The sequence below is a fragment of the Aureimonas sp. Leaf454 genome (assembly GCF_001424685.1).
In the GTDB taxonomy this organism is placed as follows: Bacteria; Pseudomonadota; Alphaproteobacteria; order Rhizobiales; family Rhizobiaceae; genus Plantimonas.
This window is the reverse complement of the sequence record NZ_LMQT01000003.1, coordinates 53,849-144,724: the sequence shown is the minus strand read 5'-3', so window position 1 is coordinate 144,724 and position 90,876 is coordinate 53,849. Positions and strand designations below refer to the sequence as shown.

71 protein-coding genes, 1 tRNA gene and 4 pseudogenes (1 of these 76 running past the window's edge) are annotated in these 90,876 nt (G+C 65.8%); 41 read left to right on the top strand and 35 right to left on the bottom strand.

Features of this window, described 5'->3' with window-relative positions; translation table 11 throughout:
• Window positions 1-87 precede the first annotated feature (87 nt).
• The 3 genes from ASG43_RS06405 to ASG43_RS06390 all read right to left on the bottom strand — a co-directional run bounded on the left by ASG43_RS06405 (window position 88) and on the right by ASG43_RS06390 (window position 3,198).
• Window positions 88-360, bottom strand: coding sequence for a hypothetical protein (locus ASG43_RS06405; protein WP_056501936.1), 273 nt, complete (start codon window positions 358-360; stop codon window positions 88-90).
• Window positions 361-748: 388 nt separating this feature from the next.
• Window positions 749-1,570: a metallophosphoesterase family protein gene (locus tag ASG43_RS06400; protein ID WP_056501933.1), complete on the bottom strand. Its 822-nt coding sequence runs from the start codon at window positions 1,568-1,570 to the stop codon at window positions 749-751.
• Window positions 1,571-2,184: 614 nt separating this feature from the next.
• Window positions 2,185-3,198, bottom strand: coding sequence for an AraC family transcriptional regulator (locus ASG43_RS06390; protein ID WP_056501973.1), 1,014 nt, complete (start codon window positions 3,196-3,198; stop codon window positions 2,185-2,187).
• Between the two features lie 73 nt (window positions 3,199-3,271).
• On the opposite strand from ASG43_RS06390, the gene ASG43_RS06385 reads away from it, so the two are divergent.
• Both ASG43_RS06385 and ASG43_RS06380 read left to right on the top strand, forming a co-directional pair.
• Window positions 3,272-4,480: an MFS transporter gene (locus ASG43_RS06385; protein WP_056501927.1), complete on the top strand. Its 1,209-nt coding sequence runs from the start codon at window positions 3,272-3,274 to the stop codon at window positions 4,478-4,480.
• Window positions 4,481-4,769: 289 nt separating this feature from the next.
• Window positions 4,770-5,543: an SDR family oxidoreductase gene (locus ASG43_RS06380; protein ID WP_056501970.1), complete on the top strand. Its 774-nt coding sequence runs from the start codon at window positions 4,770-4,772 to the stop codon at window positions 5,541-5,543.
• A 151-nt stretch (window positions 5,544-5,694) separates the two neighbouring features.
• Here ASG43_RS06380 and ASG43_RS06375 read toward each other — a convergent pair.
• Window positions 5,695-6,369: pseudogene (locus ASG43_RS06375) on the bottom strand (DNA polymerase IV); the annotation flags it as partial.
• Between the two features lie 110 nt (window positions 6,370-6,479).
• Between ASG43_RS06375 and ASG43_RS22060 the strand changes: the two are divergent.
• A complete protein-coding gene (locus ASG43_RS22060) occupies window positions 6,480-7,517 on the top strand; it encodes a sensor domain-containing diguanylate cyclase (protein WP_156386522.1) in 1,038 nt (345 codons plus the stop codon).
• Here ASG43_RS22060 and ASG43_RS06360 read toward each other — a convergent pair.
• Window positions 7,459-7,941, bottom strand: coding sequence for a MarR family transcriptional regulator (locus tag ASG43_RS06360; RefSeq protein WP_056501914.1), 483 nt, complete (start codon window positions 7,939-7,941; stop codon window positions 7,459-7,461). The genes ASG43_RS22060 and ASG43_RS06360 overlap by 59 nt on opposite strands.
• Window positions 7,942-7,985: 44 nt before the next feature.
• Window positions 7,986-8,372, bottom strand: coding sequence for a response regulator (locus ASG43_RS06355; protein WP_056501910.1), 387 nt, complete (start codon window positions 8,370-8,372; stop codon window positions 7,986-7,988).
• A 2,774-nt stretch (window positions 8,373-11,146) separates the two neighbouring features.
• Between ASG43_RS06355 and ASG43_RS06345 the strand changes: the two genes are divergently transcribed.
• Genes ASG43_RS06345 through ASG43_RS06330 form a run of 5 tightly spaced genes read left to right on the top strand, consistent with a single transcriptional unit; the run spans window position 11,147 to window position 14,154 of the window.
• Entirely contained in the window at window positions 11,147-11,587 is a 441-nt protein-coding gene (locus ASG43_RS06345; protein ID WP_056501904.1) for a response regulator, read from the top strand.
• Window positions 11,584-11,793 (top strand): hypothetical protein, encoded by a 210-nt coding sequence (locus ASG43_RS06340; RefSeq protein WP_056501903.1) that lies wholly within the window; start codon window positions 11,584-11,586, stop codon window positions 11,791-11,793. The genes ASG43_RS06345 and ASG43_RS06340 overlap by 4 nt, the downstream gene beginning before the upstream one ends.
• A complete protein-coding gene (locus ASG43_RS22580) occupies window positions 11,784-11,945 on the top strand; it encodes a hypothetical protein (protein ID WP_162244685.1) in 162 nt (53 codons plus the stop codon). The genes ASG43_RS06340 and ASG43_RS22580 overlap by 10 nt, the downstream gene beginning before the upstream one ends.
• Window positions 11,942-12,982, top strand: a complete 1,041-nt coding sequence (locus ASG43_RS06335; RefSeq protein ID WP_056501900.1) for a histidine kinase dimerization/phosphoacceptor domain -containing protein — start codon at window positions 11,942-11,944, stop codon at window positions 12,980-12,982. The genes ASG43_RS22580 and ASG43_RS06335 overlap by 4 nt, the downstream gene beginning before the upstream one ends.
• 23 nt (window positions 12,983-13,005) lie before the next feature.
• Window positions 13,006-14,154, top strand: a complete 1,149-nt coding sequence (locus ASG43_RS06330; RefSeq protein WP_056501896.1) for a GGDEF domain-containing phosphodiesterase — start codon at window positions 13,006-13,008, stop codon at window positions 14,152-14,154.
• 162 nt (window positions 14,155-14,316) lie between these two features.
• On the opposite strand, the gene ASG43_RS06325 is transcribed toward ASG43_RS06330, so the two are convergent.
• Complete coding sequence (locus ASG43_RS06325) at window positions 14,317-14,703, bottom strand: hypothetical protein (protein ID WP_056501895.1); 387 nt, start codon at window positions 14,701-14,703, stop codon at window positions 14,317-14,319.
• A gap of 361 nt (window positions 14,704-15,064) precedes the next feature.
• Here ASG43_RS06325 and ASG43_RS23700 point away from each other — a divergent pair, with 361 nt between their 5' ends.
• Window positions 15,065-16,792, top strand: coding sequence for a PAS domain-containing methyl-accepting chemotaxis protein (locus tag ASG43_RS23700; RefSeq protein ID WP_056501892.1), 1,728 nt, complete (start codon window positions 15,065-15,067; stop codon window positions 16,790-16,792).
• 174 nt (window positions 16,793-16,966) lie between these two features.
• Here ASG43_RS23700 and ASG43_RS22045 read toward each other — a convergent pair.
• The 5 genes and pseudogenes from ASG43_RS22045 to ASG43_RS06295 form a co-directional block, all read right to left on the bottom strand.
• Window positions 16,967-17,635, bottom strand: a pseudogene (locus tag ASG43_RS22045) (IS5 family transposase); the annotation flags it as partial.
• Window positions 17,636-17,809: 174 nt separating this feature from the next.
• Complete coding sequence (locus ASG43_RS06305; protein WP_156386517.1) at window positions 17,810-18,019, bottom strand: hypothetical protein; 210 nt, start codon at window positions 18,017-18,019, stop codon at window positions 17,810-17,812.
• A 117-nt stretch (window positions 18,020-18,136) separates the two neighbouring features.
• Window positions 18,137-20,074 carry a methyl-accepting chemotaxis protein gene (locus tag ASG43_RS06300; protein WP_244488001.1) on the bottom strand — a complete coding sequence of 646 codons (1,938 nt, stop codon included), beginning with the start codon at window positions 20,072-20,074 and terminating at the stop codon, window positions 18,137-18,139.
• Between the two features lie 345 nt (window positions 20,075-20,419).
• The gene (locus tag ASG43_RS22040) at window positions 20,420-20,746 is read right to left on the bottom strand and encodes a hypothetical protein (protein WP_156386515.1); all 327 of its coding nucleotides are present in this window, start codon (window positions 20,744-20,746) and stop codon (window positions 20,420-20,422) included.
• Window positions 20,747-21,245: 499 nt separating this feature from the next.
• A pseudogene (locus ASG43_RS06295) lies at window positions 21,246-22,469 on the bottom strand (IS3 family transposase).
• Here ASG43_RS06295 and ASG43_RS06285 point away from each other — a divergent pair.
• Entirely contained in the window at window positions 22,468-22,713 is a 246-nt protein-coding gene (locus tag ASG43_RS06285; protein ID WP_056501879.1) for a hypothetical protein, read from the top strand. The pseudogene ASG43_RS06295 and the gene ASG43_RS06285 overlap by 2 nt on opposite strands.
• Window positions 22,714-22,770: 57 nt before the next feature.
• Here ASG43_RS06285 and ASG43_RS06280 read toward each other — a convergent pair whose 3' ends face one another.
• On the bottom strand, window positions 22,771-24,558 hold the full coding sequence (locus tag ASG43_RS06280; protein ID WP_056501876.1) for a sensor domain-containing phosphodiesterase: 1,788 nt from the start codon (window positions 24,556-24,558) through the stop codon (window positions 22,771-22,773).
• 129 nt (window positions 24,559-24,687) lie between these two features.
• The gene (locus ASG43_RS06275) at window positions 24,688-25,650 is read right to left on the bottom strand and encodes a diguanylate cyclase (RefSeq protein ID WP_056501873.1); all 963 of its coding nucleotides are present in this window, start codon (window positions 25,648-25,650) and stop codon (window positions 24,688-24,690) included.
• 192 nt (window positions 25,651-25,842) lie between these two features.
• Between ASG43_RS06275 and ASG43_RS06270 the strand changes: the two genes are divergently transcribed.
• On the top strand, window positions 25,843-28,044 hold the full coding sequence (locus tag ASG43_RS06270; protein ID WP_200939479.1) for an EAL domain-containing protein: 2,202 nt from the start codon (window positions 25,843-25,845) through the stop codon (window positions 28,042-28,044).
• Window positions 28,045-28,207: 163 nt separating this feature from the next.
• Here ASG43_RS06270 and ASG43_RS06265 read toward each other — a convergent pair whose 3' ends face one another.
• On the bottom strand, window positions 28,208-28,396 hold the full coding sequence (locus ASG43_RS06265; RefSeq protein WP_156386514.1) for a hypothetical protein: 189 nt from the start codon (window positions 28,394-28,396) through the stop codon (window positions 28,208-28,210).
• A gap of 226 nt (window positions 28,397-28,622) precedes the next feature.
• Between ASG43_RS06265 and ASG43_RS06260 the strand changes: the two genes are divergently transcribed.
• The gene (locus ASG43_RS06260; protein WP_056501869.1) at window positions 28,623-29,714 is read left to right on the top strand and encodes an ATP-binding protein; all 1,092 of its coding nucleotides are present in this window, start codon (window positions 28,623-28,625) and stop codon (window positions 29,712-29,714) included.
• A 97-nt stretch (window positions 29,715-29,811) separates the two neighbouring features.
• Here the strand turns inward: ASG43_RS06260 and ASG43_RS06255 are convergent, their stop codons facing one another.
• From ASG43_RS06255 to ASG43_RS06230, 5 genes and pseudogenes are all read right to left on the bottom strand, one after another.
• Window positions 29,812-31,353, bottom strand: coding sequence for a GGDEF domain-containing protein (locus ASG43_RS06255; RefSeq protein ID WP_056501866.1), 1,542 nt, complete (start codon window positions 31,351-31,353; stop codon window positions 29,812-29,814).
• Window positions 31,340-32,575, bottom strand: a complete 1,236-nt coding sequence (locus ASG43_RS06250; protein WP_082490677.1) for a spermidine/putrescine ABC transporter substrate-binding protein — start codon at window positions 32,573-32,575, stop codon at window positions 31,340-31,342. The genes ASG43_RS06255 and ASG43_RS06250 overlap by 14 nt, the downstream gene beginning before the upstream one ends.
• A 29-nt stretch (window positions 32,576-32,604) precedes the next feature.
• Window positions 32,605-33,317, bottom strand: a pseudogene (locus tag ASG43_RS06245) (TerC/Alx family metal homeostasis membrane protein); the annotation flags it as partial.
• A 1,099-nt stretch (window positions 33,318-34,416) separates the two neighbouring features.
• Window positions 34,417-34,491: transfer RNA gene (locus ASG43_RS06235), tRNA-Val, on the bottom strand.
• A 99-nt stretch (window positions 34,492-34,590) separates the two neighbouring features.
• Window positions 34,591-35,265 (bottom strand): HAD hydrolase-like protein, encoded by a 675-nt coding sequence (locus tag ASG43_RS06230; protein ID WP_056501859.1) that lies wholly within the window; start codon window positions 35,263-35,265, stop codon window positions 34,591-34,593.
• A 242-nt stretch (window positions 35,266-35,507) separates the two neighbouring features.
• Between ASG43_RS06230 and rpiA the strand changes: the two genes are divergently transcribed.
• The 7 genes from rpiA (at window position 35,508) to ASG43_RS22575 (ending at window position 42,207) form a co-directional block, all read left to right on the top strand.
• Window positions 35,508-36,209, top strand: coding sequence for a ribose-5-phosphate isomerase RpiA (gene rpiA / locus ASG43_RS06225; protein ID WP_056501856.1), 702 nt, complete (start codon window positions 35,508-35,510; stop codon window positions 36,207-36,209).
• Between the two features lie 114 nt (window positions 36,210-36,323).
• Window positions 36,324-36,923 (top strand): DUF2059 domain-containing protein, encoded by a 600-nt coding sequence (locus ASG43_RS06220; protein ID WP_244488000.1) that lies wholly within the window; start codon window positions 36,324-36,326, stop codon window positions 36,921-36,923.
• Between the two features lie 129 nt (window positions 36,924-37,052).
• Window positions 37,053-38,450, top strand: coding sequence for a glutathione-disulfide reductase (gene gor, locus ASG43_RS06215; protein WP_056501851.1), 1,398 nt, complete (start codon window positions 37,053-37,055; stop codon window positions 38,448-38,450).
• The gene (locus tag ASG43_RS06210; RefSeq protein ID WP_056501848.1) at window positions 38,443-39,093 is read left to right on the top strand and encodes a gamma-glutamylcyclotransferase family protein; all 651 of its coding nucleotides are present in this window, start codon (window positions 38,443-38,445) and stop codon (window positions 39,091-39,093) included. The genes gor and ASG43_RS06210 overlap by 8 nt, the downstream gene beginning before the upstream one ends.
• Before the next feature lie 203 nt (window positions 39,094-39,296).
• A complete protein-coding gene (locus tag ASG43_RS06205; protein ID WP_056501843.1) occupies window positions 39,297-40,676 on the top strand; it encodes a 3-deoxy-7-phosphoheptulonate synthase class II in 1,380 nt (459 codons plus the stop codon).
• Window positions 40,677-40,952: 276 nt separating this feature from the next.
• Window positions 40,953-41,750, top strand: a complete 798-nt coding sequence (locus ASG43_RS06195) for a class III extradiol ring-cleavage dioxygenase (RefSeq protein ID WP_056501839.1) — start codon at window positions 40,953-40,955, stop codon at window positions 41,748-41,750.
• Between the two features lie 127 nt (window positions 41,751-41,877).
• On the top strand, window positions 41,878-42,207 hold the full coding sequence (locus ASG43_RS22575) for a hypothetical protein (RefSeq protein WP_156386512.1): 330 nt from the start codon (window positions 41,878-41,880) through the stop codon (window positions 42,205-42,207).
• A 104-nt stretch (window positions 42,208-42,311) separates the two neighbouring features.
• Here ASG43_RS22575 and ASG43_RS06185 read toward each other — a convergent pair whose 3' ends face one another.
• Window positions 42,312-42,920: a DedA family protein gene (locus ASG43_RS06185; protein WP_056501837.1), complete on the bottom strand. Its 609-nt coding sequence runs from the start codon at window positions 42,918-42,920 to the stop codon at window positions 42,312-42,314.
• 304 nt (window positions 42,921-43,224) lie between these two features.
• Between ASG43_RS06185 and ASG43_RS06175 the strand changes: the two genes are divergently transcribed.
• Both ASG43_RS06175 and ASG43_RS06170 read left to right on the top strand, forming a co-directional pair.
• Window positions 43,225-43,542 (top strand): hypothetical protein, encoded by a 318-nt coding sequence (locus ASG43_RS06175; RefSeq protein WP_056501832.1) that lies wholly within the window; start codon window positions 43,225-43,227, stop codon window positions 43,540-43,542.
• The gene (locus ASG43_RS06170; protein ID WP_056501829.1) at window positions 43,539-44,927 is read left to right on the top strand and encodes a glutamate--tRNA ligase; all 1,389 of its coding nucleotides are present in this window, start codon (window positions 43,539-43,541) and stop codon (window positions 44,925-44,927) included. The genes ASG43_RS06175 and ASG43_RS06170 overlap by 4 nt, the downstream gene beginning before the upstream one ends.
• Window positions 44,928-45,045: 118 nt before the next feature.
• On the opposite strand, the gene ASG43_RS06165 is transcribed toward ASG43_RS06170, so the two are convergent.
• Window positions 45,046-47,349 carry an NADP-dependent malic enzyme gene (locus ASG43_RS06165; RefSeq protein WP_056501826.1) on the bottom strand — a complete coding sequence of 768 codons (2,304 nt, stop codon included), beginning with the start codon at window positions 47,347-47,349 and terminating at the stop codon, window positions 45,046-45,048.
• Between the two features lie 187 nt (window positions 47,350-47,536).
• Between ASG43_RS06165 and ASG43_RS06160 the strand changes: the two genes are divergently transcribed.
• Entirely contained in the window at window positions 47,537-48,358 is an 822-nt protein-coding gene (locus ASG43_RS06160; RefSeq protein ID WP_056501823.1) for a UDP-2,3-diacylglucosamine diphosphatase, read from the top strand.
• Window positions 48,358-49,404, top strand: a complete 1,047-nt coding sequence (locus ASG43_RS06155) for a glycosyltransferase family 1 protein (protein WP_056501820.1) — start codon at window positions 48,358-48,360, stop codon at window positions 49,402-49,404. Before ASG43_RS06160 ends, ASG43_RS06155 begins: the two co-directional genes overlap by 1 nt.
• Here ASG43_RS06155 and dgcA read toward each other — a convergent pair whose 3' ends face one another.
• The gene (gene dgcA, locus ASG43_RS06150; protein ID WP_056501817.1) at window positions 49,405-50,388 is read right to left on the bottom strand and encodes an N-acetyl-D-Glu racemase DgcA; all 984 of its coding nucleotides are present in this window, start codon (window positions 50,386-50,388) and stop codon (window positions 49,405-49,407) included.
• A 186-nt stretch (window positions 50,389-50,574) separates the two neighbouring features.
• Between dgcA and ASG43_RS06145 the strand changes: the two genes are divergently transcribed.
• The 4 genes from ASG43_RS06145 to ASG43_RS06130 all read left to right on the top strand — a co-directional run bounded on the left by ASG43_RS06145 (window position 50,575) and on the right by ASG43_RS06130 (window position 55,193).
• Window positions 50,575-51,762, top strand: coding sequence for an ABC transporter permease (locus ASG43_RS06145; protein WP_056501960.1), 1,188 nt, complete (start codon window positions 50,575-50,577; stop codon window positions 51,760-51,762).
• Between the two features lie 4 nt (window positions 51,763-51,766).
• On the top strand, window positions 51,767-52,585 hold the full coding sequence (locus ASG43_RS06140; protein WP_056501815.1) for an ABC transporter ATP-binding protein: 819 nt from the start codon (window positions 51,767-51,769) through the stop codon (window positions 52,583-52,585).
• A complete protein-coding gene (locus tag ASG43_RS06135) occupies window positions 52,585-54,531 on the top strand; it encodes an MlaD family protein (RefSeq protein WP_056501812.1) in 1,947 nt (648 codons plus the stop codon). Before ASG43_RS06140 ends, ASG43_RS06135 begins: the two co-directional genes overlap by 1 nt.
• 62 nt (window positions 54,532-54,593) lie before the next feature.
• Window positions 54,594-55,193 (top strand): ABC-type transport auxiliary lipoprotein family protein, encoded by a 600-nt coding sequence (locus ASG43_RS06130; protein ID WP_056501957.1) that lies wholly within the window; start codon window positions 54,594-54,596, stop codon window positions 55,191-55,193.
• A gap of 102 nt (window positions 55,194-55,295) precedes the next feature.
• Here the strand turns inward: ASG43_RS06130 and ASG43_RS06125 are convergent, their stop codons facing one another.
• Entirely contained in the window at window positions 55,296-55,790 is a 495-nt protein-coding gene (locus tag ASG43_RS06125) for a lysozyme inhibitor LprI family protein (RefSeq protein ID WP_056501809.1), read from the bottom strand.
• 213 nt (window positions 55,791-56,003) lie between these two features.
• Window positions 56,004-64,688 carry a hypothetical protein gene (locus tag ASG43_RS06120; RefSeq protein WP_156386510.1) on the bottom strand — a complete coding sequence of 2,895 codons (8,685 nt, stop codon included), beginning with the start codon at window positions 64,686-64,688 and terminating at the stop codon, window positions 56,004-56,006.
• A gap of 447 nt (window positions 64,689-65,135) precedes the next feature.
• Between ASG43_RS06120 and ASG43_RS06115 the strand changes: the two genes are divergently transcribed.
• Window positions 65,136-65,513 (top strand): Hpt domain-containing protein, encoded by a 378-nt coding sequence (locus ASG43_RS06115; protein ID WP_056501802.1) that lies wholly within the window; start codon window positions 65,136-65,138, stop codon window positions 65,511-65,513.
• Between the two features lie 127 nt (window positions 65,514-65,640).
• Window positions 65,641-65,961: a 2Fe-2S iron-sulfur cluster-binding protein gene (locus tag ASG43_RS06110; protein ID WP_056501800.1), complete on the top strand. Its 321-nt coding sequence runs from the start codon at window positions 65,641-65,643 to the stop codon at window positions 65,959-65,961.
• A gap of 8 nt (window positions 65,962-65,969) precedes the next feature.
• On the opposite strand, the gene ASG43_RS06105 is transcribed toward ASG43_RS06110, so the two are convergent.
• The gene (locus ASG43_RS06105) at window positions 65,970-66,575 is read right to left on the bottom strand and encodes a DUF922 domain-containing protein (RefSeq protein ID WP_056501796.1); all 606 of its coding nucleotides are present in this window, start codon (window positions 66,573-66,575) and stop codon (window positions 65,970-65,972) included.
• A 120-nt stretch (window positions 66,576-66,695) separates the two neighbouring features.
• On the opposite strand from ASG43_RS06105, the gene folP reads away from it, so the two are divergent.
• Both folP and folK read left to right on the top strand, forming a co-directional pair.
• On the top strand, window positions 66,696-67,556 hold the full coding sequence (folP, locus tag ASG43_RS06100; protein ID WP_056501793.1) for a dihydropteroate synthase: 861 nt from the start codon (window positions 66,696-66,698) through the stop codon (window positions 67,554-67,556).
• Window positions 67,553-68,089, top strand: a complete 537-nt coding sequence (folK, locus tag ASG43_RS06095) for a 2-amino-4-hydroxy-6-hydroxymethyldihydropteridine diphosphokinase (protein WP_156386508.1) — start codon at window positions 67,553-67,555, stop codon at window positions 68,087-68,089. The genes folP and folK overlap by 4 nt, the downstream gene beginning before the upstream one ends.
• 26 nt (window positions 68,090-68,115) lie before the next feature.
• Here the strand turns inward: folK and ASG43_RS06090 are convergent, their stop codons facing one another.
• The 4 genes from ASG43_RS06090 to ASG43_RS06075 all read right to left on the bottom strand — a co-directional run bounded on the left by ASG43_RS06090 (window position 68,116) and on the right by ASG43_RS06075 (window position 71,982).
• Complete coding sequence (locus tag ASG43_RS06090; protein ID WP_244488004.1) at window positions 68,116-68,619, bottom strand: hypothetical protein; 504 nt, start codon at window positions 68,617-68,619, stop codon at window positions 68,116-68,118.
• A gap of 156 nt (window positions 68,620-68,775) precedes the next feature.
• On the bottom strand, window positions 68,776-69,864 hold the full coding sequence (locus tag ASG43_RS06085; RefSeq protein ID WP_056501787.1) for a TIGR01620 family protein: 1,089 nt from the start codon (window positions 69,862-69,864) through the stop codon (window positions 68,776-68,778).
• A gap of 30 nt (window positions 69,865-69,894) precedes the next feature.
• Complete coding sequence (locus ASG43_RS06080) at window positions 69,895-71,340, bottom strand: YcjX family protein (protein WP_056501784.1); 1,446 nt, start codon at window positions 71,338-71,340, stop codon at window positions 69,895-69,897.
• Between the two features lie 123 nt (window positions 71,341-71,463).
• The gene (locus ASG43_RS06075) at window positions 71,464-71,982 is read right to left on the bottom strand and encodes a histidine phosphatase family protein (protein WP_056501782.1); all 519 of its coding nucleotides are present in this window, start codon (window positions 71,980-71,982) and stop codon (window positions 71,464-71,466) included.
• Window positions 71,983-72,210: 228 nt separating this feature from the next.
• Here ASG43_RS06075 and dksA point away from each other — a divergent pair, with 228 nt between their 5' ends.
• Complete coding sequence (gene dksA, locus ASG43_RS06070; protein WP_056501779.1) at window positions 72,211-72,627, top strand: RNA polymerase-binding protein DksA; 417 nt, start codon at window positions 72,211-72,213, stop codon at window positions 72,625-72,627.
• 364 nt (window positions 72,628-72,991) lie between these two features.
• Here dksA and ASG43_RS06065 read toward each other — a convergent pair whose 3' ends face one another.
• Window positions 72,992-75,214 carry a flagellar biosynthetic protein FliO gene (locus ASG43_RS06065; protein WP_056501775.1) on the bottom strand — a complete coding sequence of 741 codons (2,223 nt, stop codon included), beginning with the start codon at window positions 75,212-75,214 and terminating at the stop codon, window positions 72,992-72,994.
• A gap of 271 nt (window positions 75,215-75,485) precedes the next feature.
• Here ASG43_RS06065 and ASG43_RS06060 point away from each other — a divergent pair, with 271 nt between their 5' ends.
• Window positions 75,486-78,059 carry a PAS domain-containing sensor histidine kinase gene (locus ASG43_RS06060; RefSeq protein WP_244487999.1) on the top strand — a complete coding sequence of 858 codons (2,574 nt, stop codon included), beginning with the start codon at window positions 75,486-75,488 and terminating at the stop codon, window positions 78,057-78,059.
• A gap of 4 nt (window positions 78,060-78,063) precedes the next feature.
• Here the strand turns inward: ASG43_RS06060 and ASG43_RS06055 are convergent, their stop codons facing one another.
• On the bottom strand, window positions 78,064-79,014 hold the full coding sequence (locus ASG43_RS06055; protein ID WP_056501771.1) for a pseudouridine-5'-phosphate glycosidase: 951 nt from the start codon (window positions 79,012-79,014) through the stop codon (window positions 78,064-78,066).
• A 15-nt stretch (window positions 79,015-79,029) separates the two neighbouring features.
• Entirely contained in the window at window positions 79,030-79,980 is a 951-nt protein-coding gene (locus ASG43_RS06050; RefSeq protein ID WP_056501767.1) for a carbohydrate kinase family protein, read from the bottom strand.
• 141 nt (window positions 79,981-80,121) lie between these two features.
• Between ASG43_RS06050 and recA the strand changes: the two genes are divergently transcribed.
• Together recA and alaS are read left to right on the top strand one after the other, a co-directional pair.
• Complete coding sequence (gene recA / locus ASG43_RS06045) at window positions 80,122-81,189, top strand: recombinase RecA (protein WP_056501766.1); 1,068 nt, start codon at window positions 80,122-80,124, stop codon at window positions 81,187-81,189.
• 413 nt (window positions 81,190-81,602) lie between these two features.
• Window positions 81,603-84,266, top strand: a complete 2,664-nt coding sequence (gene alaS, locus ASG43_RS06040) for an alanine--tRNA ligase (RefSeq protein ID WP_056501763.1) — start codon at window positions 81,603-81,605, stop codon at window positions 84,264-84,266.
• 50 nt (window positions 84,267-84,316) lie between these two features.
• Here alaS and ASG43_RS06035 read toward each other — a convergent pair whose 3' ends face one another.
• Window positions 84,317-84,691: a PRC-barrel domain-containing protein gene (locus tag ASG43_RS06035; protein WP_056501760.1), complete on the bottom strand. Its 375-nt coding sequence runs from the start codon at window positions 84,689-84,691 to the stop codon at window positions 84,317-84,319.
• Window positions 84,692-85,003: 312 nt separating this feature from the next.
• Complete coding sequence (locus tag ASG43_RS06030) at window positions 85,004-86,215, bottom strand: NADP-dependent isocitrate dehydrogenase (protein WP_056501757.1); 1,212 nt, start codon at window positions 86,213-86,215, stop codon at window positions 85,004-85,006.
• A 232-nt stretch (window positions 86,216-86,447) separates the two neighbouring features.
• On the opposite strand from ASG43_RS06030, the gene ASG43_RS06025 reads away from it, so the two are divergent.
• From ASG43_RS06025 to ASG43_RS06005, 6 genes are all read left to right on the top strand, one after another.
• Window positions 86,448-87,221 (top strand): RNA methyltransferase, encoded by a 774-nt coding sequence (locus ASG43_RS06025; protein ID WP_056501756.1) that lies wholly within the window; start codon window positions 86,448-86,450, stop codon window positions 87,219-87,221.
• Window positions 87,218-88,000 carry a glutamate racemase gene (gene murI / locus ASG43_RS06020; RefSeq protein ID WP_056501753.1) on the top strand — a complete coding sequence of 261 codons (783 nt, stop codon included), beginning with the start codon at window positions 87,218-87,220 and terminating at the stop codon, window positions 87,998-88,000. The genes ASG43_RS06025 and murI overlap by 4 nt, the downstream gene beginning before the upstream one ends.
• A gap of 131 nt (window positions 88,001-88,131) precedes the next feature.
• A complete protein-coding gene (locus tag ASG43_RS22035) occupies window positions 88,132-88,290 on the top strand; it encodes a YqaE/Pmp3 family membrane protein (RefSeq protein ID WP_082490675.1) in 159 nt (52 codons plus the stop codon).
• 217 nt (window positions 88,291-88,507) lie between these two features.
• On the top strand, window positions 88,508-89,125 hold the full coding sequence (rpsD, locus tag ASG43_RS06015; RefSeq protein WP_056501752.1) for a 30S ribosomal protein S4: 618 nt from the start codon (window positions 88,508-88,510) through the stop codon (window positions 89,123-89,125).
• A 195-nt stretch (window positions 89,126-89,320) separates the two neighbouring features.
• On the top strand, window positions 89,321-90,148 hold the full coding sequence (ttcA, locus tag ASG43_RS06010; protein WP_244488003.1) for a tRNA 2-thiocytidine(32) synthetase TtcA: 828 nt from the start codon (window positions 89,321-89,323) through the stop codon (window positions 90,146-90,148).
• Window positions 90,145-90,876: the 5' portion of an inositol monophosphatase family protein gene (locus ASG43_RS06005; RefSeq protein ID WP_056501746.1), read on the top strand. It continues 108 nt past the right edge of the window; the window shows 732 of its 840 coding nt (coding positions 1-732); its start codon is at window positions 90,145-90,147; its stop codon lies off the right edge, out of view. Before ttcA ends, ASG43_RS06005 begins: the two co-directional genes overlap by 4 nt.

Sequence of the window (90,876 nt, the reverse complement as noted above, 5' to 3'; positions counted from 1 at the left end):
GGAGAAAACTCGGAACTTGACCAAGGCCTGACCAGCCCAACATCGTCAAAGCCGGGTCAGTTCTTGATGGAAATCCTGGGTCAGCTCTCAGTGGAAATCAACAGGATTGACCTGGAAGGCATCCTTGAGAAGGTCGTCGACCTCTGCCGCGGTCGTCCCGGTGAGGAGCTTGTGAAGGTTCTGCGGCACGGTGCCGTCGGACAGCGAGACGATCTCGAGATCTCCGACGGGCATCGCGTAGACGTCGGTCTGCTGGGCGTAGGCAGCGGGTGTCGGGGCGGTGTCGGCGGCAATGGATGGAGCCGCGACGCCGAGGATCAGCGTTATGGTTGTGCAGGTGAGGATAGAGCGGAGGGTCATCTATTTCGGTCCTTCGAACCTACTTGGGATGATCCACACGTACGGTCGACAGCTTGCGCCCGGAAATCAGATCAACGGATGGGACCCATGTCTGGCGGCGATAGGTTCCTTAAATCGACCGAACCTCGAGGTGACAGCTCAGTTTCACGCGCTGATTTTGGATCGCTCCCCTTATGGCTGGAAGGGGTGGTCAGCGGAAAGGCCGCTTTCCGAACGCACCAACCGGAAGCCGACGGTCCGCTTGCGGCCCGTAAACGTCGCTCTACTGGTTCGTTAGCCCGTAGAGCAGCCTAAGTAACGTCGCGGTGAGAACTCACCCCGAACGACGGGGGGGAGTGGAGATCACGCCCTAATATGGTTTCCCGGCCCCCTGTCGGCCACTCTCGATTCATTCGTCGCTGAGCTGTTGGAGTTCCGCCAGACCGATGCGACCTTCGAGGTAATCGGACTGCGCCTGCAGCGCGGCCGACGACATCACCCGACCGTGCACGATTGCCCGCAGCTCAAACTCCCTGACGACAGCACTGCGGTCCGGCTCGCCGACCGCTTGCAGGAAGCTGGCCTCCGAGCCATCAATGACCGCCGCCGTCAGAATACCCGACTGGAAAGCACCGGTGTCGATGGAGATGCGGTTCGCGGTAAAAACGGGCAGATCGCCGATGATCGTGTGACCGTGCACCACCCTACGCGGCAACAGGCCGTCGTGGTCAAGGAACTCATGTCGGATCCAGAGCAGATCCTGTTCGGCCTGCAGTTCAACCGCTATCCCCGGCCTGATACCTGCATGCACGAAAAGATGCGTACCATCATCGTGCGTTAGAGGTAGGGCTGCGAGGAATTCCGCATGGCGACTGAGCGTTGGATCTAAACTGCGGGCTGACTCACGATTGAGCCCATAGCTGACGACGGTGTGCCAGTACAGGATCCATGCCCAGTCCGGCAGCCCATGGCCCAAAGTGACAGCTCTAACGAACAGATCGTCGTGATTGCCGCGCAAGCAGACGTATTCGTCCTGCGAACGTTTTGGACCTGCCATCAGGCGCTGGATAACTCCACGAGAATCGGCTCCACGGTCGACGTAATCGCCAGTGAAGACGATCTTGGCACGTGCGCCACGAGTCTCAGCGTCACTCTCGACCTTGCCGAGGAGATCTTCCAGGAGATCGAGACGGCCGTGAATGTCCCCGATCGCATATGTGACAGTGTGCATGCGTGCCGCTCTACAGACTGCCTTCCTAGGGTGCAACCTGAAAGAGCCTCGCCCCTTCGACCGCGGCCGCGGACAGTGCGATCAGACGTGAGCGGTGAACCCGAGAGATTCGAGCGGGCTCGAGACTCGCATCGTCCGGCGTGATCTGGTCAGCGAAGAACGCGTTCCAACCCAGCGCGTCGAGGGGCTCACGCTCGATGTGATGTGCCGGCGCGTTCAACGTCCAGTTCGATACAGGACGGCGAGCGAGTTCGGGTTCTCAGCCGCGTGGTCAGCGCATGTTACCATGCTGTCCCGTTCCACTTCGTTTCACGTTTGGTGCCAACGGCTTCGCGCACCATCGCTTGCATAAGCGCGCAAGCCCGAGGCGAATAGTTGATTGGCAGCATTTCTGTCTGAGGCGCCCAGAAGCCGACGTTCCGCCTTCGGCCCGCGGTGATATCGAAAATCATTTCCGGGCCGGGTCGTAAACGGCAGAGCGAAAATTCAACCGTGTGTGCCTGAACACCCGCTTTCAGCCGCCGCCAGATCTTCAGATGCTGCGTCGTCCATGGTGCGGCTAGGGGGCGTCGCACTGCCTTTATGGGACGTAGTATATTTCTTCGACTTGTCGATCAAGTCCCAGACGGAGCCGTGGATCGGTCCCAAGCATAGCGATCGGCCAACGTAGCCGCGATCTTCGTCCTGAACTGTACTGGAGGAGCGCCGATGATGCGCTTGAAAGCACGGCTGAACGTTGCTTCGGACTCGAAGCCCAACCGGCGAGCGGCCTCGGAGACCCGAATGTGGTCGCGCGATAGCCATTGGCGGGCCTGATGCATTCGCACTTGTGCGACGTAGCGTGCGGGTGTTTCACCGACGACAGCCGCGAACTTGGCTGCAAAACCCGAGCGCGACGCGCCCATCAGCTTCGCCAGTTCCGGAACAGTCCAGTCCCGTTCGGGCGTGGCGTGAACCGCAGCGAGTACGCGGCCGAGATCGGGATCGCGCATCGCTGCGATCCAGCCTTTCCCGTCGCCGCAGCCGTGCTCGATCCAGGCCCGGATGATCTTCGCGGCAAGCACGTCCGCCAGTCTCGCCAGAATGCCGCCAGCCCCGATGCGGCTCAGGCACATTTCGGCGTTCATTGCCTCCAGGAGATGCGGAATGGCGGGCTCCTTCAGCAGCATCTCGTCGGCTCGCATGAGCTCGGGCATCATGCTGAGTAGCGGATGCAGGGGATCGAGACTGACGCGCATAGAGCCGCAAAACAGGAGGGTGGCGTCCTCATCCCCTCCGGATTGAAAGTCGAACACATCGTCGCACACGCTGCGGCATTCCCACCGCGGGAACGGGCGCAAAGGCACATCGGGCGCGCTAGCAAGAGCATGCTCGGCGCCGCGCGGCACGAGAATTGCATCGCCCGGGGCGAGCCGGGTCCAGTTCCCGCCGGAAGCGCGCAGCCAGCAGCCCTTTTCGGTTACGAAGTGGAAACGCGTTTCCGCGGCTTGCGCGGTGAAGAGGTAGCCCCAGTCGCCCGACATCCTGCAGCGGCCATATTCGACGCCCTCAAAGCGGAGGCCGCGAAGGATGGTGGTTAGCGGATCGACAGGCGAGGCCACAGGAAGTTCGGAGGAAAGGTCAAGCATTCCGGCGTTTACAACATGGATACTCCAGGCCGGCAAGGCCATCTTCGCGCTCCGACTGACCGGAGTTCCGAACGTGACGGACTGTGCCTGCTCTCCTGAAAGCACTTCGTACCCTCCGACCGATGGTTCGGAGGCGGCCCGAGCGAACTGGCCAGCGGTGGCTTCGCTGTCGTTCGGCGTGTTCGGGCTCGTGACGGCCGAGTTCCTGCCGGCTAGTTTGCTGACGCCGATGGCGCTCGACCTCGGCATAAGCGATGGCGCGGCGGGGCAGGCGGTGACGGCGACTGCGGTGGTGGCGGCGATCGCGGGTCCGGCGGTGGTCGTCGGCACCGGACGCATCGACCGCCGCTACGTGGTCTGGGCGCTGAGTGCTTTGCTAATCGCATCGAATCTCGTCGCGGCGCTGTCGACGAACGTCGCCATGCTGCTCGTCGCCCGCATGGCGCTCGGCGTTGCGCTCGGCGGCTTCTGGTCGCTGGCGGCGGCACTGGCGCTCCGGCTGGTGCCGGCGCAGCTTCTGCCCCGCGCCATGGCGCTGATCTTCACGGGTGTATCGGTTGCGACAGTTTGCGCCGCGCCGCTCGGAGCCTATCTCAGCAGCCTCTGGGGCTGGCGGCTCACTTTCGCCGCAGCGGCTGGTTGCGGGGCCCTGGCTCTTCTCTCGCAGCTCCTCACCATGCCGAGGCTGCCCCCGGCCGCAGCGCCCGGCTTCGGCAGCTTCGCTGCTGTCCTGAAGCGTCCAACCGTGCAATTCGGGCTCGCGACCGTCCTTCTCGTCGTGTCGGCCCATTTCGCGGGCTTCACCTACATGCGGCCTTTCCTCGAACGGGTGTCGAAGCTGGATGTCGCCGGTCTGTCGTTCGCGCTTCTTGCCTTCGGCGTCGGCGGCTTCTTGGGCAACATTGCGGGCGGCGCGCTGTCGGAGCGCAGCGGTACGCTAGCGGTGGGCGCCGCGTCGCTGCTGATCGCGCTTGCGGCTGCCGCGCTCTTCGTCGCTGGCACGTCGACGATGCTAACCTTTGCGGCAACTGCCACCTGGGGTTTCGCCTTCGGCGCTTTTCCAGTCTCGATCTCGGCCTGGAACACCAAGGCGGCCTTGGACCATGCGGAAAGTGCCGGCGCGCTGTTGCTCGTCGCCTTTCAGATCGCGATCGCCACCGGTGCTGTCCTCGGCGGCATCTTGGTCGACGCGGCCGGACCGACAGCGGTCATCGCCTACACTGCCCTCGCCGCCGCTGCCGGCACCACCTTGATCCTCAGCCTGGCACACAGGGTGCGGTAGGCTGGAGGATATTCGACGGTGTCACGCAATGATCCGGACAGAGCTATCTGTGATCTACCACCACGGTCACGCGCTCCGTCGCCGCCGAGAGGTGCGCGCCGACCAGAGTGTATCGGTCTTGTGGAGAGGTGGGTTGATCCTCGCCGACCAAATCGGCGCGTGGGCCGAACGGCGGCTTTTTGACTGCGTTACCGAAATGCTGACCGACTGCTTTCTGCCCGTTGCCGCCAGGGCCACTGATGCGCATTCTTCAGACGATCAGGCGCATCGCACCTTCAGGAGGTACACCATGGATGAACTGCCGAGCTTCGATCTGTCTGGACAGGTTGCTCTGGTCACAGGCGCGGGACGTGGGCTTGGCCGCTCCATCGCATTGGCTCTGGCCAATGCGGGCGCTGATCTCGCGCTGGGCTTGCGCGATGTCGGCCGCGATGACGGGGTTGTGGAAGCAGTCGAACGGCTCGGACGACGCGCGATCCGCCTGCCGATGGATGTGACGAACCTCCCGCAATCCTATGCTGCGATTGAAGCGGCCATCAGCCACTACGAACGCATCGACATTCTCGTCAACAACGCCGGCGGCTCGATTATCGACGCCGCTATAGACGCACAGGAAGCCGACTTCGATACCGTCATAGGCTTGAACGTGAAGTCGACCTTCTTTCTGTCCCAACGCGTCGCCAAGCACATGATCGAGCGGGGCGGTGGCGGTCGTATCATCAACATGAGTTCGCAGGCTGGTGCAGTCGCACTGCCGGGAGAGGCGATCTACTGCTTAGCGAAAGCGGCGGTCTCGCATCTTACTCGCTGTCTGGCCGTGGAGTGGGGCCCTCACGGGATCAACGTCAATGCCGTTGCGCCGACCTTCATTGAAACACCTGGCACAGCTCCCGCCCTTTCCGATGCAGCGTTTCGTGCGGACACAGTTGAACGGGTAGCTGCCCTTCACCGAGTTGGTCGACCCGTCGAGGTTGCCGGGGCGGTGGTCTACCTTGCGTCGCCCGCGGCCTCTCTCGTCACTGGTCACACGCTGATGATTGACGGAGGTTGGACGGTGCGCTGAGGGCCTCCGGTGCACAGGTTCAAGGATTCGGGACCCGGCGTACTGATGTCCGGAGGTTCGCTGGCGTTACACCAAGGAACTCAGGCAACTGCGGGTTTGGAGCGGGTCATCCGGCCGTTTGCGGTCTAAGTGATAGCGTTAGATTAGAACGTCAAAGCGGCAGTGCAAATTGCGGATCTTCAGTTGCTGCAGCGGCTGAGACGAGATTCAGAAGCGCCGACAGCGTCACGCCCAGCAGCCTGACGCCACGCGAGTCGAGGGGCAGGTCATCAAGCAAGCGCAGTGCCCGAGCCTCAAGGTCCTGACGGTTCGCCACCGCCGCCGTGGCCGACAAGCTCCGCGTGATCTGCCGAAAGTCTGCATACTTGACCTTCAGCGTGACGGTCCTGCCGCGAGTGCCCGTCGCCTCGCAGTGCCGCCACACCTTGTCGATGATGGGCTGGAGCGCGTTGTGCATCTCAGCCTTGTCGTAGAGGTCCCGGTCAAACGTGTTCTCCGCCCCGACCGACTTCCGGACGCGGTTCGCACGGACAGCACGCTCGTCGATCCCGCGGGCGATGCCGAAGTAGTAAGGTCCGATCTTGCCGAACCGTTCCTGAAGGAAGGCGAGGGGCTGCGCCTTCAGGTCCCGTCCGGTGTGGATCCCAAGCCGCTCCATCTTGGCGGCCGTGGCCGGCCCGATGCCGTGGAAGCGGCCGACAGGCAGATCGGCGACGAAAGCTTCACCCATCGCTGGCGTCACCACAAAGAGCCCGTCCGGCTTGCGGTGATCCGAGGCGAGCTTGGCCAGGAACTTGTTGTAGGACACGCCGGCGGAGGCGGTCATCCTCGGCGCTCTTCGCGACATCTCGGACCGCAAGCGCGCCGAGGAACTCGTCGCTGAAAGCGAAGCACGTTTCCGGTTGTTGGCAGAGAACACCGCTGATCTCGTCACGCATGTCGACGCGACTGGCAAGCGCATCTTTGCCTCTCCCGCCGCCCGAGATCTTCTGGGATACGAACCGGAGGAGCTGGTCGGCGGCCGGCCCCTCGACCTGGCCTATCCCGACGACCGGACCGTGCTCGAAGCCATGCTTTCGATACTGGCCGCCGGGGGAAGCGGCCGAACCCGTACAGTACCGCGCCAGACGCAAGGACGGCGTCTATCGCTGGATTGAGGCGACGGGGCGACCGCTCGGACCGGAGCTGGGATACATCCTGGCCCTGCGGGACATCGAGCGCCGCAAGCAGGCTGAAGACGAGCTGGGAGCGGCGGTTCTGCGACTAAACGAACTGGCGAACTCCGATGGCATGACGGGATTGGCGAACCGCCGCCGCTTCGACGATAGCCTCGAGCGGGAAATCTCGCGTGCGGCAAGGAGCGGCGCGCCCATCTCCCTGCTCCTCGCCGACGTCGACCACTTCAAGACCTTCAACGATACCTACGGACACCCTGCCGGCGACGCCTGCCTGCGTTCGGTTGCCGACATCCTCGCCCGTACTGTTCGCCGCCCAGGCGACGTGGCGGCCCGCTATGGCGGAGAAGAGTTCGCCGCCATTCTCCCCGAGACCGACACCGCAGGTGCGTTCGCGCTTGCGCAGTCCTTCCGTTCGGCCGTTGCCGCAGCTTCGCTCGAGCATGTTCGCAGCGGTTTCGGCGTCGTCACGATCAGTGTCGGAGTCGTGACGCTCGTGCCGGATCCCGGCGTAACGACACCATCCGACATGATCAGGTCGGCCGACAGTGCGTTGTACAGGGCGAAGGGCAGTGGTCGTAACCGTGTCGTGCGGTTCGACCTTGAGGAGGCCATGCTGCCGAAGCAAGTTGAGTCCAAATTGAACGCATGGCCTCGGGCAGCGTCACTCGGAGACACGTCGCTTCCCCGTTTGACCTCGTTTGGTGGCAACTGGCTTCAACCGGGATCGCGGGCCTTGCTCACCGCAGCCGGCTCAGCCGGGCTGCCAGCAGGTTGGCCACGGTCTCGAGTCCCGTGACGACCGACGCGCCGTTCTCCGCGAGCGGCGTCGCCAGCTCTTTCTCAAGGCTTGCCCTCACCTCCAGGAGCCTGGATTTGGCGTCCAAGCCGGCCGGGGTGATCCGCACCATCGTCCGTCTCGCGTCGCGCTTATCGCCCTGGCGTTCCACCAATCCCTTGGCGACCAGCCTGTCCAGCATCTTTGAGACCGTCGACGGACGCACCCTCAGCTCGTCCGCAATGCGCGACACCGATGTCGGGGCCTCTTCGTCTAGCGCCAGCAGGAGTTCGTCCTGTCCGTTGTGAAAACCCATCTCAGCCAGCTTGATACTCGTCAGGGCGCGCGTGCTCTTGGAGATCGACAGGAGCAGCGAAACGAGACCCGCTTCTCCGATGGCGACCTTAGGCGCAGTCGGCCGCGACTTCGTCTCAGTGTCGGACATGCAGAACCTCCGTGCGTCTCGGGATCGCGTCACGCACCCTTCGTTCAATCGCTCGGCTGCGACTCCGCGAAGAGAACCCTAACGACGTCCTCCGGGTCGTTCGGCTTCCGCTCGACCGGAACGTCTTCCAGCTCCTCGGGCATGAACCAGTCGTCGTAGCCGGTGACGAAAATGATCGGGACGCCGCTTTTTTTCAGGGCCTGCGCCACCTCGATCGAGATGCCGTCCTGAAGGCGGATGTCGAGGATCGCCCCATCGATTTGTATTTCTCCGTGCACAATGTCCATCGCTCCCTCGACGCTCGGGACGGGACCGAGCACGGATCCGCCCGCGGCCTTGACGGCCTGCGCCATCTCCATCGCGATGATCGCCTCGTCCTCGACGATGAGGATGTTCTTTCCGGTGAAGTCTGCCGTGCGGTTCGTGAGCATTCGGTCTCCACTGGATCGCGACACGGGGCGCATCGACGCACGGCTACAGCATCTCGGATCGTGAGACACGTGATTTCAATTGCGCCGTACTGTCGCGCCGCGGGGTTTTCCGTAGTTGGGTGTCGCTCTCCAGTAATGGTAAAAGGCCGTAATCTGTTCACTGAATAAAGCGGTTGTCCGAGGCGTTCGGTTGCTTCGTTGCCGACCTGCGGCATCTTTCCTTTGGCTCCCCATTGCCTTGGTGGCGCAGGTTGGTAGCTACCACCGTTCGGGTCAGAGGTAGGGCTGTGCCAACTTGGTCGAGAACGTCAGTGACACAATCGCCGAGGTAGCCGGCGGCCGGCGACACCTCTCGAGCCACGAAGGGGTTTCTGCGAACGTTCTTTTCGCGCTTGTCTCGGTGGCGTCCGTTTTCGCCGTCCGCCTAGCCCTCGACCCGATCCTCGGTGCTCGCTCTCCGCTCATCCTGTTCACGGTCGCGGTGGCGCTCACCGCCTGGCGTTGCGGGTACGGGGCTGGCCTTCTTGCCCTTGTAACAAGCACGGCACTCGGGGTCTTCTGCTTCGTCGAGCCGAGAAACACGTACGCCGTGGCCTTTCCAGAGGAAGCCCTAAACCTCGCCGCGTTCTGGACCGCCAATGCCGCCGTGCTGTTCGTCACGTACCGATTGGCGGAGGCCCGTACGCGGCAAGCTCTCATTGCCGCCGACCTGCAACGACGGGAGGCGGAAGTGACCCAGAGCCGCGACCTACTGCACGCAGTTGTCGACGGTTCGCCGGACCCGATCTATGTGAAGGACCGAAGCGGCGCTTTCGTCCTGGTGAACGAGCGGACGGCGCGGATCTTCGGGACGACGCCTCGCGCGCTCGTTGGGCGCAGGGATGCCGACTACCTGCCGCAGCAGGTTGCCGCCGCCGTCGAAGCCATGGACCGCGACGTCATGAACGACGGCCGGCCCCTCCTGCGCGAGGAGGACGTCCCAGAGGACGGAGAGCTGCGAACCTACTTTTCGTCGAAGGTACCGTGGCGAAGCCAGACGGGAGAGGTGCTCGGCCTCATCGGCATCTCCCGCGACATCACCGACCGCAAGCGGGCCGTATCTGAGCTCGCCGCCAGCGAGGCGCAGCTCAGGGCCTTCTTCGACGCTTCCGTCGCCGGCCTTGTCCAGATCGATCCGCGGACGCGGCGTTTCGTGAAGGTCAACAAGGCGGTTTGCGATCTCACCGGCTACGGAGCCGAAGAGCTGCTCGAGCTCACCTTAGACGACCTGACTCATCCGGACGACAGGGGCAGGGACGACGGTCTTCTCGCTCCCATCNATCCGTGGACGCGGCGTTTCGTGAAGGTCAACAAGGCGGTTTGCGATCTCACCGGCTACGGAGCCGAAGAGCTGCTCGAGCTCACCTTAGACGACCTGACTCATCCGGACGACAGGGGCAGGGACGACGGTCTTCTCGCTCCCATCCTGGCGGGCAACGCACAGGCCTACTTCAGCGAGCGGCGTTACGTTCGGAAGGACGGACATCCCATCTGCGTCGTCGTGGGCGCATCCCTGATCCGCGATGCCGACGGAAGGCCCTTCCGTGTCGCAGCGGTCGCGATCGACGTTTCCGACCGCAAGGCTGCGGAAGCGGAGGTTCATCGCCTCAACGCGGAGCTGGAGCAGCGGGTGGCGGACCGCACGCGCGAGCTGGCCGAGGCAAACGAGGAGCTGAACGCCTTCACCTACACGGTCAGCCACGACCTGCGCGCTCCGCTCCGTGCCATGGAGGGCTTCGCACGCATCCTCCTGGAAGACTACTCGGACTCGTTCGACGAGGAGGGCAAGCGNCACCATCACAAACGCGTTCGCTTCTTCTTAGGCCCTTCCGTGTCGCAGCGGTCGCGATCGACGTTTCCGACCGCAAGGCTGCGGAAGCGGAGGTTCATCGCCTCAACGCGGAGCTGGAGCAGCGGGTGGCGGACCGCACGCGCGAGCTGGCCGAGGCCAGCGAGGAGTTGAACGCCTTCACCTACACGGTCAGCCACGACCTGCGCGCTCCGCTCCGTGCCATGGAGGGCTTCGCACGCATCCTCCTGGAAGACTACTCGGACTCGTTCGACGAGGAGGGCAAGCGYTATGCCGGGCGCATCGTCGCCGCCGCGGAGCGGATGGAAGGGCTGATCGACGACCTCCTGGCTTACAGTCGCATAACGCGGAGCGAGCTGAAGCTCCGGCCCGTCCAATTGGCTTCTCTTGCCGCAGACTCCTTTCCGGAGAACGTCGACGCGTCCTGCATTCATCTTCGACTGGAGGACGTCCCCGCCGTTTACGCGGAGCCGGGCGTGCTGCGWCAGGTGATCGGCAACCTCCTGTCGAACGCTGCCAAGTTCCAAGCGAAGGAAAGCGTCCCGGAGATCGTCGTGGAGGGGCATCGCCTGGGCGGCCGAGTCCGCGTCACGGTCTCCGACAACGGCATCGGCATCTCCCCCGAACATGCCGAGCGGATCTTCCGCGTGTTCGAGCGCCTGCACGGCCAGGAGGCWTACCCGGGGACGGGCATCGGCCTTGCCATCGTCCGCAAGGGCCTGGAACGCATGAGCGGAACAAGTGGCGTGGAGTCCACGCCGGGCCAAGGGAGCCGNATACCCGGGGACGGGCATCGGCCTTGCCATCGTCCGCAAGGGCCTGGAACGCATGAGCGGAACAAGTGGCGTGGAGTCCACGCCGGGCCAAGGGAGCCGCTTCTGGATCGAGCTGCCCGCCGTCCCCGACACAGAACCGGAGAATGCCCATGGACAGGTCTGACGCCATCCTTGTCGTCGAGGACAACGCGGAYGACATCGAGCTCATYCGCTACGCCTTTCGCAAGGCTGCGGTGGCCAACCCCGTCAGCTTCGTCGACGACGGCGAGAAGGCGGTCGCATACCTGTCCGGTGAGCCTCCCTACGACGAYCGGGGCGTCYACCCCCTGCCGAGCCTCATCCTCCTCGACCTGAAGCTCCCACGACGCTCGGGTTTCGAGGTGCTGGAGTGGATCCGCTCCAACGAGGAAACCCGCCATACGCCCGTCGTGGTCCTGACCTCRTCGAACCAGAAGGACGACATCGAGCGGGTGTACGRGCTCTACGGCAACTCCTATCTCGTGAAGCCGGTGAAGCGGAGCGCTCTCCAGGAGATCGTCCAGTCCCTGGATCAGTATTGGATCAAGCTGAACCGCACGGTGCCCTCGTGAGCTTCCGCGTCATCGTCCTCGACGACAATCCGGATGACCGCGAGCTCGTGCTCCGSCAAGTCCGTGCCGAGTTTCCGGGCGCTGACACCCTCGCGCTGCCCGACATGAACGGTCTTGACGAGGCGCTTGCTCGCGGCACGCCGGGGCTGGTCGTGACCGATCTCGACCTGCGTTGGGCGCCCGCCATACGCCCGTCGTGGTCCTGACCTCATCGAACCAGAAGGACGACATCGAGCGGGTGTACGGGCTCTACGGCAACTCCTATCTCGTGAAGCCGGTCAAGCGGAGCGCTCTCCAGGAGATCGTCCAGTCCCTGGATCAGTATTGGATCAAGCTGAACCGCACGGTGCCCTCGTGAGCTTCCGCGTCATCGTCCTCGACGACAATCCGGATGACCGCGAGCTCGTGCTCCGCCAAGTCCGTGCCGAGTTTCCGGGCGCTGACACCCTCGCGCTGCCCGACATGAACGGTCTTGACGAGGCGCTTGCTCGCGGCACGCCGGGGCTGGTCGTGACCGATCTCGACCTGCGTTGGGCAAGCGGGCTCGACATCCTCGACAAGGTGAAGGCGACGACGCCCGACTGTCCCATCGTCATGTTCACCGGATCCGGCAACGAGGAGGTCGCGGTCGAGGCGATGAAGCGCGGCCTCGACGACTACGTCGTGAAGTCGCCGCGACAGATGCCAAGGCTCCGCACCTCAATGCGACAGGCGGTGGAAAGAAGCGCGGCGCGTGTCGAGCTGCGGCGCCAGCAGGAGCTCGTGGCACGCCATGAACGCCAGCTCGAGGAGGAACTCGCCCAGAAGACCGTGATCCTGCGCGAGCTTCATCACCGGGTGAAGAACAACCTTCAAAACATGACCGCGATCCTGCGCATGCGCTCCAAGAGGGCGGTGCTGCCAGAGCTCAAGGCCGAGCTTCAGGAGATGTCGCTTCGGCTGACCGCTCTAGCGCAAGTGCAGTCAAGGATCCTGGATGAGGACCAGCTCAACCGCGTCGATTTCGGTGCCGTGCTTGATGAGACTGCGGCGACGCTGGAGCGGGTTTACGGTGACGGACGCATCAGGCTTGAACGGGACATTTCCCAACCCTTCATCCTCCCTGTCGCTCGCGCCATGCCCCTCGGCTTGATCTGCTACGAGGTCCTTCTGAACGCCTTCAAGCATGGGTTCCCCGAACGAGCATCGGGAACGGTCCGGGTTTCGGCCACAGTGGGCGAGGCGGGATACATGATTCTCGTACAAGATGACGGGACCGGCTTCGAGGACCTGCCGGAACGGCGCGGGATGGGTATGACGCTGGTTCATACGCTCGCCGGGGAGGCGCTCGTGCGGGTCGAGCAGCATGGCGCCAGCGTCGGCGGCAGCGTGACGCGCATCGTCTCGTCCGACTGAACGTCAAGGATCCCTTGTCACGAGTGGAAACCGACGGCACGCCAGCCCTCAAGAGAGCGCAGCCGCTTCGCCCCCTCCATCGACGGGCTGGCGGCTTTGCCGAAACTTCGGGGAGGACACGGCACGGCCGATCAGTCGGAGGGGACGAGTTCGCGTTCGTCTGCTCGGACGCCGAGGCGACAGCCTCGGCCCTCGGCGAGCGGATGGTTGTCTGCTTGAAGGAGCCGTTCAAGGTCGACGGCAGCACGATCCGCCTCGGCGCCAGCGTCGGGATCGCCGTTGCCATGGCTGGGGACCTGAGCGCTCCGAGGCTGGCTGACGAACTTTTCAAGTCCGCCGACATCGCGCTCTACGGTGCCAAGGCAGACGGCGGCGGAAACGTACGGGTGTTCGAGCAAAGCATGCTGGAGCGGATCCACGCCCGGCAGTCAATGAAACAGGAACTCGGCGGGGCCTTGGAGCGGGGCGAGCTGTCCCTCGCGTACCAGCCTTTGCTCGATCTTGATTCCGGCCGTGTCCGCGGCTTCGAGGCCCTGCTTCGCTGGAGCCACACGACGAGGGGCAACGTGTCACCGGCCGAGTTCATCCCCCTCGCGGAGGAAACGGGTCTCATCGTGGAGATGGGCGATTGGGTTCTGGAGACGGCATGCAGGCAAGCCTTGCTCTGGCCGGAGGAGATCTCCGTCGCAGTCAACGTGTCGGCGGTCCAGTTCCGATCTGACTCCCTTCCTGAGGCAGTCGCCTGCGTACTCGCACGTTCGGGACTCGTACCCGGTCGCCTCGAGCTTGAGATCACTGAGTCGGTGCTCCTACAAGACAGCGAGCACAACATGCGCATCCTGCACGCGCTGAAGGACCTTGGCGTCGGCATCGCGTTGGACGACTTCGGTACCGGGTTTTCCTCCCTTTCGTACCTGCGCCTGTTCCCCTTCGACAAGCTCAAGCTCGACCGCAGCTTCGTCGAGGACATCGGGCAATCGACGTCCTCGGAGGCGATCATCCGGGCGGCCGGCGAGATGGGCCGGGCATTGTCGATGGTCACGACAGCCGAGGGCGTGGAGACGGCCGAACAGCTCGAGTGGCTTCGGGCCAACGGTTGGTCGCAAGCGCAGGGGTACCATATCGGACGCCCGTCGGGCGCGCCGTCGGTCTGGGGCATGTTCCGGGACTGACCGTCGACGCGACGCGCGTCCCAGAGCGGAAGATCGGCTGTTCAAAGGGTGGCCCGGCACCGTCGGGACCAGTCCCTGACTTGAGTGTAAACGGCAACAACAACCAGATCTCGGCGCGGGCGCCCCTTCCGAACCATGCCTGATCGGGAACTCTCCGATAAGCTAGGAGCACTCCTCCGGGTATTGCGGCACACGTGTTGCCTGGTCGAGCCATGCAAAGACATCGGCGGGACTTGCGAAGGGGCCGGCGATCGCACGGGCGCAAGCGTCATGAACGGTGAACGTGCTCCGTCCGTAGAGTTCCTGCGTCTCGACGACGGCTTGGAGGTCCGGCAAGGGTTGTCCGCCCTCGGCCATGGCTTCGAGGAGGAGGAGCAAACCCCGGGGCGTAGGCGGAACTGGTTCGCCGACGGGCTGTCGACGTCGAACCACCAGCTCGACGAGACGATCGTATCCCTCGACCCCAAGATCCGGGAACAGCGCTGCGCCGTCGTCGTCCCACCCGAACACGACCGCCTTTCCGTCGACTGCCTTCACACCGATCTGCATGCCGCCCCTTCTTTGAAACCGCCTGTGGTCCTCCCCGAGCCCATGTGTTCTCCTTGGAGACCCTGCTTGGCAAGATCGTGGCAGCCTTCGGTCTCAGCAGAGGCTCCCACGCCGACGGTGCCATCTGCGGGATGACGTCGGCGGCTCCGCCCGTTCGCCTTGCAATCTGCCAAGTGGTTGCCAGGGGCGGAAACGACATCGACGCCTGCTCCACACAAGCCGGCAAGGTTGGTGCCAATCTCTGAGGTGCTGCCCCTAACCTTGAGTCATATCCTCACGTCTCGTTAAGTTAGATCTAGCATCATCTTGCTCGCGGCCACGCAGGCATTGCGCCTTTAGCGTTCCGTCCGGAGCGCATTGGATGAGGATGTTTTCAAGCAATGCCGAGCGGGTTCTCGAGGCCCTCGGTCGCTCCTTGGCGGTCATCGAGTTCACACCGTCCGGACAGATCCTGTCGGCCAACGAGAACTTCTGCTCGACGCTCGGCTACGCCCGCGAGGAGATCGTCGGCAAGCACCATCGGATCTTCGTGGAAGGGGCCCACGCCGCCTCGCCTGAATACGACGCCTTTTGGAAGAAGCTCTCCGGCGGCGCCTTTGTGTCCGATGCCTTCAAGCGCATCGGCAAGGGTGGACGCGAGATCTGGATCCGGGCGACCTATAACCCGGTCCTCGGTGCTGGCGGCAAGGTGCTGAAGGTGGTGAAGCTCGCCTCCGACATCACCGACAGCAAGCGCGCCTCCGTCGAGAACAGCGGAAAGCTGGAGGCGCTGTCACGGTCCCAGGCCATCATCGAATTCCTCCCAGACGGCACGATCCTGTCGGCTAACAAGAACTTCCTCTCCACCCTTGGCTACAAGCTGGACGAGATCGTCGGCAAGCACCACCGCATGTTCGTCGATCCCGCCTTGGCCGCCAGCGTCGATTATGACGTGTTCTGGAGCGATCTTCGCGCCGGCGCGTACAAATCGGCGGACTTCAAGCGCTTCGGAAAGGGCGGCCGTGAGGTCTGGATCCAGGCGTCCTACAACCCGATCCGGGACGAGAACGGCGCGGTCGTGAAAATCGTGAAGTTCGCCACGAACCTGACCGACCGCATGACGGCGTTGGACACGCTCGGGATGGCCCTGTCGAGGCTGGCCAAAGGAGACCTGTCACAGCGCCTGGAGACCCCATTCGTGCCGTCGCTCGAGGGCATCCGCCACAGCTTTAACAAGGCGCTCCAGCCACTCGGCGAGGCGATGCAGGCCGTGATGCAGAGCAGCGGCGTCATCCACGCGGGAACCGACCAGATCCGGGCGGCCGCCGACGACCTCGCCCAACGAACCGAGCAGCAGGCCGCGGCTGTCGAGGAGACTACCGCCGCCCTGGCCGAGATATCGAGCAACGTCAGGCAATCGAGTGTGAGGGCTGACGAGGCCGGAGCGCTGGTGTCGAACACGCGGGCTGATGCCGAGGTTTCGGGCAAGACCGTGCGCGAGGCGATCGGCGCCATGGCGGAGATCGAGCGGTCGTCGGCCGAGATCGGCAAGATCATCGGCGTCATCGACGAGATCGCTTTCCAGACGAACCTCCTTGCCCTGAACGCAGGCGTCGAAGCGGCGCGGGCGGGCGAGGCCGGCCGTGGCTTCGCCGTCGTTGCGCAGGAGGTGCGGGGGCTCGCCCAGCGCTCGGCAGAGGCGGCCAAGGACATCAAGGCCCTGATCGCGACATCCACGCGACAGGTCGACGTCGGCGTCGAGCTCGTCGGAAAGACGGGTTCGGCACTCGACGGCATGCTCGCCAAGTTCACCGACATCGACGGCAACATCCGCGGGATCGTCGAGGGCGTGAAGTCTCAGTCCGTGGCACTCGGCGAAATCAGCACCGCGATGAACACCTTCGACCAAGGCACCCAGCAGAACGCGGCCATGGTCGAGCAATCGACGGCCGCCAGCAACGAACTCGCCAGCGAGGCGACGAGGCTTCAGCAGCTCCTCAGTCGCTTTCGGCTGGAAGCCCAAGAAGGGCAGGGAAGGTCACGGCCTGCCTCTCCCGTTCACGAGCTGCGCGCACGAGTGGCAGCCGGATCGGCCTCGTGGCGGCAATGAGCGAAGAACGAGAGATTCAAAACGAAACCGGGTGGCACCTCTGGGACGATTCTTCTATCCACGACACATCCGACGAGGACCTGTCGAAGCAGTCGAAGTCGCCGCCCTCGCCGGCCGAGGAGCAGGCACTCATCCACGCTTAGGGTCAGGACTCATCGGTCAGAGCCAGAATAGGTCCTTCAGACGTCCGAACATGATCTCGATGCGGCTACGACGCCTATAGCGTCGCTTGTCGTATTTGATGGGCTCAATCCGGGATTTGCGACCGGGAATGCAGGCCTGGATGCCTTGTGCCTCCAAGGCATCTCAGAACCAGTGGGCATTATATCCACGATCGCCAAGCAGCCACTGCGCCTTCGGCAAATCGTCCAGCAGAGCTGCCGCCCCGGTGTAATCGCTGACCTGCCCAGCGGTCATGAAGAAGCTCAAAGGGCGACCGTTCGCATCCGTGACGGTATGGAGCTTGGTGTTCATACCGCCTTTGGTGCGGCCGATCAGGCGTCCAAACCCCCTTTTTTAACCCGTAGGCTCGATGCCGTGCGGTGCGCCTTCAAGTAGGTCGCGTCGATCATCACCGTCTTCGGCTCGGCCCCCGCGGCAGCCAGCCCTTCCATCATGCGCACGAAGATCCCCATCGCGCCCCAACGTTTCCAGCGATTGTACAGCGTCTCGGCGGGACCATAGTCCTTCGGTGCATCCCGCCAGCGCAGCCCGTTGCGATTGACGACGATGATGCCGCTCAGAACCCGCCAATCATCGACCCCGGGGTTTGCCATGGCTCCTGGGAAAGAACGGGCGCAGCCGCTCCATCTGCTCGTCCGTCAGCCAAAACAGATCTCTCATACGCAGTCTCCTCACGGAGCCTGAAGCAGATCGTCGCCCTCAAATCAGTAGGTCCTGACCTAAGGTGCTGACGAATGCTTGTTGTTTATGCATGAATTCTGAGCTGCGCATCGATTTCGAGCTCCGGCGGCGAAGTTCGAGATCCCACCTCGGTGCTCCGGTCCGCCCAGACCTTCAAGCTGGGGATGCGATGGCATCCCGCTGTGCGGGCAGAGGAAACTCAAGTCCCGCAAGCAGATCGTCCAGTGCCGAACGAAGGACGATCATTGCCACCACATCGCCAGAGCCGCTGACGCCAAGGACGGAAACCGATCCATCTTCCGTGAACTGCACACTTTCTACCTGAGCCAGGGAGAAGCCTCTGAAGCGGCGATCTTTGGTCATGCGCACGATCCCGTTGAAGCCCTCCGACACTACGTGTCGAAGGAGCCACCGCCACGCTGGCGCGGTTGATGATCCCGGGCTCGCCGGGATGATCCGGCGAACTGCGGAAGTCGACGATTAGAACTCTTCCCAGCCTTCAGGGGCTGGTGCCGACTTGGCGGCGGCTCCGCCGCTTCCGGTGGCGCGCATCTGTACGACGGGACGTGGTGAGGGAGCGTGTGCCGGACCACGCGACGTCGGGGCAGGACGGTGCGCGGGCTGTGCCTTGCCGGACATCCCTTGCGTGCGGAAGCGACCGACCATCGCGGACAATTCTTCCGTTTCGCTCGTCAGCGTCTGCGCGGCGGCGGTCGTTTCCTCGACCATGGCCGCGTTCTGCTGGGTGACCTTGTCCATGTTGTCGGCGGCCATCGAGACTTCCTTCAAGCTCAAGGCCTGCTCGCCAGCGGAGGCAGCGATCGTGGAGACGACGGTGTTCATCTCCGCCACCTGCGTGACGATCTCTGTCAGCGAGGTGCCGGATGCCGTGACGAGTTCAACACCTTCGGCGACTTGTGCGCTTGAGGTCGAGATGAGGCTCTTGATCTCCTTGGCCGCTTCCGCCGAGCGCTGGGCGAGACCCCGCACTTCCTGGGCGACGACGGCGAAGCCGCGACCTGCCTCTCCGGCACGGGCGGCCTCCACGCCAGCGTTCAGCGCGAGGAGATTGGTCTGGAAGGCGATCTCGTCGATGACGCCGATGATCTTGCCGATCTGGTCGGAGGACTGCTCGATCTGGGCCATCGCCGCGATGGCGCGGCCGACGATCTCTCCGCCCTTCTCCGCGTTCTTCTGGGCCGCCGCAGCCTGACCCTGGGCCCTGCCAGCACCCTTGGCGGTCTCGTTGATGCCGCGTGTCACCTCCGACAGAGCGGCGACGGTCTGCTCAAGGCTGGCGGCCTGCTGCTCGGTGCGCTGGGACAGATCGGCTGAGGCGATGGAGATCTCGGCAAGGCCGGTCTTCATGCTGGCGACGCCGCTGACCACCGCCCCAATAGTGTCTTCAAGGGCGGCGATGCTCTCGTTGAACTTCAGCCGGATCGGCTCGAACTCCGAGGCCACGGACTGGTTCATGCGCGTGGTGAGATCACCCGACGACAGGCCGTTGAAGCCGGCTTCCACGGTGTGGACGAAGACCTTGAGGTCCTCGGCCTTAGCATTCTCGATTGCCGATTGGCGATCGCGCTGTGCATCCTGGGCAGAGCGGCTGGCGGCAGCCTCTTCCTCAAGGCGCGCCTGCTCGACGGCAGTCTGCTTGAAGGTAAGGACGGTTGCAGCCATGGAGCCGACTTCATCCTTGCGGCCGATCGCGGGGATCTCAACCGACCGGTCGCCTCTCGCAAGTCTCTCCATCGCGTTCTGAAGCTTGCCGATGGGACTCGCGATACCTTTCGACAGGAGGAACCCGGCACCGAGCGAGATGAGAGCCAGGAGGCCGGTACCCAGTTCCAGGGTCAAGATGCCAGCGTTGTAAGCCCCCTGTTGTTCTTGCGCGTTGGCCTCGGCTTCATCCTTCTTCGCGGCCGTCAGTGCATCAATTGCCTCCTCAACGGGATCGATCAGGGCCGATGCTTCGTCCGACGTTGGTAGCTGACGAGCGGCTTCGAGAGTCATGGGATCCGAGGCCAGCAGGATGGCCTTTTCTACGACTTCGGTTTGCCACGCGCTGACGCCCGCCGTGGCCGTCTTTGTCAGGATGCCTGCCTCCGAAGCGTCTGGGCTGCTCCCCGCGAGCTTTGTCATTCGGTCATCGAAGGAGGCTCGGTGCTTCTTGATCTTCTCGAAATACACCGGATCAAGGGAAAGGAGGTAACCGCGAAGGGAGTTCTCGATCCTCGTCAATGCGGCCCGTGCCTCGATGCTATGACGCCAGCCGGCGTTTACCTCCCTGTTGTGGATCCGTACATCTTCGATGTGGCTGAGCTTGCCGTAGACGATGCCGCCCATGAGGCCGACACCAAGCAGCAGGACGCCGAACGCGATCGATAGTTTCGTAGAGATCTTGAGATTTTGCATTGACATAGCGTAGCGGTCCGCGAAAGAGACGATCGAGCTAGCCTAATCCGTTCGACTTAACGTTTTGCGGTTCACCGCGCCTCACCGTCGGTTGATCCGTCATGGTGAGGGAAACGTGCCCTGGTGCTCCGCTTCAAGTGGCGATTCGATGCTCCTCGTTCGTTCGTCCGCTCCGGGCGGATCGCGACCGGTCCGAACGCCTGAGTGGTGTCGCAAGCTACCAGCGGCCCGATGCCGTCAAGGACACGGCTCGCCTAGTTAGAGATCGTCGTCCACGTAATGCTGAGTTCAGACGGAGCCGTAAGCGGACAAGCCGTGCACGAGAGCTCGCGTTCGAAAGCGAAGTCAGCCGTCTCTTGCAAGACAGGGATCCAGCATCACCTTGTTCTCGTCGATGCGTTGGTAGCCCCCGGCCATCATCACGGATACGTCTGGCGCTGCGTCGCGAGGCGCATAAGTGACACACATCACCTGCACGCCTGTCGGTGCACACATTACGAGATAAGCCAATGCTCCGTCCCAGTGGCTTTCGACGATTGAGCCTACGATCGTCATGCTGATACGGCCGTCGTAGTCTGGCGCTTGATTGACCCAGTGCCTGATCGTTTCGCAGGTCGCAGGCGTTTCTGGATACCCTTCGCCCAGCCGAAACGGACTAGCGGGATCGATCAACGGGGGCTCTTGTGATTGGACAGGCGCAAGAGCGGCTCCGAAAATGGCAGCAGCAGCAGCAGCAGCAGCTAGTCTGGTCCTCATCACTGTCACAGCCTTACGTTATCGATGGAGAAAGCGCTGCATTCTGGCAGCTTGCTGCTCTAAGGGACGACTGTTCTACAGCCAACAGACGGTTGGGGCACACCCTGAACCTGACGACGGTCGCGTCGCCACACATGCTGGCGGTCGGGGCGCCAGCATGGCTGGCGGTCGTTACATGGGTGGCGTGCTGGCCTTGGAATGCATTTCTGTGCCTCAGCGTCTGGCGTGCGGCTGACCATGACGCGGGCATGCTGCCGACCATCGCGAAGCGTCGCCGCCATGTGGACGCCCAGCATCTCCGTCGTCTGACAGTGGGTTGCCTGCGGCCGGCGACTACGCGAGGCCCGGGCAAGATGCCTTCCAGCAGCAAGACCCCGGCACTGATCGGCCCCCACTGAGTGGTCCGGTTGGAAAGTTAGTTCAGGATTGGTCTCTGCACCAGCGGTAGCTTGGCCGGCGAAGCCGGTCGGGTCAGCGCAGTCGGCCAAGCGGCAAAGGCTGGCACGAAGACTTCCGGTGCCGGCGGTTTGTAGCCGATCGATCCGTGTGGCCGGATCGTGTTGTAATGCCGCCGCCGGCTTTCGATGACGATCTGCGCCTCGAGCAAGCTGTAGAAGATCTCGCCGTCGAGGAGTTCGTCGCGAAGGCGAGCGTTGAAGCTCTCAACATAGCCGTTCTCCCAGGGGCTTCCAGGTGCGATGTACGCGGTCTTGGCACCGACGGCCGTGATCCAATCCTGCACGGCCTTGGCGATGAACTCCGGCCCGTTCTCAGGGCCATCGATTCACTGGATCGATGGCTGACCCTTCGAACTCGGACCGGACATGGCCAGGAACACCACGGAGGACGAAGAGGTCCGACAGGACATCGATGACATCTGTCGAGTTGAGCCTGCGAGCGACCCGGATGCTGAGGCATTCGTGCGTAAACTCGTCAATCACATTCAGCATCCGGATTTTGCGTCCATCGTGGGTGCGATCTTCCACGAAGTCGTAGGACCACACGTGGTTGGGCCGTTCCGGCCGCAGACGAACGCATGATCCGTCGTTCAGCCAGAGCCGTCCGCGCTTGGGCTGCTTGGCTGGCACCTTGAGACCTTCGCGTCGCCAGATCCGCTCGACACGCTTGTCGTTGACGACCCAACCCGTATCTCGCAGCAGGGCTGCAATCTTCCGGTACCCATACCGGCCATACTGACGGGCCAGCTCGATGAGATCGGCTGTGAGCTGCTCTTCGTCATCTCGGCCCCGCGGCACCTGACGCTGTGTCGAACGGTGTTGCCCGAGGGCGCGGCACACACGCCGCTCGGACAGCTTCGTCACCGTCATGACGTGGTCGACACAAGCGCGCCGGCGCGCAGGGCTTAGTAGTTTCCCCGTGCGGCCTCTGCCAAGATCAGCTTGTCGAGGGTCAGTTCGGCGACCGCCTTGCGAAGCCGCTGGTTCTCAGTCTCCAGGTCCTTCAGACGCTTCACCTGGTCGACCTTCAGGCCGCCAAACTCCTTGCGCCAGCGGTAATAGGTGACCTCCGTCACGCCGATCGAGCGCACCGCGTCTGCAACTGATCCTCCTTGCGACACCAGAACGTCAACCTGCCGCAGCTTCGCGACGATCTCTTCCGGCTTGGGTCGTCTTGCCATGTCCATCCTCCTTCAGGCTCTCAAAGCCATACTTCAGGGCGGACCATTTCAATGGGGGCGGATCATGTCGCCCTCGGAGCCGGGCTTCGGTCTGCGTCTGGTGCGCCTGTGCCTCGAGAGACAGCTTTTCGGCACCATCGAGAGGCTGGATGCGACAGGCCTCTCGGCCGTCCTGCCGCTCAGTTTCCTGGTCGGGCCGGAGGGAGGGGAGGAGCCGTTCGCTGCCCGTTTCGACAAACGTTGACGTAGAGATACCTTCCCGACCGACGTTTGGCCAATGGCGTCGCGCTGCCTTCGCGGCTTATGCGACCGAGGCGAGATCTCGAGGCTTGAGCCAGGACAACACCTGTAGCGGGGCCATTGGCCGTGCCATCAGATAACCCTGGCCCTCGTCGCAGCCCCACTCCCGGAGGAGGTCGTATGCCTCCTGGGTCTCGATGCCTTCGGCGACGACCCGGTAGCCGAGGTCATGCGCCATGTCGATCATCGATCGGACGAGTCTCTGGTCACGGACGGATGCCTCCAGGTTCGTGATGAAGGCCCGGTCGATCTTCAGGACCGAGGTCGGCAGGGTCTGGAGATAGGACAGGTTGCTGTAGCCACTTCCGAAGTCGTCGATCGCGATCTGGATTCCGGCGTCGCGCAGCGTCTCCAACTGCCTGACCACCCGGCAGGCGTTCTTCGCGACGGCGCTTTCGGTGAACTCCAGCTCCAGGAGCTCCGCCGCCGCGCCGGACGTGGCGACGATCGCGAGGATCCTCTCCGCGAAGTCTGCTTCGTCGAGGTTGAGGGCGGAGACGTTGATCGAGACGGGGACGCTCAGGCCATCCCGTTCCCATGAGACGACCTGTGCCAACGCTGTGCGTGCCACCCACTCGGTGAGCGGCTTGGCGAGCGCGGTCTGCTCGACGGCTGGGATGAACTCGAACGGAGGGATCGGTCCGAGCTGCGGATGGGTCCATCGGAGAAGGGCCTCGACCCCGCGCCACCGTCCGGTCGCGAGGTCGATCCGCGGCTGGTAGTGCAGGGCGAGCTGGTCGTCCACGTGGAGGGCCGCGGCGAAGTCGTTCAGCAGCATGAAGCTGCGTGCCTGTCTCTGGTCGTGGGTCGGGCAGTAGACGGCGTGGCCGTCCTCGGAGTCGCATGCATCCTCGACGGCATTGAGCAAGCGCCGGAGGATGTCGCGCGGTGTGAGTTCGCCCATTACGAAGGAACAGGATCCGACCGCCACCGTGGGCGTGACAGGGATCCCGGCACAAGAAATGGGCAGTTCCAGAACCTCGGTCAGTTCCGCCGCAAAGGCGGCTGGGTCGCCGCCATATTGCGGGGTCAGCAGAACGGCAAAGCGGGTAGGGCCGACCTGGTAGAGACGTGCCGTGTTGCCCATCCTCGGTCTCAGCCGATCCGATCCGCCCCGGATCAGCGCCTCCGTGAAGTTCGTTCCGAGAACGCGCTGGCCCTGGCCGTACTGCTGGTGGGAGACGAGCTCGAACAGCATCGCGGATGCCTCCGCATCCCTGTGCTGCCGAGCTAGGTACTCCAGATCCTCGAACATCTGGTTCTGGTTCGGTAGGCCCGTCGCCGCATCGACACGTCCGATGGCGGTCTGGAGCTCGATCTGACTCATCACCATCCCGGCAAGGTCACGCAGGACCTGGCGACCCTCGTCGTCGAGCTCGCGGACCTTGTCGTCGACGACGCACAACGTGCCCAGGCCGTAGCCCTGTCGCGTGAAGAGGGGAGCGCCCGCGTAGAACCGGATGCCCGCTTCCGCCAGGGGACTGCCGACGAAGCGGGGGTCGGCTTGCAGGTCGGGGACCACGAAGATCTCGTTGTCGCCGATGGCGTAGCTGCAAGGGGCTTGTTCGCGGGGGATCTCGGTGATGTCGACGCCGACCTTCGACTTGAACCATTGGCGGTCGCGGTCCGTCAGGGAGATAGTCGACACCGGGGCTTCGAGGAGGCGGCTCGCCATTCGCGTGAGGCGGTCAAAGCTGTCGCTCGGGGATGTGTCGAGGAGGTTGAGGTCTCGCAGCGCGTTGAGGCGCGCTTCCTCGTTATGGACGGTGTCGACGATGTAGGCGGCCATAGGAGTCTCCGGCGGTGCTGCGACCACGCTCGGCGATCTGTCTTAAAAGGCTCCTTTCGATCGACGGTGTCTTGGAAGAGGGGTTAACGACGGTTGAACGGGTTCGAGCCCGCATGAACCGTCCACCGCCTACAGCAACTCGACGACGCGATCCCGTCCGGCATCCTTGGCCGCGTAGACCGCCATGTCGGCACGCGCGATCGCCAGGGCCACCGTCGCTTCCCCGGGTTCGGCGCGCGCCATGCCGACAGACGTGGTGACAGTCACTTCCTTGTCCTCGAACCGGACTCGGCTTGCGGCAACCGCGGTTCTCAGGGCGTCGGCCGCCTGCCTTGCCAATGACGCCTCGGCTCTGGCGAGCAGCACCACGAACTCTTCCCCTCCGTACCGAGCCAGAAGGTCTTCGGGTCCGAGCGCCGTCTGCATGGCGGCACTCGCGTGCTCGAGAACAAGGTCGCCGCACGCGTGGCCGTAGGCGTCGTTTACCGCCTTGAACCTGTCGAGGTCGACGAGAAACACGAAAAGGTTGGCTTCGCTTCCGCGAACTTGTCGCCATCGTCTTACTGCTGCCTCCATGAACGCGCGCCTGTTGGCGATGCCGAGCAACGGATCGAGCGAAGCGAGCCTCGTCAGCTCCTCGTTGGCACGCTCCAACTCCGAGGTGCGGAGCCGAACGATGTCCTCAAGCTCGAGCTGGAGGGTGCGCCGCTCCGTGACGTCCATGAAGGTGATGACGTAGTTGCCTCCGTCCACGGGCTTGCCGCTGATCTCCACATGCATCCCGTTGCGGCGAACGTGCTCCTGCCGGAAGCTGGCTCCTGTCCGGGGCATCAGCTCCCGCGCCTCGACTTGGACGTCGGGATCGCCTGCGCCATAGTCACCGCGCAGCGCCAGGAAACGGTTCAGCGCAATCGTCCTTGCCCCTGGCCGCAGCAGATCCGCAGGCAGGTCGAACATCAGGCGAAGCTGGGGATTGGAGAAGACAATGCGCCTGTCGCGATCCAGGACAAGAACGGCCTGGTCGATGGTGGACAGGGCGCAGACGAGAAGGTCGACGCCATCGATAGCGGACGTGGGTGCAACAACGGCCATGGCGTCAAGTTAGCCGCCCGGAGTGAACGCGGTGTTGCGCCGCCCCTGAAAAATTGGAGGTGCGATTGTGCGGTTTGATAACGACTCTGTGTCAGCGTCGGCTTTCCAACAGGAAGACGCATCAACGGAAGAAGCAGCAGCCACATAGCAACGGGTCAAAGCGTGCGGGACGCCGATCCGGAAGGAAAACAAATGACGGAGCTGTCTCCTCATCCCGTAGCCGCGGACGAAGCCGATCGCATCTTTGCGCTCAAGTCGTACCGAGTTCTCGACACGCCCCCCGAAGAGGGGCTCGACACCATCGTGCGACTTGCCCGGCGGAGCTTTGGCGTTCCGATCGCGCTCGTTTCCTTCGTCGCCGAGGATCGCCAATTCTTCAAGGCACGGATAGGGCTCGACGTGTGCGGGTCGGCTCGCGAAGGCTCCTTCTGCACCCACACGATCCTCGGCCGCGACGTCATGGTGGTGCCGGACGCGACGCTGGACGAACGTTTCCGCCAGTCTTCCCTGGTGACGGAGGAACCGAGGATCCGGTTCTACGCCGGGGCGCCCCTTGTGACGGGCAACGGCTTCGTCATCGGCGCCCTTTGCATCAAGGACGTCGTCCCGCGGCCTCATGGCTTGTCAGCGGACGAACGCCTGTCGCTTCTCGATCTTGCCGCGCTCGTCATGGACAAGCTTGAGATCCGCCGCCTGTCGGCCGCGGAAGCGGACGGGCGCCGCCGCTTCGACGCCGTCGCCGGATCTTCGGCCGACGCGATCGTCTGCGCGAACGGCGCAAACCGGATCCTGTCCTGGAACGGCACCGCCGAGCGCATGTTCGGATACACGGCCGAAGAGGCCGTCGGGCAGCTCCTGAACATCATCATCCCGGAACAGTTCTGGCCGCGCCACGAGGAAGGGCTGCGGCGTGCCGTTGCCGGACTTCCCACCAAGCTCGTCGGCACCTTAGTCACCGTTCCCGCGCTTCGACGGGACGGAACAGAGTTCCCGATCGAGCTGTCACTGTCTCATTGGATGGAAGGCGGAGAGCATCGCTTCGGCGCGATCGCCCGGGATATCACGGGGCGGCTCGATTACGAAGCAAGGCTGAAGTACGCAGCCGAGTACGACGCCCTGACCGACCTTGCCAACCGCACCCTTCTCACCAGCCGGCTCGTCGCGGTGGCGGAAGGGGCACGTGCGGCATCCTTGATCTTTCTCGACCTCGATGGCTTCAAGGACGTCAACGACAGCCTCGGCCATGCGGCGGGCGACGAAGTTCTGAAAGCCATCGCCGGTCGATTGCATGACGCCGTTCCCGAGGGAGGACTGGCGTGTCGGCTCGGCGGCGACGAGTTCGTCATTGTCGTCGACGGCTCGGCGGATCCCATGGTTGCCTCGGCTCTGGCCGACCGGCTGATCTCGGAAATTGAGCGTCCACTTGAGCTCGGGGAACGCTCGGTCTACGTCGGAGCCAGCGCAGGGGTTGCCGTTTCCCCGGCTGAGACATGGACTGCCTCCTCGCTTCTCGAGGAAGCCGACCTTGCGCTTTATCGAGCCAAGTCCGACGGGAAGGGGCGTGCTCGCCTTTATACCCAGGAACTACGTCCGACCGCGCAAACGCGGACGTCCGTGAGCTCCGGCATTCGTCAGGCGTGGGAGCGTGGAGAATTCGAACTCCACTACCAGCCCCAGGTTCGCCTCGCGGACGGCTTCGTCGCCGGGGCTGAGGCCTTGATCCGCTGGAACCATCCGGAGCGCGGGACGCTCGCGCCCGCCGCGTTCCTGTCCACCTTGGAGAACAGCCTCCTTGCGGTGCCGGTTTCAGAATGGATTCTCCGAACCGCCTGCGAACAGGCGGCAAGTTGGCGGGCCTCGGGGTTGCCCGGCTTCCGCATTGGCGTGAACCTCTTCGCCGCCCAGTTCAGGGCCGGCGACCTCGCGGCCGTCGTGGAGAGGGTGCTCGGCGAAACCGGGCTTCCCGGGAGCGGCCTCGAACTGGAGATCACCGAGAACACGATCCTGCGCAACGAGTCCCGGATCGATGCGACGCTTCGCGAACTGCGCGAGTTGGGCGTCGGGATCGCGTTCGACGACTACGGCACGGGTTACGCGTCCCTTACGATGCTGAAGGACTTCCCCGTCACGCGCCTCAAGATCGACCGCTCCTTCGTCAGCGGTCCCGGCTGTGGAGACGGCGACCGCATGATCGTCGAAGCGATCTCCCGACTTGCACACGGCTTCGGGCTGGAGGTCATCGCCGAGGGCATTGAGACCGCGGAACAGGCCCGGAACATGCGGTCCTACTGCCTAGAAGGGCAGGGGTACCTCTTCGGCAGGCCGATGACGACTTCCGACTTCACTTGCAAGTACGCCTCGGAAGTCAATCGCGTTCCTCGACGGGTGGCCTGAGCGGGGGCGTCGTTCAAATTCGACCCAGCCCACCCGATGAAGCTCGTGCGGGCAGTTTGACGAATTGAACGTATCGGCGGGCCGCGCGCTTCAGCGGCCGAAGCGGCGGAGCCGCGACCGCTTTGTGGTCGACACCATCTGTCTTGGCTCGGCCGCCGCCTGATCAGCCGACGCGGGGACGGTTCCCAAGGTAGGCGAGCATGGCGTCGAACGCGTCGACAGTAGCCTTGTTGCCGACCAAGTCGGCATGACGCCGCCCCACCTTGGCTTCGAGCACCGCGTCCCCACGGTGCTGCTTCCTGAGGTATTTCGCAGCGGCTCTTACCGCTCCGTCGTATTCGGTGTCGGACATGGATCTCAAGCTTTGATCAAGTTCGGCGGACATGGCCGAGGCGGAACATTCCCGGGCTTCTCGAGCCGCTGGACCGTAGGATCGAGATGGATGAAACACCCGACGCGAGGAACCGGGGTGAACTGCGCAACAGTCGCAGCACCAGAGGATGACGAAACGAGCAGCTCATGGCATCGTAGACCAGTAACGCTTTATTATGATTCGCGGCAACGTTCGGAGGGGACGGATGCGGAACATACTCGGCCTCTTCTACCTCGTCATGGAACACGACCCGAACCTCGTGTTCGTCAAGGATGCCGACGGCATCATCATCTACGCGAACCGTGCTTTTCTCGAGCTGTATCCTCCCAGCATGCGCGGCTCGATCGTTGGCACCACCACGGTAAACGCGTTCACTGCCGAGGAGTCGGCCATCTGGTTGGCCGAGGACCATCGGGCGATGACGGCGGGCGTGTCGGAGATCGTCGAAGAGATCTTCGATTACCTCGGTCGCCGCCGTTATCTCCTGACCCGCAAGATCGCCTTCTCCAGCGCGGAGGGCGAGCCGAGGTTGCTGGGTATCAGCACGGACATTACCGAGCTTGCCGAGCGCGAGCGCTCGCTGGTGGAGGCCAACGAGCGCCTCGCCAAGTTTGCGGCCTTCGCCGCCCATGACCTCCGCTCGCCGCTCGCAAGCATCGCCAGCGCGGTCAACGTGGTGCGGAATGACCGCGAGACGATGCTCGGCCCGAAGTCGGAGCACGTGATGGGGCTCGTGTCGGAATGCGCGCGGGGGCTGGCCCAGCAGGTGTCGACACTTCTGGCCTCAACGCGGGCAGAGCACCGGAACCACTTGGACAGGCGGCTCACCGACCTGAACCTCCTTGTGGAGGAGGTCCGCTTCAACCTGTCCTCGATGATCGACAGGCACGGCGCGAGCCTGCGCAGCTCAAGGCTGCCTAGCCTCACCGTAGAGCCGGACCTCTTCAGGCAGTTGTTCCAGAACCTCGTCGAGAACGCGATCCGGCATCGGTCCGACGACCGGCCGCCCGTCATCGTCGTGCGGCACGAGGCCGAGGACAATGAGGACGTCATCTCCATCGAAGACAACGGCGTCGGCATATCCGCGGCCGAGGTGGAGCGCGTCTTTGGGGTCTTCGAGCAAGGGGAGGAGGCTTCCGGGGGAACGGGCATCGGTCTCACGCTGTGCCGCAGGGTGATCGGACTGCACGAGGGGTCCATGGAAATCGACACGTCCTACGCAGAAGGGTGCCGCGTGGTCGTGCGGGTCCCCCGGGGCACGACCCGCACCGAAGTCGGAGCGGTCCGTGCAGCCTGACGGGTGAACAAAGCCTACAGGCCGGCCGGGCCTTTCCGCACGCAGCGCTCCGCCGCTTGGCGGGTTTTAGGGCAAGACCACTGGCTGGCCTTCGCAGTCAGGATGCCTCGAGGAGCGCTCGGGGCGACTGCTCAAAAACGGCGTGACGGCCGCGGCCCGCCGCCTTGGCACGGTACATCGCCAAGTCAGCACAGGAGATGAGTTCGTCGAAGGCGTCGGCGTGCTTGGGCGCGGTCGCAACACCGACGCTGACGCTGACGGGATACGTCTTGCGGCCCGCTTGGAGGCCTCCGACAAACAGCTCGAGGATGTCCGAAGCAAGCCTGATCGCCACTTCGCTATCTCCGCGCACGAGGAAGGCGAACTCGTCGCCGGCAAGCCGGGCCGGAATTGCCTCCACCTGCCTGGCCCCCCAAGAGGCGGCAAGATCCGCGGCACGATTCGCGAAGGTCTTCAGCACGGCGTCGCCCGCGGCGTGGCCGAACACGTCGTTGACGCCCTTGAAGTTGTCGAGGTCGATAAACAGGAGGGAGAACACTCCCCTCCCTGCATTGGTCGCCTCCATCCATTCCTGGCCGACCACGTTGAACCGAGGACGGTTGGCGATCCCCGTGAGCGGGTCGGTCCACGTCATCTGCTGGACGTTCCGGAATGCCCGGAGCGTCTCGTCGTGCATCGCCTTGATGTTGATTGACAGGCGCCCGACTTCCCCTGTGCGCTCGGTTGCGCTCAGCTCCTCCCGGGCACCGTCGATGACCTCCTTCACCTCGCGGTCCAACAGCGCGATGGGCCCAGTGACCGTTCTCTTGATCAGGAAGATGAGGAGGCCCACCGACAGGAGGCTGAGGACTACGCTGCCTGACGCCAGAATCCCTTTCAGGCGCAGCAGCGACACGGCCACGTGGGCTGCCGGGAAATCGCCGCGAAGCGTCAGGTCATGCGCGACGTCGCGGGCGAAGGCAGCGTCTGCCACAGTCGAAGGGCTTTGCGGGCCGAGGCTCACGGCCGAGCCGTAGTCCGCTTCCAGAGCGGCCCTCAGGGCCGCGAAGTCCTTCGGCTTCACCGCCGACTGGATCACGTATGAGAACTCCCGCTGGCTGGCGAGCGGGGGTTCGAACGTGCGTCGGTCGATAAGCTGGGAATGGACGACGAGGCCGGCGCCATCGTTCGGGACGTACTCGTCCGAGGAAGCGTTCGGGCTTTCGAGGAGACGCCTCGCGATTACAACCTGCTCGGGGCGCATCTCGGCGAAGGGGTCCTCGCTGTTCTCGAAATAATACGCCACCGACCCGTCCGGCGCGACGATGGCGAACGAGACGAAACGGTTCGCTGCCCCTGACAGGAACCTGATGCCGTCCTGGACCTTGACCCCAAGACCCGTCACCTGGAACTCGGGATTTTCCTCGCGCACGAAGTCCTGAACGGTCTCTCCCGCCAGCATGGAGAAGACGAGGTTGCGCGTGAACTCCACCTCGTCGACAAAGGCGTCCGCCAGCCGCTCCATGCGAGTGGTGAAGCGCGTGCGTTCGGAGTCCTCGATCATGCTAGCCTGGAGCCAGTAGACGGCACAGGCGACCAGCAGATTGCTGACGAGGACGACCGGAAGGATGACGTAGAGGGCGCGCCTAGCGAGAGTCATGATAGTTGATCAGCGAGTTCGCGATCCGCTTCCGGACCTGCACCGTCTGTGCCCCGTTTTCCTCGTAGAAGCTGCTGGCGTCGATCACCGACTGGGTTGGGAACACCTCGGGATTGTCCCGCATCCCTGCGGGCAGAAGCGGCACGGCCGCGGCGTTGGCGGTCGGCAGCGACAGGTCGGCCGCGTTCATGGCGGAGATCTCCGGCCGGTTCAGGAAGTCGAGGAACTTGAGGGCTGCCGTTCGCCGCTTGGAGGCGGTCAGGACCCCCATGCAATCCACCCAAAGGACCGACCCCTCCTTCGGCAACACGTATCGCCAGTCGTGCCCGTCGCTTTTCGCGAGAGCGAATTGGTCCCCGCTGTAGGCGAGGGCCATGAACAGCTCCGAACCGATCTTCGCGTCCTGTGACGAACTCATGATGTAGTTGTAGGTCCTGACGGACGGCGACTGCTCCTTCAACGTGGCGAACGCGACCTGGAGTTCGTCCTTGGCCTGCGTGTTGATGGACTTGCCGTTGAGGATCAGGGACGGGGTGAGGAGGTCGTCGAACCCGGTCATCATGGCGATGTGGCTGGCCAGTTCCGGAGCAGGACGAAGCAGGTCTGACCATGACGTTGGTGCCGTCACCTTGTCCGCCCGGTAGACGATGCCGAGGGTGCCCCAGAAGTACGGGAGGCCATAGCCGGAGCATCGTTCGCGCCAGCGCGGAACAGAGTTGCCGATCGTAGGTACGGTCGCTTCCGTTACTGCGTCCAGAAGGCCCTTGCGCAGGAATACCTTCGTCACGCTCTCGTTCATGACGGCGATATCGATTTCCGAATTGCCGCCCGCGATGATGCGGTCTCGATCCTCGCCGCTGTCGAAAAAGATCTGGTTCAGTTCGATGCCGGTTTCGCGCGTCCATGTCTCGACGACACGGGGGGAGATGTACTTCTCCCATGTGAGGAGGTTCAACGTTTCGGCTGCTGCGCCGCCGGAAAACGCCGCCGTGAGCGCAAGGCTGATCAGGATGGATTTCAGCATTGTCTCGGCCCCCTGGCATACGTTGGGGACAACGATGCGCCTGAACCCGTGAACATTCGTCCCACGAAGCGGAGTTAAGAAATCGTTCCCGCGAACGGTGAGCCCGCGTGCATTGTCGTCCCGCTCTCCGCAATCGCGTCTTGCTGCTAGCCATGAGGGCGGCCCCGTCAGCCCCAGGGCCTCCTTCCGGCTCGTCATTACCCCGCGCTCTTGTCGGTGACCGGGGTCCTCGTCTTCCACAAGCTCCAAACCACGCCGCCGACCAGCAGCGAGGACGTGACGCCGAGGGAGATCGCGGGCGGCACCTTGTCGATCCCGAGGAGGTCCGCGGCGAAGATCTTCGAACCGATGAAGATCAGCACCAGCGACAGCGCGACCTTGAGGTACTGGAAGCGGTGGATCATCGCGGCCATGGCGAAGTACAGGGCGCGCAGGCTGAGGATGGCAAAGATGTTGGACGTGTAGACGATGAACGGGTCGTGATGGCGAAGATCGCGGGCACGGAGTCAACGGCGAAGACGACGTCGGCAACCTCGATCATGACAAGCGCCATGAAAAGAGGCGTCACGAACAGGGCCTGCTTACCCGTGGTCGGAATGGGCTGGCGAACGAAGAAGCGCTCGCCGTGATGGTCCGCGGTGACGTTGAGGCGGCGTTTCATGAACCGCACCAACGGGTTCTAGTCGAGCGGTCGCTCCTTCTCGCCAAACATCAGCATCTTGACGCCGGTCGCGATCAGGAAGGCCGCGAAGACGTAAAGCACCCAAGCGAAATTCGACACGATCGCGGCACCGAAACCGATCATGACGGCTCGGAGCACGATCACGCCGAGAATGCCCCAGAAGAGGACCCGGTGCTGGTAGATGCGGGGAACCGCGAAGAACGAGAAGATCATCGCGATGACGAAGACGCTGTCCATCGCCAGCGTCTTCTCGACGACGGGAACGTCCCGGACCTTCCAAGAGACGCCGCATGATCGAGGTGGGACATCGTGGTCAAACCTGTCGTTCCTTGACGTGCGCTGAAGCATCAAGTTTTTGTATGCGGTCCTCTCGACCCGCGCGATCAAGTCACGAGGATCAAGTCGAGAAGGCCCGAAACATCACTTCGCGCGGATTTGCGCGAGCACGCTGGGGAGCGTATTGACTTCCCAGTGCTCGATACAGCGGCTATTCACGACGTCGTCGCACGGACGCTGTCTCCGGCTCACCTCATAGCCGTAGCCGCTCCTGGATACCTGATCGGGCGCATGCCACCCGTAGACTTAGACGGGCTTACGGCATTCGTGGGCATCGTCATGCGGTCGTGGCGGGAGATGCACTAAGCCGTACGCGACGCTTCCGGAATGGAGGTGGTCGCCCGGCTCGACAAACCGATCGTCTTCGATAATTTTGTCGCCATCCTTGAGGCGTGATCTTCGACTTGGTCGTTGCGCTTTTGCGGTGCCGGACGTCTTGCACAACTCGAGGACGAGCGGCTAATCCGCCTGCTGCTGCGTCGGAATGACGACGCAGGGACTGTCTCTCTCAATTTGCTACCGACAGTTTCCGCCGCCAAGATGCTTGCGTGCTAAGGCTTCATCGCGAGGCATTTAGGTCGTTGGACTTGGCCACGCGCCTCGCGGGTAGCCTTGGCCGAAGGCGGTCCACCACTCTCCGACAAGCTACACGGTAGAGTTTAGCATGCCAACCTTGTGTGGCGATGCCGTCAGCCTCGATGGCGAAGCGTCAGAATTGTCTGGCGAGAAGTAGCACAGAGCCGGAGTCGTGGTCGCAGGCCCTGCCTCCGCCTCATCTATTCCGGCGATCTATGTCGCATTGCCTGTCGCACGGACTAGCCGGCAACCATCGGAAACGCCTGGATAGTCTGGTGCTCATTGCCAGCACGAATCGCCGCACTCAGAGTCATTTGATGCTCAGCTGCGATACGCTCGGTAGCTGCTCTTCAACGCTAGAGTAGCTAGGCAGTAGCTACGATTTCTGATCGCAACCCGAAATCTATCATCCAGCAATTAAATTCAGCGAATACAGCCTGTTAAATGGTGGGCGCGACAGGGATCGAACCTGTGACCCCCTCGGTGTGAACGAGGTGCTCTCCCGCTGAGCTACGCGCCCGCCGTGGCGGGCTCTCAGCCTGCCGGGGTGGTCTGGCCTATACGGCCAATCCTCCTGGCGGTCAAGGCGCGGGGTCTCTCTCGTCGCTCGCGGGCGGCGTCAGGCTCGAACGAGAACGTCTTGCGCCAGGTCCGCGTCGAGTTCGTCGTAGTGGCGAATGATGCGGGATGCGCCGGCGCGGGCGCGTTCGTCCGGGGCATAACCGAAATCGACGAGGATGCAGGGGACGCAGGCGGCGATGGCGGCGTCGGTATCGGTCGCGGTATCGCCCACGAGGAACGATCCCGCGGGTCGCCCGCCCGCCCGGTCGATCGTGCCGAGCAGATGGACCGGATCGGGCTTCATGGCGGCGAAGGTGTCGGAGCCGCAAATGGCCGCAAAACGTTCGGCGAGGCCGAGCTCGGCGAGCAGCAGCCGGGCGAGCTGTTCGCGCTTGTTGGTGCAGACCGCCAGGCGATAGCCTGCGGCGCCCAGGCGGTCCATGGCGCCGAGAATGCCGGGGAAGGGCCGCGATGCAACGGCGATGTTTGCCTCGTAGTGAGACAGAAAACGGGCGAGTTGCGTTTCGAGATCCTGGTCGAGAAGGGGATGACCGGCGCGGCCGTAGGCGAACTGGATCATCCGACGCGCGCCATGGCCGGCATGCGGCCGGATGTCGGCCAACGGCACCGGCGCCAGCCCGGCCGAGGCGAGGCAATGGTTGAGGCTGGCTGCGAGATCGGGGGCCGTGTCGACAAGCGTTCCGTCGAGATCGAAAACCGCCAGGGGGATCATTCCAACATCCTCGTCATCGGGCCGGATCCTCGTCCTCCGGCGAGACGTCAGCGACGTCGGGTCGACCGGTCCGCTTGCTTTGCGCCGGTCTCTTCAAACGCCCGGTGCGCAAGGTCAAGCGCCGTTCGGCGCGTTCGACGCCGTCTCATTCGACAGGTTGCCGATTTCGCGGTAAAGCGCCCGTCGGATGTTCTTCGAGCCCGCTCGCGGGACGAGCCCATCGAAGTCGGGAGACACTGGCCATGGCGGACGCGGGCGCGTTGAAGGAAAGGGCAGGGCGTGCCGCGCTCGATCTCGTGGAAGACGGCATGCGTCTCGGGATCGGGACGGGATCGACGGCCGAAGCCTTCATCCATGCGCTGGGCGTTCAGGTCGCACGCGGTCTGAAGGTGCGGGGCGTTGCAACCTCCGAGCGTACGGCCGCGCTCTGCCGGCGCCTTTCCATTCCGGTGGTGACCCTGGAAGAGGAGCCGATGCTGGATCTGGCGATCGACGGCGCCGACGAGATCGATTCGTCGCTCGGCCTCATCAAGGGCGGGGGCGGGGCGCTCCTGCGCGAGAAGATCGTGGCGGCGGCCTCGGCGCGCTTCGTGGTCATCGCCGATGGCGCCAAGGTCGTCGATCACCTCGGCGCGTTTGCGCTGCCGATCGAGATCAACGGCTTCGGCCTGATGTCGACCTATATCGCGATTCGCAAGGCCGCCGAACGTCTCGGGCTCGATGCATCGATCTCGCTTCGCCGAGATGGGGAGAATCCCTTCATCACGGATGGCGGACACCTGATCCTCGACGCATCATTTGGCCTCATTCCCGATTCAGAAGCGCTTTCGAGATCGCTGCACGAGATACCGGGTGTCGTCGAGCACGGCCTCTTCCTCGGCTTGGCGACGGAGGCGATCGTCGCTTACGACGACCGCGTCGAAACGCTCCGGCCGGTCGCCTGAGATCGACGACAACGCTTGATTTGACGCCGGCAGTCGACGCGACACCGTCGAATGCGCTTGCCAGTCCTTCGGTGCTTTGGGTACTCAAGCGGCTGGATCGAACAGATTTTCCGAATGGACGGAGACACGACCTTCATGCATCCCAGCCAAACGATGCGCAGCGGGCTGATCGCCGTCGCCGCCTTTGCCGCTTTCGCCTTCGGCCAGGCCCGTGCCCAGGAGATCAGCGAGTCGCATCTGGCCGCGGCGCGCACGGCGGTGAACGCGATCGAGTCGACCGACCAGTTCGACAACATCCTGCTGAACGCCGCCACCCAGGTGAAGGCCGACCTCATCGGCAACAACCCCAATCTCCAGACCGAGATCTCGGACATGGTGGACGATAAGGCGTTGGCGCTGGCGCCCCGACGCGGCGACCTCGAGAATGAGGTTGCGCGCGTCTATGCCCGGCTCTTCACGGAGCAGGAGCTCACGCAGATCGGCGAATTCTACGGCTCGGAGGCCGGCAAGAAGCTTCTGCGACAGGGACCGCTCGCAACCCGCGAGATGCTGGCCGCCGCCGAGATCTGGACGAACGGCATCGTGCGCGACCTTCGCGTCTCCTCCGTCAACGCCATGGCGGACCTGATGCCGACGACGGGCGCCGTCGCCCCGACGACCGATCCCGCCTCGACACCCGCGCCCGTGACGTCCGGGGCATCCACGGCGCAGTGACGCCGTCGCGGCTTCGACGATCGGGACGCCGACCCGGCGCTTTTCTTCGGACGCCGCCGCTTTATCTCGTATCAATCAACGGGGCGATCGGCGACGGTCGCCCTTTTCCATGTCAGCGGGACGGCGACCTTGAGTGAGAGCTACGACTACGACCTCTTCGTCATCGGCGGCGGTTCGGGCGGTGTCCGTGCCGCAAGGCGCGCGGCCATGCTCGGCCGCAAGGTCGCGATCGCGGAAGAGTTCCGCTATGGCGGAACCTGCGTCATCCGGGGCTGCGTCCCGAAGAAACTCTTCGTCTACGCCTCCCAGTTTCCCGAGCATTTCGAGGATTCCGCCGGCTACGGCTGGACGGTCGGCGCCACGTCCTTCGACTGGCCGACGCTGATCGCGGCCAAGGACAAGGAGATCGACCGGCTCGAAAGCGCCTACCGCACCAATGTCGCCAAGGCCGGTGCCGAGATCCTGAACACGCGGGCCGTCATCGAGGCGCCGCACCGCATCCGGCTCTTGGACACCGGCCGCGTCGTGAGCGCCGAGCGAATTCTCGTCGCCGTCGGTGGTCAGCCGAACGTGCATCCGGGATTCGACGGCGTCGAGCATTGCATCACCTCGAACGAGGCCTTCCATCTGGAGCGCCTGCCGAAGGCCATCGTCATTCTCGGCGGCGGCTACATCGCGGTCGAGTTCGCCAATATTTTCCACGGGCTCGGCGTCGAGACGACGCTGGTCTATCGCGGCCAGGAAATCCTGCAGGGCTTCGACGACGATCTGCGGGAGGCTCTGCACCAGGCGATGGAGGCGAAGGGCCTTCGGGTTCATTGCTGCGACACCGTGGCGGAGGTGTCGAAATCGGCGGATGGTCGCCTGTCCGTGCGTCTGAAGAGCGACGAGATCCTTGTCGCCGACGAGGTGATGCTCGCCATCGGCCGAAGGGCGAACACGGTCGGACTGGGTTGCGAGGCCGCGGGGATCGAACTGGACGAGCGCGGCGGCATCGTCGTCGACGAATATTCGCAGACGACCTCCGACCATGTCTGGGCCGTGGGCGACGTCACCAACCGCGTCCAGCTGACGCCCGTCGCCATCCACGAAGCCATGTGCTTCGTCGAGACCGTGTTCCGGAACAACCCGACCAAGCCCGACCACGAGACGATCGCCACCGCGGTCTTCTCCCAACCGGAGATCGGGACCGTCGGCCTGACGGAACGGGAGGCCGGACAGCGCTTTCCCGAGCTCGAGATCTATCGCACGAGCTTCCGGCCGATGAAGCACGTTCTGGCCGGGCGGCAGGAGCGCGTCCTGATGAAGCTCGTCGTCGATGCGGCCTCGCGGCGCGTCCTCGGCGCGCATATTCTCGGGCCGGACGCCGGCGAGATGAGCCAGCTGCTCGGCATCGCGGTGAAGGCGGCCCTGACCAAGGACGATTTCGACCGGACGATGGCGGTGCATCCGACCATGGCCGAGGAGCTCGTCACCATGTACGAGCCGAGCTACCGCGTGACCAACGGCGAGAAGCGCGATGGCTGACACGATTCACGAGGACCATCCCGATTTCGCCCGCTTCGCCGCCGACGGGGCCGTCGTCGCCTATTTCGGCTATGGATCGCTGGTGAACAAGGCGACGCTGCGCACCCGGTTCCTCGCGATCCGGCGCGCCGAGGTGACGGGATGGCGGCGATTCTGGCTGCCCCGCGAGGCGCCCTTGGCAGCCTATCTGTCGGTTCGGCCCGAGCCCGGCCACCCGACGCAAGGGGTCGTCGTCTACGATCTGGCGGATCATCTGGCGCTTGTCGACGAGCGGGAGGCGGGCTACCGGCGCATCGCGGTGGAGAGCGGCGCGATCCGGATCGAAGCGGCGCCGGGGATCGAGGTTCCCGTCTTCCTCTACGAGGCTCTGAAGGGCGAGGAGACGGCAGCCGACGCCGGATGCTTCCTGTTGCAGTCCTATCTCGATGCCGTGCTCCAGGGCTTCCTTGCGCTCTATGGGGAGGCGGGGCTTCGGCGGTTCGTCGCGGAAACCGACGGGTTCGAGACCGACATCGTCGCGGATCGACCGGAGCCGCGCTATCCTCGTTCGGTGACATTGGCGGCCGGAGAGGCCGTGCTCTTCGATCGGCTCCTGCGCGAGCGCGGCGCGCGCTTCGTGGAAACCGCCGGTGAATGGCTCTAGGCGGGTTGGCGACGACGCCCGGCGAAGTCCGCCGTTCATGTCCGGCCTTTGACGGCTCGCGCCGCCGACGAGATGACAAGTCCGGTTTCAGGGTCTATATGCGCGCGATCGGCCAGTTGGGCCGGGTCGGCCAACGGATCATCGTCCGCTGCCGATGTGTACCGGTCCGAAGCAACGGGCCGGCAGGACCTGCGAGAGAGACCATGGCCAAGGACTGGACGCCTTCGAGCTGGCGCAACAAGCCGATCGAACAGGTTCCGGACTATCCGGATGCAACGGCGTTGGCCGACACCGAGGCGCGTCTGGCGACCTTTCCACCGCTCGTTTTTGCCGGTGAGGCCCGTAAGCTCACCCGGGCCTTGGGTGAGGTCGCCGAGGGGCGGTCGTTCCTTCTGCAGGGCGGCGATTGCGCCGAGAGCTTCGCCGAACACGGCGCGGACAACATCCGCGACTTCTTCCGCGCGTTCCTCCAGATGGCCGTGGTGCTGACCTTCGGTGCCTCGCAGCCGGTGGTGAAGGTCGGCCGCATCGCCGGGCAATTCGCCAAGCCGCGCTCTTCCCCGATGGAGTCCGTGAACGGCGTCTCCTTGCCGTCCTACCGGGGCGACATCGTGAACGGCACCGGCTTCGACGCGGCTTCGCGCATTCCCAATCCGGAGCGCCAGATCGAGGCGTACCGCCAGTCGGCCGCGACGCTGAACCTCTTGCGCGCCTTCGCGCAGGGCGGCTACGCTAATCTCGACAACGTCCACCAGTGGATGCTCGGTTTCGTGGCGGGCAGCCCCGCGGCGGAGCGCTATGGGGATCTGGCCGACCGCATCTCGGAGACGATGAACTTCATGCGCGCGATCGGCATCACCGCCGACACGCATCCGAACCTGCGCGAGACGGATTTCTTCACGAGCCACGAGGCGCTGCTGCTCGGCTACGAGCAGGCGCTGACGCGCGTCGATTCCACATCCGGCGACTGGTACGCGACCTCCGGGCACATGATCTGGATCGGCGACCGCACGCGCCAGGAAGCGAACGCCCATGTCGAGTTCTGCCGCGGCATCAAGAATCCGGTCGGTCTCAAATGCGGCCCCTCCATGGACGCTGACGGGCTCCTGCGCCTGATCGACGTGCTCAACCCGGAGAACAAGCCCGGTCGCCTGACGCTCATCGGCCGGTTCGGCCATGAAAAGGTCGGCGAGCACCTGCCGCGCCTGATCCGCGCCGTCGCCAAAGAGGGCCGCAAGGTCGTCTGGTCCTGCGATCCGATGCACGGCAACACGATCACGCTCAACAACTACAAGACCCGGCCCTTCGACCGGATCCTGGCGGAGGTTCAGAGCTTCTTCGACATTCACCGGGCGGAGGGCACCCATGCCGGCGGCATTCATATCGAAATGACCGGCAAGGACGTGACGGAGTGCACGGGGGGCTCGCGCATGGTCTCGGCGGAAAACCTGTCCGACCGCTACCACACGCATTGCGACCCGCGACTGAACGCCAACCAGGCTTTGGAACTGGCTTTCCTCGTCGCCGAACTCCTGAAGAAGGAGGTCGAGATGCAGGCTCCGAGGAAGGCATCGGGCTTCTGACGGATGAGGCTGCCGCCGCGCCTGCGTGAGGCGGCGCGGCGGCAGCCTTGGCGGGACCGTTCGATCAACCCGGCGCTCCCGTCGGCCCGTGTCGCGTCGTCGGTCGCGCGAAGAACGGATCGACGCCCTGTCGGACACACGCTCGCGCGCTTCGAAGAGCGCATCGGGCGGATCATCCCCGCCGGTGCGTCGAAGGGCTGAACACAGCGTTCGTCGTCCGTCTTACTAATCCAGGCAACGCAAAGCGGATATGTCGGATCTCGAAGGAGCTTTCCGATGCCCGTTTTTCCGACCCTCTTCATCTCCCACGGCTCGCCCGACACGGCCATCGTCGAGACCGAGGCGACGCAGTTCCTGCGCCGTCTCGCCATGGAACTGCCGCGACCCCAAGCGATCGTCGTGGCATCGGCGCATTTCGAGGCGGAAGACGCGATCTTCGTCAGCGCAGATGCTGCGCCTGACACGATTCACGATTTCGGCAATTTCGATCCCCGTCTCTTCGAGATGCGGTATCCCGCGCCGGGCGAGCCGGGGCTCGCAGCCTCGATCGCCGGCAATCTTCGCGCTGCGGGTTTCTCGGCCGGAATCGCACGCGATCGCGGCTTCGACCACGGAACCTGGGTGCCTCTGTCTCTGATCTATCCCGAGGCCGACATTCCCGTCGTTCAGGTCTCGGTCGATCCGTCGAAGGGCGCCGATCATCACGTGCGCCTCGGCGAGGCGCTCGCCCAGCTGCGCGAGGAGGGCGTGCTCGTCATCGGCTCGGGATCCTTCACGCACAATCTCCGGGAGGCCTTCGCCCGCCTTCGCGTCGGCGATCGCGGCGCGGCGACGCCCGACTGGGTGGCCAACTTTGCGACCTGGATGACGGACCGGATCGTCGAAGGAGACCGCGCGGCGCTTCTCGACTATCGCCGTCGCGCGCCCTTCGCCCGCGAGAACCATCCGACGGACGAGCATCTCATGCCGCTCTATGTCGCCCTCGGTGCCGCAGGTCCCGACGCGAAGGGTCGCCGCCTCCACGAAAGCCGCGATTTCGGCGTGTTGGCGATGGAGGCCTTCGCGTTCGATTGACGTTCAGCGATACACTTCGCTCCTGTGAGCGATGGGGAGGACCAACACGCGGAAAATCTCGTCCTCGAGGTCGCAGGTCAGGCGAACATCTCCAACTCTATAGCTCCAGAGGTCGCCAAGAGGGCCCTTGAGCTTTCCCGTCGGCTCGTGGGTTACCCGATCCATCGATCCGTTCCCGCAGGGACATTACGATTCGTTCCGCTTCCGTCGTTCCGAGTTTGAGGATCTGCTTTTCGCGGGACCGGCGATTTCAACTCGCCAAGCCAAGTTCGCGTTCGAGAGAGTCCAAGTCCGATACGGACCCATCGCCGGTATGGACACGATTCCTCACATCGACGGCAGCATAACGATCTTCGACCTCATCGATTGCTCCTTCGAGAAGGGCTTGCAGTTGGGCGGCCTTGCTGCGACCGGCCCGTGCTGCGATCGTTTCCAGTCGACGCTCGAGTTTGGGTGACAGGGGCATCGAGACGGACATGCTGGACCTTCCAGTCGTGGTGACGGACACGATCAGCTACGATGATCCCATCATTCCGCCAAGGATGGCCGTTCGATCTCGCCTCAGATCTTGTCGTTGTCCGATTTGTCCGACTTCAGTCTCGGGAAGAGCGCCGGACCCCATTGGCGCCAGGCGAACCAGAGCGCGAGGAGGACGGCGATCACCACGAGGGCGATGCCGACGCCGCGCTCCATGACCTCCAGTTTGGCGAAGACCGAGCCGATGGAATAGCCGAAGGCATAGCCGATCGTGGTGAAGAGGCCGGCCCAGATGGCCGCGCCGATGAGGTTCAAGATGAGAAAGCGCGGGATCGAGATCGATGACAGGCCGAGCGCGATGAGGCCCGGCATACGCAGGCCGTAGATGTAGCGGTTGACGATGACGAAGTAGGCCTGGAACCGGTCCACAAGCCGGATCGCCTTCGCGAATTTCGGCTTCTCCTTCCAGCGCGTGACCCACCGGTGTCCCGACCAGAAGCGGGCGAAGAGGAAGACGGCGAGGTCGCCGAAGAACGAGCCGATGAAGGCGAGGCTCATGATGAACTGCAGCGAGTACTGGTTCCGGAAAGCGAGGAAGCCGCCGATGATGGCGAAGACCTCGCCTTCGAAGAAGGTACCGACGAGAACGATGACGGGGCCGAACTGGCTGACCAGGGAGAGAATTTCGTACACGAGGGCTCCGCTGGGCCATTCCAACTCAGGTCAGGGAGCCCGTCTGATGGTGAGCGGGTCCCGAGACAAGCGAACCGGGCGGAAGGGTCGGACACGCATGGCGCGTCACGCCGGCTCGATCGCACGCTCCTCTAACGGAAGAATGCCGAAAAAGTCCACCAATCGGCTGATTTTTGTTCGTGCATCGGTTCGCGGTTCGCGACCGAGGGCGGGATCCGCCCCGCTCCTCCCGTCGCCGCGCGCTTGCCAGCCGCCCGGAGATGTGGTGACGAGCCCCGACGCATCCGCGAGGAGGACCGCCCCCATGTTCGAACTGCCGCCCCTCGATCAACTGGCGCTGGGAGCGCTGGTCGTCGGCGTTCTCTTCTGCGTTCGCCTGCTGCTCGCCGTCCGGCGCCTGCGCGGCGAATCGGAGGGTCGCGGCGGCTTCTCGCTCGGGGATCTCCGCCGCATCCGGACCGCCCATTCCTACGGCGCCTCGCTGGAGCCGAACCGACGCTATGCGCTGCGCCAATTCGTCACCGCCTGCGTGCTCCTGGCGATCGCGCTTCTTCTTTTCGTCTGGCTTCTCCTCGCCGGGAGCGTCGGCCCCCTCGTCGCAGGACCGGAAACCACACCATGATCGTCCGCTTCGCTCCATCGCCGACCGGCCTCCTTCACATCGGCAACCTTCGGACGGCGATTTTCAACTGGCTGTTGGCGAAGGAGAAGGGCGAGGGCGGAACCTTCGTGCTGCGCTACGACGACACGGATGCGGAGCGCTCGCGCGTCGAATATGCCGATGCGATCCTCGAGGATCTCGGCTGGATCGGGATTCATCCCGATCTCGTCATCCGCCAGTCCGAGCGGATCCCGCTCTACGACGCGGCCGTGGCGAGGCTGACGGCGGCGGGGCTTCTCTACCCCTGCTACGAGACGGCCGAGGAACTCGACGTCCGGCGCAAGCGCCGGGCGGCGCGCGACCTGCCGCCGATCTACGGACGCGAGGCTCTGAAGCTCGACGTGGCGTCGCGCGCCGAGCTCGAATCGCGGGGCCTCAAGCCGCACTGGCGCTTCCTGCTGCCGAACCATGACGGCGACCCGTTCGCGCCGGTGCGCACCGACATCGGCTGGGACGATCTGATCCGGGGACCGCAGACGGTCGATCTCGCCTCGCTGTCCGATCCGGTGCTCGTTCGCGAGGACGGCAGCTATCTCTACACGCTCCCCTCCGTCGTCGACGACGGCGCCGTCGGCATCACCGACGTCATCCGCGGGGGCGACCACATCACCAACACCGGCGTCCAGATCGCGCTCTTCGAAGCGCTCGGCCTCGCCGTGCCGCGCTTCGGACATCACAATCTCCTGACGACGATCGACGGCGAAGGCCTCTCCAAACGGTCCGGCGCCCTGTCGCTGCGTTCGCTGCGCGAGGGCGGCGTCGAGCCGATGGCGGTGGCGTCGCTCGCGGCCCTGGTCGGCCTGTCCGGTTCGATCGAGGCGGTGGACGATCTCACCGCACTCGGCGATCGGCTCGTCCTCGCCGACGTCTCCGCCTCCGCTTCGAAATTCGATCCGGCCGAAGTGGACCGTCTCAACCAGGCGCTGGTGCATCGCATGCCCTACAAGCGCGTCGCCGAACGGCTGCGGCAGCTGGACGTGCCGGATGGGGATGCGGAGGCGTTCTGGTCGGCGGTGCGCGGCAACTGCGTCCACGTGCGAGACGCCGCGACGTGGCGCGACGTCGTCTATGGCGGTGCACCAGACGCCTCGGCGCTCGGCCCCGACGACCGTGCCTTCGCCGCGGCCGCCTTCGATCTCCTGCCGGCCGGACCATTCGACGGAGCGAGCTGGGCCGCCTGGACGGGCGCGGTGAAGACGGCGACGGGACGCAAGGGGCGAGCGCTCTTCATGCCGCTCCGGATCGCGCTGACCGGGCTCGACCACGGCCCCGAACTCGCCGCTCTGCTCCCGCTGATCGGTCGGGAGCGGGTGGAAGCTCGACGTCCGTCCGCCGCCGCCGCTTAAGGTCGGGCCCTTCGTCCGATCGAGCGACGCGGCGCTGGCGCGGACACGCCATCGTCGCTCGCCGACCGACATCTCGCGGTCGGCGAGCGGAAAAGCCTGCGGTCCCGAACTGCCGCGATCAAGCTCGCTGCAGCGCTTCGGCGACCGCGATCGCCGACATGTTGACGACGCCGCGCGAGGTGACGGACGGCGTCAGGACATGGGCCGGGGCGGCGGCGCCGAGAAGGATCGGACCGACATGCAGCGCGTCGGTCATCGCCTTGACGACGTTCATCGTGATGTTCGCCGCATCGATGGTCGGGAAGATCAGGAGGTTGGCTTCGCCCTTCAGGGCGGAGGCCGGCATGACGCGCTGGCGCAGAACCTCGTTGAGCGCGACGTCGCCGTGCATCTCGCCGTCGATCTCGAGCTCCGGCGCGCGCTCGCGGATGAGGGCAAGGGCCCGCCGCAGCTTCTTGGTTTCCGGCGTGTCGTCGGTGCCGAAATTGGAGTGCGAGACGAGCGCGCCCTTCGGCTCGATCCCGAAACGGCGGATTTCGGTCGCGGCGAGGATCACCATTTCCGCGATGTCGTCGGCGTCCGGATTGCGCTGGACATAGGTGTCGAGAAAGAACTTCGGGCCGCGTTCGGAGATGAGAAGGCTCATGGCCGCGCATTTGCGCGTGCCCGGCGCGCGACCGACGACCTGCAGGATGTCGCGCAGGTGCGGGGTGAACTGACCTTCGAGACCGCAGATCAAGACATCCGCCTCGCCGCGCGACACCGCGACCGCGCCGATGACGCTGGTGTTGGTGCGCACGATCGTGCGGGCCGTGTCCGGCGCGATGCCGCGGCGTCCGACCTTCTCGAAATAATGGTCGACATAGCCGCGATAGCGCGGATCGTCCTCGGGGTTGATCACCTCGAAATCGGTGCCCGGACGAATGCGCAGACCATAGCGCGCGAGGCGGGTTTCGATGACGGCGGGCCGTCCGACCAGGATCGGGAACCCGATCTTCTCCTCCAGCATGACCTGCGCGGCGCGCAGCACGCGCTCGTCCTCGCCGTCGGCGAAGATGACGCGCTTGCCGGAATTGCGCGCGATCTGGAAGATCGGCTTCATGATGAGGCCGGTGCGGAAGACGAAGCGATTGAGGCGGTCGAGATAGGCCGGCATGTCCTCGATCGGGCGCAGCGCGACGCCGGTTCGGGCGGCGGCCAGTGCGACGGCGGGGGCGATCTTCAGGATCAGCCGGGGATCGAAGGGCGAGGGGATCAGGTATTCCGGTCCGAAGATCGGCGTCTCCGATCCATAGGCCTTGGCCGCGACCTCGGAGACCTCCTCGCGGGCGAGCGCCGCGATGGCGTCGACGGCCGCGATCTTCATCTCCTCGTTGATCGCGGTGGACCCGCAGTCCAGCGCCCCGCGGAAGATGTAGGGGAAGCAGAGGACGTTGTTGACCTGATTCGGGAAGTCGGATCGGCCCGTGCAGATCATCGCGTCGGGCCGGACCGCGCGGGCGAGATCGGGCATGATTTCCGGTGTCGGATTGGCGAGCGCCAGAATCAGGGGACGCGGCGCCATCTTCTCCAGAAACTCGGGCTTCAGGACGCCGCCCGCGGACAGGCCGAGGAAGATGTCCGCGCCCTCGATCGCCTCGGCGAGCGTGCGCATCGGCGTGTCCTTGGCGTAGACGCTCATCCAGCGGTCGATGCGGGCCGGGCGGCCCTCGTAGACGACGCCGTCGATGTCCGTGCAGACGATGTTCTCGACCTTGGCGCCCAGCGTGACGAGGAGGTTGAGGCAAGCGATGGCGGCGGCGCCGGCACCCGACGAGACGATGCGGACGTCCTCGATCTTCTTGTCCGCCAGCATCAGCGCGTTGCGCACGGCCGCCGAGACGATGATCGCGGTGCCATGCTGGTCGTCGTGGAAGACGGGGATGCCCATGCGCGCGCGCAGGCGTTCCTCCACCTCGAAGCACTCGGGCGCCTTGATGTCCTCGAGATTGATGCCGCCGAAGGTGGGCTCGAGCGCCGCCACGACATCGACGATCCGGTCGATCTCGTTGGCGTCGATCTCGATGTCGAAGACGTCGATGTCGGCGAATTTCTTGAAGAGGACCGCCTTGCCCTCCATGACGGGCTTGGACGCGAGCGGTCCGATATTGCCGAGGCCGAGCACGGCGGTTCCGTTCGACACCACCGCGACGAGGTTGGCGCGGCTCGTATAGTCCGCCGCCAGCGCAGGATCGGCCGCGATGGCGCGGCAGGGCTCGGCGACGCCCGGCGAATAGGCGAGCGCGAGATCGCGCTGGTTGCCGAGCGGCTTGGTGGCCTGGATCGCGAGCTTACCGGGCTTGGGATAGCGATGGTAGAAGAGGGCCTGCTCACCGAGATCGCCGTTGGCCGGCCGTTCGTCGCGCTTGGTGTGCTCGGTCATCTCATACCCGCTCGCTGTCTTTCGATGGGGCTGCTCTAACGCATCGCTCGCCGCAGTGGAAACGGTCCGCCGTGGATTTACGACGGAATTCCGGGGGAGCCACCGGAAGGTCCGAGCCGCCGTCACACGGATGCAATCGGACTCAGGCACTCCCTGTCGCGACCAGTCCGGCGGGAGCGACGGGACCATGCAGAAAGCGACCCAGAACCGGCACTTCCGGACGTTGTTCATCTCCGACATCCATTTGGGATCGAAGGCGGCGCAGGCCGAGCTTCTCATCGATTTCCTGCGCCGGCACGATGCCGAGAAGATCTATCTCGTGGGCGACATCGTCGACGGCTGGCGCCTGAAGCGGGCCTGGCACTGGCCGCAGTCGCACAACGACGTCGTGCAGAAGCTCTTGCGCAAGGCGCGAAAAGGCACCGAGATCGTCTATATTCCCGGCAATCACGACGAATTCCTGCGCGACTTCCAAGGCACGCATTTCGGCGGGATCGACGTCCGGCGGAACGACGTCCACGTGACCGCGGACGGCCGGCGCTTCCTGGTCCTGCACGGGGACGAGTTCGACGTCGTCGTGCGGAACGCGCGGCTTATCGCCTATCTCGGCGACTGGGCCTACGACGCGGCGATCGCCATCAACCTCGTCTTCAACCGGATGCGGCGCGCGTTCGGTTTTCCCTATTGGTCGTTCTCTTCCTGGGCCAAGCTCAAGGTCAAGAACGCCGTCAGCTTCATCGGCGCCTTCGAGACGGCCTTGGCCGAAGAGGCGCTTCGTCACGGCTGCGACGGCGTCATCTGCGGTCACATCCACCATGCGGAGATCGCGATGCGAAGCGGTATCGAATACGTGAACACCGGCGATTGGGTCGAGAGCTGCACGGCGGTCGCCGAACGCCACGACGGGTCTTTGGAGATGATCCGCTGGACGCGTCTCGTCGAAGTGTCCGACGCGGAGCCGCGCCGGACGCTGGACCTCTCGGTGGACGCCGCGGCGGAGGCCGCCTGATGCGCTGTCTCATCGCCACCGATGCCTTCGCCCCGCAGATCAACGGCGTCGTCCGAACGCTGACGAGCCTCGTCGATGAATTGCGGGCCCGCGGGCACGAGGTGTTGGTCGTGTCGCCGGACGATTTCCGCACGCTGCCCCTGCCGACCTATCCCGAGATCCGCCTGTCGCTCGCGGGAGCCGGCCGGCTGAAGCGCATCGTCGAGACCTTCGATCCCCAGGCGATCCACATCGCGACGGAAGGGCCGATCGGACTTGCGACCCGGCGGGCGGCCATCACGCTCGGCCGTGCTTTCACGACGAGTTTCCACACGCGCTTCCCCGAATATCTGAGCCGGCGCCTCCCGGTGCCGGACGCGCTGTCCTACGGGTATCTTCGATGGTTCCACGCGGCGGCGAGCGCCTGTCTGGTGCCGACCGAGGCGGTCCGGCGGGATCTGGAGAGGCGAGGTTTCCGGGGTCTCGTCACCTGGACGCGCGGCGTCGATGCCCAGCAGTTTCATCCGCGGGACCGCATCGACCTCGGCCTGCCCGGCCCGATCTTCCTCACCGTGTCGCGCATCGCGCCGGAGAAGAACCTCGAAGCCTTCCTGTCGCTCGACCTGCCCGGCTCGAAGGTCGTCGTCGGCGACGGACCTCAGCTCGCCTCTCTGAAACGTCGCTTTCCGAACGTCCGCTTCCTCGGCCGTCGAACCGGCGACGCACTGGCGCGTCTCTATGCGAGCGCCGACGTCTTCGTGTTTCCCTCCAAGACCGATACGTTCGGCATCGTCCTCATCGAGTCGCTCGCCTGCGGGACACCGGTCGCCGCCTATCCGGAACCCGGTCCGCTCGATGTCCTCGCCGGCACGAAGGCGGGCTGCATTTCGCAGGATCTGCGAGTCGCCTGCCTGGCGGCCCTGACGCTCGACCGCCGCGACGCGCTCGCCCGGTCGGCCGATTTCACCTGGAGCGCCTGTGCCGACATCTTTCTCGCCGCGATCGATCGCCCGTCGAACACAGGCCGCGAGGCAAGCCTCAGCCTCAGTCCGGCGGCGGTGGGCTGATCAACCCCAGAGGTCGCGGGTCGGCGGGGAGACGGTCGAGGCGGAATAGACGAGGCCATGTGCCCGGTCGGCCTTCATCAGGAGGGGACCGTCGAGATCGACGAGATCGGCGTCCTGCGCCAAGAGGACGGCCGGAGCCATGGCGAGCGAACTCGACACCATGCAGCCGACCATGATTCCGAAACCGAGGCGGCGGGCCTCGGCGACGAGGTGGATCGCCTCGGTCAGCCCGCCCGTCTTGTCGAGCTTCACGTTGACGAAGTCGTAGCGGTCGACGAGGCCGGCGAGATCGCCGGTCTTGTGCATCGATTCGTCAGCGCAGACCGGAACGGGATGCGGCAGGCTCGCCAGCGCCGCATCGTTTCCGGCGGGCAGGGGCTGTTCGACGAGGATCGCGCCGGCCGCGGCGGCTGCCAGAAGGTTTTCGCGCAGCGTTTCCGGCGTCCAGGCCTCGTTCGCATCGAGAATCAGTCTGGCCCCCTTCGTCGCTTCGGCGACAGCGCGGATGCGCTCCACGTCGCCATCGCCACCGAGCTTGATCTTCAAGAGCCCGCGACCCGCGGCGGCCCGCGCCGCTTCGGACATGGCCTCGGGCGTTCCGAGCGAGATCGTGTAGGCCGTTTCCAGGGGAACCGGCGCGCGCAGTGACAGGAGCGCGGCGACCGAGCGACCTTCCGCCTTCGCCTCGAGATCCCAGAGCGCGCAGTCCACCGCGTTGCGGGCGGCGCCCGCCGGCATGATCGACTGGATCTCGTCGCGCGAGGCGCCGGCCTCGATCCGCCCGCGGGCCGTCTCAATGGCCGCCACGACGCTTTCCACGCTCTCGCCGTAGCGCAGATAGGGCACGCATTCGCCCCGCCCGAAACCGGTCTGCGCCTCGATGGTGGCGACGACAACGACCGCCTGGCGCTTGGAGCCGCGCGAAATCACGAAATCGGCGGCAAGTTCGAAGGTCTCCACTGTGACCGAAAGACGACGCGACATTCGAAAAACCTTAGAAGCTTCGTCGGACGAACGTGTTCGCCATGACAAGTCGTGAATGGACCACTAACCTCTTCGGATGCGAGAGGTGTCCGCGGACCGGCCGTCGAGGCTGGCGGGATGATCCGCTGGGGCGCTGCCTCTCCCGAAGGCAAAGCGCCAGAGACGACAAAGGTCAAGACCGCGACGATGTTGGACAGGATCGAAGCCGATCAGCGGGGCGGCTCCGGCGAGCGCAAGACGCTGCCACCCGCGCTCGTCGCCGACAAGACGGACGGCGCCATCGTCCTGACATTGTCGGGCGACTGGCTGTCCCGCACGATCGGGGCGGTCGAGAAGACCGTCGACGAAACCGCCAAGTCCGATCTCGGCAAGTCCGTCACGCTCGACTGCAGCGAGGTCGGCAAGATCGACACGTCCGGCGCCTTCCTCGTCGAACGGCTGTCCCGCGATCTCGGCGGCAAGGGCACGAGCGTGGAGTTGAAGGGCGTCAGCGAGAAGGACGAGGCGCTGTTCGGGGCCGTGCGCCGTGCGCTCGACCGGGATCGCGCCATGCCCACCAAAGCGAAGGTCAACTGGCTGATCAACGGCTTCGACCAGATCGGCCGATACGTCGCCGCCATGGGCGGGGAGATCGTCGACGGCTTGAACATCATCGGGGCGTCGATCTACGGCGCGGGCCGCCGGGTCACCGGCAAGACGCAAGTCCGCGCCGCGGCCATCGTCAACCAGATGGACAAGATGGGCGTTCGCGCTCTTCCGATCATCTCCCTGATGAGCTTCCTGATCGGCGCCATCATCGCCCAGCAAGGCGCGTTCCAGCTCCGCAATTTCGGCGCCGAGATCTTCGTCGTCGATCTCGTCGGCATCCTGCAGCTGCGCGAGATCGGCGTGCTCCTTACCGCCATCATGATCGCCGGCCGTTCGGGGAGCGCGATCACGGCCGAGATCGGCTCGATGAAGATGCGCGAAGAGGTCGACGCGCTCCAGGTGATCGGTCTCAATCCGATCGGGGTCCTCGTCTTTCCGCGCCTCGTCGCGCTGACGATCGTGCTGCCGCTCCTCGCCTTCGTTGCCGACATCATGGGTCTGGCCGGCGCGATCCTCGTCACCTGGACCTATTCGGGCATTCCGCCGGCCGCCTTCATCCAGCGGCTGCGAGAGGCGGTCGACATCGGCAGCATCCTGGCGGGTCTGATCAAGGCGCCCTTCATGGCGATCGTGATCGGCGTCGTCGCGTCATCGGAGGGCATGAAGGTCGGCGGCAGCGCGGAGAGTCTCGGCGCCCACGTCACGACATCGGTCGTCAAGTCGATCTTTCTCGTGATCCTCGTCGATGCGTTCTTCGCGATCTTCTATTCAGCGATCGGATTCTGACGGCATGGCTGACGCGTCAACCGGCGATCACGACGTCATCATCCGCGCGCGCGACGTGACGGTCTCCTTCGGTCCGAAGACCGTGCTCGACGGTCTGTCGCTGGATGTGCGGCGCGGCGAGATCCTCGGATTCGTCGGCGGGTCGGGGCAGGGCAAATCCGTGCTGCTCCGCACGATCCTCGGCCTGAACCAGAAGCAGGGCGGCACGATCGAGATCTTCGGCACCGATTACGAGCGCGCGAGCGACGAGGAGCGTCTGGCCGTCGAACGGCGCTGGGGCGTGCTCTTCCAGCATGGCGCGCTCTTCTCCTCGCTGACCGTTCTGGAGAACATCCAGGTTCCGATGCGCGAATATCTCGACCTGTCGCCCGGCCTGATGAACGAACTGGCGCGGCTGAAGATCGATCTGGTCGGACTTGCGCCGGACGCCGCTGACAAGTTTCCGTCCGAACTGTCCGGCGGCATGATCAAGCGCGCGGCTCTCGCCAGGGCGCTCGCGCTCGATCCCGACATCGTCTTTCTCGACGAGCCGACCTCGGGTCTCGATCCGATCGGCGCCGCGGAATTCGACGAGCTGATCATGACGCTGCGCGATACGCTCGGCCTCACCGTCTACATGGTGACGCACGACCTCGACAGTCTGTTCCAGGCCTGCGATCGCATCGCGGTCCTCGGCGGCAAGAAGGTGCTCGTCGAGGGCCCGCTCCAGACCATGCTCGATTTCGACGAGCCCTGGGTGAAATCCTATTTCCACGGCAAGCGCGCGCGCACCATCGTGCGCCGCGAGCCGTCCGACAAGACCGCCGACGAGAAAGCCGACTGATGGAAACCAAAGCGAATTACGTGCTCGTCGGCGTCTTCACCGTCGTGATCCTCCTGCTCTCCTTCGGCTTCGTCTACTGGTCCGCCAACGTGTCCGACAAGGATACGCAGGTGCGCATGCTGGTGCGCATCGAAGGTTCTGTCACCGGCCTCAGCGTCGGCAGCCAGGTGCTGTTCAACGGTCTTCGGGTCGGCGACGTGCGCAACCTTCGCATCGATCCGAACGATCCCCGCGTCGTGATCGCGACGACGCAGGTCGACGCGACCACGCCGATCACGACATCGACGCGCGCCACGATCGGCTTCGCCGGCCTCACCGGGCAGGCCTTCATCGAATTGAAGGGCGGCAACGTCAACGAACGCAACATCATCACCTATGCCCAGGAGCAAGGCGCGATCCCCGTGATCAAGGCCGATCCCTCCGATGTCACCGACATTCTGGCGACGGCCAAGGACATCGCGGAGCGCGCGAACAACATCCTGACGCAGTTCGAATCCGTGGCGAGCGACATCCAGCCGGCCGTGCGCACGACCGCCAACAACATCACCGCGACCTCCGAAAACATCCGCGTCTTCACCGACAGCCTCGCGGCCAATTCCGACCAGATCGACGGGTTCATCGGCTCGATCAGCCGTCTCGCGGGCACGGCGAACACCGTCGCCGAAGCGCTGCCGGACGCCATCCAGTCCGCCCAGCGCATCGTCGAGGCGGTCGACCCGAACTCCGTGCGCACCACGGTCGACAATGTCGCGGCGATTTCGCAGACCCTTCGCAATCAGTCCGATCGCGTCGCCTCCGTCGTGGCCTCCGTCGAGACCGCGGCGACGAGCCTTGGTTCGGTCGGCGAGGCGATCCAGCGCAACTCGCCCGCGATCGACCGCTTCCTCTCCAATCTCGGCCCGATCTCCGACACGGCGGCGACCGTGGCGACCCGTCTCGATACGACGCTCGCCTCGGCCAACGACGTGCTGGCATCGGTCGATGCCGAGGCGGTCCGCTCCACGATCGCCAATATCAGCGGCGCGGCGGAGCAGGTGCGCAACGTCGCGGGATCGATCGGCGACCAGTCCGACGCGATCCGTCGCGCGGTGGCGGGCGTCGTCGAGGTCGTCGACAATGTCGACCGGATCACCGAAGGCGTGGCCGGGAACTCCGACGCCATCAACGACTTCCTCGCCGGCGTCGGCCCGCTCGCCCGCAATGCCAACACCGCCGTGACCAATCTCAACGACACGCTGACCTCGGCGCGAGGCGTGATCGCGGCGGTGAACCCGCAGGAGGTTTCCGACGCCGTCAGCAGCGTCTCGAGCCTCGTCACCGCCATCAACGCCAAGACGCCGGCCATCCAGTCGGTGATCGACGGCGTCGACCGCACGATCCGCACGGTGGACACGACGCTGACGGGCTTCGACGGAACCCGCCAGCGCGTCGACGGCATCCTCGCCGGCATCGAGCCGGAAACGGTCAACCGCGCCGTCGCCAACGTCTCGTCCGCGACCGACAACGTCGCCCGGGCCGCCGATTCGATCGCGGGCATCGCCAACGACATCGGCGCGCGCCGCGACGACATCAACAGCATCATCACCAATGCCGAACAGACGAGCGTCAAGGTGAACACCGCCTCGACGCGACTCGACACGGTTCTGGCTTCGCTCGACCGTCTCCTCAAGGCGGATTCGACCGAGGGGCTGGCGGCGGAGGCTTCGGCGACGCTTGCCTCGATCCGGCAGGTCGCGGCCAACATCAACGCCCGCGTCGGGCCGATCGCGGACAACATCCAGAGCTTCTCGGGCAACGGCCTACGCGAGGTGCAGACGCTGGTGCGCGACGTCACGCGCTCGGTCAACCGCATCGAGGGAGCGGTCAGCGACTTCCAGACCAATCCGAGCCGGATCATCTTCGGCGGCGACGAGGTGAAGCAGTACAATGGCCGCAACCGGCGGTGAGGCCGATCTCCATTCGAGGGGCCGACGCCGGCCGCTCCTTCGTGACGCGTAAGGATTCCAGCATGCACGCCGCCCTCATCCGCTCCGGCCTTCTCGCCGCCCTCGCGTTCGGCCTCGGCGCCTGTGCCTCGCTCGGCGGTACGACGCCGCCCGACACCTACGAGATCTCCTCGCCGACGACGGTTCAGCGCAAGGCCGGCGCAACGCGTGCCCAGTTGCTCATTCCCGAACCGACGGCGATCAAGACGCTCGACAGCGCGCAGATCGTCATCAAGCCGACGCCCTACACGGTCGAGTATCTGGCCAACAGCCAGTGGAGCGACCGGCTGCCGCGCATGGTGCAGCTGCGGTTCGTCCAGGCCTTCGAGAATTCCGGCCGTGTCGCGGCGGTCGGCGTTCCCGGCCAGGGACTGGCCATCGACTATCAGGTCGTGATGGAAATCCGCCGATTCGAGATCGATGCCGACGGTGCCAATCGCGCGGTCGTCGAGATCGCGGTGAAGGCTTTGAACGACAAGACGGGCGCCGTGCGCGCGACCCGCGTCTTCACGCAGACGGCTCCCGTGTCGGGCGCTGGCAACGCTTCCTATGTCGCCGCGCTCGATGCAGCCTTCGATCGGACCAGCGCCGACATCGTCGCCTGGATGCTGAAACTCGTGTGATCGCGCGGGATCCGGGTCGGGGTCCACGGCATCCGGCACCCTCGGTGCTCGCACCGAAGCGAAACGGCGGATCGGCTCGAAGCCGGTCCGCCGTTTCGCGTTTCAAGGATCGGACGGTGCGAGGTCGATCGCTCGGACCGCCGTGAGATCGAGGGTACAGGACAGGGCGATGGTCGTGCGGATCGTGCCGTCCTTGAAGGCCTCGAACCGCCGATCGCATTCGGCATCGCGATAGGCGATCCAGGCGCGCTGCGCCGTCTGCAGATCCGCCGCGGCCGAGGCGTTGTCATCGCCGTCGCCCTTGCGCTCCGCGTCGATGGCTTTGGCGGATGCCATTTCCGCCTTGTAGCGCTCGTTCAGGATGCTGTCCCAGGCGTCGGCCTCGCGCGAGATGCAGGCATCCATTCCGCTGGTCGTCGCGCCGTCCGGCTCCTCCTGACACACGCTCGAGATCTTACCGATACAGCTCCTCGGCGGTGAGTCGGCCGCCTCCGTCATGCAGGACTCGATCGCCTCGACGTCCTCCGCCTCTGCGGCAAAGACCGTGTGCGGGATGCAGAGAAGGGTCAAGGCGACGAGGTGAGCGATACGCGGCATGGCAAGCTCCGGAGGATGACGGAGAGAATGTCTGCCGGATCTCCTTGATGCAAGCGCCGGGTGGACGGCGGATTCCGCGGCAAGCGACGGCGTGCCGGTCGAGGCTTCGTCGATCGTATGAGCGCTGGCGACGCGACGCCCTCTGCGGAAACGAGAAGGGGCGGCCCTTTCGGACCGCCCCTTCTTTTCCGTCTTGCCGTACAGCGCCGATGATCAGGCGTCGAAACGGCCCGATGCATGCGCGAGCATCGTGTAGACCTTGCCCGTGTCGGAGCTGAGATAGGTCCGCGTCAGGTTGTTCTCGGGGTCGCGGCGCGCCACGTCGGCGAGCAGCGTCTCGAAGTCCGCGATATAGCGGTCCACCGCCGACCGGAACTCACCGTCGCGCTGATACTTGCGGCGGATCTCGTCGAAGGTCTGCTGGCCCTTCATCGTGTAGAGCCGGCGCGTGAACACGTTGCGCTCGCCGCGACGATAGCGGTCCCAGAGGTCCACCGAGGCGTTGTGGTCGATCGCGCGGGCGATATCGACCGATAGCGAGTTCAGGCTCTCCACGACGTGCTCCGGCGAACGTCCTGCCTTCGGCTCCTCCTGTGCCGACGAAGCGGCGGGGGCGGCGGATTCCGGCGAGACGTCGTCATCCTCCTCTTCCTCGCGCGATGCCCGTCGCAGGAGATCGGACACCCAACCGCCACCGCGGGCCTGCTGTTCCGGCTCGGCCGGGGCGGCGGGCTGCAGGACCGGCGTCGCGGCAGGCTGGGCCGGCGCCGACAGGAAGCTCGGCGCCGGTGTCTGAGCCGGCGTCTGCGTGGGAACCGGAGCCGGAGCCTGTTGCCTCGGCGCCGGCGCCGGCGCGGGCGCCGCACGCTCGACGTCCAGCGTTCCCCGGAGATCGCGCGCCAGATTGCCCTCATTGCCGAAGGAGGCCGTCATCCTCTGGGGCGGGACGGAATCCCGGCTGATGATCCGCTCCGAGACGGCCGATGCGGACGGCGCATCGGACCGGGCCGGCGCGGAACCGGAGGAGCGGGACTCCGGCCGAAGGGCCGGGGTTTCGGGTGCCTGGCTGCGGCGCGCGCCGACGTCGAAGGCACGACCGGACTGGTTCACGATCTCGCTGAGATCGCGCAGCGCCCGGATCTGATCGGACACGGCACGGCGCATGGCCTCCGTCGAGTCGCGAGCCTCTTCCGGCAGCTCGAGGACACCGCGACGGATTTCCTCACGGGTCGAGGACAGGTCCTCGCGGATGGAAGAAGCGGTCTTGCGCATCTCCTCCGTCGCGCCTTCGAAGCGTCGCGTCGCGTCCTCGACTGCCGTCTGCACGGCGTCGCGGATGTCGGCCGCCAGGGTGCGGGACCGCGCCTCGGCATCCTCGATCCGCTTGCCGGCGTCCTCCAGCGAGCCACCGACCTCGGTGGACAAACGGGAGGACAGGAGCCGCGAGCGCTGCTCGGTGCGCTCGAACAGGCCGTCGACGACCTCCTCGAAGGACCGCATGAGCTCGCCGATCTCCTCGGAGCGCTTGACGAGCCCGGACGAGAGCTCTTCCAAGCTGCTCCGCCGCTCGTCGAGCGTCGTATTGAGATGGCCCTCGGCGGCGTCGATCAGCTTGACTGCCTCCGTCAAGGTCTCACCGTGGTCGCCGAAGCGATCCGCGATGGTCGAGATGCGCGAGAAGGTATCGGTGGAGACCTGATCCAGGCGACCGACATTGCCTTCGATGAGGCGCGTCGATTGCGTGATCCGGTCCGCGGCCCGCTCTGCGCCCTCGGTGAAGCGGCTGCTGGAGTCCTGGAGGGCCGCGTCGATCGAGACGAAGTTGGTGGAGGCTTCCTCGACGAGCGTGCGCAGGCTGCCATTGGTCTGCGACAGGCGCTGGATCAGACCGCCGACATCACGCGACAGCTGCTCGCGCATCTCCGCGACGGCTGCGACCGTTCCGGTCGTCCGTTCGTCGAAGCTCGACAGGATCTCTTCGGACGACGACACCAGCGACTGCACGGTCTCCTCGGTCCGCCGCCCCAGCGACGCGATCATCGCGGCATTCTCGGTGCGAAGCCGCTCGGCGGCCTCGCGGGACGCATTCCCGATGCGCTGGACGAGAGCGACGCTGTTCTCGCCGATCGTCTGGAGAACCGGCTTGGCCTCGTCCTCGATGATCCGCGACAGTTCCAGGCCACGTCCCGACAGCATGTCGCCGAGCGCGCGCGTGCGCTCGTCGAGATCGCTGGAGAGCGACTGCGTGCGCGCAGTGATCTCGCGTTCGCTCGCACCGACGCGGCTGGCCATCTCCTCGCCGAAGGCGCTGGCGCTCCCGACGAGCTGTTCCCGCGCCCGATCGGTCTCGATCCGGATCGCATCGGTGGCACCGGCGAGTTGCGCGGCGACCTTCGACGTCTGGTCGAGGATCGCCTCCCGGGCGATGTCCGCATCGTGCTGCAGAACGTTGGACGCGTTGGCGATGTCGTCGCGGATGCGCGCCGCGACGCTGCCCACTTCGTTGCTGAAGAGGGAGGATACGCCGCCGAGCTCCTCGCGGATCGCCATCGTCACCGTGTCGAGATTGCCGCGAATGGTCTCGGACGAATGACCGAGCGCCGATCCGAGCTCCTCGTGGAGACGCGCCAGCTCCGCCGTGAAGCGGGCCGCCCGCTCGTCGAGCGAGCCTGCCGCCCGTTCCGTCTCCGAGCGCATGGCATAGGATGCGCTGCCGATCCGGGAGGCGAAGGCGTCCGTGCTGTCGGCCAAAGCCGTCCGTGCTTCATCCGTACGCTCGCGCAGGGTCGCCGAGGCGAGCGCGACGCTGTCGGCAAGCCGCGCCGCGTCCTCGCGGACCCGTTCGCGGGACCGATGGCCGGCCTCGATGAGAAGTCCGGACGCCTCTGCGATCTTGGCCGCGAGGCTTTCGGCCTCGTCGCCAAGCTGGCCGCGCACGAAGCTCGTGCGTTCGCCGAGCGAGTCGGCGGCCGTCGCGACCTCCGAGACGATGCCGTCCATGTTCTCGCGCAGGTCGTTGCGGGTCCGCTCGCCGATCTCGCCGAGGAGGCGGGATGCCTCCACGATCCCGTCCGCAAGCCGTGCGGCTTCCGATCCGAGCTGCTCGCGCGCCATGCCCGCATGTTCCCCGATCGCATCGACCGCTCGGCCGATCTCGGCCGATAGGATCGCGGCGTTTTCCTGGATCTGGTCGCGAGACCGCTCGCCGGAGGTGAGGAGCGCCAGGGAAGCCTCCTCGACCCGGGCGGCGATGCGCTCGGCTTCGTTGCCGATGTCGTCGCGTGCCGAGCCGGTCCGCTCGCCGATGCTCTCCACCGCCCGAGCGATCTCGGCCGAGAAGAGGGCGGCTTCCTGACGGACCTGCTCACGCGAGCGCTCCCCGGAGGCCCGGAGAAGACCGGAGGCTTCCTCAATGCGCGTGGCGAGACGGCCGGCCTGCGTGCCGAACTCGTCGCGCGCCGCGATCGTGCGTTCGCCGATGACGTCGACGGCACGGGCGATCTCGGTCGACAGGCGTTCCGCGCCTTCGCGGACCTGATCGCGGGAGTGCTCGCCGGAGGACCGGATGAGACCGGACGCCTCCTCGATCTGCGAGGTGAGCTGCACGGCTTGCGTGCCGATCTCCTCCCGGGCCGCGATCGTGCGCTCGGCGATGGCCTCGACGGCACGCCCGATCTCGCTCGACAACAGGACCGCATCCTCGCGGACCTGCTCGCGGGAGCGCTCGCCCGAGCTGAGAAGAAGGTTCGACGCCTCCTCGATCCGCTCGGCCAGACGGCCCGCCTCCTGGCCCAGTTCGTCCCGGGCCGCGCTGCTCTTGTCGCTCAAGGTCTCGACCGCGCGGCCAATCTCGGTGAGGAGCAGGGTGGCATTCTCGCGCAGCTGGTCGCGCGACCGGTCGCCGGCGCTCGCGATGAGGCTCGAAATGCCTTCGATGCTTTCGCCGATGCGTCCGGCCTCGATGCCGATATCCGTGCGCACCAGGCTGCCCCGTTCACCGATTGACTCGATGGCGCGCGCGATCTCGGCCGTGATGAGGCCGGCATCCTCGCGGATCGCATCCCGCGACCGTTCGCCGGATGCGGTGAGCAGGGTCGATGCGTCCGCGATGTGAAGGGCAAGGCGCTCCGCCTCGGTCCCGATGCGGCGGCGCGCATCCTCGGCGCGTTCGCCGATCGTCCCCGCCGCGGCCTCGACATCCGCCGCGATGGCCTGGGCTTCCAGGCGAAGCTGATCGCGCGACTGCAGCGTCGTTTCGCGAAGACGTCCATCCAACCCTTGCAATTCCGCCGACAGGACGTCCGCCTGTCGGGCGATTTCGGCGGCAACGTTCTCGGTCTTCGTGCCGAGACCGGAGATCGCTTCCAGGACTTCGCTCGAGATGACGGCCGCCGTCTCGCGGAACCGCTCGCGCGAGCTGTCGCCGAGATCGACGAGATGACGCGTCGCTCCGTCGAGCTGGCTGGCGAGCGTTTCCACCTGCGAGCCGATTTCGATGCGCGCCGCGGCGGCGCGCTCCGAGATGGCTTCCGCCGCGACCGCGACTTCGGCGGCAACGGCGCCGGCCTCCTCGCGAAGACGGGCACGGGACACGTCGCCGGCTTCCCGCAGGCGATCGCCGACGCTCGACAGGGCGCCGACCAGCGACTGCGTTTCCTGCGCGACCTCGTCGCGGATGCCTTCGGTGCGCTCGCGCAGCAGTTCGACAACGGTCAGAACCTCGGCTGACATGCCCGAGGCGCCTTCGCGGAACCGCTCGCGGGACAGATCGCCTGCCTCGCTCAGCCTCACGTGGGCCTGCGAGAATTCGGCGGCGAGCGCATTGGCCTGCTCCGAAATCTCCTGGCGTGCCGTCTGCGCGTCGCGGCGCAGCTGTTCGGTCAGGCCTTCGAAACCGCCGCCGAGATCGCCGACCACCGCGGTCAGGCGACCGTGGGCTGTTTCCGCCTCGGTGCGGATCGCGTGCGCTGCGGCCGAGATCGCGGCGACGAAATTGGTGCCGTCGCCGGACAGCTGCTCGCGCGCCTCGTCTGCACCGCTGCGGAGCGAGGCGGCGACGTCGGCGATGCGGGCCGCCAGAGCTTCCGCCTCGGCGGTGAAGGCGCGGCGCGAATCGTCGGCCGCACTGCCGATGCTGCCCGCGACGCCACCGATCGTCTCGACCATGCGCCCGCTTTCGCCGGCGATGTCCTCGCGCACCCGGTCGACACGGGCGGCCAGCTGGTCCGCCACGCCGGACAGGCTCTCGGCCAGACGGTCGGCTTCCGACGACAGGCGGAGGCGAACCTCCTCACCGGAGGACAGGAACATCTGCTCCAGGCCGGACACGCCGGTGCCGATCTTGCGGGCCTCGGCTTCGAGCGCCACCCGCGCGTTTTCCGCTTCGAGCGTCATGGCTGCGGTCGCCGAGGTGATGGCGGTGCGCAGCGTGTCGGCGACGAGGGTCGCGCGGTTGGAGAGCGTGCGCTCGACATTGCCGAGCCCGCGCTCCAGCGCGGCCGAAATCGCTTCGGTCCGCTGGTCGAGCGCGCTCGTGAGGCTCGCGCCGCCGGCGTCCAGCGTCGTGACGAGTTCGTCGCGGCGATTTTCGATCGCGCGGCTGACGTCTCCCACGCTTTGCTCGATCGAACGGCGCACATCGTCCGCGCGGTCGCCGAGCGTTGCGGCGGCGGTCTGCGCGACCTCGTCGAGGATCCGGATGAGGCCCTCGCGGCGATCGTCCAGCACCACGGACAGCCGCTCGTCGACGCCGGTCAGGAGATCGGCGATCTCTTCCGTACGTCCGGACAGCGTCTCGGCGATCAGGCCGCGGCCGCGGTCGAGTTCGGCGACGAGCTGGATCGTGCGTTCATCGAGTTGGCCGAGCAGCGGGGAATCCGTGCCGGCGACGATGTCGCGGATCGTCTCCATGCGCTGGTCCAGTCCGCCCAGAAGCTGCGACTGCGCGGATTCGACGAGGGCGCGCAGGTTCGCGGTCCTGGCGTCGAGCCCCTCGCGCAGCGTCGCCGAGCCCTGGTCCAGATCCTGGATCAGGGACACGCGCGTTCCCTCGACGGCGTCCGTCAGCCCGCCGATTCGCTCGGCCAGTTCGCTGGTGACGCGATCGGTGACGGTCGCAAAGGCCGTGGTGATCACGCCGACGCGCTCGTCGAGCACGGCAGCGAGATCGCCCTGGGATTCATGGCCGAGGCGGCGAAGCACGTCCGTCCGCTCGCCGAGAAGGTTGCGCAAGGCGTCGTTGCGCTCGTCGAGCGCCTCGACGACGTCCGTCTGCGTCCGGCGCAGAAGCTCGTCGGCTGCCGCCAGGCGGTCGGCAAGGCCGGTTTCCAGAAGCCCGGCGCGGTCGGACAGGTCCGACAGAAGGCGCTCGGACCGCGTCTCGATCGTGCCGACGAGGCTTTGTCCACGCTGGTCGACACCGATGGCGATGCGATTCTCGACCTCCGAGAGCAGCCGCTGAAGCCGCTCGACATTGTCCTCGATGGTGGAGGTGATGGCCGTGCCGCGCTCCTCCAGGCCGTTGACGAGGCTGTGCTGGGCGAAGGCGAGCGTGGCTTCGAGATCTTCGGCCCGGCCGCTGAGGGCGGCCTCGATGCCGGTGATCCGCTCGCCGATGATGCGCTCGAAGCCGCCGGTCGTCTCGTCGAGGCTCTTGCGCAGATTGTCCAGCCGGTCGTCGAGGAGGGTGCGCATCTCGCCGGAATGGCCGGCGAGAGTGCGATCCGTCAGAGCCAGAGCCTGCGAAGCCTGCTCCGAGATCGAGCGTTCGCCGCGCGCGACGGCATCGCCGATGTCGCGGCTGCTGTTGGCGAGCGTCTCGACGAAGGAGGCGGAGCGCTGTTGAAGATCCTCGGCGATCCGGTCGCCCGAGCCGACGAGGGTCTTCGTCTGGTTCTCGACGGCGGCGAGCAAAGCGCCGCCTCGCTCGACGATCGTCGTCTCCAGCATCTTCAGACGGTCGTCGAAACCGCCGATCACCTGATCGTTCTTCTCCGACAGAAGAAGCGACGTGCGTTCGACTCGGTCGTCCAAGGACGCGATGAAGCGCTGGCCGTCGTTTTCGAGCTGATCGCGGCGGGTGGCGAGCAGGGTGACCATGCTCTCACCCGACATCTGGACGCGGCGGTCGATGTCGTCGCTCATCGCCGACAGGCGGGCGAGAAGATCGTCCGAGCCTTCCCGGATGGCGTTGGAACGGTCTTCGAGAAGACGCGTCACGGTCTCTCCGGCCTCGGTCAGCTTCGTCGTCGCGGCATCCGCGGTGTCGCCGAGCCTTTGAACGAAGCTGTCGCCGGTCTGGCTGATGCGCTGATCGGCCATCCGGGTGTGCGTGTCGAAGAGCGCGATCAGATCCTCGCTGCGCCGGGCGTAACCCTGAGCGAGTTCGTCGCCGCGTTCACGCAGCATCTGGTCGAACTTCGCGGAGGCTTCCTCGATCCTCTGCAGGATCTCGGTCGCTGCGCCGTCGACATCGCCGACGAGACGCTGGTGCGAACCGACGACGGACGAGCGCAGCTTCTCGGCATGGGTCAGCATCGACTCGCGTTCGTTGCCGAGATCCTGGACGAGGGCGCGGATGCGCACCTCGTTGTCCGCATAGGACCGCTCCAGAGACGTGACCTCGGACTGCACGAGCGATTCCAGCTCGGACGTGCGGGCCAGCGCGCGCTCGACGCCTTCGCCCAAAGCGGAGACTTCGCGGCGGATCGCCTGTCCGACGCTCATCACGCGTTCGGTCGCCAGGGTTTCCGGCTCAGCCAGGCGAAGGGCGACCTCCGCCATCGAGCGGCTCATCAGCTTCAGTTCCTGGCTTCGACGCACCATGACCGCGAAGGCGAAGATCAGAAGCACCGGCACCAGGGCGGCGGCGGCGACGACGAGGAAGCCGCGGGAGGCTCCGAGATCGGCACCCGTTGCCGGGAGAACGAAGAGCTGCGCGCCATAGGCGGCATAGCCGATATAGAGCGTGGCGAGCACCCAGAGGGCGGAGACGGCGGCCGCGATGTAGATCGGCGCGCGGGATGCCTTTCGGCTGAGAATGCCCTGGGCCATGACGGAGAAGCGACGCTCCTCGTCATTGGCCGGCGTGCGGCCACCCGGCGCCGCCGGGGAAGGCGTGCCGTCGCGTGCGTCGGGATCGCGGCGGAGCGTCTCGCGGCGTGGCGGAGCCTGATGGTCCGACGCTGGCTCGAGACGGAGCGGCGGCACCGGGGGCGTGGCGGGACGGGCGCCCGTCGCCGTCGCCTCGCCGGATGGGGCGGAGGGCCCCGTCGCCGCGGCGCTGGCGGCGGCGACCGCGATCCCGGCCGTGGCCGTGGCGGCCAACGAGGCGACGCCCGAATTCCGCGACGCGCTGGCCGGAACGATGGTGGCCGCACTGCCGTCCGTGCCCGTCGCGCTGAGAACGAAAGGCGTGGACTCTTCGATCTCGACCGTTAGGATTTCAGGCTCCCGGATCAGATCCTCGTGCAGACGCTCCTGCAACGCAAAATCCAGAGCCGACTGCATCTCGGCTTCGTCCGCATCCGCCGTGGGACCGGCGCCTGGTTCCTCCGCATCGGTCCGGAACGCGTCGGTCGCTTCCAGAACCGTGCGTTCGAACTGGTCGAGCGCGAAATCGATGTCGATTCGATCGGCCGTCAACGTCTCCGTCTCGATCCGTCCCTCGGCCGTTCCCGCAGCGCCGACATCGCTCTCGAGAAGCGCGGCGGCAGCCGGATCGGCGATCGCCTCCGGGCCGGCACCGCCGATGGCGACGGACCGATCCTCCGGACCGATCGATCGAATGTCCGACGACGGCGGGTCCAGATCGCCCATGTCGAAGTCCGCGTTGAGCGCCGCCTCCAGCTCGCTCAGCGCCTCGTCGGTCAACGGGTCGGATGGTTTGTTGTTCGCCATGGTACCGTCGCGCCTCACAACTCGTTACGCTGCACCGTTCATGAACGCCCAACCGGCCAAGCCGGAACGCGGACGCCAATCCCTCCGTAGACCGCGAGAGCGGTCGGTGCGAAAAGGGACTTCCTCACTCTCTATCGTATGGAGGGGAGGTCCCGAAATAAACCGTGAATCCGGTCGATCCTTACAAGTTTAAACATAAGGTTAACGCTCGGAGGGTTCCGTCCCATCTTTTGGCCGACGGAGTCCTAAGTCCACCCTTCGATTATGCCGACAATCTAAGGGAAAACGCGGATTGTGGATTGGTTCATTCTCAAAGGCGACGACCGGCGGTTCTTAACTCGGCCGATACGGGAAAGGGTGCAGCGTCGACGTCAGCCGGCTCGGATGGTTCGGCGCAGGAACCGTTCCTCCCGTTCGACAGGGGCGGATCGAAAGCGAAAGGCGAACATGCCCCGTTCTTCCAGCCTCAGGATCGAGCCGATCTTCGCTCCCGACATTCCGGCCGTCGCATCGCGCGAGCGTCCGGTCGATCTGGTTCACCTATCGCATCAGACGATGGGCGATGCCGCCTTGGAGCGCGAGGTCCTCGGTCTCCTGGGGCGTCAGCTGAACGCCGTTTCCGGCCGCCTCGACGGTGCGGAACTCGACGAGCGTCACCGGGTCGCGCACGCCCTGAAGGGCGCCTGCCTCAATGTGGGAGCCTTTCGGCTGGCCCGGGCCGCGGAGGCTCTGGAAAGCCATCCCGCATCGATCGAGGCGCTCCGCGGGTTCGAGACCGAGATGAGGACGACGGCTCTTTTCGTCGCCGATCTCCTGCGCGGCTGAGCCATCGCCACCCAGCGACCGTCGCGGGACCTCAGACCTCGATTGACAATTTTCCGCAGCTCCTTCTATCGAACGGTTCCAGACCGTGCCCGCCGGTCGTCCGACACCCGTTCGTTGAAGGCATGACATGACCGAGATCACCTTCGTGACCCATGACGGCGCCCGCTATGCGCTTTCGGCGGCGCCTGGCGCGACGGCCATGGAGACGGCCGTCAAGAACTCCGTGCCGGGTATCGATGCCGAATGCGGCGGAGCCTGCGCCTGCGCCACGTGCCATGTCTACGTGGACGAAGCCTGGGTCGAGAAGGTCGGCCCGCCCGAGGCGATGGAGGAGGACATGCTCGACTTCGCCTTCGAGATGAAGCCGACGTCGCGCCTGTCCTGCCAGATCAAGCTCGGCCCGGCGCTCGACGGGCTGGTGCTGCACGTCCCCGAACGCCAGGCCTGAAGCGCCCTCTACTCGGCCTCCGCCTTTCGGATGTTTTCCTTCAGCAGCCGACGCAGCCGCATGTTCATCTCGCGGCCCTCGATCATGTCGAACTCGCGCTGGGCGCGTTCGTGGTTGGCGAGGAAGGTGGCGGTGACGGAGTCCACCCGCGCCTCCATCCTGTCGCAGCTGCGCTCGGTGCCGAGATTGCGGAGCGCGCTCTCCATCTTCTTCAGCCAGAGCTTGGCGATTCGGGCGTGGTCGTCCTCGTGACGGGCGATGTCGTCCGATAGCGTCTTCCAGACGATTCGGGTCTGCGGCGTGGCTTTCTTCGGCGTCGACCACTTCGGCAGGGTCTTGACGAGATGCACGCCGAGATTGGTCCGCTCGACGCGGCAGGTTCCATCGGGCGTCTCGCGATAGGTGACGCGACCGTCGAACTTGACCTGGGTCGAACCGGGATGGCGAATGCCCGTTCCTGTCATTAAGGGGCCCTTGCGGTTGAGGTCCCGGTCGAGATCGTCCAGCGTCGTGCCGCGAATGGTGAAGTAGGTCGTGCGCTCCTTCACCTCTGCGGCCGAGGCGACCGAGCCGAGCAGCGCTCCGGCCAGAAGCGGAAAGAGCCAGCGCATCATCTTTGGGGATCCTGTGGACGGGGTCGTCGCAACGACGCTACTGGAATCATTGACGGAAGCAATCACCGCTTGGAATCACGGTTATGCGACCGTGGCAATCGGCGAACGAGGCACGCTGGCATGAAACCCCTTTTCCCCCGCGCCCGAAACGTCGAGATCGGACATGGGCAACGACTGACGCTCGGGCGCCGCTCGACGCTGATGGGCATCCTGAACGTCACGCCGGACAGCTTCTCCGACGGCGGGCGACACGCGACCGTCGATCGAGCCGTCGCGGCGGCGCTTCGGATGGTGGACGAGGGCGCGGACATCATCGACATCGGAGGCGAATCGACGCGGCCGGGAGCGACGCCCGTCGATGCGATCGAGGAACAGCGCCGGGTGCTGCCGGTGATCGAGGCTTTGTGCCGCCATCCGGGCCTCGTTCTTTCCATCGACACCTACCGATCCGAGACGGCACGCCTGGCGGTGGAAGCCGGCGTCCATATCGTCAACGACGTCTTCGGCGCTCAGAAGGATCACGAGATCGCGAAGGTCGCCGCGGAGACCGGTTCGGGGCTTTGCCTCATGCACACGGGTCGCGAGCGGCAGCCGCTGCCCGACGTCATCGAGGACCAGTTCCTGTTCCTGCGACGCTCGTTGGAGATCGCGACGATCGCGGGCGTCGAGCGGAACCGGATCATCCTCGACCCCGGCTTCGGTTTCGCCAAGGACGGTCCGCAGAACATGCGCTTGATGGCGCGGTTCGACGAACTGCTCGCGCTCGATCATCCGATTCTCGTCGGGACGTCGCGCAAGCGTTTCGTGCTCGGCTCTCTCGGCCGGGACGATCCAGAGCGCGACGTCGCGACGGCGGCGACGAGTGTTCTGTTGCGCGAGCGGGGCGCCGATATCTTCCGGGTGCACAACGTCCCGGCCAATCGCGACGCGCTCGCCATCGTCGACGCGATGTCCGCCGCCATGGCCGGAGAGGTCTGGTGAGGTTCCGCGCCCTGATCGGGCTCGGCGGCAATGTGGGTGATCCCCGCGCGAACATGCGTCTGGCGCTTCTGGCGATCGACGCACGTCCGGACACCGACGTCGTCGCCGTCTCGCGGCTCTTTCGCACGCCGCCCTGGGGTGTCACCGACCAGCCGTTCTTCTTCAATGCCTGCGCGGCGGTCGAGACGTCGCTGTCCGCCCATGCGCTTCTCGATCTCTGCCTCGAGACCGAACGGAGTTTGAAACGGGAGCGGCGGGAGCGCTGGGGCCCGCGCACCATCGATCTCGACGTGCTCGATCACGCGGGGGCATCGATTTCGGACGAGCGTCTGACGCTGCCCCATCCCCGGATCGGCGAGCGCGCCTTCGTCCTGGTGCCGCTGGCGGAGGTGGCGCCGGACTTCCAGGTGGGCGGCCTGCCGGTCGCCGAGCGGCTGGCCGGCCTCGACCGCGCCGGCATAGAACCGGCGAGCGAAGACGGGTCCTGGTGGCGCGATGCGCCGGGCGACGGCGTCGCACCCGCCTCGCTTTGATCGAAACGAGACCGGTTGCGCCGGAATCAGTCGTCGAGGCTGAAGCCGGTGCCGAGCGATGTCTGCGTCACGGTGTCTTCGCCGCGCTTCAGGCTCATGCCGATGACGGGCACGAGCTTTTCGGCGACGCGGACCGAAACGGTGATGTTGAGGCTGTCCTTGTCGGCGAGGCGGGCGACCATGGCGCCCTTCAGCTGTTTGCGGTTGAGGCCGACGACCATGGCATCGCGCTCGATCGTGCCGGACACGATGTCGAGGCCCTTGCCGGCGGCGCCGTCGAGGAAGGATCCGGCGAAGCTGTCGCCCTTGCGTCGGACTTCCGCCCGCATCTTCTGCGAGAACAGGCCGACGCGGCAGGATCCGTCGAGCGCCATGCCGGCCGACTTGCCCGCCGTCTCGCCGGCGAAGGTGCAGACGAATTTCGTGCCCTTGTACTTGCCCGCGACGATCTCGCCCGGCCCGGTCCAGTTGCCGACGACGCGATCGAAGAAGGGCTTCTCGTTGCCCGCGGCGGATGGGCCCGCGGCCATGAGGGCGCAGCCGGCGACGAGAAGGCCGGCGACGGATCTGACGGACATGGGAGCGGACCTTCCGGGCGAGGGGCGAACAGGCGTTTTGGTCCAGCCTTTATCGCCCGGAAGGGTTAACGCTTTCTTCCCGGAGACCGTCCTCTCGCCGACGTGACGTCAGCCGGAGCGCTGGGCCGAGCCCTTCTCGTCCTGAGCCAAGCGCATGAGATCGCCAACGAAATCTCCGATGCGGGGCCGTCTCACCCGCAGGAAGGGCAGGGGTCGGCAGAGGTCCATCGCGGCCAGACCGACGCGGGCCGTGAGAAGTCCGTTGACGACACCCTCGCCGAGCCGGGCCGACAGCCGCGCGGCCAAGCCGTGGCCGACGACCTGTCCGACGATGTTGTCGCCGATCGCGATCGAGCCCGTGACGGCCAGATGCGCCACGACATCGCGGGTCAGGCGGATCAGTCCGATCGTGCCGGGACGCGCGCCGTAAAGCTCCGACATGCGGCGGATCAGCCGGACCGTCTCGAAGAGCACGTAGCTGATGTCGACGATGGCCTTGGGGCTGACGGCGGTCACGACCGAGACGCGCTTGGCGGATTCGAGGATCAACGCGCGTGCCTTGGCGTCGAGCGGGATCAGGAGCTCTCGCTCCGCCAGTGCGATCCGGTCGCGTCCGTCGATAACGTCGTCCGCGAGGGCATCGAGGCGGGCCCGGCCTTCCGCGGTCTCCGGCTTGCCCGCGACCAGGGTCTTCAGTCCGGCGACGACGAGCTTGGCCTCGCTTTCGGAATCGAGATCGTAGGCCCTGCGGGCCGCCCGGCGTTCGCGGTCGACGGCGGCAAGGCGCATGAGTCCGATCATCTCGCGGCCGACGATGCCGGCGGCGCCGATCGCGAGGAGCGCGACGAGCCCGAGCCCGGCCCAGCCGAGCCAATCCTCCCGAGCGAAGAGGTCGCGGATCAGGCTGTCGAGGGCGAGGCCGACGGCGACCGAGGCAAGCGCCGCGAGCGCTCCGAGGAAGAGCTTGCCGAAGGAGAAGCCGCGTCGGCGCGGGGCGGCCGCTTCGGCTTCGAGGGCGGAGACCACGTCGTCGCGTTCGATGGCATCGTCGGGCTCGATCGAAAGCACGGACAGGTCGGGAACCGCCCGCGGCACGCGGACCGCCTCCGCCAGCGGGTCCCGAACCGGCGGGGGCTGCGGCGCGTCGATCCGGAAGGCCGTCGGTCGGCGGGGCGGTCGCTCGGGCGTGTCGCTCATGGGATGACCTTCGAAGGCGGGGAGACGATGTCAGGCCAGACGATCGCCGATGAGAAACTGAAGCGCACGGTCGAGCCGGATATGGGGAAGCGACAGGGTCAGGCCTTCCGCCGAACGCTCCAGCTTCGGGGGGCGGAAGCGAACGAAGGTGATCGGGCCGGGGACGGTGCCCGGCTTGAAGAGGCGGGACGGATCGCTCGGGAGATCGCCGGGAAAGATCGCCGTCTCGCGCTGGCCGTCGAATCGCTCGTCGGCGATGGTCTCGCCCGCGATCGGCGTGCCGACGATCACCGGAAGACGGTCGCCGCCGTCCTCGACGGTCGCCTCGCGCGTCGCGCGGATCGCCGCCATCGCGAGCGTCTCGGTCTCTGCCCCTGAAAAGCGCGCGCGCTTGACCGCGTCGTCCACGAGCCGTTTCACGATCGCCTCCAGCCGGACATGGCTCTCGCGATGGAGATGATCGGCCTTGGTCGCCGCGAAGAGGATGCGGTCGATGCGCCGGCCGAGGACCGCCCCGAGCCAGGTCGCGCGGCCCGGCCGGAAGCAGGCGAGAATGTCGACCAGTGCCGTTTCGAGGTCGGCCAGCGCTTCGGGACCGGCATTGATCGCCTGCATGACGTCGACGAGGAGGATCTGCCGGTCGAGGCGCGCGAAATGCTCGCGGAAGAAGGGCTTCACGACGACCGACTTGTAGCCCTCGTAGCGGCGGGCCATGAGGCCTGCGAGAGAGGTCTTCGGATAGGCGCGTCCAGGCTCGACCGGGAGCGGGGCGAAGGTGAGGGCGGGCGAGCCCTCGAGGTCCCCCGGCATGAGGAAACGTCCCGGCGGCAGGGTCGAGAGTGCGGTGCGATCGGCACGGCAGGCCTGGAGATAGTCGGCGAAGGCGCGGGCAAGACCCTGCGCGGTCGGCTCGTCCGCGGGCGCGTCGAGATCGGCCGCGGCGAGGCGTTCGAGATACGGGCCCGCCATCGCCGCTCTCGACGGCAGGCGGGCGCGTTCGATCGATTCCGCCGAGAAGGTCGCGTAGTCCTTGTCGAGGAGAGGCAGGTCGAGGAGCCACTCCCCAGGGTAGTCGACGATGTCCAGCGTCAGCCGGCCGGCCGAGAACATGCGGTTCCAGCCCGACGCCGATTCGTACTCGATCGTCAGCCGCAATTCGGAGATCGCGCGCGTCGACTGCGGCCAGAGCCGATCCTCGACGAGCGTGCGGATGTGGTCCTCGTACTGAAAGCGCGGGACGCCCGCGTCCGGCTGCTCTTCCAAGAAGGTTCGGGCGATGCGGCCGCCGGACTGCGCCTCGAAGAGAGGGAGACGGCCCGCGTGGAGGAGATTGTGGACGAGCGAGGTGATGAAGACCGTCTTCCCCGCGCGCGAAAGCCCGGCGACGCCGAGCCTCAGCGTCGGCCGAAAGATCGAACCCGTGCGATCGGCGAGATTGTCGAAGGCGATCCGCGCTTCGTCGGTGAGGCTGGTCATGAGGCGGGAACGGATCCGGTTGTCGGGCCCGCGGCATATGGGAGCGGCGCACCGCGTTGGAAAGACGGGGGCGGTCGGCGCGCGGCGAGTTTCACCCGAACCGGTCGAGCCGCCGCGCCGGCGTCAGCCCGGCCCGGGAACGTGGAAAGCGGCAAGACGACCCGATGCCGGACCGATCCCGGCGAGCGGGCCGTCGAATTCGATCACCGCCAGTCCCGCCGTCGGAAACCCCGCCTTCAGAACGGCGAGGGCCTTCGCATCCCCGTCGGGCGCCAAAGCCGACACGACGTCCTCGGCCATCGGATTGTGCCCCACCAGGAGAAGCGACCGGGCGCCGCTCCGGCGCGCCGCCGCCAGATAGGCTTCCGGACCGAGCGCGTAGAGATCGTCGGAGATCATCGTGGGAGCGTCGAGGCCGAGAGCGTCCTTGAAGGCGGCGAGCGTTTCCTGCGCGCGCACCGCGCTCGACGTGACGATGCCGTCGATCTCCAGCCCGGTGTCGCGGAAGATCGAGCCGATCGACAGCGCCTCTCGGCGGCCCCGATCGTCGAGAGGCCGCTCGTGATCCCGTTGTCCGGGCAGCGCCCAGGAGGAATGGGCGTGACGTAGGAGGAGGAGGCGACCGGGAGCGCTCGAGGACATGAAGATCGAGTAGGACGTTTCGAGGAAACGGGCAATGCGCCGAATGGATCAGCGGCCTGCACCGATCTTGAGCAGAGAGAAGTCGGACCAACGCGCGTCAGATGAAAGTTTCGTAAAAACCTTGGCTTATCCGAAGCTTTCGGTGAAATGCGCCTTGCGTGAATGGTGCTTGTTCGGCAGTGGTCTCGTCGCTATAAGCACCGCCGAGACGGCATCCGAGGAAGCGATATGAGCGAAACTCTGCCCATCACATCGAGCCTTTCCGAAGATGGCGCCTTCATGAACGAGCGTCAGCGGGAATACTTCCGCAAGAAGCTGCTCGCCTGGAAATCCGAAATTCTCCGGGAGTCGCGCGAAACTCTCGACGCGCTCGCCAACGACAATTCCAATCTCGCCGACCTCGCCGACCGGGCCTCCTCCGAGACCGACCGTGCCATCGAACTTCGCGCCCGCGACCGCCAGCGCAAGCTGATCTCCAAGATCGACGCGGCTCTCGAGCGCATCGACGACGGCACGTATGGTTATTGCGAGGAAACGGGCGAGCCGATCAGCCTGAAGCGGCTCGATGCTCGGCCGATCGCGACAATGTCGCTGGAGGCGCAGGAGCGCCATGAGCGTCGCGAGAAGGTCTACCGGGACGAATGACGAGCCGCCGGGTCGACCCGGCCGGTCCGCCGCGGTGCCGAGGGAGCGGTCGACACCGCGCCCCGTCCATCGATCGGACGTATGAATGTCCCCGACGATGAGATCCGTTCCGCGTCCATCCGAACCTGTCGGGCGACCGTCTTTGCCCTGAAGTTCCGTCATCGGCCTTGCCGATGATGCGAGCGCGGTGTCTCGGCCATCCCGGCGAACGATTGGCTTCGCGTTCGGCGACAAGCGAGAGGCGCTTTCCGCCGGTCTTCTGATGCCCTTCCGCGAGCGGAGCCCCGCCCGGCGAGACCGGCCGAGGCCTCGACCGTCGCGCGTGAACGACGGTCGCTCCCCGAGAACGCCGCGGATCGCTCCGCTAGCGGACCCTGCGATCCGCCGTCTCGATGTCGAAGTCTCCGAGAAGCCGTTCCATCTCTTCCTCCAGCGTCAATTGCCGGCGCGGCGGGGGGGCGCTGAGAAGCGGATCGGCCTTTGCTGCGACGGGCGCGGCCACCGGGATCGGTTCGACCGGCGAAGATGGGGGCGGCGGAGCAGGCTGCGCAGACGCTTCCGGCGGTCGGACCACAGGAGCGCTCGTCGTCTTCGACGCCGCGGCCGCGCCTGCAACCGGCGCTTCCTTGGAATTCCAGATGTCCCCGCCCAACTCATCGTCGAGTTGCGCCGACAGGAAATCGCCGAGATCCTCTTCCTCTTCGTCCTCCCACGAGGTCGCGGGCTGGACCGAGGGCAGGGGATGCGCGGTGGCGGTGACGGGCTTCACCAACTGGCCACCCGATGCGGGCCTGGATATCACGGGCGGCTCGGAGGAGACCGGCGGGACGGCGGGAACTCCCATGGCGGGCACCCCGATGGCGGGCTCGACGCGAGGCGGCGTCGGAGTGACTGCCGCCGCCGGTTGATCGCCGGAAGACTGCCGACCCTGGATGACCGATGCGAAACTGCGCACGGACAGGGGGCGCCGATCGCCGGGATCGATGGTCGGAACATCCTGCGGCGCCCGGGAGGGCGCTGCGGAGACCGGGTCGATGCGGCTGCTGGAAAGCCGCGGCTCGGCCACCGTCGTCTTGTCCTCGACAATCGGCGCATTTGCGGCGTCGGCAGTTCCGAGGAGCCGGGCGAGCACGGCTTCGGGCGACGGCTCCGCGGACGACATGTTCTCGTTCGGCGGTTCGACACCGCGGCGTGCGGCGGTCGTTTCGTCTGCTCCGGCGGGATCGGAGGATCTTGCCGTGATCTCCGGGCCGGACCCGAGCGGAGCGGGTTTCACGGGCAAGGTCGGCGTCGCCATCGAACGCGGCTGGATCGTGGTCGGCGCCAACGAGGAGGGTGGCCGTTGCGGCCCCGCCGGAACCGGGTTCGGCGTCGAAACGGACGGGGCCGTCGATGCCGGCGCCAGCGCCGGGGTTTCCATCGTCGGCATCGTCGCCGTCACGCGGACGGCGTCGCGCAGGTCGCTGTCACGTGGAATCGGTCGCTGGAACTGCGCCGGCAGGGAGATCGTCGGACGCGGCGTATCCGTCGACACGGGCGTCACCAATAGGGAGGCCGACAGCGGCTGAAGGGGACCAGATGCCGGATCGACGGACGGCGCTGCCGCCGTTGCCGAAGGCGCGTCGATCGAAGAGGTGATCTCGCGGCCGCCTGGAAGAGGCGAGATCGACCGCTCGACGGGCATGCGGACGGCCGCCGGAGTCGGACGTGGAAGAGGCGCCTCGGCGGGCTTCGGAGGCTGGACGATCGGCGCGGCCGCTGCGGGCGCGGCTGCGATCACCGGCGCCACCACCGGCGCCACCACCGGCATTGCCGCCGGGGTGGGGGCGACCAGCGGTGCGGCGGCCGGCGCCGGACGCAGGTCTCCATCGTTCGAGGGTTCTGGCTGCGCCGGGCCTTCCGGGCGTGTGAGATCGTCCGTCGAGAGTTCGACGGCCGGAGCATCGCTGCGCCCGCCCCGGGGTGACGAAAGTCCAGGTTCGATCCGACCGGTTGCGGACAAAGCGGTGCGCGGCGACGTCGGCGGCGCGACCACGGGTGCGTCGACGACTGGCGCTGCGTCCACGGCGGGTTCGACCACGGGGCTCATCGTCCTTTCGGCGACGGGAGCCGGAGCCGGAGCCGGAGCCGTCGGGCGGGGGACGGGGCGCGTCAGCGGGCTGGGGCTGCGAGCGACCGGACCCGGCGTGGCTGCGCCGCGCGGCGCCTGCGTGCGCAGACCGCCGCCGGTCGCAAAATCCGCTTCGGGCTGAAGCGTCGGCTCGGTGCGGCCTGGACGGGCACCGGACGCGACGCGCAGGATGCTCGCCTCGACGACGAGGTCGTTCTGTCCCCCGATGAGAAGAAGATGCTCCACTTCGTCGCGCCGGACGAGAACCAGCTTGCGCTTGGGATCGATGACCGAGACATCCATCACGGCGAGACGCGGGCCCCGGCTCTTGACCTTCGAACCCATGCCGACGCCCATCACCTTCTTGGCGATCGAAAGAACGACGAAGATCAACACCAGGATGATGGCGGCGACGAGCGCGTAATAGGCCAGCGGTGCCATGTCGGTGCCGACCCAATCAGAAAGCCAAGAGGGCATACTGGACTCCTGCTAGATTTTCCCGATGGTAGACCGGAATTGTCGAGTCGGGACAAGCGCTTTCGGCTCGACTTTAGCGTGTCATGCGACCTTTGGCGTCCAGTTCCGCGAAAGCCAGTGCCGTCAGGTTGACCTGGATCATGGTGCCCGTCGCAGCAAGCGCTCGACGACTTGTGTCCGGGCCGGCCTTCGCTACAGGAGGGGACTGCCGCCAATGCCGGCGCGGTCGCGTCCCGAGCCGGCGGAAAGCCGGTTGAGAAAAGGACGGGACGTGAGCCGCCTGGGAACGGGACTGACTTCGATGACGAACGGAACGGCCGCAAGCCCGACGGACAAGCCGCTGATCGACCGGACAACGGGCGCCCGCAACGTCCGGCGGCTGCTGGTCCTGTGCGGCGCCGTCTTCTTTCTGGCCGCCTTCCCCGCTCTCCTGGGCCACACCTACGGCGGCAAGCTCCTGCTCGCGATCTTTGCCCTCTTGGCGATCGTCGGCGTCGTCGTCGTCTTCGCCGCGGCGCTCGGCCTGGTGTCCGTCGCCGGGCAGCCGGGCCAGGGCAGCATCGCCAACGACTTCCTCGACACGCTCGACGTGGGAACGCTGATCGTCGACCGACGCGGGCGCATCGTCTACGCCAACACCGCCTATGGCCGAACGGTCGGCGCGAGCGATCCGGCAGAGATCCGGACGATCGAGCGGCTTCTCTCGCGAGAGCGCGAGGCCTCGGAAGCGATTTACCGCCTGGCCAATCTGGCGCGCGACAACCGCTCCGGTCAGGAGGAATTCCGTCTACCCCGCAGTCTGGCCGATGCCGGCGACCCGGCCCCGCGCTGGTACCGGGTGTCCGTTCGACCGCTCGGCACCTCGCCGAACGGCCTCCATGCATGGCAGATCGCCGACGTCACCGCGGAACGGGACGATCAGGAAACCTTCTTCCAGGACCTGCAGCACGCGATCGACTATCTCGACCATGCGCCCGCCGGCTTCTTCGCAGCGGATGCCGAGGGGCGCATCGCCTATATCAACGCCACGCTCGCCGACTGGCTGGGCGTCGATCTCGTCTCGTTCCGGCCCTATGCGCGGGCGATCAGCGAATTCGCCGCGGGCGGGGACGCGGCTCTCCTCTCGACCAGCACCGGCGCGACCGACCCCGATGCCGTCAGCGTCGTCGATCTCGATCTCGTGCGCCAGGACGGCGATCGGCTCCCCGTGCGGCTCCTGCGCAAGACGGGCCTTCTGCCCGACGGCGCGCCGGGCCTGTCGCGCACCATCGTCCTCCAGCGCAATCTCGATGCGACGGGCGCCGGCGCCCTCGATGCCGCCGAGGTCCGCTTCACGCGCTTCTTCAACTCCTCGCCCATGGCGATCGCCGCGCTGGGCGAGGACGGCCGCGTCCTGCGCGCCAACGCGGCCTTCGCGCGCATGTTCGGCCAAGCCGCGGCCGGCGGCCTGCTCTCGGTCGGCGAGGCCGTGCGCGACGATAGCCGCGACGCGCTGCGGCAGGCGCTCCTGGCGGCCGGTCGGCAGGAAGCCGGCATTCCCGCCGTCGACGTGGATCTGGCGGGCGAGCCGGTCCGCTGCGCGCGTCTCTACATCAGCGCGACCGGCGAGGCCGGCAGCGGATCGGGCGACACCGCGATCCTCTACGGCGTCGACATCACCGACCAGCGCTCGCTGGAGGAACAGTTCGCCAAGAGCCAGAAGATGCAGGCCGTCGGCAATCTCGCCGGTGGCATCGCGCACGACTTCAACAACGTCCTGACGATCATCACCGCCTCGGTCGACTTCCTGCTGCTCAACCACCGGTCGGGCGATCCGTCGTTTCAGGATCTCCTGCTCATCAAGCAAAGCGCCAATCGCGCCGCCTCGCTCGTGCGCCAGCTCCTGGCCTATTCTCGGCGCCAGACCATGCGCCCGAAGATGCTGAACCTCACCGATGTCATCGCGGACATGCACCTTCTCCTGAAGCGCATCTCCGGCGACCTCGTGAAGCTGGAGCGGCACCATGCGCGCGATCTCTGGCCGGTCATGGCCGATATCGGCCAGTTCGAGCAGGTGATCACCAATCTCGTGCAGAACGCCCGCGATGCCATGCCGGACGGGGGGCGGATCCAGATCTCGACCCGCAACGTCTCCGATGCCGAGGCCGCCCGCTTCGGCTATGCGGAAATGCAAGGGGGCGACCATGTTCTCGTCGAGGTCATGGATTCGGGCACCGGCATGCCGGCCGACGTGGCGGAGCGCATCTTCGAGCCCTTCTTCACGACCAAGGAGATCGGCAAGGGAACGGGTCTCGGCCTGTCCATGGTCTACGGGATCGTGAAGCAGTCGGGCGGTTTCATCTTCGTCGATTCCAAGCTCGGGCAGGGCACGACGTTCCGGATCTTCCTGCCGCGGCACATTCCGCTCGAACTCCCCGTCGCCAAGGCCGAGCCGAGCCTCTCGGCCGAGCAGGCGGCGGCGAAGGCCGATCTCTCCGGCACCGCCTCGATCCTCCTCGTCGAAGACGAGGACCATGTGCGCGCCGGCAACGTCCGGGCCTTGAAGATGCGCGGCTACGAGGTCCACGAAGCCTCGTCGGGCGTGGAGGCCCTGGAGGTCATGGAGGAGATCGGCGGGCGCATCGATCTCGTCGTCTCCGACGTCGTCATGCCGGAGATGGACGGGCCGACGCTGCTCCGCGAGATGCGGGCCAAGCGCCCGGACCTCAAGTTCATCTTCGTTTCCGGCTATGCCGAGGATGCCTTCGCGAAAAATCTGCCGGAGGGCGAGAAGTTCGGCTTTCTCGCCAAGCCCTTCTCGTTGCGCGATCTCGCGATCGCGGTGAAGGACATGCTCGACGAATAGGCGATCAGCGCGCCGCACCGTCCTCGGACGCGTCCCGGGCGGTCTCCTCCGCCAGCGCCCGCGCGATGGCCGCGGCGAGCCGCGCGTTGGATCGGACCAGCGCGATGTTGGTTTCGAGCGATCGGCCCTCGCTCAGCTCGAAGATCCGCTGGAGCAGAAACGGCGTCACCGCCTTGCCGGCGATGCCCTTGCGATCGGCGTCGCCGAGCGCGTCGGCGATCCACAATTCGACGATTCCGGCCTCGATTTCGTCCTCGACCGGCACGGGATTGCCGACGAGCATGCCGCCGCCGAGCCCGATCCGCCGGCGCATGTGCTGAAACGCTGCGATTTCGCCGGCGGTGTCGAGCCGGAGCGGCGCGGGCAGCCCCGAGATGCGCGACCAGAAGGCGGGCCAGTCCGAACTGCCGTAGCCGACGACCGGGACGCCCTTGGTTTCCAGGACTTCCAAGGTCTTTCCGATATCGAGGATCGCCTTGGCGCCTGCGGACACGACGATCACCGGCGTCGACGCGAGCTCGTCGAGATCTGCCGATATGTCGAAGCTCGAGCCCGCCCCGCGATGGACACCGCCGATGCCCCCCGTCGCGAAGACGCCGATGCCGGCCAAAGCCGCCGCGATCATCGTCGCCGCCACCGTCGTGGAGCCCGTTCGACCGGTCGCCATGGCGAAGGCGAGGTCCGCGCGGGAGAGCTTCATCACGCCGGCGGCCCTGGCGAGCGCCTCGATCTCGCGATCCTCCAGTCCGACGCGGAGAGACCCGTCCACGACCGCGATCGTGGCGGGTTCGGCGCCTTCCTCGCGAACGAGCGCCTCGACCGCCCGCGCGGTTTCGACATTCTCGGGATAGGGCATGCCGTGCGTGATGATGGTGGATTCCAGCGCGACGACGGGGCGGCCCGCGGCCAGAGCGGCCTCGACGCGAGCGGAAGGGCGATAGGGTCTGGCGGACATCGGTCCGTCCTTTCTTCAAACGAGATGAGCGGCGCGATGAGGTGTCATGGCCTCCGCCACCGAGACGATCGCTTCGACGAGGCCGCCGGAGCCTTCCGGCTCGGCCGAGATGCGACGGCTGGCGGCGGCCATGCCGAGGCGAACCGCCCGATCGAAGGACATGCCCCCGACATAGGCTTGGAAGGCGACGCCGGCCAGCGTATCGCCCGCCCCGGTGACATCGCGCAGGGACGCGACCGACGGGGGCGCCTGGAGGCGCACCGAGCCGGCTTCGAGGATCGCGGCCTCCTGCGGACCATCCGTGATGACGGCGCGATCGGCGCCCATCTCGCCGAGGAGACGGGCCAGGCGGACGACATCCGTCGACGCCGTCATCTCCACGAGCGCGGCCGCTTCCGCGCGCGACAGGAAGACCGCCGACAAACGCTTCAGATGACCCGAAAGGTGACCGGCTTTCGCCGGCGAGACGGCGATGGCGGCCGTCGGACGTCCGTGAAAACGCTCTAGACATCCGCCGATCGTCTCCTGCGACAGGTTGGCGTCGAGCATCACGGCATCGCAATCCTCGGCGGCGGCGCGCAGCTGTCGCTGTCGCAGCACGCGCTTGCCAAGAAGCTCGTAGATCGCCATGTCCGCGACGCCGGCGACGAGATCGCCGCGGTCGTCGAGGATCGCGGTATAGGTCGCCGTGGAGCGATCCAGCCAGACGAAGGAATGATCGAAGATGCCGGCCGCGTCGAGCGCTTCTTCGACCCGTTCGCCGGCCGCGTCGCCGCCGCGCGCCGAGCAGAGCCGAACCGTCGCGCCGAACCGGCGCATCGCCAGCGAGGCGTTGAGAATCGATCCGCCGACGGTCTCCGTCACGATGCCGGGGTTGGATGCGCCACGTCGGAACGGGACGAGGGAGCGGGCGCGCCGATCCAAATGGGCGGCACCGATGGCAAGAACTCGGACGGGACGCGTCATGGAAGGCAATCCTCAAACGAACGGCTGAAATGCGAACAAAGAGTGATCGAAGGCCTTGTGAGATCGGAACAAAACGCGTACATGCTGTTCAACGAAGCCGCAATTGCACCGTTGCACCGCGCGTGGAATAAGGACGCTCCCATGGCACAGAAGTCGCTCAGGCTGGTCGAGGATACGTCGTTGGACAAGAACAAGGCGCTCGACGCCGCGCTTTCGCAGATCGAACGGGCCTTCGGCAAGGGTTCGATCATGCGTTTGGGCGCAAATGATAAGGTCGAAGTGGACACGGTGTCGACCGGGTCGCTCGGCCTGGACATGGCCCTGGGCATCGGCGGCCTGCCGCGTGGGCGAATCGTCGAGATCTACGGACCGGAAAGCTCGGGCAAGACGACGCTCGCGCTCCACACGGTGGCCGAGGCTCAGAAGAAGGGTGGTATCTGCGCCTTCGTCGACGCGGAGCATGCGCTGGACCCCGTCTACGCCCGCAAGCTGGGGGTCGATCTCGAGAATCTCCTCATCTCGCAGCCCGACACGGGCGAGCAGGCCCTCGAAATCGTCGACACGCTGGTGCGGTCGGGCGCGATCGACGTTCTCGTCATCGACTCGGTCGCGGCCCTGACGCCGCGCGCTGAGATCGAAGGCGAGATGGGCGACTCGCTCCCGGGCATGCAGGCCCGCCTGATGAGCCAGGCGCTCCGCAAGCTGACGGGTTCGATTTCCCGTTCCAAGTGCACGGTGATCTTCATCAACCAGATCCGCATGAAGATCGGCGTCATGTACGGTTCGCCCGAGACGACGACCGGCGGCAATGCGCTGAAGTTCTATGCCTCGGTTCGTCTCGACATCCGTCGCACCGGATCGATCAAGGATCGCGACGAGGTCACGGGCAACCAGACCCGCGTCAAGGTCGTGAAGAACAAGCTCGCGCCGCCCTTCAAGCAAGTCGAGTTCGACATCATGTACGGCGAGGGCGTCTCGAAGACGGGTGAGCTCGTGGATCTCGGCGTCAAGGCCGGCATCGTCGAGAAGTCCGGCGCCTGGTTCTCCTACAACAGCCAGCGTCTCGGACAGGGTCGTGAGAACGCCAAGCAGTTCCTGCGCGACAATCCCGACGTAGCCAACGAGATCGAGACGACGATCCGCCAGAATGCGGGCTTCCTGGCCGAGCAGCTGCTCGAGACGGGTCCGGCCGAGGACGATGCCGAGTAAGCTTCATCTGGAGCGGGGCGGTCTTTTGGCCGCCTCGACCATCTCGACAACGAAAGACGGCGTCCCGCCCGCGGGGCGCCGTCTTTCGTTGATGTGGCCTGCGACGCCGGACGGAGAGGACCGTGCTCCTCGGATGCGCCGGCGCGTTCGGGGGGCCTGCGGCGGATGGTCAGCGGCGGATGTCGCCGGAGCGAGGACGAGAGCCGTCTCGCTGATGGACAGGCTTTGTCGCCCCGGCTAAAACGCGTTCGCCGTCGGGGCGGCGGGGGCGTTCCATCCGATGGGACGCCGATGCCCTTTCCTTTCGGCTGGCGCCGGGTGGTCCCGGTGCCGCAGTCTTGCCCGCGCTTCCGGACATGTCCCGCTTCACAACGGGAAGCGGTGGTGCATCAGAATCTTGCGAAGGTTGTCTCATGAGCGGCGTGAACGAAATCCGGTCGGCGTTCCTTCAGTATTTCGCCAGGAACGGGCATGAGCCCGTCGCCTCGTCGCCACTGGTCCCGCGCAATGACCCAACGTTGATGTTCACCAACGCGGGAATGGTGCAGTTCAAGAACGTCTTCACGGGCCTCGAAAGCCGGCCTTACCGCCGGGCCGCGACCTCGCAGAAATGCGTCCGCGCCGGCGGCAAGCACAACGATCTCGACAATGTCGGCTACACCGCCCGGCATCACACGTTCTTCGAGATGCTCGGCAACTTCTCCTTCGGCGACTATTTCAAGGAGAACGCGATCGAGTTTGCCTGGACGCTTCTCACGAAGGAATTCGGGCTCGCCAAGGACAAGCTGCTCGTCACGGTCTATCACGACGACGACGAGGCGGCGTCCTTCTGGAAAAAGATCGCAGGCCTTTCCGACGACCGGATCATTCGCATCGCCACGTCCGACAATTTCTGGTCGATGGGTGAAACGGGTCCCTGCGGGCCGTGCTCGGAGATCTTCTACGATCACGGCGAGAGCATCTTCGGGGGTCCGCCCGGCAGCGCGGATGAGGACGGGGATCGATTCATCGAGATCTGGAATCTCGTCTTCATGCAGTTCGAGCAGATTTCCGCGTCCGAGCGCGTCTCGCTGCCGCGGCCTTCGATCGACACGGGCATGGGCCTCGAACGCGTGGCCGCCGTCCTGCAGGGCGTGCACGACAATTACGACATCGATCTCTTCAAGTCGCTGATCCGGGCGTCCGTCGAACTGACGGGCGTCGCGGCCGAGGGCGAGAACCGCGCCAGCCATCGCGTCATCGCCGATCATCTGCGCTCGTCCGCCTTCCTGATCGCCGACGGCGTCCTGCCGTCGAACGAGGGGCGCGGCTATGTCCTGCGCCGCATCATGCGTCGGGCCATGCGCCACGCCAAGATGCTGGGGGCGCGCGAGCCGATCCTCTACAAGCTGCTGCCCGTCCTCGTCGCCGAGATGGGCCGCGCCTATCCCGAACTCGTGCGCGCCGAGGCGCTGACGGCCGAGACCTTCAAGCTCGAGGAGAAGCGCTTTCTGCAGACGCTCGATCGCGGCCTGACGCTCCTCACCGAGGCGAGCGAGACGATGGGCGCGGGCGACAAGCTGCCCGGCGAAACCGCCTTTAAGCTCTACGACACCTATGGTTTCCCGCTCGACCTGACGCAGGACGCCCTGCGCCAGCGCGGCATCGAGGTCGATGTCGACGGTTTCCGCACGGCGATGGAGAAGCAGAAGGCGGAGGCGCGGGCGAGTTGGGCGGGCTCCGGCGAGACCGCGTCCGAAACGGTCTGGTTCCAGATCCGCGATCGCGTGGGGGCGACCGAGTTTCTCGGCTACGACACCGAGAAGGCCGAGGGTGCGGTCGTGTCCCTCGTGAGCGACGGCGTTGAGGTTGCCGAGGCCGGCTCCGGGTCCGATGTTTCGATCGTCCTCAACCAGACGCCCTTCTACGCGGAGTCCGGTGGTCAGCTCGGCGACACCGGCACGATGCGCGGCGAGGGCGTCCGGATCGAGGTGACGAACACGCAGAAGATGGCCGGCGGCCTCTTCGTGCATCGCGGGCGCGTCGTCGACGGCGCGTTGAAGGTCGGCGCGGCGCTGGAGCTCGACGTGGATCACGGGCGGCGCACGAAGATCCGAGCGAATCATTCGGCGACGCATCTTCTTCACGAAGGCCTTCGCGAGGTGCTGGGCACCCATGTCGCGCAGAAGGGTTCGATGGTGTCCCCGGAGCGTCTGCGCTTCGACTTCTCGCATCCAAAGCCCCTCGACGTCGCCGAACTCGCCCGTGTCGAACAGCTCGCCAATGCGATCGTGCTCCAGAACACGCCCGTCCAGACGCGCCTGATGGCGGTCGACGACGCGATCGCGGAAGGCGCCATGGCGCTGTTCGGCGAGAAGTACGGCGACGAGGTCCGCGTCGTCTCGATGGGTCTCAACGAGGATGGCGACAAGGCGGGGCGTCCTTACTCGATCGAGCTGTGCGGCGGAACGCATGTGCGCGCGACGGGGGACATTGGTCTCGTCCACGTGCTCGGTGAGAGCGCGGTCGGTGCCGGCGTCCGCCGCGTCGAGGCTTTGACGGGTGCTGCCGCGCGCGATCATCTGATCGAACAGGACGGTCGCGTCCGCCGCATGGCCGCCGCGTTGAAGGTCGGGCCATCGGAGGTGGCGGAGCGGCTGGAGGCGCTGGTCGAGGAGCGCAAGCGGCTGGAGCGCGAACTGGCCGAGGCCAAGCGCAAGCTCGCCATGGCCGGCGACGGCACCGGCGGCGAGGGCGCCACGTCGGCCCGCGACGTCGGGGGCGTGAAATTCATCGGCCGCGTGCTCGACGGCGTCGGCGCGAAGGACCTGAAGGGTCTCGTCGACGATGCCAAGGCAGGGATCGGCTCGGGCGTCGTCGTCTTCGTCGGCGTCGCGGAGGGCAAGGCGAGCGTCGTGGTCGGAGTGACGCCGGATCTCACCGCCCGTTTCGACGCCGTCGCTCTCGTGCGTCAGGCCAGCGAGGCGATCGGTGGAAAGGGCGGCGGCGGCCGACCCGACATGGCCCAGGCGGGCGGTCCGGAAGCGGCGAAGGCTGCCGACGCCGTCGCCGCCGTCGAAGCGGCCTTGGCGGCCTGAGAGCGGAGCAGACCGTCCGGCGCGGCGACGCGCCGGACGGTCAAGATGTTTTAGTCGTCGTAGACCGGTAGGTTCGCGACGGCCGCAGGCTCCAGCGCGAGCACGAGCTTGATTCCGTCGAGCTTCAGGCTGTCGAGCGGAACGACCCGGTCCTCGCGCCCGAAAACGTTTTCGTCGTCGAAATCGACGGCGACGGCCGTCGCCGCATCGGCCGTCGTTCCGAGAACCTCCTCGATATCGCCGATCTTCTGTCCCGCGCCGTCGTAGATGTCGAGGTCGTCGAGGGCATCGGCCGTCCCGTTGATCATCGGGATCATGGTCGCGTCGGACACTTCGACGAGGGTCTGCGTCTGCGCCACGGCTGCGGTCGCACCGACGAGGCCCGTCGCGAGGAGGGCGGCGGCGAAAAGATGGCGGTTCGTCATGAGATGTTCGGCTCCTGATCGCGATCGCGGAACGCGTCGCGTGAGCCTACCCAATGTTCGTAGACCGAACGGGTTTCATAAAATCACGATCGTTTCGGCGTCAGATCGTCGAAGGTTTCTCCGCGTTCGATCCGATCGGGACACCGGCGCCCTTTGTCCGAAACCGCTTCGCGTGCGGCGGTCGCGGTTCTCGAAGTCGCAGGAGACCGTCCAACGAAAGACGGGACGCGGAGCCTTTCGGCATCCGCGTCCCGTCGGTCGACCCATCGATGAGCCGGGCTATCGCAGCGCCGCGGCGCTGCCCAGTTCCTGTCAGCCCATGGCCTTCTTCAGGTTCTCGTCGATCTTATCGAGGAAGCCCGTCGTCGAGAGCCAGGGCTGATCGGGACCGATGAGGAGGGCCAGATCCTTGGTCATGAAGCCGGCCTCGACGGTGGAGACGCAGACCTTCTCCAGCGTGTCGGCGAAGCGCTGCAGCTCGGCGTTTCCGTCGAGCTTGGCGCGATGGGCGAGACCGCGCGTCCAGGCGAAGATCGAAGCGATGGAGTTCGTCGAAGTCTGTTCGCCGCGCTGGTGCTGGCGGTAGTGGCGCGTCACGGTGCCGTGCGCGGCTTCCGCCTCGACCGTGTTGCCGTCCGGCGTCATCAGGACCGAGGTCATGAGGCCGAGCGAGCCGAAACCCTGCGCCACCGTGTCGGACTGCACGTCGCCGTCGTAGTTCTTGCAAGCCCAGACGTAGCCACCCGACCATTTCAGCGCGGACGCCACCATGTCGTCGATCAGGCGGTGCTCGTAGGTGATCCGGGCCTCCTTGAACTTCGCCTGGAATTCCGCCTCGTAGACCTCCTGGAAGATGTCCTTGAAGCGACCGTCATAGGCCTTGAGGATCGTGTTCTTGGTGGAGAGATAGACGGGATAGCCGCGCAGCAGGCCGTAGTTCAGCGACGCGCGGGCGAATTCGCGGATCGACTCGTCGAGATTGTACATGGCCATCGCGACGCCCGAGCCGGGTGCGTCGTAGACCTCGTGCTCGATGACCTCCCCATCGTCGCCGACGAACTTGATCGAGAGCTTGCCCTTGCCGGGGAACTTGAAGTCGGTCGCCTTGTACTGGTCGCCGAAGGCGTGGCGGCCGACGATGATCGGCTTCGTCCAGCCGGGAACGAGGCGGGGCACGTTCTTGGCGATGATCGGCTCGCGGAAGATGCAGCCGCCGAGGATGTTGCGGATCGTGCCGTTCGGCGACTTCCACATCTTCTTCAGCGAAAATTCCTTCACCCGATCCTCGTCGGGCGTGATCGTGGCGCACTTGACGCCGACGCCGTGCTTCTTGATCGCGTGAGCCGCGTCGATCGTCACCTGGTCGTCGGTGGCGTCGCGGTTCTCCATCCCGAGATCGTAATATTCCAGATCGATATCGAGATAGGGATGGATCAGCTTGTCCTTGATGAACTGCCAGATGATCCGGGTCATCTCGTCGCCGTCGAGCTCCACGACCGGGTTGTCGACCTTGATCTTCGCCATCGGATGCCTTTCCTGACCTCTGGGCGATCCGGGTGCCTCGGATCGCGACTTTTTTCGGGGCTGGCGCCCGCGTGAACCGTTGTCGGCTATAGCATCGCCATGCGCGGACGCAAGGCGAGCGCGCCGATCCCGGCGTTTCATTCGCTGCAAAGCAGCATTCCACCGGACGCCGACCTCTTGGCCGGCGCCGAACGAAGCGCTACAGCCGCATCGATCAGAAGGGATGAGAGACTTGGCCGGCACGAACCGCAGCGACATCAACCTGGCCGAGGGGCCGGCGATCATTCTCTGCGAGCCGCAGCTCGGGGAGAATATCGGAATGGTGGCGCGGGCCATGGCGAATTTCGGCCTGTCCGATCTGCGCCTCGTCAATCCGCGCGACGGCTGGCCGAGCGACCGCGCGCGGGCCGCCGCCTCGCGGGCGGACCACGTCATCGATGCCGCGCGGCTCTACGGGACGACGGCGGAGGCGGTCGCCGACCTCACCTATGTGCTCGCCACGACGGCGCGGCCGCGCGACAGCCTGAAGCCCGTGCGGGGGCCGGAGGAGGCCGGCGCGGAGCTTCGTGCGAGGCTGACCGCAGGGCAGGGCGCGGGCATCCTGTTCGGGCGCGAGCGTTTCGGCCTCAACAACGACGAGATCGGGCTTGCCGACGAGATCGTGACCTTCCCGGTCAATCCCGCCTTCGCCTCGCTCAACATCGCGCAGGCGGTGCTGCTCATGAGCTACGAATGGATGAAGTCGGGCGGCACCGGCGGTCCGCGCTTCTCCGCGCCGGAGGTTGCACCGGCGGACAAGGAAGACCTGCAACATTTCCTCGACCATCTGGAGGGCATGCTCGACGCCGCGGGCTATTTCCATCCGCCGGAGAAGCGCCCCGCCATGTCGCAGAAGGTCCGCACGATTCTCACCAAGACGGCGCTCAGCGAGGGTGAAGTGCGCACCCTGCGCGGCATGCTGCGCCATCTGGAGCGCCAGCTCGACCATGCGGGGCGCAAGCGTTGAGCGAGCGCCCGGTCCTTCTCTTCGATTCCGGGATCGGCGGGCTGACGGTCCTGCGCGAGGCCCGCGTGCTCATGCCTGAACGCCGCTTCCTCTATGTCGCGGACAACGCGGCGTTTCCTTACGGGAACTGGGAGGAGGAGGGGCTTCGAGCGCGGATCGTCGACCTTTTCGGGCGCCTCATCGCCGAGCACGATCCGCTGCTGTGCATGATCCCCTGCAACACGGCCTCGACGCTCGCGCTCGGCGATCTTCGCGCGGCCTATCCGGACATGGGCTTTGTCGGCACCGTGCCGGCCATCAAGCCGGCGGCCGAGCGCACCCGGTCGGGTCTCGTCTCCGTCCTGGCGACGCCTGGCACCGTGAAGCGGCAGTATACGCGCGATCTCATCACCCAGTGGGCCTCGAAGTGCCATGTGCGGCTCGTCGGCAGCGTGGAACTCGCGGGGCTGGCCGAGACCTACATGCGGCATGGCTTCGTGGAAGAGGACGCCGTTCGCTCCGAGATCGAGCCGTGTTTCGTCGAGCAGGACGGGCGGCGGACGGATATCGTGGTGCTGGCCTGCACGCATTATCCGTTTCTGGTCAATCGCATGCGCAAGACGGCGCCGTGGCCGGTCGACTGGCTGGATCCGGCCGAGGCGATCGCCCGACGGGCGCTGGCGCTGCTGCCGCCGAGCGGCGATCCGGTGGCGACCGGACCCGATCGGGCGATCTTCACGGCGGGACCCGCCGATGCCGCGACACGCTCGCTGATCCGCGGCTTCGGCCTCTCGGTCTGATCGTCCGATTTCGACGTCCGCCCGTCAGTCCTTAGGCCGCGGAATCGTCGTCGAACGGGAACAGGCCCAACCGTCTCGCGTTGCGGCTGCGAACCGTCTACCCATCGGCGCCCGAGCGCCCCGGAGCTTCCATGGATCTCATCCGCATCATCATCGCCATCTTCCTGCCGCCGGTCGCCGTGTTCACGCAGGTCGGCCTCGGCAAGCATTTCTGGATCAACCTGCTCCTGACGCTGCTCGGATGGCTGCCGGGCGTCATCCACGCCTTCTACGTCATCGGCAAATACTGAGCCGAACGCCCGCTCGGGTTGACAGGCGCACCGTCCGTCCCTAATGAAAAACGCAACCGGCCGCGCTGACGAAGCGCGGCCGGTTTTCAACGTTCCCCGTGGTTCTCCCCGCATCGCGCGTCGGAGGGCCTGTCGGTTCGCCAGCGGCGAGCAGAGGAGGGTGCGTTTATCGGCCCGTCGGAATGGTCCGTCCGGGCGAACGCAAGGGAAAACCGCGATGACGAAGCGCGCAGAGTCGAAGTACAAGATCGATCGCCGCATGGGCGAGAACATCTGGGGCCGTCCGAAGTCCCCGGTGAACCGTCGCCAGTACGGCCCGGGCCAGCATGGCCAGCGCCGCAAGGGCAAGCTGTCGGACTTCGGCATTCAGCTCCGTGCCAAGCAGAAGCTCAAGGGCTATTACGGCGACATCTCCGAGAAGCAGTTCCGCAAGACCTACGAAGAGGCCGCGCGCCGCAAGGGCGACACCTCCGAGAACCTGATCGGTCTCCTGGAGAGCCGTCTCGACGCGATCGTCTATCGCGCAAAGTTCGTCTCCACCCCGTTCGCCGCCCGTCAGTTCGTGAACCACGGTCATGTCAACGTGAACGGCGTGCGCACGAACATCGGATCCTATCTCTGCAAGGCCGGCGACGTCATTGAGGTCCGTCAGAAGTCCAAGCAGCTGACCGTTCTGATCGAGGCGACGCAGCTCGCAGAGCGCGACGTTCCCGACTACATCGAGGCGGATTACTCCAAGATGGTCGCGACCTATGTTCGCGTTCCGCATCTGGCCGACGTGCCCTATGCCGTGCAGATGGAACCGAACCTCGTCGTCGAGTTCTACTCGCGCTAAGGTCCGGCCCTGTCCCGACGAACGAAAGGCCGCCTCGTGCGGCCTTTCGCGTTTTCAGCATCCACGCAGCGGGGCATCGGCGGCGGACGTTTTGTCTTCGCGTCGCGGATCCTGTAGTGCGGGCACGACCGCTCGGAAGAGGATTCCATGCTCGACGACATCCGTCCTGACGCCGTGGATGCGGCGGAACCCGACATGGAGTCCGGCGGCGCCCATCCGCTTCTGCGCACCGCGCCGGACTCGGTGTCGTTCCGCAAGTTGCGCAAGCGGCTCCTCCGGCAGGTGCGCGAGACGATCTCGGCGAATGCCATGGCCCGGCCGGGCGCGCGCTGGCTCGTCGGCATCTCGGGCGGCAAGGATTCCTACGCACTTCTGGCGCTGCTGCACGATCTGAAATGGCGCGGCCTCCTTCAGGTCGATCTCCTCGCCTGCAATCTCGATCAGGGGCAGCCGGGTTTTCCCCAGCACATCCTGCCGGACTTTCTTTCCGCGCACGGCATCCCCCATCGCATCGAGTATCGCGACACCTATTCCATCGTGACGGAGAAGGTGCCGGCGGCCGCGACCTATTGCGCGCTCTGCTCGCGGCTGCGGCGAGGGCATCTCTACCGCATCGCGCGGGAGGAGGGCTGCGAGGCGCTGGTGCTTGGGCATCATCGCGAGGATTGCCTGGAAACGTTCTTCATGAACCTCTTCCACGGGGGGCGGCTGTCGGCCATGCCCGCGAAGTTCCTCAACGACGAGGGCGACGTGATGGTGCTGCGGCCGCTGATCTCCTCGGCCGAGGACGATATCGGCAGGTTCACCGCGGCGCTCGGCTTCCCCATCATTCCCTGCGACCTCTGCGGCAGCCAGGACGGCCTTCAGCGCAACGCGACGAAGGCGATGCTGGCGGAGATGGAAGCGCGCTTCCCCGGCCGCAAGGAGACGATCTTCCGCGCCCTGTCGCACGCCCATCCGAGCCACCTGCTCGACCCCAAGCTCTTCGACTTCGCTTCTCTCTCGATCGGAACCCGCCCGTGACCGCCTTCGACATCGATCGGCTCTGCACCATTCTGCGGGATGCCGCGCGCGCCGAGATCATGCCGCGCTTTCGCAGACTGGCGGAGGGAGACGTCCGGCAGAAGACGTCGGCCATCGATCTCGTGACGGAGGCCGACGAGGCGGCGGAGCGGGCGATCAAGGCCTCCTGCGCGATGGCGTTCCCGACGGCGGCCTTCATCGGCGAGGAATCGGCCGCCGCCGACCCGTCGGTCCTGAGCGCCGTCGGAACGGCCGATCTCGCGATCGTCGTCGATCCGATCGACGGAACGGCCAATTTCGCCGCCGGCGCGCCGATCTTCGCCGTCATGGCGGGCATCGTGGCGAAGGGCGAGACGATCGCGGGCGTCATCTACGATCCGCTCGGAGACGATTTCCTCATCGTCGAGCGAGGCGCCGGCACACGGCTTCGGCGGGCGGACGGGTTCGAGCTCGCCATGCAGATGGCCCATCCCGTGCCGGTCTCCGACATGGTCGGCTTCGCCTCGACGTCGTCGCTCGAACCGTCCGAGCGGCGCACGCTGCTCGGCAATCTCTCCGGCGTGCGCGTCGTCGGAAACTATCGCTGCGCTGGCCACGAGTACCGGCTCACCGGCACCGGACACACGCATTTCAACCTCTACTTCCGACTGATGCCCTGGGATCATCTGGCCGGGGCGCTGATCGTCGAGGAGGCCGGCGGCTACGTCGCCAAGCTGGACGGATCGCCC

What these genes read in the sequence shown, in the direction of transcription:
- ASG43_RS06105 (WP_056501796.1), bottom strand. Translation starts at nt 66,575, where the DNA reads ATGATGCGCTGGCTCTTTCCGCTTCTGGCCGGAGCGCTGCTCGGCTCG.
- ASG43_RS22035 (WP_082490675.1), top strand. Translation starts at nt 88,132, where the DNA reads ATGGATCTCATCCGCATCATCATCGCCATCTTCCTGCCGCCGGTCGCC.
- ttcA (WP_244488003.1), top strand. Translation starts at nt 89,321, where the DNA reads ATGGAGTCCGGCGGCGCCCATCCGCTTCTGCGCACCGCGCCGGACTCG.
- recA (WP_056501766.1), top strand. Translation starts at nt 80,122, where the DNA reads ATGGCACAGAAGTCGCTCAGGCTGGTCGAGGATACGTCGTTGGACAAG.
- dgcA (WP_056501817.1), bottom strand. Translation starts at nt 50,388, where the DNA reads ATGTCGCGTCGTCTTTCGGTCACAGTGGAGACCTTCGAACTTGCCGCC.
- ASG43_RS06110 (WP_056501800.1), top strand. Translation starts at nt 65,641, where the DNA reads ATGACCGAGATCACCTTCGTGACCCATGACGGCGCCCGCTATGCGCTT.
- ASG43_RS06250 (WP_082490677.1), bottom strand. Translation starts at nt 32,575, where the DNA reads ATGACGAGCCGGAAGGAGGCCCTGGGGCTGACGGGGCCGCCCTCATGG.
- ASG43_RS06120 (WP_156386510.1), bottom strand. Translation starts at nt 64,688, where the DNA reads ATGGCGAACAACAAACCATCCGACCCGTTGACCGACGAGGCGCTGAGC.
- ASG43_RS06130 (WP_056501957.1), top strand. Translation starts at nt 54,594, where the DNA reads ATGCACGCCGCCCTCATCCGCTCCGGCCTTCTCGCCGCCCTCGCGTTC.
- ASG43_RS06195 (WP_056501839.1), top strand. Translation starts at nt 40,953, where the DNA reads ATGCCCGTTTTTCCGACCCTCTTCATCTCCCACGGCTCGCCCGACACG.
- folP (WP_056501793.1), top strand. Translation starts at nt 66,696, where the DNA reads ATGAAACCCCTTTTCCCCCGCGCCCGAAACGTCGAGATCGGACATGGG.
- ASG43_RS22060 (WP_156386522.1), top strand. Translation starts at nt 6,480, where the DNA reads ATGTCGACGCGACTGGCAAGCGCATCTTTGCCTCTCCCGCCGCCCGAG.
- rpiA (WP_056501856.1), top strand. Translation starts at nt 35,508, where the DNA reads ATGGCGGACGCGGGCGCGTTGAAGGAAAGGGCAGGGCGTGCCGCGCTC.
- ASG43_RS06140 (WP_056501815.1), top strand. Translation starts at nt 51,767, where the DNA reads ATGGCTGACGCGTCAACCGGCGATCACGACGTCATCATCCGCGCGCGC.
- ASG43_RS06325 (WP_056501895.1), bottom strand. Translation starts at nt 14,703, where the DNA reads ATGCAGATCGGTGTGAAGGCAGTCGACGGAAAGGCGGTCGTGTTCGGG.
- ASG43_RS06210 (WP_056501848.1), top strand. Translation starts at nt 38,443, where the DNA reads ATGGCTGACACGATTCACGAGGACCATCCCGATTTCGCCCGCTTCGCC.
- ASG43_RS06175 (WP_056501832.1), top strand. Translation starts at nt 43,225, where the DNA reads ATGTTCGAACTGCCGCCCCTCGATCAACTGGCGCTGGGAGCGCTGGTC.
- ASG43_RS06145 (WP_056501960.1), top strand. Translation starts at nt 50,575, where the DNA reads ATGTTGGACAGGATCGAAGCCGATCAGCGGGGCGGCTCCGGCGAGCGC.
- ASG43_RS06300 (WP_244488001.1), bottom strand. Translation starts at nt 20,074, where the DNA reads ATGCAAAATCTCAAGATCTCTACGAAACTATCGATCGCGTTCGGCGTC.
- ASG43_RS06275 (WP_056501873.1), bottom strand. Translation starts at nt 25,650, where the DNA reads ATGGCCGTTGTTGCACCCACGTCCGCTATCGATGGCGTCGACCTTCTC.
- alaS (WP_056501763.1), top strand. Translation starts at nt 81,603, where the DNA reads ATGAGCGGCGTGAACGAAATCCGGTCGGCGTTCCTTCAGTATTTCGCC.
- ASG43_RS06165 (WP_056501826.1), bottom strand. Translation starts at nt 47,349, where the DNA reads ATGACCGAGCACACCAAGCGCGACGAACGGCCGGCCAACGGCGATCTC.
- ASG43_RS06065 (WP_056501775.1), bottom strand. Translation starts at nt 75,214, where the DNA reads ATGCCCTCTTGGCTTTCTGATTGGGTCGGCACCGACATGGCACCGCTG.
- ASG43_RS06085 (WP_056501787.1), bottom strand. Translation starts at nt 69,864, where the DNA reads ATGAGCGACACGCCCGAGCGACCGCCCCGCCGACCGACGGCCTTCCGG.
- ASG43_RS06405 (WP_056501936.1), bottom strand. Translation starts at nt 360, where the DNA reads ATGACCCTCCGCTCTATCCTCACCTGCACAACCATAACGCTGATCCTC.
- ASG43_RS06170 (WP_056501829.1), top strand. Translation starts at nt 43,539, where the DNA reads ATGATCGTCCGCTTCGCTCCATCGCCGACCGGCCTCCTTCACATCGGC.
- ASG43_RS06380 (WP_056501970.1), top strand. Translation starts at nt 4,770, where the DNA reads ATGGATGAACTGCCGAGCTTCGATCTGTCTGGACAGGTTGCTCTGGTC.
- ASG43_RS06355 (WP_056501910.1), bottom strand. Translation starts at nt 8,372, where the DNA reads ATGCTCACGAACCGCACGGCAGACTTCACCGGAAAGAACATCCTCATC.
- ASG43_RS06135 (WP_056501812.1), top strand. Translation starts at nt 52,585, where the DNA reads ATGGAAACCAAAGCGAATTACGTGCTCGTCGGCGTCTTCACCGTCGTG.
- ASG43_RS06160 (WP_056501823.1), top strand. Translation starts at nt 47,537, where the DNA reads ATGCAGAAAGCGACCCAGAACCGGCACTTCCGGACGTTGTTCATCTCC.
- ASG43_RS06055 (WP_056501771.1), bottom strand. Translation starts at nt 79,014, where the DNA reads ATGTCCGCCAGACCCTATCGCCCTTCCGCTCGCGTCGAGGCCGCTCTG.
- ASG43_RS06030 (WP_056501757.1), bottom strand. Translation starts at nt 86,215, where the DNA reads ATGGCGAAGATCAAGGTCGACAACCCGGTCGTGGAGCTCGACGGCGAC.
- ASG43_RS06205 (WP_056501843.1), top strand. Translation starts at nt 39,297, where the DNA reads ATGGCCAAGGACTGGACGCCTTCGAGCTGGCGCAACAAGCCGATCGAA.
- ASG43_RS06075 (WP_056501782.1), bottom strand. Translation starts at nt 71,982, where the DNA reads ATGTCCTCGAGCGCTCCCGGTCGCCTCCTCCTCCTACGTCACGCCCAT.
- dksA (WP_056501779.1), top strand. Translation starts at nt 72,211, where the DNA reads ATGAGCGAAACTCTGCCCATCACATCGAGCCTTTCCGAAGATGGCGCC.
- ASG43_RS06390 (WP_056501973.1), bottom strand. Translation starts at nt 3,198, where the DNA reads ATGCTTGACCTTTCCTCCGAACTTCCTGTGGCCTCGCCTGTCGATCCG.
- ASG43_RS06035 (WP_056501760.1), bottom strand. Translation starts at nt 84,691, where the DNA reads ATGACGAACCGCCATCTTTTCGCCGCCGCCCTCCTCGCGACGGGCCTC.
- ASG43_RS06080 (WP_056501784.1), bottom strand. Translation starts at nt 71,340, where the DNA reads ATGACCAGCCTCACCGACGAAGCGCGGATCGCCTTCGACAATCTCGCC.
- ASG43_RS06400 (WP_056501933.1), bottom strand. Translation starts at nt 1,570, where the DNA reads ATGCACACTGTCACATATGCGATCGGGGACATTCACGGCCGTCTCGAT.
- ASG43_RS06280 (WP_056501876.1), bottom strand. Translation starts at nt 24,558, where the DNA reads ATGGCCGCCTACATCGTCGACACCGTCCATAACGAGGAAGCGCGCCTC.
- ASG43_RS06360 (WP_056501914.1), bottom strand. Translation starts at nt 7,941, where the DNA reads ATGTCCGACACTGAGACGAAGTCGCGGCCGACTGCGCCTAAGGTCGCC.
- ASG43_RS06125 (WP_056501809.1), bottom strand. Translation starts at nt 55,790, where the DNA reads ATGCCGCGTATCGCTCACCTCGTCGCCTTGACCCTTCTCTGCATCCCG.
- ASG43_RS06305 (WP_156386517.1), bottom strand. Translation starts at nt 18,019, where the DNA reads ATGACCAAAGATCGCCGCTTCAGAGGCTTCTCCCTGGCTCAGGTAGAA.
- ASG43_RS06260 (WP_056501869.1), top strand. Translation starts at nt 28,623, where the DNA reads ATGCGGAACATACTCGGCCTCTTCTACCTCGTCATGGAACACGACCCG.
- rpsD (WP_056501752.1), top strand. Translation starts at nt 88,508, where the DNA reads ATGACGAAGCGCGCAGAGTCGAAGTACAAGATCGATCGCCGCATGGGC.
- ASG43_RS06090 (WP_244488004.1), bottom strand. Translation starts at nt 68,619, where the DNA reads ATGGCCGCGGGCCCATCCGCCGCGGGCAACGAGAAGCCCTTCTTCGAT.
- ASG43_RS06230 (WP_056501859.1), bottom strand. Translation starts at nt 35,265, where the DNA reads ATGATCCCCCTGGCGGTTTTCGATCTCGACGGAACGCTTGTCGACACG.
- ASG43_RS06155 (WP_056501820.1), top strand. Translation starts at nt 48,358, where the DNA reads ATGCGCTGTCTCATCGCCACCGATGCCTTCGCCCCGCAGATCAACGGC.
- ASG43_RS06115 (WP_056501802.1), top strand. Translation starts at nt 65,136, where the DNA reads ATGCCCCGTTCTTCCAGCCTCAGGATCGAGCCGATCTTCGCTCCCGAC.
- ASG43_RS06265 (WP_156386514.1), bottom strand. Translation starts at nt 28,396, where the DNA reads ATGTCCGACACCGAATACGACGGAGCGGTAAGAGCCGCTGCGAAATAC.
- ASG43_RS06050 (WP_056501767.1), bottom strand. Translation starts at nt 79,980, where the DNA reads ATGACGCGTCCCGTCCGAGTTCTTGCCATCGGTGCCGCCCATTTGGAT.
- ASG43_RS06220 (WP_244488000.1), top strand. Translation starts at nt 36,324, where the DNA reads ATGGACGGAGACACGACCTTCATGCATCCCAGCCAAACGATGCGCAGC.
- ASG43_RS06285 (WP_056501879.1), top strand. Translation starts at nt 22,468, where the DNA reads ATGTCCATCCTCCTTCAGGCTCTCAAAGCCATACTTCAGGGCGGACCA.
- ASG43_RS23700 (WP_056501892.1), top strand. Translation starts at nt 15,065, where the DNA reads ATGAGGATGTTTTCAAGCAATGCCGAGCGGGTTCTCGAGGCCCTCGGT.
- ASG43_RS06270 (WP_200939479.1), top strand. Translation starts at nt 25,843, where the DNA reads ATGACGGAGCTGTCTCCTCATCCCGTAGCCGCGGACGAAGCCGATCGC.
- ASG43_RS06255 (WP_056501866.1), bottom strand. Translation starts at nt 31,353, where the DNA reads ATGACTCTCGCTAGGCGCGCCCTCTACGTCATCCTTCCGGTCGTCCTC.